Source organism: Pseudoalteromonas gelatinilytica, assembly GCF_001641615.1.
GTDB classification, from domain to species: domain Bacteria; phylum Pseudomonadota; class Gammaproteobacteria; order Enterobacterales; family Alteromonadaceae; genus Pseudoalteromonas; species Pseudoalteromonas gelatinilytica.
This window is the reverse complement of sequence record NZ_LRRU01000019.1, coordinates 57,672-173,014: the sequence shown is the minus strand read 5'-3', so window position 1 is coordinate 173,014 and position 115,343 is coordinate 57,672. Positions and strand designations below refer to the sequence as shown.

Sequence of the window (115,343 nt, the reverse complement as noted above, 5' to 3'; positions counted from 1 at the left end):
ATGAATTAGGTGCCTGTTGCTGTAATTGCGCAAACACATAATTAATTTGATCGGCTTGAGACTGAACCCGTTGCGCCTGATGCTGCACATGGTGTGTTTCGGGCTTGGCCCAAATAGTGATTTCATCCTTAAAAAAGCTGATGGTGCCAGCAAAAAAGATTAAGAACAGTAACCAGCACACCAGTAGGCCAACCCAGGTATGAAGCCAGGTCATTGAGCGGAAAAAGCTCTCTTTCATAACCATCCCTTAATCAATGAAAGGGCCAGCAATTGCCCACCAGTTGTTAGTAAAATAGTGATCCAAATCGTCTTTAAAGACTTAACCGCAAATACCCAAATAAACACACAACAGTAAAAAAATACCGATAGAGTCGTGGTTAACAGCACGCTGTCGAGTTTATTAAGTGGTAATAACACAGCGAGTAATGAAATAAGCACACTGGTAAAGGCGTAACCACCAATAATGGCCGCAACGAAACGCAAAAACACAGCAACACGATAAGATAGGCTCACAGAGCGCTTTTTAGCTGTATTTTTAGGGCGATTGGTTGTCACTGCATCTAATGATTGAGAATGCATGATAATCCCTTAAAAAATAACACGAGAAGAAAACCCCGTATTATATCGCCGACAAATATAAAAGATAGTAGTTATCATTTGCATGCACGTATTAAATAGTGAAACAAATCAAACTAAGTCGAACTGTTAGTAAAATAATGATCTGCTAGCTTTGTTCTGTGCAATATCATATGGTGTTAAGTAAATAAAAAGGGAGTTGTAATGAAAACAATAGGCTTAATCGGTGGCATGAGTTGGGAGTCTACACAAAGTTACTACCAGCTTTTAAATCAAGGTGTTAAAAACAAACTTGGGGGTCTGCACAGTGCCAAGATAGTACTCGTCAGTCTCGATTTTGCAGAAATAGCAGTGCTACAACAGCAACAAGATTGGCCACAGATGGCCGAGATACTCATTAAAGCCGCTAAGCAAGTTGAAGCTGCGGGCGCGGATTATTTATTAATTTGTACCAACACCATGCATAAACTAGCTGAGCAAGTACAAGCGGCGGTTGCAATTCCTTTATTACACATTGCAGATGCAGTTGGTGAAAACCTGATCCAACATAACTTTAAAAAAGTGGCTTTGTTGGGTACCCAGTTCACCATGGAACAAGACTTTTACAAACAACGGCTAGCTGATAAATTCGCGATAGAGGTGTTAATTCCTGATGCTCAGGGGCGTGAAACAGTGCATCGAGTGATTTATGATGAACTATGTAAAGGCATCATCAGCCCAGAATCTAAAGCCGAGTATTTAACCATTATTGATAATCTAACTCAGCAAGGTGCTGAAGCCATTATTCTTGGTTGCACCGAAATAGCCTTGTTAGTTCAACAAGCAGATACATCGATTCCACTACTTGATAGTACAGCACTTCATTGCGCTATGGCGCTTGAGAATAGTTTAAATTAGGAGCACACCATGTCGAACCACCATAGCCTAAATTATGTTGAATTTGCTGCTAAAGATTTAGCCGCAACAAAAGCATTTTTTCATCAGGTTTTTAAATGGCAATTTACCGATTATGGCCCTGAATACACGGCCTTTAGCGCTGAATCAGCAGGCCTTGATGGCGGTTTTTATCAAGCCCCATTAACTAGCTTAACCAATAATGGCGGCGCGCTACTGGTGCTTTATTCAAATAATATTAAAGAGACACAAGCGCAGGTAGAAAAACACGGTGGCACAATTATTAAGCCCTTGTTTGATTTTCCTGGAGGCTGTCGTTTTCACTTCACAGAGCCAAGTGGTAACGAGTTAGCAGTTTGGTCAAAACAAGCATAGATCATATTTTTACTAACTCATGAGTACTCAAACACTAATTGAACAAGTTAGTAAATGCGTGATCTGCGAGCCTCATTTAGCTCTTGGGGCGCGGCCCGTTATTCAATTTAATCCTCGAGCTCGTATTTTAATTGCCGGTCAAGCGCCAGGAACTAAAGTACATGAAAGTGGCAAACCTTTTAATGATTCAAGCGGGCAAAGGCTTCGCTCTTGGCTTGGTGTAACAAGCGATGAATTTTACGATGAGCACAATTTTGCTATCTTGCCGATGGGTTTTTGTTACCCTGGCAAAGGAAAATCAGGTGATTTACCGCCAAGAAAAGAGTGCGCGATTGCATGGCGTGAAAAGCTCTTAGCGCAACTAAATAATATTGAGCTCACCATTATCTTAGGAAAGTATGCGCAGGCATATCATTTACCCCACACTAAGCAGCTGCCCTTAACTGAGTTAGTAAAATCGTGGCGTGAATATTGGCCAAATTACTTGCCACTGCCTCACCCAAGCCCTCGCAATAATATCTGGCTAAAGAAAAATCCGTGGTTTGAGCAACAAGTATTGCCTGAGCTTAGTAGTAAAATACGTGCAATTTTAGCAAGGTAAAAAATGGAAAATAACTTTTTTGCTGAAAATGGCTACTACCATGTAAAGGGCCTTTACACAGAGAGTGAGCTTAGCAAGGTAAGGCCAATTCTCGATAAATTTCATCATCACTGGTTGCAAGAAAACCAACCTTTTTACCAATCCAGAGGGATTAATAGCTCAGGTTTGACTGGCGCTGCATGTTTAAGTGTTGAGGAAAAGTTTGCTCTTTTTGAGTTTGTCAGCGCTAACACTCTATTGAAACAGGTTAAAGGTATTGTTGCTGATCCTCAGTTTATGAATACTCAACTATTCTTTAACCCTTACAACTCTAAACAAGCAAATTATTGGCATCGCGATATGCAGTATCACTTAGAGCTTGATGCGCAAAAGGCCGCTCTTAGCGGCCCTGAAGTATTACATTGCCGCGTTGCTTTTGAAGATGAACCGGGAATAGAACTAATACCGGGTAGTCATAAAAACTGGGATTCTGATGAAGAGTTAACTGTTAGATTAGAACAACAGGGCGCTAGCAATAGTGACTCACTGACTCGCGGTAAAAGTGTGGCACTCAAAAAAGGTGACTTACTCATATTTTCGGCAAATATGATCCATCGGGGCTTGTACGGCATGAATCGTTTTGCCCTTGATATTCTTTACTTTGAACGTCACTCAAGCCTTAATGAGTTTGTACAAACTGGATTTTTACCAACTGCAGAACAAAAGCAGCAGCTAAAAAACGCGATGGTATTTGAGTAAGCACAAAAAAAGCGGCTTCTTAGCCGCTTTCTTTATTTTATTGTGCTGTTACTGCAACATTGCGAACAATTCTTTTAACTGCGGCATATACTGCTTAACTAAGTTAACGTTACTTTCGCTAACATCTGCTGTTGCAGTACTTGCTTTAACACCTTCTAAAGCACCTGCCATTGAGCGAGTCCCCGCATCAGATGATGATGCCGTAAGGCTTTGTAAACCACTCATTGCTTGATTTACACGTTGCTTGTTCTCTTCTGACATACCCGCTTTAAGGTTTTCTAAATACGCCATTGATACCTCTGAGCCAACAGTAACTAACTGCTCAGGTGTGAAACCATATTGCTTGGTCAGGGCTTCAAACTCTGTGTATAGCTCGTGATCTTTAATGTGGCCTAATGCATCCATTACTGACGAACTGTCAACACCATCAGAACTACCTAGCATACCACCGAGATTTACAGTATCTAATTCAGACTGATTTTGTGACCAATTGACCACAGCAGGTAAGGCTTTTATATAACGCTGTAGCTGGCTTTCAGTAATATCTTCTGCGAAACTAGAAAAGCTCATCGCCAGTAGACTAATAGAAATAAGTAGTGCTTTCATCGTGATCTCCTTTCTTTCAAAATGGTTAGCAATTGGCTCACATGATAGAGCGATTATGTTTGGCCAATTACAAATGTTACAATACCTTTTTTACCACAGTTAACTGAACCTGATGTTAATTATTTCTAATACCGTCACAATTGATGAATGGGAGCTCGACTTTAGTGCGATCCGCTCGCAAGGTGCAGGCGGCCAAAACGTCAATAAAGTAGCCACTGCAATTCATCTTCGTTTTGATATTAAGCGCTCAAAACTACCTGACTTTTACAAACAGCGTTTACTTAATTTAAATGATTCTCGAATTACCAAAGAGGGCGTTATTGTCATTAAATCGCAAAGTCATCGCACGCAAGAGATGAACAAAGAAGACGCGCTTAATCGTTTGAAAGAATTAATCGTTAATGCCACACAAGTACAAAAGGCGCGCAGAGCGACAAAACCAAGCAAAAGTTCTCAGAGAAAACGCATGGACAGCAAAACCAAAAGGGGACAAACAAAAGTATTAAGAAAAAATGTAAAATTCTAACTTTCACATCAGAAGATCGTGTCAAAAATAAGCAGAACTGTAAAGAAGTGTAACTTGTTAACAAAGTTAATTGATGGTTAATCCTGCCGCGTCTATAATAGTCATACAAACTCACCACTAATGAAGGAGCCGCGTATGGGCCAGAAATCACGCATTGTTGCCGCTGCAATGATAACGCTGTCAGCTTTGCCTATGTCGGGCTTTGCTGTAGATTCATGGCAAGCCGGAAACGCGTATCCGCAAGGTAGTGAAACCTGTTATAACGAAATTCTTTATAAAGCCAGATGGTGGGCAACTCCAGGTGAAGAACCTGGTAGTTCACAATGGGGCGCTTGGGTTGCAGATGTCGCCTCAAAAACCTGCGTACAGAGTGTTGTAAAAAAACAAGACGATTTACTTAAGTCTTTACCCACCATTTTCGAACCAAATAATAAAAAAGGGAGTTCTGATTAACTCCCTTTTTTGTGCATTTTGATTTTTAATCAAACGTATGATGCCTTGTTATTTCAAAGCGATTTAAGATGTGATGCATTATATACACCGCACATAAGCTCAATAGTATCGCCACAGACACTGACGAAAAACGATACAGCGCGCTGTATACGAGATCTTGTCCCGGCCCTAATGACTGACCAAACAAAATACCAAATGTGGTGATAATACCAAAGCCTACACCCGGAATACCGCCACCAATTATGTGATAACGACTAAAGATAAAAGTCAAAATCCACAGAATTAACGCCGGAAATATCAAAATATCGGTGTGGTTATACAAAAATAACTGTGCCACTAACGCTAAGTTACACCCAATTAGGGTGCCTATTGCACGTTGCCACGCGGCCATACCAGCTGCTTTCCAGCACAACGAAAACAATATCAGTACCGAGGCTGCTTGAGCTGAAATTGAATCCTGTAAATCAAAGACCTGAAATACAACAAATGATAAAGTCGCTACGGTTGAACAAAGTAATACTTCATGGCGTATACTTTCTTTTGCTTTCTCTGGCATTACCCGACCTTGCCGTGGTGCAACATCAGGGAATAAACCATGCATTAGCATCGAAAACAGCACAGTTACGACAACTGCAACAGCGTTACTAATGATCAGCGGATAAATACTGACACCACCGCCGGTGTAGGTCGAAAAATGTAATTGAATCGACAAACTCACCACCGTTGTGGCGCCAAATAAAAAGTTAGCACCACGGCTCATTTGATAGAACAAAAAGGCAAAAGCGATAAAGCTCATCATCGTCATTACCACAGGCAGGTGTGCAAACAACCCTTGCACAACCAGCACAAACAGCGCACTGAACACCGCGCCTGCGTAAAACTGACGAATAATATGCATGTTAAGCACAGGCACTAAACCAAGCAATAGCATAGGATAAACAGTAAAAAAGATACCATTCGGCCAGTTCATCAATTTTGCCAGTGAAAACCCTAATGCTGAGCCCGTAGCAATGCGTAGTGCTTGGCGTAAGCCATTACCATCGAGTTGCAATACTGACATAACTCACCCAGCCTTAGTAAATGAAGTGCAGAACACTAATGAAGCGAATTTGCATGCTTGCAAACCAACTGCCAATGCTAGAGTCAGGCAAAAGCTGTACGGTTGCACGCGCACCACTTGGAAATTTTGCCAGCATCTGATGTTCATCTAGCTTAATATGAATACGTTGACGCTGTGCATCTCGTACCCAACGGTTGCTGCTTTCAGTGGCACTGAGTAAACCGTTGGCATTAAGCTGGCCATCACTCACACCCGCTTCAAAACTAACAATTTTGCCTGTAAACACTTTGCCCGGTAGCGCATCAAAGCTGACTTTTGCAGTACTACCAATTTGCACGTGAACTAAAGACTTTTCACGAAAATCAGCCACTAAATCAGCTTTATTAGCAACAATCGCCATTAACGGCTGACCCTTATTAGCATAGGTACCCGGTGTTACCTGTAAGTTTGCTGTTTTACCGTCGGTATCAGCTGTCACTGTGGTGTACGACAGGTTTAGTTTTGCTTGCTCAAGCTGGTTTTGAGCATGGCGAAGCGCTAAATTGTCATCCCCTATTTTACCGCGCGCTAATTTAGCCTCGCTAAGCTGGGCTTCAATTGCAGCCACATTGGCTTTGCTTGATTGATAGTTCGCATTGATAGTTTCGTACTCTTGCTCTGAAATAGAACGCTTTTTCAATAGCGACTCACCGCGTTCAAACAGCAACGTTTGCTCATGTAGCTTAGCTTGAGCAGCCGCTAACTGTGCTTCTATTGCCTTCACACTGCTATCTAAACGTTGGTTTTGTAGTTTTGCATCATCATATGCAAGTTCAGCTTGTTGCACGGCAAGCTCAAAAGGCTCATCGTTAATCTTAAACAAGGCTTGCTGTTTTTCGACGGCTTGATTATTAGTCACTAACACGTCAGTCACACGACCACTTACCTGTGGGGTCACTTGCACAACCGGATGATACACACGGGCCTGCGGTGTAACAGGCATATACAAATCGGCAATCACAAAATATAAAAATAAAACAATAAAACCCGCTAAAGAGATTTTTACGTAACGGGCAAACTTTTGATCTGGTGTCATAACGTTACTTATCTCCTGAATAATGACGGATACACTGACGGGCATTCTGTTCCATCTGAATTAAGCCATGCGCCATGGTATCGAGTTGCTCAGTGGTTAAATCGGCATAAAGATGCTGTTTCACATCGGCAATAATCACCTGCAATGTGTCTAACAATTGTAGACCTTGCTCAGTGAAGTACAGACGTTTACTACGTTTATCTTCAGCGTCAGCTTTACGAGCAATAATCTCTTGTTGCTCAAGCTGCTTAATAGTGCGAGTTAGTGAAGGCATTTCAATGCCTAAGCTATTTGCCAACTCTTGTTGCGTACAACCTTGGTTTAAATGAAACAGGTGCATCATCGCAGTCCAGCGAGATTGAGTAAGGCCCAAAGGCTCAACCGCCAAAGTGACAGCATCGCGACATAAACGATGCACACGGCCCATACTGCCGCATAATGTTAAATCAAGAGTTTCGTGAAAAGGGGGAGTGGAAGACATGATGCGCTCCATTTACTTAGCATGCTAACTATTTTAATGTAGTTAGCATGCTAAGTAAATATTAGTGCAATTAATAAAATAGATAGCTGTGTTCGATAAAAGCGAACAACAGCAAAAGTTATCTACCTAATCACACTATTTAGCAATTAACTCTTTGATATGGCTTTCATAGAGGTCTAATTTATCAGCAACAAATCCTGTGTGTTGGAATCGTACTATGCCTTCTTTATCAATTAAAAAGCTGCTCGGCATCCCTTTAAGTTGGTATTGCTTGCCAATAACAGCATCTGGGTCGTAAATAATATTAAAGTTCACTGCAAACTCAGCTAAAAATGCATCGGCATCACCGCGCTCAACATCAATGTTTACAGCAACTACTTTAAGGCCTTGCTGTTGATACTTGCTCTGCATGGCAATAAACCAAGGAAACGAGCGTCGGCACGGGCTGCACCAAGATGCCCAAAAATCGAGTAACACAACTTTCCCTTTATATTGGCTCAGTAGTTTAGACAATTGCTGCTGACTTGCAGTTAAAGGAGCAGTAGAAGATTGCTCTGCCATAGCAGCAGAGCTCGTTAATAAAAGACATGCAATTAAGATGTGTTTGATCATTGATAATTTAACAAGTTCGCAGGTGAATATTGGTCAGTGAGTACCTTGGTATCCGCGGGCCAATCTTGATTACCCTTAGTATAAAACAAATGTTCACGCAGTAACTGCAAATCAACATCGTAAGGGGTTAACTTATTTGCGAGTTTATTGGCGCGTTCTGCTAATTGTTGCTGGCTAGGCATAGTCTCGAATCCTGCCAAAATAATGCGATTAGAGTTTTCATAGGTCACAACATTAACAAAGTCACCAAACACATCAAAGTAAGTTGCCGACTCATGCTGGTACAATTTACTCGATGAAAAAGTATTTGCTGCAACAATGCCGCCATCAGCCAGTATACTTTTTACTTCTGCAAAAAATTCCTTAGTGAGAAGGTGCTCAGGGATATAATCGCCATTAAAGGCATCAAGAATAATCCAATCGTACTTTTGTTTTTTAAGTGCGGCGCGTTTAATGAAAATACGGCCATCTTGCACTTTTGACGTCACGTTATCGGTTTCTACAAAGCTAAAATAATCACGGGCAACTTTTATTACCGCAGGGTCAATTTCGACATTTTCGATATGAGCGCTAGGGTAAAGCTCATGAATGGTATTAGAGAGTGAACCTCCTCCTAAACCTATGATCAGTACATTTTTAGGATCATCAATAAATAGTAAGCTTGCAAACGTCATTTTGGTGTAATTAAACACCAGCTTTTTAGGCTTACTTTTATACATACAGCTTTGCGTACTTTTACGGGTTTTTTCGTTAAATTTTAAACACAGTAAATCGCCAGTCTTCTCCACTAAAATATTGCGATAAAGCGAGCGCTCTTTATGTATTACTTCGGCTAAGCTGCTAAAAGGCAATGTCATGATCAAACAAAGCATTAAGATTCTAAACATACAGCACGCTCCTTCGTTTTTAATTGACTAACAGCAATTGCAAGCAAACCAAGCGCGCCTAATACCGCTGCAAAGGTTTTAATGATGTCGTTAACATCAAACGCTAACACCATATAAAAAGAGGTAATAATCGTACCAAGCGCACTACCTAGGGTGCTCACAAAATACAAACCACCGGCAACCTGACCACTTTTTTCATGATCGGTAACCAATAATCGCACTGAGTAAGGTGAGATCATGCCGAGTATTGTTGTAGGGATAAAAAACAACGCCGTTGATGCCAGCAACGAGCCGTAACGACTGTCTTCAATATGGGTGAAAATAAAGGTCATAATTGGCTCTGCAAACAATACAATTGGCACCACCATAATGCTTGCCACAAAGAAAATGAGTCCATATTTAGTTAACGAAGGATTGCGGGTTGAGAGCTTGCCGCCAAGTAAATAGCCGATAGATAAGCTCAACATAAATACAGTGATAATACTGCCCCAAATATGCACACTGCTACCAAAATACGGCGCTAAAATTCGCCCGCCTAAAAGCTCAATTCCCATAATACAAAAACCGCTACTAAAGGCTAGAAAGTAGATAAGCGCATTGATTTTATTCATTAAACACCCGCTGATTTTGTTGTTATTTTACCCATCTTAACCTGATGCAGATAAGGATGCCATGACTGTTTTTTAAGCTGTAAAGGCCGTTGACAAAATATAGTCTTTTTAAAATAAATAATTAAAAAGGCTAGGTTAAAGTACATGTGCTCTGGTATTTTACTGGGAACAAATTAAGCAAGGATAAATGCAATGGATCAGCAAGTAACACACATCAATATCGACAACCCGACAACTTTATTTGGCCTCAAAGTTCGCACCTGCAATATGAATGAAATGAGTGGCGAAGGTGCCAAAATAGCTGGCTTATGGCAGCAGTTTTACACAGACATAGCGCCAAAATTAACCCCATCTAGCCAAGTTTATGGCGTGTACACTCATTATGAATCTGATGTCACAGGGGAGTTTGATGTCTTTGCGTGTACTGATCTGCAAGTCACATCATCAGAGATAGAACAAACGACACTCGCCACAGGTAACTACCTTCGCTTTAGTGGCAAAGGTGCAATGCCACAAACCGTTATCGATGTTTGGGGTCAAGTTTGGCAGTACTTTAGTAATGAACAGTGCCCGCATATTCGAGCATATAAAACTGACTTTGAGTTTTATAAAAGCAGTGAAGAAGTTGAAGTATTCATTTCGGTTGAATAACGCCAAACCCTAATTTTAGTGTAAAGCCCCATTACAGATAAAGCCGCTTATTGCGGCTTTTTATTTGCTAAAAGGTATATTAATCCTTGTTGTTATCTTCAAGAATAAGATTCTTTAAAATGGGTCGTACAACGACCAAGATTAAAGTAATAAGTACTATCGCGGCCATTATTATGCGAACTAATCGGAGAAACCATTCAGTTTGATGAATAGGCCTATTTTCCTTTGCTTCTTGTGATTCAAGTAAGGCACATGCTTGTGGTATTGAACTAAATGTATCTTTATTTGGATAATCAAAGACGAAACCTACTTTAGCAAGTGCTAGCCTTGCTTGGTCTGAATGAAGAACATCGACGTACAAAATATGATTTTTAATATCAGCCTTGTAAGGGATCTCTTCAACGTCCAGTACATCGACTATCTTGACGGCATTGACTAAGCGCATATCTTGTACCAAAGGCCGGTATTCAGGAGCTCGAGACCATATAATTACAAATATAGCGAACCCCAAGGATAAACATAATAACCCCCACAAGGTGTAACGCTTAGGTAGTAACTCTAATATATGCGGCGGTTTATTGCTCATTATGACTTCCAATTCAATAAGTTAACTTTCATAATATAAAAGTTTTGATACGTAAAAAAGTAGTTATATACAAATAACCATCATTTAAGTTACTGTGGATTCGTAACTTTTAGTCACCAATAAGGATGTTGTTGTGTATAAATTACTACTCTTTGCCAGCCTATTTCTCGCTGTTTTTTCTACCAGCGCAGCGAAAATTATCGATGATGAACATGTCACAAAAGAAACAGACTGCTTCACAGGCATCTTTGCTGACTATGATTCGTGGCACCAATTTATTGCGCAAAAGAATAAACGCAAAGCTAAAAACGAAGAAGCATACTTAAAGCGTATTAAAGCCTTTGAAGAAACCTTTCCACAAGAAATGTTCGATAACTTTAAAGCTAATTTAACCTGCCATAATTTTAAATATCAGGTCGATAATGTTGAGGTGCTTGGTTATATCATCAAACCTAAAGTCATCAAGAATAAGCTTCCAGTATTAATTTATAACCGCGGCGGCAATGGTAATTTTGGCAATGTTAATTTTGCAGCAATGATGCGTAATTTATTTCCTTTAGCAGAGCAAGGCTTTGTGGTTATCGGCAGCCAATACCGCGGTACATTAACTAAAAATGATGACTTAGATGAGTTTGGTGGCAAAGATGTTAACGACGTACTTGCGCTTATTGATTTTATTCCGCACATAGCAAATGCAGATGAAAACCGTATTGGCATGTTAGGAGTAAGTAGAGGCGGCATGCAAACCCACCTTGCCATGCAACACACAAACAAGATAAAAGCCATTGTAACCATTGCTGGGGCGACCGATTTAGTTAAAGAGCTTACGTTTAGACCTAACATGGAAAAAAACGTGTATGTGCGTCGTATTCCCAATTATAAAGAGAACAAACAAGCAGAGCTTGAAGCACGCTCTGTTATGAACTGGGTTGATAAGCTATCGCCTAAAGTGCCCATATTACTTATTCATGGCAGTGACGATAAACGAGTATCGGTCGAGAACTCAATTCAATTTGCCAAAGCACTAGATAAGCATCATATACCCCATAAACTTGTGGTGTATGACGGTGACAATCACTTTTTAATGAACCATAAAGAACAACTAGAATCAGAACTAGTTAATTGGTTTAACACCTATTTGTAACTTTGTTTTAAAAGTAAGAAGGGCCAAATAAGGCCCTTTCATTACACACTTCGCTCAATAATCCAATAGCTCGCAGCCGCCATTGCCAGCACTGATAATGTAATTCGAATAGCATTATAAAAATAAGTTCTGGCAAGCATTGCTAGCACGGGTACAACGCAAATAACGATTAACAACTGCACAGTTTCAATACCCAGATTAAATGCAACCAATGCAACGATAATAGCCTGACTATCAAACCCCATATGGCTCATTTCTATCGCGAATGCTTGACCATGGATAAGCCCAAAAATAAATGCTATCCACATAGCTGACTGCGAAAAGATCGGCCTGATTGCATTCAACGCCGAAACTAAAATAGAGGCCGCAACCAAAATCTCAATTGGCTTTGCAGGAAATGAAATATAACCAAGCGTCGTCAGGGCTAGCGTTAATGAGTGTCCGAGTGTAAAGAAGGTGACAATTTTAGCTACCGACATAACACATTGGCGCACAGGTGCCACTGATTGCCAGCGCTTATTGGCACTAACTAGAGGGGCGGGCAAAATTAAACAAAGTAAAAATAGCAAATGATCTATACCCGCTGCAATATGGCTCATACCATTTACAAACATCAGCTTAAACTGAGACCATGCAGTGATTTTTTCAGGCTCTATAAATAAGGTTTCGCGCTGATAGCGGATCAACCCTATGGTTGCTATGTCTTGACTTGCTTTAAGTACTTCATGCATATCGTTGCGATACGAAACATAAATTTTGTGAGTAACAACTCGGTGTAAAATGGCATTGTAATGCAAAGAAAAACCACTGGTATCAAAATTATCTGGTTTGATAAATTGCATCTTCATTACCATAAACAGTACGTTATCAAATTCATGGATAGCAAAATCATCAACCTTTTGTGCTGTTAACGACTGAGAATTTTGTGTTGTGATACTTACATGTGTTTGCATGTAGTCTTGTAAAGCCGAGAAATTAACCTGCTTTAGATCATCACTTTGTGAAGGAAATAAACTTTCATCAGCTAAACGTAATTGATCGAGGGGTATATAAATTTCGAGTTCAATCTGTGGTTTATGCGTATCAATAAACACAGAACTCGTTGAAGCAGAATGGGCAAAGGCTTTGGTACAAAAGAGGCTGACCAAAAAGGTCAGCCCAAATAGGAGATTAATTACTGCTTTCATGGCTTATAAATTATTACCATAATCCCAGCTCTTATCCCTGAACATTGTATGGTAGTGAGTTTCATCACTGATAATCACCCCATTTTGACACGCCACCTCAATCCAAAGGTTAGGGCCATCAATACGCATATAAGTCCCGGCAACATCCACATCAACACCAGCCGATTCAGTGCCAGCCCAGGCAATGTAGGTATCTGCATAAGCAGAACTCGTTACATAGCTTAGCGTTAAGTTTTCAACCACTTCTTCAGGGTAGTCGTTGATCCACTGCTCGATTGCTGCTGTAACCAGTGCTTGTTGATCCTGCGTTAAACTTGAAACAAGGATCCCTTTGCGATTATCACCTGTAGGGTAATCAGTTGGTAACGTACCACTTCCGTTATCTGGGCCCATTAATACATCTGAATAGCTTTCACCGCTTAAGTAAGCCTCAGCAAGCTCAGACTCACTTAACGAGTCAAACATAGCAACGAGGGCATCACCTTCATCCGCAAGCGGGGCATAGCTTGCCGAGTCTAGTTCAAAGCTGACTTTAGGTTCAGTACCAATATGGTTTGGCACAGGGTAACCATCGCCATTTAAGTAAGTAATGTTATAAGCTAAGTGGTGACCACCTAACTGCAACATCCAGTCGCCGCTCACATCTGGGTCGCCAAAAAACGCCAGATAATATTTACCAGATGAGTAAGCAGAACCACCACCTAGCTCATTTAAATAATCATCCGCAGCAATAACACCTAAGAAATCTTGATAGCCATCATCACTCAGCGCCGCTTTCGCAACCATCATCGCCGCTTCAAGTGATTCATCGTCTAATGCCCCAAGTTCAATACCATTACGACTTACATTGCCCGTCGGTAAGTTTGACCACACAGTTCTTGCTTCAGAGTCTGAATAATCAAGTTGTAAATCAGCAAGTTCATCTTCATCTAACGTGTCGATTAATGCATTTGCAGCACACACGAGTGACTCTAGGCTGGTATCGAGCTCACAGTCACCTAGACTGATATCGCTGAAGTCACTGACACTAATTGAACCTGAGCTACTTGAAGAGCCACTGTTGTCACTACCACTGTTGTCAGTACCGCTGTTATCAGTACCACTGCTATCGCTAGTCGATGTATCTGTATCTGATGACGACGATGAGTCACTGCCACCACAAGCCGCTAAGTTTGCCAATAAGGCAACTACTGCCAGTGATTGCCACACCTTTTTACCTAATTTCATAACCAAATTCCCTACATGAATTATTGCTTAAAAAATTACCACAGAGGCAAGGTTGAAAAGTGTAGAAAATATGTAGATCACCAAATGAATTATGGAATTTTATTCACGAAACAAGCCCATCTAATGAGGCTTAAGAGGTAGCTTAATACTTTTAAATTGGTGCGGGTTATTTTGTGCAGCCTAATGCGGAAAGCTCAAAACGAATCGCTTATTATCTGTAACGGGGGTTTACAGTTTGCATAAAAAAACCGCAGCTTAACATCTAAGCTGCGGTATTTTTTAATAAAGCATATTTACTTGTTTAGTAGATGCTTTTCGAAGAAGTTAGCCATCATAGTGTGATAGTGTAGGGTAGTGCCTTCACCTTCACGGAGGCTGTGAGAACGGTTCGGGTAAGAGAAAAACTCGAACTGTTTATTGTGCTTAACTAATTCGTTAATTAAACGCTCTGAACCTTGGTAGTGTACATTATCATCTCCGGTACCGTGGATCAGTAGTAACTTACCTTGCAGGTCTTTTGCAAAGGTGATCGGAGACGTGTTGTCGTAACTTTCAGGATCGGTATTTGGGTTACCTGCATAGCGCTCTTGGTAGATAGTATCGTACAAGCGAATATCTGGCACAGGGGCTGAGGCAATACCCACTTTATATTTATCACCATGGCGGAATAACAAATTAAGCGTTGAACTACCGCCACCTGAGTGACCCCATACACCCACACGGTCGGTATCAATGACATCCCAACGTTTTGCCATTGCATCAAGGGCGTCAACTTGGTCTCGTACGGTAATAGAGCCTATTTTTTTGTAGATAGATTTACGCCAATCTCTGCCTTTTGGTGCGCGTGTGCCGCGGTTATCAACTGAGGCAACAATAAAGCCTTGCTGAGTTAGATACGACTTGTATAAGTAACTGTCGCCTTCCCAACGGTCTTGTACTGTTGATCCCCATGGCTCACCATAGACATAGAAAACGATTGGGTATTTTTTGCTTTTATCCATATTCGCAGGGAACATGATGTAGCCATCAAGCTCAACACCATCGCGCGCATTAACCGTAAAGAACTCGTGAGTCGGTAATTGCTCAGTCGCTAATTTCTCTTTTAATGCTGTGTTCTCAACTAAGGTTTTCACATTGCTGTGATCGCTTACTTTGATAATCTCTTTCATTGGTGGCGTGCCAAACTTAGAGAAGGTATGCATCGCCCAAGAGGTATCTTTAGACATGTAATAGCTGTTTGAACCATCAAATGACTCAGGCGTTACGCGCACCGGTTTAGAGCTGCCATCAAGCGAGGTACGGAATAAATAACGTTGGCCAGGATCATCCGGTGATGCAGTAAAGTACATAACGTTTTTATCTTCGTTGAGCGCTAGCATATCAATGATGTCGTACTCGCCCGGTGTTAAATCAACAACCGTTTTACCATCGCGAGATACACGGTATAGATGACGCCAACCATCACGCTCACTGTGCCAAATAAAGAACTTACCGTCTTTTGACCAGTTTGCTTTATAAAACCACTCAATAAAGGCATCGTCTTTATCTTCAAGAATTTTAGTCAGCTGTTGTTTTTGCCAGTCGAATAACCAAACCTTGTTGTGGCTTTGCGGGCGGTTAAGATCTTGGATCATCAAAGATTCACCAGTACCTGCCCAGCTAATACGTGGGATATAACGATCGCGATTATCGCCACCTAGTTCAGCCCAACGGGTTTTCTTGTCGCTAAGACTGACCACACCCACTTTAACCGCAGAGTTCATCTCGCCGGCTTTTGGATACGGAAATTCTTTAAGGGTAGGGTAGAGATCATCGGTGTTATTGATCATGGTGAAGTATTTAACGCCACTGGTATCAAGCTGCCAATAGGCAATTGATTTGTTGTCTGGACTCCAGCGGAAACCATCACGAATGGTAAATTCTTCTTCGTATACCCAGTCAAAATTACCATTAACAATGGTGTCGTTACCGTCAGTGGTTAAAGCAGTCACAGCCTTGCTGCCGACTTTTTCCATGTAGATGTTGTTATCACGCACGTAAGCTACTTTTGAGCTATCAGGTGAGAACTTAGCAAACATCAGCTTTTTCGCTTCGATGTTTTCGCCACCTAACTGATACAGCGAATCAGTTTCGAGGTTTAAAAGCCAAAAATCACCACGGCTACGTGAGCGCCACACTTGCTCGCCATTGGTAAAAACCATCAGCCATTTACCATCTTTAGACCATTGATAGCTTTCAACAGTGAGTGGCTCTTTCTCACCTTTGGGAATTAATTTTTCGTAGCTAACAAGTACCTTACGACCCGTGCCATCGGCGTTATAAAACACAATATCATTGCCTTTTACGCCGTGCTCATCGTCTTTAGCTTTGTCGTCTTGGTTGCTTTTATCGCTTTCGCGCTCTTCAAGTACCGTATAACCAGTACCATCATCGAGCCACGTAAAATAGGTGCTACGCTCAGCTTTAAAGTCTTTTTCTTTATAAATTTGTTCAAGCGAGAGCGGATTAGCCGTTGCGTTCACTGTTGCTGATGGCGTGCTCGCTTGCTCTGTACTTGAGCATGCTTGCAAACCTAAACCCGCAACCACAGCAAACGCAAGGGTTGATGTTTTTATTAAGTTCATTTTGTTGTTCCTAGGTTTTAACTTACCTAGCGTACCAAAATAAACTTATAAAATCTGAGCTTTTATCGTGTTATCAGGGGGGTTGAACTTAAACTCAATCGTCCCACAAGAACATACTGGCTTGCTTGTTGGCAATACGTAGTTCGTAGATATCACTACAAGGGCGCATCGCCGCACCATAGCAAACATGTAACGGCAATAAGTGCTCTTCACGAGGGTGACTAAAACGCGCAGCAGGGGCCATTTTCCACTCTAATAACTTAGCTTGTCGCTGCTGCTCACTCAGCTCAGTATTGCCACATACATCGACTAACCATTGCTCAAAAGCGATATTTTGCGCTTTAATTTCAGCTGTTTCAGGCGTAAAAAATGCGCGCATATTATGAAAAGTAAAGCCAGAACCAATGATCAATAAATTATCGTAATCAAGCTGTTGTAAAGCCTCACCTATCGCTAGGTGTAAGCTTGGCTCAAGGCTTGGATGTAACGACAATTGCACACAAGGTATATCTGCCTCTGGATACATAATCTTCAAAGGCACATACATACCGTGATCAAAGCCACGAGATGGGTTTAAAGTGCTATCGATATTAGCCTTTGCCAATGCTTGATGTACTTTTTCGGCAAGGGCTGGTTCGCCAGGGCTTGGGTACTCAATACTGTAAGCAGGCTCAGGAAAACCATAGTAATCATAAATTAGCTCAGGAGCAGCGCTCGAAGTGATGCTAATTGGGTTCGCTTCCCAGTGTGCACTCACCATCAAAATAGCTGACGGCTTTTGAATTTTTGCAGCAATAGACTGCAAACAAGTAACCATATCAGCATGACTTGGATCGCCAAGTAAAGGCATAGGACCGCCGCCATGTGAAACAAAGAAAACGCGTGGCTTTTGCATAAATGTGCTCCTTAAATACGCTTATCACTATAGTGCACGCACAGAGATACAATAACCAGCCACAAAAACGCACAATTAGGGTGTGAATTTACACACCACTAGTTTGTAAGTACTAACTTAAATACCAAGCAACGTTCATGGCGGGGATTTGCCCTCTTAAGCCACCTTCGAGAGGCTCTTTGCACAGTAATGTTAGCTGATAAAAAGCATCGTAGTGCTGATGTAGCTCATCGGCGACTACACTAAACGGCGGACCCGAAAATTCATTTTGCTGATACTCAAAGACCACCACTAATTGTTTAGCTCTATTGGTCAACTCTAGTAAATGCTGGGTATAGCGAATGCGCATGGGCTTTGGCAGCGCAACTAAGGCAGCACGGTCATAAACCGCGTTGATAGTGCCAAGTTCATTCGCGGTCAGTGCAAAGATATCACCTACCCAAACGGTTAGATTTGCGCCTTGGTAACGTAATAGCTCGCCGTGTTGGCTGATTTCGGGTTCTAGTTTTAACTCATCAAATAATTGCTTAATGGCAATCTCACTAAGCTCAGCCCCAACAACACGCATACCTTGCGCGAGCAAATAATGAATGTCGTGAGTTTTGCCACACAGTGGCACAAAAAAAGTATCGCCTTGCTGTAAATTTAAGTTAGTAAAATAGTGATCTAGGTAACGGTTAACGTCTCCTTCATGAAAACCTATTTCGTTATTTTCCCAACGTTGATGCCAATGCTTTGCGTCCATTACTTACTCCTAAATAAATTGAATGAATTGAGCTGATAAATTTAATCCGACACCAAAAAGTAGGTGAGTTACAGCACTTTTTAAGCGGGCTTGAAGTGGGTTTGCTGTTTTCGTAGCCATTATCCCCATCCCTAAAGCGGGCTGCATAACAAAAAATGGCATAGATACGCTAGCTAATCCAAATATACATGCAGCGATTAAGGTGGGCTGTTCAAGCCAAGCAATACCGACCAGTAATATAAATAAAAACGAAAATAAAACACCAATAAAGTAGTGGACGAACCAGCCAAACACGCACTCAAAATGCTTAACAGGGCTAGCTGCTATATTCTGGTGCATAAACTTTCCATCTAATAACCCCAAGCCCCAACGGCCAACTAAACAAAAGTTTAATGAAGGGATCTTAAACACTTTAGCCAGCAAAAAAGCATAAAGATCAATGAACAAAGTCGCCGCTATGCCTACAAAAGTTATCACATAAATATCATTAACACTCATTATTAGATGCTCTTAAATGATTTAATAAAAGGCATGATATCTAATTGCAAAAGTGCTAAAAATAGTAAGATAAACAAACTATGATTGCATAAATGAGATCATGATTGACGATATCGCTCTATTCATACAGATTGTTAAGCAAGGCGGCCTAAGTAATGCGGCTAAGAACTTGTCGCTGCCTACCGCAACAGTGTCGAGACGCTTACAACGACTTGAGCAACGCTTAGGTGAGCAGCTATTAAATCGCTCAGCAAGGCAATGCACGTTAACGCAAGCAGGGGAGGTGTATTTTCAAAGTTATGTTGAATTAATTGAGCAATTTGAACAAACTCACCGCCAGCTTAATGAGCAAAAAGCACAATTGTCAGGAAAGCTTAAAGTTTTAGCACCTCTGAATATTAGTCATGGTTTCTTAAAGCCGATGTGGCTCGCATTCACTAAACAGTACCCTGATATTCAACTTGAGCTACTGCTTAATAACCAACTTGAAGATCTCAGTAAAAGCCAAGCTGATATAGCAATAAGAGTAGGGCCGCAGGCTGATTCTATGCTCCATCAGAAAAAGTTAGGCAGTGTTGATACCTTATTTGTAAGCACTAAAGCATACCTTAATTCGGCATCTGCCATAGAAGAGCCTAGTGATTTAAAACAACATAGGTTAATTGGTACCACGTTGAGAAATAAGTGGCAGCTAACCAATACTCAAACGAATGCAACTTATACTCACATGTGCCGATTTGCTAGTACTTTTAACGATACTGGATTTGTAAAATACTTAGTTTGTGATGAGCAAGGTATCGCTTTGTTACCTCGGTTTGAGGTTATAGATGAATTAAAATCTCAGCAGCTAGTTCAAGTACTGCCACACTGGCGAGGAGAAAACCGCGACATTTATGCAATCTGGCCAAGCGCACGTTTACTGAGTAAAAAGGCTGCCTGTCTAAAGCAGTTTATAACCGACTATATTGCTGAACAATTATAAAGTCTGCCATTGATATTCCATCTGTTTGGCAGTCAGTAGGGCGTGTTCGTAACTAATAAACTCAGCGACTAACGCTAGGCTCATATCAATGCCAGCAGAAATCCCCCCTGAGCTGGTAAACTTACCGTCGGTGACCCAACGAGTATCTGCAATCACGTTAAGATCAGAAAACATAGCAGCCAGCTCAGGTTGATCTTGCCAATGAGTCGTGACATTTTTACCGTTTAAAAGCCCAGTTTTAGCAAGCAAAAACGCCCCCGTACAAACACTCGCAACACGCTTGGTGTTAGTGGCTGTGTGTTTTAACCAAGTAATAACCTCTGCTTTTTCGAGCTCTCGTGTATGGTCGCCACCAACCACAACAAGGAGATCAAGCAAAGGGCAATCAGCAAAGCTGTAATGGGGGTTTACACTATAACCACCACGGGCAAGTACAGGCCTATCATTTTCGGCAATTAAACTCACTTGCCAGTCATTATTCGCTAGGCGCTTGGCAGTACTAAACACCTCAAACGGACCTGAGAAATCGAGCACTTCGGCATCATCATAGATGTAAATTCCAATATTCATACAATTGTTCCTATTATGTGGATTTATTTCTCAAGTAAAAAAACGTACTATGCCATTTTTGCAGTTCGTTAATGACATATTATTAAATTGCGCACTGTATACAAACAAAACTTCAAGGCATTGTTAATGCGTTTTTTATTATTATTGAGCGTGCTGCTGGTTGGTTGTAAAACAACACAGCAAAGCGTTGCTGAAATTAGTGAGGTATCGCCGGGCACTATTTATTTTCAGGGCGAAACATCAAAGCAAAATGTTGAAAAGTTTGAACAATTATTAGTAAATAGCGATCAGCAAATCAACACCTTAATTATTAATAGCGAAGGTGGTGATGTGATGGCAGGTCTCCATTTCGGAGGCTTAGTTCATGAATATCAACTCAATGTTGTGGTACGCGAGCTTTGTGCATCGTCTTGCGCCAATTATGTCGTTACCGCAAGTCCACATGTCTTCGTTGAAGAGCAAGCCGTTATAGGCTGGCATGGCGGCTCATTACAGCCACTATACGTGCCAATGGAGCAGCCGCCCGAGGTCGCTAGCTATATAGCAAAATGGCAAACCGCCGAGCGACAATTTTTCGATATCATCAATGTTGAACAAGCGGTTACTATCATAGGGATGATGCCAGGTATTACCGAGAAACGTGATGCTGCTATTTATAGTTACGATACCCAAACCCTGAAACGTTTAGGGTTACATATCGAGTTTGCAGGTGCGCAAACGGGGATGTCAGCAAGTGGTGAAAAAATCGCGCAAGTATTCGAGCTTGAAGAGTCTGTACTTAACCACTTTTTGATGCTCAACGATATCGTGTCAGCTGAACTTGTTAACTAATACCAATCCGCAATAATACTTAATTAAGCGAATTGGTATAACAAAAAAGCCAACATGACGTTGGCTTTTTTGTATCGCATTTAATCTAACTCTAATTGGGCTTTTTCAACACTTTCCACGGGTAACTCTTTTTGAACAGAAACCCCCAATTCTTTGAACTCAGAGGCCTGCTTAATCAAGTTTCCTTTACCACGATACAGCTGAGAAAATGCTTTATCATAGCTTTCTTTGGCGCGGTCTAATTGCTTACCAACCCCTTCCATACTGGTTAGGAAACCATTGAGTTTGTTGTAAAAACGCTCTGCACGAGCGGCAAGCTCTTTTGAGTATTTAGTTTGCTCTTCAAAACGCCACAGTTGTTTTACGATATTCAAACTAGTCAATAAGGTCGTTGGAGTAGCAACTAAAATGTTCTTTTCGATTGCTTGCTGATAAATATCACTTTGGTACTTAAGCGCTTCAACAAAAGCCGACTCTATAGGTACAAACATGATCACCACTTCTGGTGAGTTAATACCCGGTAGTCTGTCGTAGGCTTTGCTTGCTAACTCGTTTATACGCGATTGCACCGCCATAACATGCTCTTTAAGCGCTTGCTGAGCCTCAAGCTCTGTATCGGCATTTACATAGCGTGTATACGCGTTTAAAGAGGTTTTAGCATCAATAACTAAATGACGTTGTTGAGGTAAATACACTACAACATCTGGGCGTAAGCGGCCATCTTCGGTGTTAAACGACACTTCACGCTGATAATCTACTCCAGCACGCAGCCCTGCGCTGTCTAGTACATTTTCAAGCATTAACTCTCCCCAATTACCTTGGGTTTTCTTTTGCCCTTGTAATGCGGTGCTCAGCCTATCAGCTTGTTCGGTGATGGCTTGGCTTTTAGCCTGTAAATGCAATAACTCAGTTTTTAGTGCTGCACGTTGCTTTAGATCTTCAACGTGGATCAATTCCATTTTATCGCGAAAGCCTTTTAGTTCACCCTGAACCGGTTTTAATAATTGCTCAATACTTTCTTGGTTTAAGGTTTTAAAACGCTGCGATTTTTCTTCAAGGATTTGATTAGCGAGATTTTCAAACTCTTTTTTGAGTTGCTCTTTGCTTTCTTTGATATGACTAAGCTGCTCTTTAAAATGCAGTTCTTTTTGCTCTACTGTGCTTCGTAAGGTACTTAAATCAACATCCCGCTGATTAAGTGCAGCTTTTGTATCAGCAAGCTCAGCTTCAACTTGACGCCAAAATTGGTTGTATTGTTGTGCTTGTTTTTCTTGTTCTACGAAACGGGTTTTAAAGTGTTGAGACTCATCACGTTGTTCAGCGTAATCTTGCTGTAGCTGCGAAAGGGTAAGCTGGGTTTCTTGCAATTGCAGCTGCTTTTGTTCTAAATGATTTTGCAGGATTTGCTGGCTATTTTGCAGATCAGTTAACTGATTTTTTAAGCGACTTTTTTGTAGGGCAAAAATGACACCACTAGTAACAGCACCTACAGCAGCACCAAGCACTACACTTTGCCAATTAATCTGTGTAATTAGCTCTGTAATCATAACGAAAACTCAATAACTTAAAGACACATCATCATAACGAATTAGCGGACAGCAGAGTAGGGGGTTTAGGCATAAAAAAAGCCAGCTCAAGGTGAGCTGGCTCTAACATTACTAAAATTTAGTAACCAAATGGGAAATCAACATAATGCTTATGTAAACTGCAATTTAACAACAAGCATAATAATAGACGCCCCAAAATTTGATTAGTTCAAAAAAACTTTAAAAAAATTTAATTTTTTATCAGTGCGAGCATTTGCTTTTCATCAAACTGAGTGAAACTCATTGATTTTTCGGTAAATAAAGCATCAACAAGGGCTTGCTTATGCTGCTGCATTTTAAATACTTTTTGTTCAATTGAGTTAGCCATAATCAATTTATAAACAAACACTGGGTTCGTTTGGCCAATTCGATAGGCACGATCTGTCGCTTGTTTCTCAACAGCAGGGTTCCACCAAGGATCAAAATGAATCACAGTATCAGCTTGAGTTAGGTTTAGCCCTGTACCGCCGGCTTTAAGGCTAATTAAAAACACGGATGTATCACCTTGAGTAAACTCTTCGATAACACGGTCGCGGTGTCGTGTTTGCCCTGTGAGCATACTAAAGCTGATGCCTAATTCATTTAATCGCTCTGCTATCACATCAAGTGCCATGGTGAATTGACTAAATATAATCACCTTTCGACCTTCGCTAAGCATGATAGGCAAATGCTTAGATAACCACTCAAGCTTTGCGCTGCCAGCCTGTGAACTAGGATCGATCAATTTTGGATGACAGCAGATTTGTCTTAGCTTTAACAATGCATCTAAAAAGGCTAGCTTACTTTTTTGCACACCTTGCTGCGCAAATAGGTCGACTAATTTCTGTTCTAAAGATTCAGTGATACCGGTGTAGATTTCTTTTTGTTTGCTTTCAAATTCAAACTCTTTAACTAGCTCAGTCTTCTCTGGTAGCTCTTGCGTTACCTGAGCTTTAGTTCGACGCAAGATAAATGGCATGATCAACGATTTAAGCTCATCTGCACGGGCAACATCGTTATCACGCTCAATAGGCGTTTGAAAATAACTCTTAAAATGTGTTTGCGAACCAAGCAAAGAGGGCATTGCAAAGTCAAGCAAAGATTTAAGCTCAAATAAGTTATTTTCAATAGGCGTGCCGCTTAAGCAGAGCTTAAAGTCAGCATTAAGGCGCTTAACTAACCGCGATACCTGCGCGGCATCGTTTTTGATATATTGCGCTTCATCAAGAATGATGTTTTCAAAATACAGCGGCGAATAAAAGGCAATGTCACGTTTCAACAGTGGGTACGTTGTTAAGATACAATCTGCTTGCGACAACTGTTGTAATTGGTCGCTGCGCGCAGCACCAAATACGGTGGTGATTTTTAAGTTGCTCGCAAACTTATTGATTTCGCTTTGCCAATTACCGACCAAGCTGGTTGGGCAAACAATTAACGTAGGGCCTGCTTGTGGTGATTGCTTGGCATTAGCTAAAAAGGCAATAACTTGTAAGGTTTTACCTAGCCCCATGTCATCTGCCAAAATACCACCAAGTTGATGACGTTTTAAAAAGTTAAGCCAATCAACACCGTGCTGTTGGTACTCACGTAATTGCACACCTTGGTTTAAGCCTTGAATATCGGACTTTTTAATAAGTTGTTGTGAGCTATTTAGTTCAGATAAGTACGCATCAAGTGCATCGTCGACAATATTAACCTTAATTGCTTTTTGCTCGATAAGCTTAGGCAAAAACGATAAAGGCATTAAGATTTCGTCACGGGTTTTAATATGCTCAAAACGTTCACGATAATCATTAAGTTGCATCATCGCGGCCTTTTCTACCACCGCAAAGCGTTTCCCTACTGTAAAGTAATAAAAGCGTTCACTTTGTCTGTTAAGTGACTGATAAGTATTATTATCTGTAACAAATAGTTGCTGAGTTTTGACACCAGAGATCACGATTTTACCAACTATCTGATGGCCTTTACCACGCTCAACTTGCAGTGAAAGTTGTTTTAGAACTTTGCCGACGTCTAACTCATCATTAATTTTCCAACCACGTTTTAATAAGTTTGGAATTATTTCGAACTTTAACCAGTGCTCATGAATAACTGATTGTTTATTAAAGACAAACTCTGATTGTAAAGCCCCTTTACATAATTCAAAGCCAAGGTTAGTTAACTCATTTACAACGGTGTTTTCTAATGACTGATTTAGTATATCCGCTGGCGCTTGGCTTAAATCATACAAAGAGTTTTGATAATTAAACTGCAATGATAAACGAATTGTTCCCTCATCATTATTAATACTGATGACTGGGAATACCGTTCTAGCTAGGCTTTTTTTACTTTGCTTAAATGCATGAGGGATCACACCTTCGCCAAAATTATCATTGAGTTGTTGATAAACGCGGTCAAAGTTCTCTGTGTGAATAGCTGGCATATTGGCAAGTAAAGCAATCTCATCTGCCGTTAACGGAGTACGAATACGACCTACCTTTAGTTTTTCAGGGTCAAGATAAGTAGGGGGGGTTGTTTTAAGCAATAACCAATTATCTTGGCCAGCAAGCGTCATGCTCAACGATGTTAAGTCTTTGTTTTGTTTCCAATCAAACTCTAATGCTTGCATGCTATCAGCTTTAATTGCTTGGCGAGAGCGACCTAAAAACAAACGCTGGGTAGCAATTAATTGCTGCAGTGCTGCAAAACCCCATTGGCCTTTAAGCTCTAATTTACCAAGGGCATTTTGAGAACGGATCCAGCTATATAAACGAAAATCAGTTTCTAATAAATCAGTGGGGGTTACAAAACTATTTAACTGCTGCTCGGTTAGGTTTCGTCCGAGAGTATAATTATGCTCAGCATCATAATTAGCAATTTTAGGGGTAAGGGTGACAACAGATTTCTCTACATCAAGGACGAATAATAAAACGTGTTTGGCATTATCGTTGGCAATTTGCTTAAGGGTTTTAAGCTCACTAAACCAGTCGTTAATGATGTAGTCTTCCCCATAATCGCCAGAATGTTCTATTTTGAGCTTAAGGAGCACAGCCGCGATATGACGGCACTTGGTTTTAGAACCACAAGTACAATGTGAATCGACCGAAAAGCCACTTGGTAATTTACTGATCTCAATATGCTGAGTGAAGGTATTTCCTTCGTTACCAAACATAGATGCATCGATAACACTAAAATCACTGTTATGTTCTAACCAATTGATTTGGCCGTTCTGGTGATACTCTTTCGCTTTACTTAACACATGTGGCTTAAACAGCTGTTTAATGAAGCGCTCAGACAGAGGAAACTGAGTTTCTTGCTCTTGTTTGATTTCTTCAAAGATAGCTAATAAGTCATTTTTGGATAAGTTAGCAGACATAACGCTTTTGGCAGTATAAACAAAAAATAATTCTGCCAGTATATGATCGATCGGCCCAGAGCTAAAGCACTATTGAGCAATATTAGACTGGTTGGAGCTGATAACTTGGTAAAAAACTGTATTTAGATAAAGTAAAAGCTAAAAAGTGATAGGCTGAGCATTTAACAAACAACAATCGCACAAGATATAAACAGGTTAATAACAAGGTGGGGGCTTTACAGATCGTTTTTTTACTAACCAAGCAGGGTAAAGTGCAAAAAAGCCTGTAAAGGGGCGATAAGTTAGTAAAAAATTGATCTGACAACCCAAAAAGAGCTGTATTTTGCTTTTTCAGATCATCATTTTACTAACAAAAAGGAAGAGTAGATCACGCTTTTACTAACTGTAAAAGCGCGATAGATCATTATTTTACTAACTAGTTAAAGCTATTTAAAAGTTTAGTTAGCTGCTCTAAGCGTTTGTCTGTCATCACTTTATTATCGATTTTGACAGATAAATCACCGCTTTTAATATTGCGTTGTAAGCTAACAAACTCACTGTCGATAAGCGCTTCACGACGGCTAGGGGCTGCTGGTTCAGCGGTTAATAGCTTAGTTATTGCAAGAGCACGTTTATCATCGCTAGTCATTTGCGCAATTTCGGCATCACTACTTACGTCATTAACTAGCTTGGTGAACAGTTGCTCATCACGCTCTTTAGCGCTAATAAGCTTTTTAGCCACTTCACGGCCAACATGGTTCGCCGTAGGGTAGAGACTTAAAACCGACGCTGGTAGGTTCTCGTAGGCTTTGATAGCGTCAGCAATGGCAGTGTGTGATACCCCCTCAATTGCAGCAATCTCACGATAAGAGCCTTTTTTACCTTCAGCAATAAGCTCATCACGGGTCTGTTGATAAGCCTGACCAAGCTCCCATAGACTTGGCGCAATGTATTGATCTGATGATACAGCAAGAATTTTAGCATCTTGATCAGTAAAATCTTCAGAGCTTAGAACTAAATAATCAGAGTTACTTAAGATACATGCTTTACGACGACGAGAGCCTGCTAATACAAGCATTTCATCACCTTTATCCCAACATAGGGCAGGGTGCTGGTTACGGCCGTCTTCGGCAATTGCAGGTAGAATATCAGCGACTGACTTTTCATTTAGTAATGATTGTACTCGGCGGTTTTTACCATATACCTTTGTTTTAGCTTCAATTTCTGAGCTTGGAATGACCTTACACACTAAAGTGATTTGGCGATTAGGATCGCTTGGAGCAGGCATACTGATAACATCACCAGCAGAAGCTTGCTCTAGTAAAGCATCTAAACTGCTGCTTTCGATAGACGTTGAAAAAGGGTCTAAGCTGGTATCGTTTTTACGTTTTTTAGCCATTTTTATTAATTACCTTACTTAGCTGGATTGAGAGTCGATTGAGTTGATAGCCAATTCGAACGGATCAGCATTTCAAGTTCATCAACCACATCTTTGATATTTTCTTGAGCGCGGAGTAATGACTCACGACTCGCCAGGCTATCTGACGTTTTTTGATCAAAAATAGTATTAAAAGATGATGAGCTGGCAGTAATTGCAGAACTATGATTAATTGGATAGCTCATAACTTGGCGTCCAAAGGCACTACGTACATCTTTAACGATGTCGCGCTGTGAATGGTTACCTTTAACATAGTTAGTCACTAAGAATTGCATAAAATCCCAGCCTTCGTGACCAAGGGCTGCAACTGTATGGTAAATCTCACCTAAACGTTTTAAATATTTGTTGTTTGCATCAAAATCAACAGCCTCTGGATGAACAGGAATAAGCATCGATGTTGAAGCCATTAATGCATTATAAAACATAAAGTTAAGAGATGGAGCTGTATCAATTAAAATAATATCAAATTGGTCTTTAACCGGCTCAATAACTTTTTCTAGCAGTTTATGATAATGACGTGTTTTATCGTAACTAGAGCTATCTTTTAATAAAGTTGCTGTTTCATGTTCAAAATAAAAGTCATCCATACCAGATGGTAAAATACGAATATTTGGAATATGAGTAGGTAGGAAAGAGTTGCTTACTAACTCATCCCAGGTTTCATTTTCTTCAAGCTCAATGCAATCACGCATTAAATCACCAACTGTAATTGGATCAGGCTCACTTGGAGGGAAGAAACTTGACGAAGAACCTTGTGGATCAAGATCAATAATACCAATTCTGTAACGTTTAATATTGGTCGTTGCTAGGGCCGCTGCAATATTCACCATACTAGTCGTTTTACCACAACCACCTTTAAGTGAATTGATCACAATTACTTGCAATTTATCATCAGCAGTACGGTGATCAGGCTTAATATCCATGATATCAGCCATAGCAAAAATATTTACAAGTGTGTAAGCATAGTGGCCATTTGCACCACGTTTGATATTAAGTTCGTCAAAATCACCATTATCATGGCGTCTTTTTAAAGTACGATTATTACAGCCTAATAAATCAGCAGCTGCTTTTTGGGTGTAAGTACGAAGTTCTTTTTCTTCAGACTTAAGGTGGGCACGATAATGTTGAATACGTCCTTCTAGCGATTTTTCAGCAACTTCTGCTGTCGCTTTTAGTAACCTATAAGTGGCTAGCGCATTATTATTGATAGACATACTTTCTTCCTCAAAGTTATGCTTTAAGTATAATGTCCATTCAAATTGCTGTAAACAAGTATTTAAGACGACATGCCTTTTATTAATAAGACATTTAATAAAAATTTGTAACTTTACTGATGCTAAGTATAAATAAGTAAGTTTAATATCGGTTAAGTATATAGGTATATAAGGTTAAGATGCTAAAATAGAATAATATCTATCTGATTTAATTGAATATTTTATAAAATAGCAGATCATAGTTTTACTTGGTTAAGATCAGATCTCTTATTACTCACAGATCAGCTTATTACTAAGTAAAAAACAGGCTTTTGAGTTATGCACAGTTTAATCACTAAATTACTCACAAATATGCCTGAGTAGATCATAATTTTACTAACTAAATTAGAAAGTTATGCACTGAGAACTCGGTAAACTAATGCATTTAGTTAGTATGGATCTGATCTATAGTTGGTACAGATCAGATCTATGCTAACTTGAACTTGATTTATCCACATGCAATTTCAAAAAAGGAGATTTATGTCGTGTTAATTAGCCTTAACAAGGCGATTCACAGGACATAATTTGAACTGAGTTAGTAAAATCACGACCTATCAACTATAACTTAGTAAAAATCTGATCTGAAAATTAGCTTTTACGAATGAGTTAGTATAAAACTGATCCTAAGAAATTAATTAAGATCGGATCAAGTTTTTACTAACTTAAACATTTAACTTTTGAAGTTTTATGTGTTGTTATTAACTGTCGAAGAAAAATTGGAAATAAGAACAATGAGCCGAAAGGTCAACATCTCGGTAGATAACTTACCCGATACATTACGCGGGCAGATCCACGGGGTGGAAAGTGCAATAGATAATGAAAGTCTTGCACTATTTACAGACAACAAAGATGTGCGCGTTTCAATTGAAAATGCTGCACATGGTTTGAGAGCTTACTCAAATACTTTTAATCATTATGATTTATGGGGACGTTTTGTCCGTTCTGGTCATAAGAAGCTTCCGGTTGAAGAAGCACCAAAGAAAACCATCGTAACACGAAGAATCTCTGAAAAAGTTGACGGCATTCTTTATGATGGCGAAATCAAAATTACGCCAGCGGTAGTAAGCACAAGAAAAGATGGTGAAGATGTTGAATATCTTGTTTGGCCATCTGATCGTGAAGAAAAGGTCGAGCGTGCCTTAATTCGTTTAGCCTCTAAAGGTAAAATTGTAAAAATTAATTTTAAATCAGGTATTCAATACGCGGTTGTTTTTTCAATGAATGAATTAGCGCAAGAGCTGAAAGCGGTTGGCCAGTCAATGCCGTATCCGCAAATCAAAGAATCATTAGAAGCTTTGCAAGGTTCTAAACTTTCTTTTAGATACTCAGCAACCGACACTCGCAATTCTGATATTGATGATTCATTTTACGAATCGAATATGAACTTTTTGTCGTCACTTCACTTTAGCGGTAAAAAAGGACAAGGCGGAAACGTAAAGTGTGTTGCATGTTTAAATGCCTTCGTTCATAACATGATCGATAACCTTGAATATAAAGGTTATTACTTTAATAGTGCGCAAGAATTAAAACGCGGTTTGTCACGTTGGATGATGCTTCGTTTATATCATTTATGGCGTTACGCGGCACCGGGTAAGACCTACCATTTCCGACTATTATCAATCATGGAAAAATACGGTTCTATCTATTCGACAGATGAAATTACAGAAAATAAATTAAAAGCTTTGCGTCGTGATATGACGACAACAATGAAAGATTTAATAGAGAAAGGTGCAATCTCTGAATATAACATTACCAATGTTAAAGATGACAAGACAGGTAATATTATTGATTACACTTACGAGATGCATCCGTCTGACCAATTTTGTGATGAGATCCTTACGCTTAATAAGCATAACAAACGAATCGAAATTCAAGGTGGAAAACGTATCGTTGAGAATGCGGTATTAATCGATGAAGACAAAATTGAAGAAATAGTCGAAGACTAATTTCTTTAATACTCTCTACTATATAGAAAAGGCCACTGATGTGGCCTTTTTAACATAATCAATCTGTTACTTGTTCTAAGTAAAGTCTATCTACTAAGAAATCATATTCTCTTTTACGAGGGTGGCTTTCAGGTTTTTGATAATCAGTTAATGTACCAAGTTTTACATCAGGTTCTGGATTGATCAAAATAAAAGGTAAAGCAGCACTAACATGATATCGGTTTTGAGCGGTATATCTTACATTAACTTGTGGGCTAACTCTTGTTGGCCTGCGAATTCGTAATTTTTCTTTATCACCTAAACTTGCAACACGACTTTGTTCTTGTGCAACTAGCGCTTGCCAAGAGTGTTGGTCGATCATTCTTGGATTTGAATAACTTGCCGATTTATCCAACATTGCTAAAGCCATTTTTTTTGTTAGCGTTTTAGTTGCATGTTTGTGCATCCAAGTAAAACGAACAGAGTAGGGCGATTCAGTTTCAAAATGAATCTTACGATATGCAGCAAGTGTAATGAGATTAGGAACTGCATTGTGCACCGCTTCAAACCGCGCATCATTATTATCGATAGCTATTACGCTATTTTTAAAATCAGCTTTGGCTTTATTCAACTGATTTATCCGTGCAATGAAATGTTGCTTATCGACATCTTTTAAAACTAATAAGCCTGGATGTCTTTTTAAAACTCGACTACTTAATCCTGTCTTTTTATAAAAATCACCAAAGGAATTTAGAATTAGTTTATGAGCATCATCGCCTTCAATTTTATGTACACTAATTGAAGAAGGAACTTTCTTTTCGTCGTTTATATCGATATCTGGCAGTTGATAATATGATGCCTTATGAAAACCCACTTCCTTTAATTCTTCACAAAATAAATGAGTTAATTCACTTACTAAATCAAACTGACTACGTATTTCTAACTTGGAACTCATAGGAACACATCTTACTTAAATTTAATTCAATTCTAATCTTATCACTTGATTATTTAAAGTTAATTTCTTTTTATTGCTGACCTAATACTTAACCCCAATATAGTATGATGTGTTCTTTAGTGTATTTGCTAGTACAACTTTTTAATTTGATCAATGTAGATTTAAAAAAGGATGTTTTATACATGTAAAGCAGAGGTTACACTATGGCTTGATTTAGGTAAGATGTGTTCTTCTGTAGTGCATCAACTAAAAATATCGTAAAACAGGTGTAACTAACTGGTTTAAAACAATAAAAAATTGGAGCTCTAATTGTTAATATCGAAACTGTTTATCAAATAACGAAATAATCATAAATAGCTGAATATTGTCCTTGAACTTAGTACGTGCAATAAGTTAGTTTTCGTTAACGGTCTATGTTAGGAATGAGGAAAGAACATGCAATCGTGGAACCCAGACAGCTGGAGAAAACTGCCGATACTTCAGCAGCCAGAGTACCCAGATCAAGAAGCCCTAAAATCAGTTGAAGGGCAATTAAAAAGCGCACCACCTTTAGTATTTGCTGAAGAGACGCGTAGCTTATACAAACAATTAGAAGCTGTATGTGAAGGCAGAGCCTTTTTATTACAGGGTGGTGATTGTGCAGAGTCATTCAGTGACTTTAATGCTGCAAATATCCGCGATACATTTAAAACGCTTTTACAAATGGCCGTTGTTTTAACTTATGGCGGTAAATGCCCTGTCGTTAAAATTGCGCGTATGGCTGGTCAGTATGCAAAGCCACGTTCATCAGATTATGAAACAATTGACGGTGTATCTCTGCCTTCGTACCGTGGTGATATCATCAATAACTTTGAATTTACTGAGCAAGCACGAGTACCCGATCCACAGCGTTTAATGACGGCATATCATCACAGTGCAGCAACGTTAAATTTATTACGCGCATTCGCGCAAGGTGGTTTAGCCGATTTACACCAAGTAAACCGTTGGAACATGGGTTTTGTTGCTGCGAATCCACTTAAAGAGAAATATCAACAGCTAGCAGACAGAATTCAAGATGCGCTTGAATTTATGGAAGTGTGTGGTATCGACTCAACTGTTGCACCAAGCTTAAAAGAAACTGACTTATTTACATCACACGAAGCATTATTATTAGGTTACGAAGAAGCACTAACACGTCGTGACCATTTATCGGGTGACTGGTACGATTGTTCTGCACACTTTGTTTGGATTGGTGAGCGTACACGTCAGCTTGATCATGCCCACATCGAATTTTTCAAAGGGATTAAAAACCCAATCGGTGTGAAAGTTGGCCCGGGTATGGACCCAGATGAGCTAATCAAACTTATCGATGCCGTTAACCCAGATAACATTCCAGGTCGCTTAACGTTAATTACACGAATGGGTGCTGATGTTCTGCCTGAAAAACTACCGGCACTAGTACGTAAAGTACAACAAGAAGGCCGTAAAGTTATTTGGAGCTCAGATCCAATGCATGGCAATACTGAGAAAGCGAGCTCAGGTTATAAAACACGAAGCTTTAATAATATTCTTCGTGAAATTAGTCAGTTCTTTGCAGTTCACAAAGCTGAAGGTTCATACCCAGGTGGTGTTCACCTAGAAATGACTGGCCAGCACGTGACTGAATGTACGGGTGGTGCTTATGGTTTATCAGATGAAGATTTAGCACAACGCTACCGCACACAGTGCGACCCGCGTTTAAATGCAGATCAAGTTTTAGAACTTGGTTTCTTAGTTGCTGATTTATTAAAAGACGCACGTAAGTAACATCTTAAGTTATCCAAAAAAGGCTGCACGTTGCAGCCTTTTTTAATGTCCGATACTAGAAGTAGTTAGTACTTACGTCGTTCAAGACCTGTATCAGATATAATTTTCGCTGAAATTTCTTCTACTGAATGATGCGTAGAATTCAGGTATTGTATTTTTTGTTTTTTATAAAGCATTTCTACTTCGCGCACTTCAATACGACACTGTTTTAAAGACGCATATTTAGAATTAGCCATACGACGCTGGCGGATATCAGCAAGGCGAATAGGGTCAATCGTTAACCCAAATAGTTTATGCTTGTAAGCTTTTAAACATTCAGGCAGGGTGCCTCTTTCTAAATCATCTTCAGTAAGCGGATAATTAGCCGCTTTAATGCCATATTGTAATGCCAAGTATAAACTTGTTGGTGTTTTACCACTTCTACTAACACCCACTAAGATAATGTCAGCTTCAGAGTAGTTCTTAATATTAGCGCCGTCATCATTAGTTAACGCATAGTTCACCGCATCAATTCGAAAATCATAACTTTTTTCATGCATTGAGTGTGTTCTATGAACCTTAGGTACAGGTGCAACTTTTAACTCTTCGCCAATTTTATCACTGTATTGTGACAAAAAGTCATAACACACCGCACACGACGATTTTATGATTCCACTTAGTTCATGATTTACAAATGTAAAGAACACAAGTGGCTGTTCACCATCACGTTGTGCTGTTGAATTAATCAAGTTCTTAACTTCATTTGCTTTTTTTTCTGTTTCAACAAAAGGAATTGTTTTGTGATTAAATTCCACAGGAAACATTGATAAGGTCGCGTGACCAAAGACTTCTGAGGTGATTGCTGTTCCATCAGAGATATAAAATGCAGTTCTCATAATTAACCTTTTTATTACCTTTATCTGCAAAATAGGGGCTTCACGGTTTACGTGAGGTCTGTTGCCAGTGTAGAATGACTACGACCTTTTTAGAAGGTTTTCTTTCTTAACTCTCACAGTTAGTACTACAATTTGTTTATGGAGAAAGATCCGTGCAAGAATACGTTCTCTGGTATCAAGAGCTTGGTATGCAAGATGTTCCACGTGTTGGCGGTAAAAACGCTTCACTGGGTGAAATGATCTCAAACCTAGCTAACGCTGGTGTTCAAGTGCCAGGTGGTTTCGCTACAACCGCTGATGCATTCAACGAGTTCCTAGAGCAATCTGGGTTAAACTCAAAAATCCACGATATTTTAGACACATTGGATGTGGATGATGTAAATACACTCGCTAAAGTCGGTGCCGAAATCCGCCAATGGATTATCGACACACCATTCCAACCAAACCTAGACCAAGCCATTCGCGACGCATATAGCCAATTACATGGCGACGCATCACAAGATGTTTCATTTGCGGTTCGCTCATCTGCTACAGCAGAAGACATGCCAGACGCTTCATTCGCAGGACAACAAGAAACGTTTTTAAACGTACGTGGTATTGATGCAGTAATGACTGCTATTAAACACGTGTTTGCCTCACTATTTAATGACCGCGCTATTTCTTACCGTGTTCACCAAGGTTATGACCACCGCGGTGTTGCATTATCAGCTGGTATCCAACGCATGGTTCGTTCAGATAAAGCAGCTTCAGGTGTTATGTTCAGTATTGATACTGAATCTGGCTTTGAAGATGTTGTATTTGTCACTTCAAGCTATGGTCTTGGTGAAATGGTTGTACAGGGTGCTGTAAACCCAGATGAATTTTATGTTCACAAGCCGACACTTGCTAACGGTAAACCTTCAGTAGTTCGCCGTAACATTGGTTCAAAAGCAATCCAAATGATTTACTCTGCGGATGAATCACACGGTAAGCAAGTTGAAATTGTTGATGTAGATTCTTCACTTTCAAACAAATTCTCAATCACAGATGCAGAAGTTCAAGAACTTGCTAAGCAAGCTGTGATTATCGAAAAACATTACGGTCGTCCAATGGATATTGAATGGGCGAAAGACGGTAACGACGGTAAACTTTATATCGTTCAAGCGCGTCCAGAAACAGTTCGTTCAAATGAAGACGCAAACGTAATGGAACGTTTCCAACTAAACGGCACAAGTGCTGTAGTTGTTGAAGGTCGTGCAATCGGTCACAAAATTGGTTCAGGTACTGTTCGTGTACTTAATTCAATCGATGAGATGGATAAAGTACAACAAGGTGACATCCTAGTTACTGACATGACTGACCCTGATTGGGAACCAATCATGAAACGTGCAGCCGCGATTGTAACAAACCGTGGTGGCCGTACTTGTCACGCAGCAATCATTGCACGTGAACTAGGTATTCCTGCTGTTGTTGGTTGTGGTAACGCAACTGATTTAATTAAAGCAGGTCAAGATGTAACTGTTTCGTGTGCCGAAGGTGACACAGGTTACATCTACGAAGGCATTTTAGATTACGAAGTACTTACTTCACGTGTTGATGAAATGCCAGAATTACCGATGAAAATCATGATGAACGTGGGTAACCCTGATCGTGCATTTGACTTTGCACGCTTACCTCATGCAGGTGTTGGCCTTGCGCGTGTTGAATTCGTAATCAACCGTATGATTGGTGTTCACCCTAAAGCACTTCTTAACTTTGATGCTCAATCTGACGAGCTAAAAGCTGAAATCTCAGAAATGATGGCAGGTTATGAATCACCTGTAGAATTCTATATTTCTAAGCTTGTTGAAGGTATTGCAACACTAGGTTGTGCGTTTGCACCTGAGCGTGTCATTGTTCGTATGTCTGACTTTAAGTCAAACGAATATGCAAACCTTGTTGGCGGCCAGCAATATGAGCCAGAAGAAGAAAACCCAATGATTGGTTTCCGTGGTGCAGCACGTTATATCTCTGAAGATTTCCGTGACTGTTTCGCGCTAGAGTGTGAAGCAATTAAACGCGTTCGCAACGAAATGGGTATGACTAATATTGAAATCATGATCCCATTTGTTCGTACACTTGAAGAAGGTAAACGTGTTATTGAATTACTAGAAGAGCACGGCCTTAAACGTGGCGAAAATGGTCTTAAAGTAATCATGATGTGTGAATTACCATCAAACGCTTTACTAGCAGATGAGTTCTTAGAGTATTTCGATGGTTTCTCTATCGGTTCAAATGACTTAACTCAGTTAACATTAGGTCTTGACCGTGATTCAGGTTTAATTGCCCATCTATTTGATGAGCGTAACCCTGCAATCAAGAAACTATTATCAATGGCTATTCAAACAGCTAAAGCAAAAGGCAAATACGTAGGTATTTGTGGTCAAGGCCCTTCAGATCACGAAGACTTTGCAGCTTGGTTAGTTGAGCAGGGCATTGATTCTGTTTCTCTAAACCCAGATACAGTATTAGAGACTTGGTTATATCTTGCTAAAAAATTAGCCGACTAACTACTTTATTTAACTAAAATAAAGATTCTAATATAAAAAATGCCAGCACTTAGCTGGCATTTTTGTTACTTCGAAGGGCGTGTTGTCCTTTTATGATTGATTTTGCAGCAGTGTGTTTGGTATTTAGGCAAGGCAGAGCCTGTGTAGTGTGGTTGTTCCACATAAATAGGTGATAACGCAGCATCAATGCCAAACACGCGCTGCCCTTCGGGTTCTTTCTAGGGGCGATTAACTCTTTGTTACCTACATGGATGTAGGTAAGGGGCGTGAGCAGGACGCGGAAGCTTTGCTCGATTTTTACTTAGCCCACTAGGTTACAAATCTCGCGCCGCGATTAAATCGCCCCTAGAGTGAACAAAGTCTAATCTACAAAGGACAACACGCCTTTTAAATCAGCGAGCAAGTTTTTTATCAATATATGCACATGACTTAGTGAGTGCTTTTTGACACAAGGTTAAATAATCACGCGCTTTAGGATAATAAAAAGATAAACAGAAGAGACCTGCAATAAAAAAGATCAACGACGGTCCGGGAATAATGACAAAAACTAATCCCAATAACATGGACAAGGCACCTAAACTGATTAATGCAATTTTTTTCATCTGATTATCTCCATTTGCTGCTTTATTACACAGTATAAAAGTATTGCACCCTAAATCGATAAAAAGAGTGTTACAAACTGTAAAATCTTCAATTTATCTTAGCTATTAGCATGATATAATTTGCAAAATGCCTTAATTTATCACCGTCATGATAGCAACAATAAGCCAACAACAAGCTGCCACAGAACTCGTATCTAATTACTTAGAAACAATTAAAAAACAAGGTTTTAGTGGTGATACCGATGCAAGCTTTTCTACACGTTTAAGTTTATCGACCGATAACAGCGTTTACCAACAAGTACCTCAAGGTGTCATCTTTCCAAAGTCTGCAAAAGACATACAACTTGCTATGCAAATTGCTTCACGTGATCCGTTTTTATCACTGACCTTTGGTCCACGCGGTGGCGGTACGGGTACTAATGGCCAATCGCTAACACCCGGTATAGTTGTTGATTTATCACGTTATATGCGTGAAATCTTAGAAATCAATGTCGAAGAAAACTGGGTACGCGTGCAGACAGGTGTAATCAAAGATCAATTAAATGACTTTTTACGCCCTTATGGTTTTTTCTTTGCCCCCGATTTATCAACAAGTAACCGAGCAACAATCGGTGGCATGATAAATACAGATGCCTCTGGTCAAGGCTCTTTGGTTTATGGCAAAACCAGTGATCACGTTTTAGGCCTTACTACTTATCTTGTTGATGGCACTGAAATGTCAACAACCCCTATGCCTATTGAAAAAGCAAAAGTAATTGCTGAACAAAACACGACTGTAGGTAAATTATATAAAACAGTTATCGATATTGGCCTTGAAAACCGTGATGCTATTTTAGAAAAATTCCCACGTTTAAACCGTTTTCTTACCGGTTACGATTTAGAACATATTTTTTCTGATGATTTACAAACCTTTGATATGAGCCGATTAATTACTGGCTCCGAAGGTTCTTTAGGTATTGTTACAGAAGCGAAACTTAACATTACGCCAATTGCAGAATTTAAGACTTTAATTAACATTAAATACGATAGCTTTGATTCTGCACTTCGTCATTCACCCTTTCTAGTCGCAGCAAATGCAACTTCGGTAGAAACAGTCGACAGTAAAGTGCTTAACCTTGCTCGTGAAGATATCATTTGGCATTCAGTATCGGACTTAATAACCGATGTTCAAAACAAAGATATGCAAGGGCTCAACATGGTTGAGTTTAATGCGGTTTCACCAGAAGACATAAAAGACAAAGTAGACACTCTTTGTAAGTTACTTGATGAATGTGTTACAAAGCAAACTAATGGCGTGATCGGTTATCAGTTAACGAATGACAAGGCTGATATTTTAAAAATTTATGCAATGCGTAAAAAGTCAGTGGGTCTTTTAGGGAATGTAAAAGGCAATCAAAAACCATTAGCTTTTGCTGAAGATACAGCTGTACCTCCAGAAAACTTAGCAGATTTCATTGTTGAGTTTCGCGAACTTCTCGATAACCACAATCTTCAATATGGTATGTTTGGTCATGTTGATGCTGGCGTATTACACGTAAGACCTGCTTTAGATATGTGTGACCCTGAGCAAGAAAAATTACTTCGTCATATTTCAGATGAAGTCGTTAAATTGACTGCCAAATATGGCGGCTTAATGTGGGGTGAGCACGGCAAAGGATATCGAAGTGAATATGGCCCTGAATTTTTTGGCGAGCATTTATTTACACAACTTCGAAAAATTAAAGCGGCATTTGATCCAAATAACAGAGTAAACCCAGGTAAAATCTGTACGCCAATTGAAAGTAAAGACTCACTCGTTTCTGTTGACGATCAAAAGCGAGCCTGGTTCGACAAAGAAATTTCTATCGATGTTAAAACAGAATTTAATAACGCGATGACCTGTAATGGTAATGGTCTGTGTTTTAACTACGATGAAAAATCACCAATGTGTCCGTCTTATAAAGTAACAGGTGACCGCCGATATTCACCAAAAGGTCGCGCGAGTTTAATGCGCGAATGGTTACGACTTCAAGAGTCTGAAAATATTGATTTACTCAATGTTGAAAAAGAATTGATCAATGGTGAAGTAATCACTTGGTGGGAGCGCTATCAACATAGTCGCGATAAGAAAAAAGGCGTTTATGATTTCTCTCATGAAGTGAAAGAATCAATGGACGAATGTTTAGCTTGTAAAGCATGTACAACTGCATGCCCAATTAAAGTTGACGTACCAACATTCCGTTCACGCTTTTTAAATTTCTACCATAGTTATTATGCACGCCCAGCAAAAGATTACTTAGTAGCAGGCATCGAACAAACTGCACCGGTGATGGCAAAATTTGCTAAAGTGGTAAATCCAATAGTAAATACAAAACTTGTTTCAGGTTTAATTAAAAATACTATTGGTTATGTTGATACACCAAGTTTAAGCGTACCGCAACTTTCAAAACGTATTTCAAAAGATCAACAATTCAATTTTGAATTACTAAATTCACTTTCCAAAGAACAACAAGCTGAATATGTATTGATAGTTCAAGATCCATTTACGAGTTTTTACGAAGCCGAATTAGTCGAAAGCTTTATTAAAGTCATTAAAGCGTTAGGCAAAAAAGCAATGCTATTACCATTTAAACCTAATGGTAAAGCACAGCATGTAAAAGGGTTTTTAAATGAATTTAAAACAACAGCAAAAAATGCAGCTGAGTTTTTAAATTCACTCAGTGAAATCAATGCACCTTTAGTTGGGCTCGATGCATCTTTGGTTATGTGTTACCGAGATGAATATGTGTCAATTTTAAAAGAGAACCGTGGAAATTTTAAAGTTGAACTTGCGCATGAATGGCTTCAAACGCAAAACTTCAAACAGGTTACACTTGCCACAAAATCGAATTCACCATTTAAATTGTTAAGTCATTGTACTGAAACAACAGCTATGCCAAATGCATCTAAAGTTTGGCAAACCATCTTTGCTGATTTAAATTTACAACTAGATACGACTAGTACAGGTTGTTGTGGTATGGCAGGAACCTATGGCCATGAAAAACAAAACCAAGAAAATTCACGCGCACTTTATGAAATGAGTTGGCAACCAATTATTTCTAATAATGAGCCTGAAACTATTTTAGCAACTGGGTTTTCTTGTCGTAGCCAAGTGAAACGCTATGAAAAATTTAAACCAAAGCATCCACTGCAATTAATTGCAGAGCTACTGTAAGTTTTAAAAAATAAAAAAGGCGCTTAACGCGCCTTTTTTATTGGTAACTTTTTGCGATGGGCTTGGTACTCATGCCATGAATAAACACACTAAATAAAATGGTTGTTAATGTTACGGTGGCAATTTGCTCTTTGTTTGTAATTGCTGTATCCATCACCATTAATGTGAAAACAATAGATGCCAAACCTCGTGGACCAAACCAAGCAAATGTAAATTTGTCTTTGAAATTTAAATTAGTAAACATGAGTGAAAGTAGTACCGGCAAAATTCTAAAAATCGTCACACTTAATAGCGCATAAAAAACAATTGGCCAGGTAATATCATTCACAATTAAGTGACCACATACAAAACCGAATAAACACCAAATCAGTAGCGCAACGAATTCAGCGATATGTTCAGAATCTTTAACTAATGTAGAACGAATTTTTTTAGGTGCTAAGTAATCAAATAATAGTCCAGCTACAAAAACAGCAATAAAACCACTGCCATGAAAATTTTGTGTTAAAGAGAAAATGCCCATGACTAAACCAATCAATAAAAATGGACTGCTATTATTTGCAAAGTAATGGCGTGCTAATGCAATTTTTAAAAGTGGAATAAAGACGGCCATCGACACGCCTGCAATAACAAGTGCTACTCCTAACTCTCTTGCAAAAACAAGTAGAGTATCAACGGTAGTTACAGCACTTTCTGGATTTTGAGCTAATAAAAGTAAAACTAAAAAGATGGGTACGCAAAGGCCATCGTTCAAACCACTTTCTGTATTTATCCCTTCGCGAACTTTTTCTGGAACCGATGTGCATTCTAAAATTCCCTTACTAAGCGCGGCATCAGTTGGCGTTAAGATCACCGCAATCAAAGCAGATTGAAAAAGTGACAATTCAGAAAAGAAAAATAAAGCACCGGCCACACCTAACAATAATGTCATTGGTAAAGCGACAAAAAGTAATAGGCTAGGGTACTGATAACTATGTTTTAATACAGGAAGTTTTGATTTTGCTGCATCGGTGAATAAAAAAATACTGAGTGTGAGTTCAACCAAAGGTAAAATGTCGCTGAGTCCGGCTTCGCCTAATTTGAACTCACTTGGTAAAAAGTAAGACATTGCAATTCCGACCAACACAAAAAACATTGGCCCGGTAATTTCAGTTCTCTCTAATTGCCGAATCGTCAGTGAGTAAAACAATAAAGCTAAACCGACTAATGCAAGTATTGTATATTCCATTAGATTTTCCTTTTTATTCCAGACTTTGCGCGTTCTTTTATATTAGTTTGAATATAAATTTGATCTGTCGTAGCAATTTTTGCATGACCTAAATCTTCAGATAAATGCTTAAGAGGTCTTGTTTGCGCATCGTGTGTTGCACCGGTATGTCTTAGCCAGTGAGCAGTGGCTGCTTCAAGTTGTTCCGCATCATCTTTAAAGCCGTCATCTAATAATGATTGTTTTGCTAAATCAAAACTTTGCTGTACTAAACGGCGAATTTGTCGAACAGTCATTCCCCCTTTACCACGAATTTTGTGAACAAGCGGTTCAGCTTCATCAACGCGGGGCAGGGCAGGTAGACCACGGTAAAGTCTGTACCGTTTTAGATACGTGATAAAATCTTCGCTTAAAGTAACATCACGTAATTTATTACCTTTCCCCATTATTCTTAAAAACCAAAAGCCATCATTATCTTGCCAAAAATGTGACATAACGGGTGACCACTGAGGTCGTTCTGATAACTCAGATATTCGTAAGTACAACCCTTTTAAGCAAGCAAGAGTGAATAAATTTCTTTCTAAATCAGGCTGTTGTTCACATAAATCCCGAGTAACACCAAAAACATATTCCCATTGAATATCACTGAGTGTATCGGGGATTTTGATTTGCGATTGCACCACTAAGTAAGGGCTATTCTTTTTAACAACGGGTACAAAGTTAGCAAATGTTTTTTCTTCTAATATTGCGAACTTATAAAAAACATTGAGTGCTGTAAACATAGCAGCGAGTGTTTGTTGGCTAGCAATATTTTCTTTATTAATGAAAGGGCGCCAATTTGTATTGAGTCGTCTTATCCCTTGTTCATCTTTATAACGCCATTGCACTGAATTTGATAACCAGGCTGAATCTGGTTCAACCATAAAATCAACATAAGCTTCAATATCGTCACGTTTTAGATCAAATACCGATTTTTCAGCAACCAACCACGACCATAAACAAAAACGCTCAAGCTCATTTCGAAAACGATTAAATGTGGCTTCTGATTTTCGGCCATACACATACAAAAACTGATAAAGAAAAACTAAGTCATTTTTTGATTCAGCAACAGTCAATCCAACGTGATGTATAAAGTTATCAAGTTCTGGATATTCTGTTGCAAGAGTATCATCTTCAAGATGGGCAATTTGGTAACGCAGTTGTTTTAGTGTATCGACGAGAGCAACGAGCATAATGATGTAATTTCTTGTAAAATAACTAGTTATAAGATTACCATAAAGTCCGATACTGTCTAGTATTGGACTTAAGATATCTTTAGTATTTGCAACATTTACTAGATTGCCATACTAATATTCAAGGAATATGTATGAAAAAGTATATCGCTATTAGTTTAGTTTTGATCACGACAATTTTAACCGGTTGCGTTACTACAGGTAGTGCATCACCCGATGAAAAACGTGCTTTAGTGCAAAGCATGAAAAATAATACATTAAGTAAGCTTTATGCACAAAAACCAGATGTTAAACAACAAATAGCAAACTCTGCCGGTTACGCGGTTTTTGATAATGCCAACGTCAATGTTGTTTTAGCCAGTTTTGGTGGTGGTTATGGTGTAGTAAAAAATAACTTAACCGGTAAATCAACTTATATGAATATGGGTGAAGCAGGTTTGGGCCTAGGTTTAGGTGTTAAAGACTTTAATGTTGTGATGGTTTTTCATAATCAAGCAGCAGTAAATCGCTTTATTGAACACGGATGGGCATTCGGTGGAAACGCTGATGCAGCGGCAAAATATGAAGATAAAGGTGGTGCTTTAGTTGCTGAAGCAATTGCCGACCAAGTAACCGTTTATTCTTTAACCGAAAATGGCCTTGCACTACAAGCCGTACTCAAAGGCACCAAGTTTTGGGTCGATTCTGAGCTAAATTAAGCAATTTAAAACCCTTCTAAAAGTGGGCTAGTTAGCAACCTAACTCCCACTTTTAATTATTTAACATAACGTAATTTATGGGAAGCAAATACATTGTAATCTTCATGTATCGGCAATTAATTTAACTAGTTTTCTAAACCCAACATTTCTAATGATTAAATACTTAAAACTGTTGTTAAGTTCAAACTTTTGATTTATCAACACTATCAGAAATTTCGTATTTAATTCATAAGCCACTAATTTTACTTAATATTATTTCTTCACCTTATTATAGTAAGACTTTCGGATTGGGCCATAAGGCTTAGGCCTTAATACCGCTCACGATTCACATTAGTCTAAACAATAATAACAAGGATTCATCATGAGGAAGTTTTTTCTAATCATCATTATCGGCTATTTCGCATGGGATTATTATGCAGTTAATTATGGGGGCATCTCACCAACGGAAACGCTGCAAACAAAAATCATTGATCCCGTAAAATTAAATTACAGTCACAACCGTGAAATCACACTATCAGATTATGAAAAGCCAGAGTATGAATGTGATGACCGTCAATATTGCAGCCAAATGAACTCTTTAGAAGAAGCGCTATTTTTTACTAAAAATTGCCCAAATGCAAAATTAGATCAAAGCCCTGGTGAAGCGCCCTGTCAAAGTGATTTTATTTTGCGTGATTAATGTATTTTTAAAAATCAAGTTGGCTAAATTTTACAATTTTAGCCAACTTTTAACTCAGGCACCTAACTTTTCTTAGTTAAATAATATTAACTTTTGCAACATAAAACCGGAATTTTCCTAGTTCTTTTTTACTGATTAATCGCTAAATTGTTTATAAACATTCTTTGCTAATTTAGCACTGATTCATTTTTTGTTCTCAGCCTGTTTATTTAGTCCGCTAATTTAACTATCTGAATGCAAAGCTGTACTTGGGTGATTTTGACGTGAAACATAGAATTAATACCAATACCGAAGTTAAATTTTCTGAATCTGACATCCTTCTTTCAACGACAGATTTACAAAGCCATATTACCTATGCCAATGATGAGTTTTGTAAAATAGCTGGATACACATTAGACGAAATGGTGGGTAAACCTCATAACCTTGTTCGTCACTCTGATATGCCGAAACTGGCTTTTGCAGATTTATGGCAGCATCTCAAAAATGGTCAATCTTGGATGGGGCCTGTTAAAAATCGTTGTAAGAATGGAGACTACTATTGGGTGAATGCTTTTGTAACACCAATCAAAGATAGCAATGGTCGTACGGTTGAGTTTCAATCTGTAAGAACTAAGCAAAGTGATGAGGTTATACAAAGAGCAACCGATGAATACGCAAAAATAAACAATAACCAAAAATCTCATGCCACTGCAACAAAGTTTGATGCCACTCTTTACATAAGTGCCCTATTGCTCATTAGCTTTTTAGGTTGTTTGGCTGCCGTTTTGAGTTCTGAATTCAATATTTTTAACTGTGTACTAGTACTACTTTTGGCATCAGCCAATGGAGTCATGTATTTTTGGCGTCAAAAATATTTAGCGCTGATTACTAAAGCAAAACAAGTCTACGACAACCCTTTAATGGCTTATCTGTATTCTGGTACCAATGATCAATCTGGCTTTTTACATCTTGCCTTAGAGATGCAACAAGCAAAATTAAAAGCGGTTGTTGGTCGTGTTAATGATGTGACCATGGGCGTTAATCATAACGCCCAACAGTGTGCAGAATCAGGCCATAACGTGACGGAACTTTTAAATAAACAAACTGATGAAGTCTCGCAAATTGTTGTTGCCACAGAGCAAATGACGGCCTCAATTAATGAGCTTTCATCGAGCACAATGCAATCAAATCAGGCTGCTGAAGAGTCAAATCAAGCAACCGAACAAGGCTCACTGGCGGTCAAGCAAACGATAAATTCAATCAGTGAACTTGATGAAAAACTCAAAGCTGCAAGTAGCCAAGTAGCAAACTTAATTGAAGGTAACCAGCACATTGTGGCAATTTTATCTGAAATAAATGCCATTGCTGATCAAACAAATTTACTTGCTTTAAATGCGGCCATCGAAGCTGCCCGAGCAGGTGACCATGGCCGTGGCTTTGCTGTTGTTGCAGGTGAAGTTCGAGCATTGGCATCGCGTACACAGCAATCAACTGAAGAAATAAATAATGTGCTAAATCAACTGACACATGCCTCAAAACAAGCTCAAATTGCCATGAACGATGGACTTAACTTGTCGGCTAAAAGTGTTGAACTAGCACATCAAAGCGGCGATAGTTTAGACCATATTAAAGCCCAGTCTATCAAACTAAGCGAGCTCAATAGCATCATAGCGCATGCAATGAATGAACAACTCACAGCAAGCCAGGTTATTGCTACCAACTTAACCTCAGCGCAAGACTTTGCTCATGAGTGTACTGAACTTGGCCATACCTCACAGCAACTTTGCGAAGCGTTACTAAGTAAAGTAACTGAGCAAACATCTTTGATTAATCAGTTTAAGTAGTGAAAGCAATATTATTTGATAAGGTTTATTTTCGGTGTGTGCTTATTAGTACACACCGCATCAAATGCCTCTGCTAACCGTTCGGTTTCTTTGAATACTTGTTGCCAATATTTAATTCGTGTATCAGCATCAAGGTCAGTAAAGTCTTTACGATCGGGGATTTTGCCAAAAGGTAATGAAGCAACAAAGTCAGCTGATGGAGTGATCATCACCACATTATCATAATTACTTGGGGTAATACCCCGTTTTAAACTCTTATCAAACCAACCTGCTTTTGGGCTGTTATTAAAATGCGGATATAAAATAAGCCCGTCATTATGAATACTTAGGTCAAAGTGATAATCGATAATACCGCCATCACGATACATACCTGGTGGTGTTCCTGTGATATTTTTAATGCCTTGCATGACTAATGGAATAGAACCTGAAGCAAGTAATGCATCAGCTAAATTATCTTCGCTAAGGTCAATAGTATGGGTATTGAAAGTATTGTTATCTGAAAACGATAACTGACTATCCGCAGGCTGAAATACATAACGCTCGTATTGCTTGCTTAACAAACGCCTATTCATTCGATTGACTAAGTAGCTTTTAGATAACCCCATTAACTGCATCACTTTGTTTTCTGATGCTGTAAAGCCATTCGATTTTGCAACGATAAAGTGGGCTTTAAAAATAGGGTTGTTAATAATTTCTTGAATACCATTTTCAGCAAAAACAGTGCTTAATAACTCTCGTGCTTTTGTTGTTATTTCTTCTGGTTTTGCTTTATTCGATGAATAACGTGTTTCAGAGTATGACTTTGCTAATCGAGATATTGCGGCAACAGGGTCGTTTTGTGCAAAACAGGCAGCTCTAAATGCCCCTGCACTTGATCCTAATAAGTTTAAAGGTGTGGTACGGTCTTTAAAAAATTCACCAAATAGATATTTATCTAAACCAAATAATGTAAACCATTTGGGTCCACCGCTTGCCCCTAAAAATGTATTGAACAAACCGGCAGACAGGCCTTGCTCTTGAATTACTTTTGCAGCACTTGGCCCTGCATAAATATCTATCATGGTTACTTTTCTCGTTATTGTTTTAGCTTATTTTCGCCAAATCCCTTGTTCTGTTTGACCTTGAACCTGCACTTTTTCAGAGTCAAACCTCGGCTCTTGTCCTGCTTCACGTTGACTATGATAGTCTTTTGTCACAGATAAGATCGTTGGCGTTAAGCGTATGATAGCGATAACGTTCACCACTGTCATTAAACCTAAAGCAATGTCTGCAAGATCCCACACTTGTTTAATGGTGGCCGATGCCCCCCAAATCATCATGGATAAATATAAACAGGTATAAATACCTCGGCCGAGTTTATTATCTAGTTTAAATAAATGTAGGTTACTTTCTGCGTAGGCATAGTTTGCAACCACAGAAGTAAATGCAAATAAACAAATTGCAGCTGCCACAAAATAAATGCCCCCAGCGGCCATATGTGCTGTCATCGCAGATTGAGTTAAGCGTATTCCTTCCATTTCGCCGCTAATATCAATATCAGCTAATAAAATAATCACTGCCGTACAGCTACACAACACAATAGTATCGAAAAACACCCCTAGCATTTGAATGTAGCCTTGAGTGACTGGGTGATTTGGTACTGGCGATGCACAGCCTGATGCATGGGGTACACTACCCGCTCCGGCTTCATTCGAATAAAGCCCTCGCTGAATACCATTTTTAATTGCTGCGCCCATAGCCCCTGCGCCTGCCTCTTGTAAGCCAAAGGCTGAAAGTAAAATATCTTCAATCATCGCAGGTACTTTACCGATATTCAGTAAAGTAATTATGATAGCGGCAAGTACAAATAAAATGCCCATGACTGGCACAATGCGTTCAGCAAAGCGGGCAATAGCTTTAAAGCCGCCTAAAATAATAGAGCCAGCCAGTATCGTGATCACAATACCAGAATACAAAGTTGGAATTTCAAATGCGTAATTAAGGGCATCGGTAATGGTATTCGTTTGCATGGCACTGAACGTAAAGCCATAACCAAGGAATAAACAAAAGGCAAAACACACCGCAAGCGCTCTGCTGCCTAACCCTTGCTGAATATAATAAGCAGGCCCGCCCCTAAACTCGCCATTGGCATCCCTGACTTTATAAACTTGCCCAAGTACGCTCTCGGCAAAGCCTGTGGCCATGCCCAAAATGGCAATCACCCACATCCAAAATATTGCGCCACTGCCCCCTAACGAAATTGCAACGGCAACCCCTGCAAGGTTACCTGTGCCCACGCGAGCTGAAAGACCAGTACATAAAGCTTGAAACGAACTAATTGAGTTTTTATCGGTGCTGCTACTCGACTTTAATAGGCTAAACATATGGCGAAACTTAACCAATTGAATCGCCTTTAACCTTACCGAAAACCAGATCCCAGCAAACAGAAGAATATAGATAAGAATTTGGCCTTCTCCCCAAAGAAGACCATTGATTGTCGATACAGCACTGTTAAACATGGCAAGCCTTTATTGTTCTTATAGATAAAAAATCACAAAAAGTGAATAGCTAACCACTTTAACTCTATTTACAAATATCTCAAGTAGGCAATGGCATTAATTACCTGAGCCTGCTCCCAACTAATTTAGCAGTTGTTGCTGTAAAAAGGCACGACCTGCCGCTAAGCCTAATTTGTGATCATAGCGAAGATCTGAATCTGTACTACCCAGCAGCTTACTGCGTAATTTATCACCTGCAAAAATTTGTGTGATACGGGCATCACTTGGCGGGTTTGCAATGAAATCTAATTCATCTTGATAAGCTTGTTCGTGTTGAACCAAGTAATCAATGGTTTTAGGGCAATAACCAGATACACAAACGAGTGACTTTAACTTATTTACCCATTCAGATTGTACTTGGAAGTTTTCATCAACAGTACGAATAACCACAATATCGCGGGCACCACGGTTATAGGCTTCTTTCACGGGTAAAGGTGCAGCTAGGCCACCATCTAAATACATATCATGGACTAAATCAGTATTAGAGCTTTGAATAATGGCATCGTTTGCGGCCTTGGTTGTTAACCAAGGAGTTAAGTTAACGCCATCTTTATATAAAAACGGTAATGCGCTTGATGCTTTTAACAGAGCCAACCATTGCGTATCTTCACCATTTGGGCTCAAGTAATAGGGCTTACGATCAGCCGCGTTAGTGGTTGTGATCAACAGTTCGCGATTACCTAGGCTTTGTGTTGCTGTTTTAAAATCTAAAGCGCGATTTACTTCTTTGGTTTTATCAAAATACCAATCAAGATCGACAATGCTTTTACCAAACAGCCCGCGGCCAAGTTGAAAAAAACGTTTATGCCGCGAAAGCCCTCTGATCAGACGTTTTGCATAGCCTTTTTGACGCGCTAAATAACTTGTTAAGTTTTGTGAGCCTGCCGACGTGCCAATGAATAAATCGAATGGATCGTAATTATTTTCTAACCACGCATCGAGTACACCTGCGGTAAAAATCCCTCGTTGCCCACCACCCTCAGCGATTAATGCTGTTTTTGTTTGTGGTTCTACTGCGGCAATTGTTTGAGATTTCACGGTGCACCTTCCTAGGGTAATGGTTAATAAATGTATTGTATAAAGTTAAATTCAATCCTTAAAACGGATTATATAAATTGATTTAATCTATAAAACCGTTTAATAAATGAGTGTCAGGGCTTAAGCAATGCGCATAAAAACTCATTACACGCATTCACTATTTGCTAAACCGTATTAGTGCATGATGCTTGCTAATATTTCCAGCGCATGTTGTCTGTCACTCAATTCATACAGGTCATTTGTAAAAATAAACTCATCAACCTGTAGCGTTTGTTTAATCATACTCAGCTTATGCTTAACGCTCGCTTGACCGCCCACAACTGAAAGCCCTAAAAAGCTTTCTACTTGCATTTTTTCTTGCGCTGTCCACAACCCTTCCATTGTTGCAACAGGCTCTTTAAGCCAAAGTGGCTTGCCGCGCATAAGTGCTAAGATACGTTGTTTCGCTGTGGTTGCTAAAAACTGTGCTTGTTCGTCGGTATCAGCGGCAACAACAGGTAAACCAAGCATGACGTATGGCTTATCTAATACCTCAGATGGCTGAAATTCTCTGCGATACAATGCAATGGCATCTTCAACAAAACGTGGCGCAAAATGGCCAGCAAATGCATATGGCAAACCTTTTTTAGCAGCAAGCCCAGCACTATAAAGGCTTGAGCCAAGTAGCCAGATTGGTACATTAGTGTCTTCACCTGGGATTGCGCGTACCGAAGAGTCACCCTTATATGGGCCAAGTAAAGCTTGCAGCTCAGTTACCTCATCATTGAAGTGCTCAGCGCGTTGTTCGTCACGGCGCAAAGCACGGCTTGTGATTGGGTCACTACCTGGGGCTCGTCCTAGCCCTAAATCAATGCGACCGGGGTATAAACTCTCTAGGGTGCCAAATTGCTCAGCAACCACCAGCGGTGGATGGTTAGGTAACATCACCCCACCTGCACCTACGCGGATATTCTGGGTTTTGCCTGCGATGTGGCCTATCAGTACAGAAGTTGCGGCACACACGATACCACGCATATTGTGATGCTCTGCCATCCAAAACCGATTAAAACCCAGTTTGTCGGCTGTTTGTGCATAGGTAACGCTATTTGCTAATGTTTGCGAAACGGTTTCGTGCTCTTTCATTGGGCTCAATTCAAGCAATGAAAAAGGTGTATTGGTAAGGTCTGACATTCGCTCTCCAAAATTTAACTCTTTATAATTAGTTAATGAGAGCGAATGGCTTTTTTTCAAATGCTAATTAGGCACGGCTTTGTTGCTGTTTTTCCACCTTAAGGCCATCGGCATCAATACCACGCTTCCAATAGGCCGATGCAACAATGTGTTCATGGTCAATCGCAAAACTGCTTGTTACTAAACGGCGAATTGCTTTTACCAAGTTTGCTTCTAGTGCCATAAACACCATAGGTTGCGTGTTATAGCCTGCACATAAGCGTGTTACTTGGTCGAGTAGATCGGTTTCTGGCTCATCTGTAACTAGCCATTCAACACTATGTTGGCTGTGTGCTTTAATTTGCTCAAGTTCAATGATGTCGGCTTTATCAGCAACATGAATAATGACATCGACAGTGGCATCTTGTGGCAGGGCTTGTAAGTAGCCATTGATTGCATTGACAGAGGTTAAATCTGCCAGCATTAAATAATGTGTTTGCGTAAAATCAGTGAGTTTTTTAGGGCCTGGGCCTGCTATACCTACCTCGTCGCCTACACACGCATTTTGTGCCCAGTTGGTTGCCACGCCTTGATGTTGGTTAACCACAAAGTCAAGAGTAATTGCACCGTTAACGGGGTTGATATCACGAATAGTGTAAGAGCGCATTAATGCAGGATGCTCAGCGTGTAAATCAAGTTCAACCTTAGATTCACCGGCATGCGGGAGTAATACCTTTACGTACGCACCTTTTGCATCTTGTGGAAAATCGGCAAACTCCTCTGAGCCAACAACAATTCTTTGTAGATGCGGGGAAATACGTGTAGTACTTAATACGTTTGCACGACGAACTTTTCTAGCCATCTTTCTCTCCTAGCTGGTTAAATTGCACAACGCCCCAATAGTTGATATAGTCAACTATACGCTTTTGATTGACTTTGTCAACTAACTCCACCAACTGAACTTAGGTGAACCATGCCACAAACCTCACTTTCTTCTGCTTTATTTACACTGGCACAAAGTTACCGTGTCACTGTACGCGAAGCCATTAACGCCAACGAGCTTGGTCTTAATGCGCTGCATGTACGCTGTTTACATATCATTGCCGAAACACAGCACTGTACCGCTAATGATATTGTTACCAAAACCGGTCGTGATAAAGCACAAATAGCACGCTTAGTAAAAGAGCTTATAAAGCTTGAACTGGTTTCTAAATGTGCCGACGAAAATGACAAACGCTGTTTAATTTTATCCTTTACTGATCAAGGTAACGCCCTGTTCTCGCGTTTAGAAGTTGCAGAGCAAGAGGTTGATGCCAAACTTTGCCACGGTTTAACGGATCAGCAAGTACGTGATTTTATCGCTATTGCCACAACCATGATCGAAAATATTAATCACAACACGCCGTGATCTTATTGGCAAGATAACCACAAACCACTATACTGTACAAACGTACAGTATAGTGGTTTTGTTATGCGTGTTATTCCTATTTATATCGAAGCTGGCGTATGTGGTTTTGAATCACCGGCAGCACAATACAAAGAGCTAGGCTTATCATTAGATCAACTATTGATTAAACACCCTGATGCAACATTTATTGGTATTGCTTCTGGCGAATCAATGCAAGGTGTGGGGATTTTTGATGGTGACTTATTACTGGTTGATCGCGCCGAAGATGTTAAAAATGGCGATGTCATTGTCGCGAATCTAAATGGTTTATTTGTTTGTAAGCTATTAGATAAACACAATGCCCAGCTATTATCAGCCTCGCCTAAATACCCTGCAGTGCAACTACGCCAATCGGATGAATTTCAATTAGAAGGCGTGGTCACTCGCTCAATTCGCTTACATCGCAGTAGTAAAGAGCTGTTAGCATGTACGCCTTAGTCGATGCAGTGGCCTTTTATGCCAGCGCCGAAAAAGTATTTGATCCGGCTATTCGTAGTAAACCGGTTGTGGTTCTCACCAACAACGATGGCTGTATTTGTGCTGTGTGCCCTATTGCACGAAAGCTGGCTATTCCAAAATTTCAGCCTTATTTTCAAGTAAAGAAAATACTCGAAGATAACCAAGTGGTGATCCGCTCATCTAACTATGAGCTGTATGCGGATTTAAGCGAGCGAATGATGAATGTAATTGGCCGCTTTTGCGATAATCAGCACATATACTCTATTGATGAATCATTTTTAAACTTTACTGGTTTCAACAAGCTTATTCACGACTGGCATGGTTATGGCCATGATATTCGCCGTACCGTATGGCGCGAAACAAAGCTGCCTGTTGGGGTTGGATTTGGCCCAACAGCAACCCTAGCCAAAGCCGCCAATCATGCAGCGAAAAAACTCCCCGGCTTTGATGGCGTTGCAGTGATTGACTCAGAACCTTCACGGGTAGCCATTTTAAAAGCCATGGACATACAAGATGTTTGGGGCGTTGGTCGACGCTTAGCTAAAAAACTCAAAGCAATGAATATTAATACAGCCTTTGATTTAGCCGAGCAAGACCCACGAAAAATGAAACGCCTATTTAGCATTGTATTAGAGCGCACAGTGAACGAGTTACGCGGTAAAAGCTGTTTAGCCTGGGATGAAGTACGCCAAGACAAAAAAGAGATTTTTTCGACCCGTAGTTTTGGAGAGCGTATCACTGACGCCACCGCGCTGAAAACGGCACTGATCAATCATTGTGTCATTGTAGCAAGAAAACTACGTGCGCAAGGCTCACACACTCAACGCTTATTAATGTTTGTGGCCAGCTCTCCTCACCAAGATGGCTATTATAAAAAGTCCTATATTTATGAGTTTAGTGTCGCCACCGCCGATAGTTGCGTGTTTGCCAATGCTATCAGCGAGGTATTTGATCATCTCTATAAACCAGGGGTCCGATTTTATAAATGTGGTGTAGGTGCCCTAGAGTTATCAAGCCAAATGTTTCAGCAACCAGATCTATTTCAAGCGCCTATCGATAACCCTAAACTGATGACGTGTCTTGATAGCATCAATGCTCGTTATGGCGTGGGTACCCTTGCCATAGCCAGCGAAACTCCTACAACCCGTTGGCACATGAAACGCGAATATTTATCGCCTCATTACACAACCCGTTGGCATAACCTACCGAAAATACATTGTTAAAAGTCTGCCAAACTAGCATTTAATAAACTACATAAATCCTTAGGTGCCAACGCAATCTCCAAGCCACGTTTACCTGCTGAAACATACATAACATCAAAGCTATCTGCAGAATGATGTACATAGGTAGTAAGGCGCTTTTTCTGACCTAGCGGGCTCACTCCCCCTAAAATATAACCTGTGGTATTTTCGACTTTTTGTTGTGGGGCCATCTGTACTTTTTTAACCTTTGCCGCTTTTGCTAGCATTTTAAGGTTAACTTGCTGGCTAACTGGCACAATAGCAACTAAGAGCTGGTGGTCAGCATCTTCAAGTACTAAGGTTTTAAATACTTGTTCAGCAGGAAGATTCAATTTCTCAACAGCCTCAAGACCGAACTGTTGATGCAAGGGATCGTGCTGATAGCTGAGCACATCGAAACGAATACCTTTCTTTTTTAATAAATTAATAGCTGGCGTCATTAAACTTCTCATAACTGATTCATTAGCAGTAACTTTATAAAACATAGCGTGAACAAGGAGCACAAGGCAATACAAATGCACAAGCAAAGCACACTTAATTAAACTAATTGAACTAAACTTAAATTATGAATACTGGGCAGAGTAATAAACATGTCTAGACGAACCGGGCTCTATCTACTCAAACAAATATGTATCATAACAATGATGTTGTATGCGGTTAATTTTGTGTGTAACGAATACCTCGCATGGAATGCCTATATGGATTGTCAAAGCAAATGCCATACGCTTGGCTTAGAAAAAGGCCGAATACAAAACACAACTTTTTCAGAGGATGTGACTTTATGTCGTTGCCTTGCTGATACCGACTACTACGTTGTACTGAACTAAATCTGAAAATACCGACTAGGAATTAGGGAAATTTCACGTATTATTAAATTGATTATAAGTTAAACAAAGGAAAGTACATGTTTTTAGACTACTTTGCGCTGGTCATGCTAGTGTTTGTAACGGTAGTAATATTTTATGGTGTTATTGCCATTCACGATATTCCCTACGAAATTGCCAAAAAACGTAATCACCCTCATCAAGATGCCATTCATTATGCCGGCTGGGTCAGCCTATTTACCCTACACGTGCTGTGGCCATTTTTATGGGTTTGGGCGACATTATGGCGTGATGACCGAGGCTGGGGTTTTAACCAGATTCAAAAGGAACAAGAAGACTTAGCTGAAAAAGTGGCAAGCCTAACAGCCACCGTTGCAGCACTACAAGCACAAGTAAATGCTCAATCGAATAATAAAGAGAAATAAACTATGGATTTGTTATTAATACTCACTTATACCGCATTGTGCATTGGTATTTTCAAAGTTTTTAAAATCCCACTTAATAAATGGACAGTACCTACCGCGGTACTCGGTGGTGTAGTGCTGATAGGCGCTTTAATTCTATTAATGAACTACAATCACCCACATTCAAATATGGCAAGCAGTGTCTATGTTACGACGCCAATAGTGCCAAATGTGCGTGGCACAGTTGAAGAAGTCGCAGTAAAGCCAAATCAGCCAGTTAAAAAAGGTGACTTACTGTTTCGCCTAGACGACACCTTATACCGAGCAAAGCTAAATCAAGCAATTGCGGCTTTGCAAGATGCCAAACAATCAGTACTCGGGTTAGAAGCAGCCTATAAATCAGCGCAAGCCAGCGCGCTGATGGCTAAAGCAGAACATGACCGCAGTAAGAAAGAATACGAACGCTATGAAAAAGGCGCAAAAAGCGGAGCCTACTCAAAAGGCCAAGTTGATAATAAATTAGGGGTCTACTTAGCTGCAAAGGCAAGTTATGAGGCGGCACAAGCCGAAGAGTTACGCCAAAAACTTGCATTTGAGTCAGAAATTAACGGCGAACAAACTAAAATTGCCGCTGCTCGCGCGAATTTAGAGCAAGCTCAGTTTAACTTAGACAGCACCAGTGTGTATGCCCCTACCGATGGCTATGTTACACAACTAACATTGCGCCCAGGCATGATTGCTGTACCCATGCCACTTCGTCCGGTGATGACCTTTGTACACAAAGAAGACACCGTCTACGTAGCTGCATTTCGACAAAATTCGTTATTAAGACTCGAACCAGGCTACAAAGCAGACTTTATCTTTAAAGCTATTCCAGGTAAAACTTTTGCAGGTGAAGTAATCGATGTGTTACCCGCTATTGGTGAAGGGCAAGTACAAGCGCAAGGCACACTAATGGGCAGTGAGTTTTTCGCACGACAAGGCCGCGCTATTGTTACCTTAAAAATCACTGATGACATGAGTGAATATCATCTACCACAAGGAACAAGCACAGAAGTTGCAGTTTATTCAGAACACTTCGAACACGTATCAGTGATGCGTAAAGTGTTAATCAGAATGAAAAGTTGGCAAAACTACTTATTCTTAGATCACTAAGATAACTAATTCGAAATAAAAAAAGGCGCTTATTAGCGCCTTTTTACTGTCTAACTAAGTTACTAAATAGGAGTTACTTAGTTAGGTCATCGAAGAATTTCTTCACACCGTCAAAGAAACCTTTTTCCTTTGGACGGTTTTTTGAGCCATCTTTACCCATGCTTTGCTCAAGCTCTTCAAGCAATTCACGTTGACGGTCATTTAAATTCACTGGCGTTTCAATAACCACTTTACAGATCAAGTCACCTTGAGCGCCACTGCGTACAGACTTAACGCCTTTGCCACGCATACGGAACATTTTGCCCGTTTGGCTTTCTGCTGGGATCTTCAGTTTTGCACGGCCATCGAGGGTCGGCACTTCAATTTCGCCACCCAGTGCAGCTGTTGTAAAGCTAATTGGTACTTCACAATACAAGTTATTGCCATCACGTTGGAAAATCGGGTGTTCACGAACAGAAACCTGAACGTATAAGTCACCAGCTGGTGCACCATGCATACCCGCCTCACCTTCACCAGATAAGCGAATACGGTCACCTGTATCAACACCTGCAGGGATCTTAACCGATAAGGTTTTGGTTTTTTCTACGCGACCTTGACCGTGACAGCTATCACATGGATCAGAAATGATTTGACCCGTGCCCTGACACGTAGGACATGTTTGTTGTACAGCGAAGAAACCTTGGCGCATTTGTACTTGACCCGCACCATGACAGGTTGTACACGTTTTTGGTTTAGAGCCTGCTTTTGCACCACTACCGTCACATGGTTTACAGCTAACCCACGTTGGTACTTTGATTTCAACTTCTTTACCACGAACAGCTTCTTCAAGGCTTAAGTCCATGTTATAACGAAGGTCTGAACCACGTTGTTGGCGCGATTGACGACGACCACCGCCACCAAAGATATCTCCAAACACATCACCGAAAATATCGCCAAAGTCACCATGACCGCCGCCGAAGCCGCCGCCGTGACCACCACCGCCTTGTTCAAAGGCTGCATGACCGTATTGATCATACATTTGACGTTTTTGTGAATCAGTTAATACTTCGTAGGCTTCTTTTACTTCCTTGAATTTAGCTTCAAGCTCTTTATCGCCTGCGGTACGGTCTGGATGATATTTCATCGCTAAGCGCTTATACGCTTTTTTTATGTCTCGTTCGCTGGCATCTTTGCTCACGCCGAGAACTTCATAATAATCGCTTTTTGACATATCTATCACACTACTCTTTTTACTGCAGTTACACTGCGTAAGGTAAGTCGAACGACTTTACCGTTTATATACATGCAAAAGGCGCGTCAAGCGAAATCGCTGGCGCGCCTCAATCATTTCATCCTAACTTAATTGGCTAAACAAAGCAGCCATTATTGCGTTAGGCAGAAGCGAAACAAGCAATTACTTGTCGTCTTTCACTTCTTCGAACTCTGCATCAACAACATCGTCGTCTTGTTTTGCAGAAGATTGCTGTGCACCTGCATCCGCACCACCTTGTTGTTGTGCTTTAGCTTGCGCAATTTCCATTAGCTTTTGTGATTTTTCAGCAAGAGCTTGAGTTTTCGCTTCAATCTCTTCTTTGTTATCACCTTTAATCGCCGCTTCTAGCTCAGTAAGCGCAGCTTCGATTGCTTCTTTATCTTCTGCCGGTAATGCATCACCCGCTTCTTCGATTTGCTTACGTGTACCATGAACCATTGCATCAGCTTGGTTACGAGTCGCTACTAGCTCTTCGAATTTTTTATCTTCTTCAGCGTGCGCTTCAGCATCACGTACCATTTTTTCTACTTCTTCATCGCTTAGACCTGAAGAAGCTTGGATTGTGATCTTCTGCTCTTTACCTGTATCTTTGTCTTTAGCAGATACATGTAAGATACCGTCCGCATCTACGTCGAATGTTACTTCGATTTGAGGTGTACCACGTTGTGCTGGGCGAATACCTTCTAGGTTAAATTGACCTAGAGATTTATTGTCGCTTGCACGCTTACGCTCACCTTGTAGTACGTGAATCGTTACCGCTGATTGATTGTCTTCAGCTGTTGAGAAAACTTGTGATTTCTTAGTAGGAATCGTTGTGTTTTTCTCAATTAATGCTGTCATTACTTGACCCATAGTCTCGATACCTAGTGATAACGGAGATACGTCAAGTAGTAGTACGTCTTTAACGTCACCAGCTAGTACACCACCTTGAATCGCAGCACCTACAGCAACAGCTTCATCAGGGTTAACATCTTTACGTGGCTCTTTACCAAAGAACTCAGCAACTGTTTTTTGTACTAAAGGCATACGTGTTTGACCACCAACAAGGATGATGTCATTTACGTCGCTTACTGATAAATCAGCATCAGCTAGTGCACGCTTAAGCGGCTCGATTGACTTAGTGACTAAGTCTTCAACAAGTGACTCAAGTTTTGCACGAGTAACTTTAACGTTCATGTGCTTAGGACCAGTTGCGTCAGCAGTCACGTACGGTAAGTTAACTTCTGTTTGCTGTGCAGAAGAAAGTTCAATCTTCGCTTTTTCAGCAGCTTCTTTAACACGTTGCATTGCAAGCGGGTCATTTTTAAGGTCAATACCTTGGTCTTTCTTGAACTCTTCAACTAAGTAATTGATAACGCGGTTATCAAAGTCTTCACCACCTAGGTGAGTGTCACCGTTAGTAGCAAGAACTTCAAACGTGTGCTCGCCTTCAACTTCGTCAATTTCGATGATTGAGATATCGAAAGTACCACCACCTAAGTCGTATACTGCAACAACGTTTTCACCTTTATTTTTGTCCATGCCGTATGCAAGTGCAGCGGCTGTTGGCTCATTGATGATACGTTTAACTTCAAGACCAGCGATACGACCAGCATCTTTAGTTGCTTGACGTTGTGAGTCATTGAAGTATGCAGGTACTGTGATTACTGCTTCTGTTACAGGCTCACCTAGGAAGTCTTCTGCTGTTTTTTTCATTTTTTTCAGCACTTCTGCTGAAATTTGTGGTGCCGCACGTTTTTCGCCACGTGCTTCAACCCATGCATCACCGTTATCAGCTTTTACAATTTTGAAAGGCATGATACCGATATCGCGTTGTACTTCTTCGTCTTCAAAACGACGACCAATTAGACGCTTGATTGCAAATAATGTATTAGTTGGGTTAGTTACCGCTTGGCGTTTTGCTGGTTGACCAACTAGTGTTTCACCGTCTTGCGTATATGCAATGATCGATGGTGTTGTGCGATCGCCTTCCGCGTTCTCGATAACGCGTGCTTTATCACCGTCTAGTACTGCTACACACGAGTTAGTAGTACCTAAATCGATTCCAATAATTTTACCCATGAATCTTCTCCAACTTCAGAATTCGTTAAAACGTTCGATGACTAGTAGATAGGGGTGCAGGAAACTGAATTCAACTGTAAAAATGAAAAAAATTTACTTTTTTTTGAAATATTTTCCAAATGGGCATTTTTTCTTCAATAAAGGCTGTTTTCTCAGCCTGCTTGCAGGATAAACGAACTGGTCTGATGACTTTAGCTATGCTATAACAAACAACATAATTATAAATGTTAAGGAAAATTATGCATTTTGATCAATTACTCGCCATGGCAGCTGAACTTGGCAAAGATAAAACTAAAGTAATGCAGTTTCCAGAAAACTGGTGTCAGGGTCGTACTGCCTTTGGTGGTTTATCAGCCGCTTTACTGTATCAAGCTATTCGTCAGCATATCGATAACTCTCGCCGTTTATTATCTTTAAGCACTAACTTTGTTGGGCCATTAATCGCTGACTGTGATTTTACAATCGACGTTGAAGTCTTACGTGAAGGAAAAAACAGTGCACAGGTACTCGCTAAAGTAATTCAAAATGGCGATGTCTGTGTTATCACCCAAGCGTGCTTTGGGGCTGAGCGCCAATCAAGTGTACGTGTAGATGTTACTAAAACCATGCAGCTAAAACCGGTTGATGAGCGTTTCACACTACCTTATAAAGAAGGTGTAATGCCGGCATTTTTTCAACATGTGGCGTTATGCTTACAAGACGGCAATATGCCATTCTCTGGCGCTGACACATCACATTTAGGTGGTTGGATGAAATTCAAACATGCACCAGAGCAAATGAGTGAAGCGCATATCATTGCCCTAACAGATGCATGGCCACCCACCCTGTTACAAATGTATAAACAACCAGCTCCAGCAAGCAGTATGTCGTGGTATATAGAATTTGTAGAAGAGCCAGCGATCAACCATGATGCTTGGATTGGCTACGAAGCTATTACACACCATAGTAAGGATGGCTATGGGCTAGAAGATGGCTGCATTTGGAGTGAAGATGGTAAGCTGATTGCGCTTAGCCGCCAAACTGTTGCGTTATTCGCGTAACTCAGGCTCTGAAAGCTGAGCGTACTCAGTACCATCAAGGCGAATAATTGCTTGGTATTCGCCTGATTCTATGATCTCACCAAGACCCAAATTAAACGTGTTTTTTAACGTTTTACTGTAAAAAAACGCAGGTCTTGGTGCTTCTTTAAAAATTGCATGCACAATAAAAGGTTTAACCTCAGCGCTTTGTTTATATTTTTCTAAATAATATAAAAACACTCGGCGCTCCAAGATGATGACATCGACCCAGCCCTTCATAAGGTGATCAACTTGCGCTTCTTGATTTACCACTTCTTCGTAAGAACGCAAAATATTGGTAACCGATTTAAAAGGTGCCTCGATAAAATTAGTGGCATTTTGAAAGGCAAGCACGCTTTTACCAGCTAAATCATAAATACTATTAATTTTCAGCTCTTTATTGGCAAGGCTAACCGCCACATTTTGGTAGCTCAGTAATTCGTCGCTTTTATAAACATGCGGCGTGAGTACGGGTGGAAAATTTAATGCAATATCAACCTTGCCCTGCATAAGCTGCTGCTCAGCACGCTTATTAGACATGTAATGGATATCGATATTAGAAATGCCTTGCGATTTAAAAGCAGCTTTCAATATTTCAAGTTGAATACCACTGTTAGTGTCTTGAATAACATAAGGAGGCAAAGAGGCGCTTGCAGCAACAACAATCGGTTTTTGCGTATTTGGCTCAGATAAACACTCACCTTTAACACTAACAAACAACATTAAAAGGATAAATAATTGCTTCACTGCTCACCTTAAAGAATTAAATGTATTAAAAAGCGTAATCGCTTTGTACAAATATTAGCTTATATTAAACAAAGGTGCATTTGTATTTACACACTATTTGATGCAAACTTAACTAAGTTCTTGTTTAAGAGACCCTAAGTTTGCAAACAGCCTGTCCTAGCTGCGATCTAGTTATTGAGATCCCACATCTAAGTGCAAAACAAGTGGCAATATGCCCACATTGCAATACAAAGCTTTCGGCATCGCAAGCTAACCAAGATAGTATGGTGGTCGCACTGAGTTTAAGTGCTATTGTTATGCTACTCAGTAGTATGTTTTATCCATTCCTGTCTTTTACCAGTAGTGGCATTACTCAAACAATCACCTTACCCGATGCCGCACGAATTCTCTTTAATTACGACAATGACTTTTTAGGTTTGTTCATAGACACCAGTATTATTGGTCTGCCCCTACTTTTATTAATACTCATAATTCCTTTGCATTTAGGCTTACTAAAAGCGCTGCCGTATCAATGGGGAAAAAGGCTGTTAAAAACCACCTTTGCATTAGAACCTTGGATCATGTCAGAGATTTTTTTAATTGGCGTGATGGTCAGTATGGTTAAAATCATGTCGATGGCTGATATTGAATTTGGTGTAAGCTTTTGGGCCTATAGCGCTTTTGTTATTTGTTATGTAGCAGCCACAGCAAAATTAAATAAGCACACCTTATGGCAACAATTAAAAGAACCAGAATATATTGAGCAAACAAAGCCTAACACACGGGCCATTGACCAAGGTTTACGAGCATGTCATGTTTGTGGGCAACTGTGTGCAACCGAAATCTGTTCACGCTGTGACTCTAAAACTTACAGTCGTAACCCTTTTAGTGTGCAAAAAGCAGCAGCATGGTTATTAACCTCAGTGGCCTGTTATATCCCTGCCAATGTCTATCCTATTATGTATACCACGAGCCTTGGCGATGAAACGCCATCGACGATTATTGGTGGCGTGATGATTTTATGGAATAGTGGTTCGTACCCTATCGCAATGATCATCTTTTTAGCGAGTGTGGTTGTTCCCCTCGCCAAAGCACTCATATTAAGTTTTTTATGCTTTATGGTGATGCGACCAGCAAACAGACAAACTAAAAGCTATACACGCATCTACCAATTGACTGAATTTATTGGCAAATGGTCAATGATCGATGTATTTGTTGTGGCGATTCTAGTAGCCTTAGTACAACTAGGAAACCTAATGTCAGTGACACCTGGCATTGGCACAATATTTTTTACGACCATGGTTATATGCCAAATGTTGGCAGCCCATGCGTTTGATCCCCGTTTATTGTGGGATAACCCAGATAACTTAAGTACTGCGAAACAAGAGACCTTGGCATGAGCGAAACCGCTAAAATAAAAACAGCGCCAAATATATCGGCAATCTGGATCATACCCGTTATTGCCTTATTAATTGGCGCATGGATGTTGTACCAGTATCAAGCAAATAAAGGCACTACCATCTTTATCAAAATGCCTCATGCAGAAGGTATTGTGGCTGGTAAATCAGAAATAAAGGTACGTAGTGTAAAGATTGGCCAAATCGACCATGTTCGTTTATCAGACAAACAAAATAGTGTCATCGCACGGGCGCAAATCGATAAACATTATGATGACTTACTCACTGATGATGCGAAAATTTGGGTTGTAAAACCACGGATTGATGACACCGGAATTAGCGGCATGAGTACCCTACTCTCTGGTGTGTATTTAGAATTTGCACCGGGTGAAAGTAAAAAGCTAGCCGAAAAATTTGAGCTACAAGATGAACCGGCTTTAATTGGTAAAGATGTAAAAGGTGGCCGTTTTACCCTGTTAAGCTATAACGCAGAAGTACTTGATGTGAGTACCGGTATTTACTTTAAAGATTACAAAATAGGTCAAATAGAAACCGCCACGTTTGATTGGAAGAATCAAGCGATGAAATATGGCATTTTTATCAATGAACCTTATCAAAACTTGATCACCTTAAACTCTATTTTCTGGGTGAACTCAGGGATCGAAATTGACCTCTCTGCAGATGGTATTAATGTTAACACAGGCTCATTAAGTAAATTGCTTAAAGGTGGTATTTCAGTCGGCATTCCAGAACAACAAACGCCCGGTGAAGTGGCCAGTAACGGCCATAGTTTTTCTTTAAGTAACAGCTACAAAGCCGCTTTAGAAGAACGCTTTTATGATTTTGACTACTACTTAATCGACTTTGAGCAATCAATTCGCGGCTTACGCACTGGCGCACCTGTCGAATACCGAGGTATGCGTATCGGTAGTGTGGTTGAAGCACCTGCAAGTGTCATTATAGATGGCAAACCTGCACATTTTAGAACCGATAACACCGCAGTACCAGCCCTGATAAAAATTGAATATGGGCGCCTGTATCATGACAGTACAGCAGCACGCGAGTTTTGGCATTCAAGTTTAGATGGTTGGATCAAAAATGGCCTGCGAGCGTCTTTAAAGCCAGGTAATTTACTCACGGGTGCCGTGTACGTTGACTTAGATATATACGATAACGCCGAACCAGCCGAATTAAAAACAATTGCCGATTACACTGTATTCCCCAGCGTATCAAGCGGTATTACGGTCATAGCAGACCAAGTCTCTGATGTATTAAATAAAGTGAATAATCTTAAAATTGAAGATAGCTTAGCGCAAATGCAGACCACCTTTGCCGAGTACCAAGCGCTTGCTCATGACATGAGAGAGCTACTAAATAAACAAGATACGCAAGACTTACCGGGTGATATAAATCGCAACTTTGCAGAAATGACTAAGAGCATGCAACAGTTCGATAAAACCATGAAACAATTTGAAAAAACCATGGCAAGTTACGAGCAAGGTTCAACATTCCACCAGCAGTTGCAAACGACTTTATCTGAATTTAAACGTTTAAGTGAAGAGCTACAGCCATTCACTCGAGGTTTAAACCAGCAACCTAATATGTTGATCTTTGATAAAGAGCTACCAGCAGACCCAACGCCGAGGAAACAATAATGAACTATAAACTCTGTGCTTCAGTGGCATCAGTGCTGTTACTTTCGGCCTGCAGTCAAACGTCATTCTCAACCATTGAGTATTATCAATTTTCGCAGCCAATTGTTGCAATGCAGCGCTTAGCTGAGAATACGCAAGCTCAGCTCAGAATTAACACCGTACAGTTACGTGGTGCGCTTAATAATCGTGGCATTGCGATGGTTCTCGAAAACAACAGAGTCAATGCTGCTAACTACCATTTATGGAGCGAATCACCTGATTTAATGTTAACCGCCAGTGCCCATCAACAACTTTACACTGAACTTGAAAATTGGATGGTAATAAAAGGCTTGCCAGTGATCACCGATTTAGATCAGCAAAGTTTCTATGAATTAGAATATGAGCTACATCACTTTAATGGCGATGAACAAGGTAATGCCAACATTGCAGGGCTTTGGCGTTTGTACTATACAAACCCTGAATCTGGCCGAAAGTTAAAGGCGGTCAATTATTTTAATGAGCTTACACCACTTCAAGACAGTGATTACGAAGGGCTTGTCGCAACACTTGAGTCAACGTGGCTAAAGGTAAACAAACAGGTTGCAAACGAAGTATCAAAGCTTGCTCTTTAATAAGAGTTTTAGAGGCTGATTGTCATCGTTAATGATGACATCGCCTATAAACTCAAAACCAAGTTTCTGTAACACCTTCTGTGAGCCAATATTTGTTTGCGAGGTTATTGCAGCAAGCACACCAAGCTCTAATACGTGTTTTTTTGCCATCAATAACCGAGCAGCAGCTGTAATAATACCCTTGCCTTCATATTTAGCTAACAAGGCAAATCCTAAATCGGGGATAGCTAACGCATCGCGCTGAAAGAGCCCTACCATTCCAACCGGTGTACCATTAGCTAAACAAACAATGTAGCTACCAAAACCAAATTGCAGGTGGCTATTTATAAACGTTTGTTGAATATAATGCTCAGCTTGTGCAGGCGTATTAATGTTTTTATTACCAATATGCTCTAAGAATGTTGCTTGATTTAAAAGCTCAACAATAAACGTCGCATCATCTGGCTGCCCTGCACGCAAATATATATCTAACATAGGTTAAAACACCTTACTAACGACATCATTGGCAAAATTAAGGCAGTCGAGAACACGCTCTTTTTGTACTTTAGATAACTCATCAATATCAAAGTAGCTATACTCTGTGTGCTCATCGCTCAACATTATCTCAGCACCCTCAGCCATATGAGCACGGAAAATAAACGCATGAGAGTTAAACGCTGTGTGATAATAAACACCACTTAAATAAGCGATGTCTACGTCACAATTAAGCTCTTCTTGGCATTCACGTAGCAACGCTTGATGAATGGTTTCTCCTTTATCTAAAGCCCCGCCAGGTAACCCCCAACTTTTTTGACCATAATTAGATTTTAGTAATAACACTTGTCCTTGGTTGTTAGTGATAACCGCGTGACTACTGAGTCTGTATGTATCTGAAAATGCCATAAACCTTAGCTTAATTAAGTTAAAAAAGTAATACAGTTGAAGAGTGTAAAATAATTATCATCGCAATAAAAATTCTTATTGACTAAATTAATATTCAGGATTATTTTTCTTGCGATGTTTTGGGCAAAACAAAAGCAGTATACCCTCTATACTGTCTGGCGCCAGCCAACGCAGGCACTTTCCCTAATGGGTCCATAAAAGTGTGTTCGCGTAAAGCAGTTACTTGAGTCTATAGACTTCTGATTTCTGTAAGCAATCTCGCATTGCTTAACTGTGTGAAAAATATAATGCAAGAACCTTCTGCGTTAAGTTTACTGCCGCCAGTATTGGTGGTGGTTTTGGCCGTATTTTTACGCCGCCCTATTTTATCTTTACTAATTGGTGCTTTGTTTGGTTTAGCCATGCTAGGACCAACCGCTGTGTTAGCCAATTTTGCTGATATTTCATTAAAGGTAATGCAAGACGAAACCATTGCCTGGCTAATTTTAGTCTGTGGTGGATTTGGTGCATTAATCGCTTTATTAGTGAGAACCGGGGGTGCAAGTGCCTTCGCCGAATTAGCGTTAAAGTTTGCCAAAGGCCAGCGCTCATCGTTGGTGATGACATTTGTGCTAGGTGTGATTATTTTTATTGATGATTACTTAAATGCATTAACCGTCGGTGAAACCATGAAACGTATCACCGATAAGTTTAAAATTAGCCGTGAAATGCTCGCTTATGTTGTTGACTCAACAGCCGCGCCTATCTGTGTGCTGGTACCACTCTCTACATGGGCCGTATTTTTTGGTGGCTTGTTAGTTGATAATAATGTTGCACCAGAAGGTCAAGGTATTGCCGTCTACATTCAAGCAATCCCTTACATGTTATATGCTTGGTTTGCGGTCATTGTTGTATTACTGGTTAGCTTAAATGTCATCCCTGCTTTTGGTCCGATGAAAAAAGCACAACTACGTGCCATGAATAATCAAATCGAGATCTCAAATAGCCAATACACAGATGTTCAAACAGCGGATGAATACGCAGTAAAAGCAGCGGAAGAAAACTTTGAAACAGCCGCTTCAAACGGCAAACTCTATAACTTTTTAGTGCCGATAGTTTTACTTGTTGCATTTACTGTTTACTTTGACATTGACGTATACAAAGGATTGCTTGCAACCTTTGCCGTTGTTTTACCTTTTTATATGTTACAAAAGTTGATGACATTGTCAGAACTCGTTGAGCGTATGCTTGATGGTTTTAAAAGTATGATCCCCGCTATTGGGACTGTGGTTGCAGCATTTATATTTAAAGATGTGTGTGACCAATTAATGCTTCCGCAATATGTTATTAATACATTAAGCCCTTATATGACGGCCCAGTACCTACCTGCCGTGGTGTTTTTAGCAATGGCAGTACTTGCTTTTGCAACAGGTTCAAGCTGGGGGATTTTCGCAGTAACGATTCCTATTGTAATGCCTCTGGCTTACGCAATTGATGCCAATATTCCTTTAGTGATTGGCGCTTTGCTGTCGGCGTCGTCATTTGGTAGTCAGGCGTGCTTCTATTCTGACTCCACGGTACTTGCCGCGCAAGGCTCAGGGTGTGATTTAGTCAGCCATGCTATCACGCAACTGCCTTATACCTTACTTGCAGCAAGCGCTGCATTTATAGGATTTTTGCTTATCGCATAAATAAAAAAGCCCAAGCAATTGCTTGGGCTTTTGTTTATCCGCTATTAAATTAGTTTTGGAATTTAATGCCTTTGTAAAAACTCTCTAAGTTTTCAACTTTTGTTTGGTTTTTAAGATCTGCAAATGGCTTATCCGCAAACTTACTACCACGCATTTGAATATTTAATCGTGGAGCCTCACTGTTAAGCATGGTTTTCTTGTAATAATCTTTAAGATCAGCCAAGGTTACTTTTTCAACTTCTGCGATAAGTTTTTCCTTAGAATCAAACTTAAAGTTCTCACGATACCAATCTGTGATAAGTGGTGACATTTCATCACTTAAGTTTTTAGGCTGCTCTTTTAAAGACACAAGCGTTGCATTTTTAAGTTGTGCAAATGTTTCTTCTGTCATGTTATCAAGCTCAACAGCGTATTGCTTTTTGAACTCATCAAAACGCGCTTGCATCTCTTTAGGGCCTTTAACCGGTGTTTGAATATATAGACCCAATGCAGAGTAGTCTTCGATAGGACGTGCTAACGCACCAACCGCATAAGCCAGCTGCTCTTCAGTACGTAACTTATCAAACGCTACGGTTCTAAAGTGACTTTGTAAGATTTGCGCCTGTGCTTTTTGCTTATAGCCAGGTGTTGGGTGTACAACCATATCAATGATTGCTACATCTGCTACATCAATATCTTTTTGTAATACGATGCGTTCACCTGGTTGAGGTAACCATGCTTTGCTTCTAGCAAACTCAGTCGTTTTATGGCCTTTAGGTAAAATAGCGGTTAGTTTACTCGCAATAGAGTCAACATCATTTTGGTTATAGTTACCAAACGTGAATACGCGTAGATCATTGGCAGCAAGTGTTGATTGCTTGATAGCCGCAAAATCAGCAAGAGTTAGCGCATCTGCCGCAGCAATTAAGCTTTCGGTATCAAATTTACCACTACGAGTCAGTTTTGAGTATTCACCGAATGCTTGGTAGAACGGGAACTGCTTTTGTTGATTGAGTAAATCACGCTTAAAACGATCGATTGCTTGGGCAAATCCTTCTTCAGACACATCTAACGTTAGATTTTCAAGCGCTTGAGCTAAAAGTACGTCTTGTTTATCAGTAAAACCACTTAGTGATAACACAAGGCCGTTACTTGGTTGTAGCCCTAAGCTCATACCTGCAACGGCTGCTTCTGTGCTTAGTTTGCTTTGTTGTAAGTTATAAAGATCAGCCCACACTGCATAAAGAACTTGTGATTTAACATTCACAAGGGCATCAGGTGTATTAATGTAAACTTCAACAAGACCCTTAGGTTGCTCAGCAAATTGCTGACTTGCTTGGCGCCAAACTTTTACACCTTGCTTATCAAATACCAGTTCAGGATGCGCTTGTTGTTTAAACTCCGCCGTTTTAATTGCAAAGCTTTCTGGTAATAAGCGGTTTACTGTTGGTAATGCTAAAGCGTATTCGCTCGGTTTGCTCCAGCTTGCAACTTCTGCTTCGCTGATATCTTCAATGCGGTATTTACCATCGTAAAAATGCAGCTGTGAATCTGTTTCTTCTTGCTTTGAAATATACCAAATACGTAGCGTATCTTCGTTTAATTGTGAAAGCACGTTTTGCACCGCATCTGCATCAAACTTTGCATAATAATAAGGTGCGTTAATTGCATTGTTCACAGGGAATTTTTGCATGCTATCAGTTAAGTTACTGACATAACCAAACTCATCGCCTTTTTCTAGGAATTGAAATTCATTGTTTAGAGAGGTACGAATTTCATTAAAGTATTTGCTATCAACACCCTGCTCTTTGATAAGCGCAATGTATTGCATAACCATAGCGACAATTTCTTCGCGGTTTTGCATCCCAGCATCAGTCAATTCAATATTAACTGTTAAGCTGCCATAGTTACCGTATTGAGTTGGAGCATCAGAAGCTGATAATCGTGACACCCAGCCTTTATCACGTAAAATTTGTGCCGGGCTACCTTGCATTTCATTGCTTAAAAGGTACGACACAAAACGGTTTGGTTTTACCGCAAACTGTGAACTGTTATCAGCAATAGTGAATTCTAACTGTAGCTGTTTAACATCTTCATTCGGTGAGTAGTAAACACGTTTGCCACCTGCCACAGTAAAGTCTAACTTATCAGTCACCGTTGGCTTTTCGATGTGTTTGTTTTCAATGTCAGCAAAATACTGTTTAGCTTTTGCTTCCATTTCAGCCAGTGGACGATTAGAAATCATCGCCACTTTCATAATGTTCGATGAATAATATTTGTTATAAAAAGCAACGGTTTCTTTGTGTAGATTGCTGCCTTCTTTATCCCCTAAAGTTTCTAGGTTACCAATTAAAAAGCGGTTTGCTGGGTGTGAGCCCATCATTTGGCGTGCTAGTTTAAATTGACCAAAGAAGTCCATTTCACGGCGCATTGACCATTCGGCATTTACCGCATTTTTTTCTTTGTCTGTGTACTCAGGGTAAAGCTTTGGTGATTTAAAGAAATCCGCAAAGCGGTCAAGTGCTTCATCGTAAGCATCATTGTTGACTTTGAACATGTAGTTTGTGATATCTAACCAGGTGTAAGCGTTATGCGCCCCACCATTTTTAGTCATAAAATCACTGTAACCTTTGGTGTCAGGGTAACGGTCTGTACCAAGGAACAGCATATGCTCTAGATAATGTGCCATACCTTGTTGCGACATAGGGTCGTGCAATAAACCAACACCGACACTCAATGCAGCAGCTGATTTTTCAGCGCTTGGGTCTGAAATTAAAATCACATCAATTTCGTTATCAAGTTTTAATGTTTTGTACTCACGGGTATCGTTTGGACTTATCACCAACGAGTCAGGAATAAGGTTAGTATTAGCAGATGGAGGCGTTGTGGTAGAAGTAGAAGAACAACCTGCTAACACTGCAAAAGCGATTGCACTGAGTCCCATTATTTTTTTCATTATTTAGTATCCATTAGAAATTGAATAAATTTTTATTTATCATGTGTTTTAGAGCGCCGCAATTCAATGCTTTTGAGCTAAGTTACAGCAAAACTTTGTAACACATTGTGAAAATGCAGTACTTACGGTTAAGATTAATAGCAATAACTATAACAAAGGATGAGCTATGGAAAAGTGGCTAATTGTAGCAATGTTCACTCAGGTCTTACTGACATTCATTGTGATGTACATTATGGGTAAACGTCGCTTTCGTGCGGCAAAACAAAAAACCATTGAGATGAAAGACTTCTTAACAATGGATTTAGAAAAAGCAGGCACTGATGTGCGTGTTGCAGATCGCAACTTTATCAATCAATTCGAAATGCCAGTGCTGTTTTTTATTGCCTGTTTAACAGCTCTACAGGTCAATGCGGTGGGTACTGTTTTTGTTGCCCTTGCGTGGGTTTATGTAGCATTAAGAATTATTCATAGCGTAATTCACTTAACTTCAAATACCTTGAAGGCGCGCTATTATAGTTTCGTTGTCAGTAGCTTCATTATGCTAATAATGTGGGTGCTGGTTTTAGTAAGAATCTTTTAGTACTTAGTGATACAAAGAAAAAAGGCGCTTTTTAGCGCCTTATTAACTTTGTTGGTTGGAATTATTTACGACGACTAAAGCCTGCAAGGGCTAATAAAGATAGCATCCACGCAAGACTACCACCTGAACTACCACCGCCATTATCGGATGAATTATCTTCGTCAATAAGTGTATTTTCTTTTGGTGATAAAGAGGCAGATGAATTCGGATCATCATCAATCACAACAACACTGTTAATCATCACTAAGTTTTCAGCATTAAAACCGCTAGTGGTGGTTGGGCATTGATCTTCATTTAAGCCAACCGTTGGAATTTCACCACAGTGAACTAATGATGTAATTGTCTCGATTGTTTCAAAGCTATCAGCTGTGATTTCACCAAACACGGTGAAACCACCGTTTTGTAAATCAAGATTAGCGCTATTATCTTTTAAGTTAAAAAACCATTGGCTTGTTGCACTGTTGGCATTGCCACCAACTTTCGCCATTGCAATCGTGCCTTTAACGTTTGATAAAACAGGCTCATTGGTGATTGCATCAGTTGTTTCAATCGAATTAAAGTCCGTATCAAACTTAAAACCACCCCCTTGCAATACAAAATCGTCAACAGAACGATGAATAACACTGCCGTCATAACTACCGTCAGTTACATAGTTAAGAAAGTTTTCTACCGTGATAGGTGTGTGTTGATCATAAAGGTTAACGGTAATGGTGCCTTGATTTGTTTGCATTTCTACAATCGTCGCATTAGCTGTAAAGCAGCTTGTAAAAAGCGCAGTTGCAAGTAGATGTTTTTTCATTGTTTATCTTTCCTGATACTTTTTATTATAAAACTGCACGAAGCTTAAACAAAAAAGGTTGATGCATAAATAGCAAACAAAATAGTTACACAAAACACGCCATAGCAATTACAACTCAGTTACATTAATTTACATCGCGTATTCAATTTGGTTATAAAAAATATAAATACTAAATCAAAATCGTCTTATCAAATTGACTCAGTTTGTTAGTATTTGCACGACGACAATGAACACACAGGAATTAACCATGGCGAATGAAGAGAACGCAATATGCGATTTTGGCCTACACCAAGGTGAGCCTTACAGCCAGTTACCAGCTAGTTTTTTAAATTGGATGGTGGGCAATAATCACCAAAAGTCTCATTACGCAGAACAAGAACTGCAACGCCGGCAACTCGCTGCAACAGGACAAATAAATACAGAAAATAGCAACAAAAGTTTATAAAAGACATTTAATTTAAACTTAAGTCGTTTAAACTAAGCGCTTAATTAACCTACTGCTCTAATCAGGCAAACAATTATGCGCTTTTTTTTATTAACTTCGCTACTGGTTACCCTAACCGCATGTAGCTCATCTTCGAATAATACTGATTCAGTACAATATTTAACTCTACTTCATACCAATGATAACCACGGTCGCTTTTGGCACAACGAGCAAGGCGAGTATGGTATGGCAGCCCGTAAAACTTTAATCGATCAATTAAAAGCCGATGCTAAAGCAAAAGGCCATGCTGTGTTATTGCTGTCAGGCGGCGATATCAATACCGGTATTCCAGAGTCAGACTTACAACACGCAGAGCCCGATTTTAAAGGTATGTCTTTAATTGGCTATGACGCAATGGCAATTGGTAACCATGAGTTTGACAATCCTCTGGCAGTACTTGATCAACAACAAAAATGGTCTAACTTTCCATTTTTATCTGCCAACATCATTGATAAAACAACCGGTGAAGCACGCTACCAAGGTTATAAAATCTTTGAAAAAAATGGCCTTAAGATTGCTGTAATCGGCTTAACAACTACAGATACAGCAAAAATAGGTAATCCTCAATATATCGGTGGTCTAGAATTTAAAGACCCAACAGAGGTTACTGCAAAGTTAGCCCCAGAAATTGAAAAACAGTACAACCCTGATATCACCATTGCTGTCACGCACATGGGTCACTATGTTGATGCGAACTTTGGGATTAATGCGCCGGGTGATGTAACTATGGCGCGTAACTTACCTAAAGGCATGCTTGATATTATTGTTGGCGGACATTCACAAGAACCTGTTTGTATGAAAGAGGCAAATATCGCTGACGAAAGCTTCATGCCAGGTAAAGCATGTAAACCAGATCAACAAAATGGCACTTGGATTATGCAAGCCCATGAATGGGGTAAATATGTGGGTAAGGCTGAATTCAAATTAGAAAAGGGCAAATTAACACTTCTTAATTACGCACTTATTCCAGTTAACCTATATATCAATGATGAAAATGGCAATAAGAAGTTGGCAGCTGATTACATCGAACCTAACAAAAGCTTACAAGACGTACTTGCTGTTTATCAGCAAAAAGGCGCAGCACAAATTGCCGGTAAAATTGGCGCCGTTGATGCAAAACTTGAAGGTGACCGTAACAAGGTGCGCTACGAGCAAGTTAACTTAGCACGCGTAATAATTGCTGCTCAAATGCAATCTGTGGGTGCTGATTTTGGTTTGATCAGCGGTGGCGGAATTCGCGATAGCATTCAAGCAGGTGATGTCAGTTATAAAGATATTTTAAAAGTTCATCCTTTTAAAAATCGTATCACCTATATTGATATGACAGGCCAAGAGTTATTTGATTACTTGTCTGTGGTTACGTCTTTCCCACCTGATTCAGGTGCCTACTTACAATATTATAAGTTGAGCTTTAAACGCGACGATGACACCTTATCTGATGTTAAGATTGCTGGAAAGCCACTTGATATGGCTAAAATATATCGTATGAGTATTAACAGTTATAATGCCTCTGGTGGTGACGGCTACCCTACTCTTACCGATAAAAAAGGCTTTGTAAGTACAGATGATACAGATGCACAGGCATTAAAACGTTTCTTTGAGCAAAATAGCCCTGTTAAAGCGGCTGATTATACGCCTAAACAACAATAAGATGTACTCAATAATCTTTAACAAGCAAAAGGGAAGTCAATGACTTCCCTTTTTACTTTTAAACTAGATTATTTGCCTATGACTTCAATATCGGCAACCTCAATCGATTTCAATCCGTAATGATGTAAACGCGAACGGGAGCCTTCACCATGGGCCTTAGGCGGATAATAGGTTTCTTTTATCTCTAGCTGATCTTGCCAAACTTCATCAAGTGCAGCACGAATTTCACTTAATGTTTTTTCTAAACTATTAGTAAAGTTTGGGCGCTTACGTATTGTATGACCAAGCTCGACTAACCGGTAAAAATACTTGTTCGCTAAAGTCAGCAATTCTTCTGGTACATCTTTATTTTGATTAAGCACTACATCTGGGTGCTCAATACAAAACTCAACCAATGCAAGATAAAAGCACAGCGGTTTATTAGCAAGTGCAACGGTTTTATCAACAGCACAACTGGCAGCCAAGGTTTTATTTTGAAGATCGACTATCAATTTAGGTTTTTCTACAGCTTGTATTTCAACCTCAGGCTCATGTTTTGCAATTTGAATTTTAGTACGCTCACTTATAAATAATAAATACGTTAGTGCAGCAGACACCAAACTCACTAGAATTAATACAGCAATATCATTTTTTGAAAATAAAGACGATGCGATAACAAAGCTTACCGTTAACGACTTTTGTGGTGCATGCAATTGTTTAGTAATTAAATCTGCACGGGCTGGATAATCAGAGATCCCTTCAATTGAATATACCATCACGCCTGAGTCTTTTAACTGAGCATTAAGACGCGCGATATAGTTGAGTACCATGTCTTTACTACCTGAATGCTTTAAAAAATCATCAGGTAAATTTAAGTGATTTAAATCAAGGGCAATACGGTTTTCAACTTTTGCTAGAGTCAGTGCATCATTAGTTGTTGTCTTATAAGCTTTTGCAGTAATAAAGGTGGCAAATAAAGCCAAACAACAGCATAGAAAAACCGCCCCATAAGCAAGCTTTATTCTAATTGGCAGCATTGCTATCCCCTACTTTCATTGTTTGCTGGTTTAAGTCACATTCCCAAAAAGACTCAACATGATTAAAGTAATGGGAATTCTGATTATGGGCTAACTGAGTTAGGCGTGTTTGAACAGCACATAAAAGGTCGGTGTTCTCATCTTGCATTTTTAAATACCAACGACTGCCACTTATATTGTCACGGATAGGCGTAATGTAATTGATTGAAAAGCGTTGCTGATCACTGTCTTGCCAATAAGAAGAGATCAAATCGACTTTACCGCTTGCAAGTAACTCTCTTAATTCTGTATGCGAACTGGCATAAGTGATATTTAGGTTTTCTAGGTTGATGTCTAATTTTTTAAATAATTGCTTAGGTAAAATGTGCCCGGAGCGACTCGTTGGATAATCAAGTAAGCCAATACGCTTGTCTAAAAAATAACTTTTTTCAATTCGGGGCTTTTCTTTACTCGAAATTAAATAAGCAGTGTAATCTGGGAAGCCAACAACCGCTTGATAGTTATAGGTTGACTCGGCCATAAAGGCATTAATCAAGTTTTCTTTAGCAAGGATCAAATCTGCTATCCCTTTACCTAAAAACTCAATTGTGTCTGAGGTTTTATAACCCCAATAAGAGGTGACCTTGCCATATTGTTTACTAATGATGTCATCTGCGCATAGGGTTTTAGCAACATCCTCAGCCAACACTTTACCTGATGAATACACCACCAGTTCATTAAGGTTAACCTCTGATTTAGTATCACATTGGAATGATGTTTCAATAAATGCATCGATATCAGAAACAGGCGGTTTACCCTGCAAAATTCCGATATAAAAAAACAAAATTAGTGACAGAAACAAAAATGTAACAATCGACGATTTTTTTATTAGTATTGTTCTTAAATTCAATTTTAATAGCCAACAACGCTCCGTTGTCTCTATTTGAACAATTATTCTTACTCATTACAACAGGTAATTTTACCTGAATATTGTAAACCATTGAAAAACAACATATATGAACAAGAAATTATGAATCTTATTGAGTCCTTTCTATTTGTTTTTAAATTCAGGAAAATACACACCAAGAAATCGTGCTTCATGGCACATTCATTTTGGACACTGAGTCAATGTTACAAAAAACAATAAAAATGTTGCTGTTATCGACACCAGTTATTTCTGTGTTGTTAAGTAACCCTGCAAATGCATGGGGTCAGAATGGTCACCGTATTATTGGTGAAATTGCATCTAAGCATATTACTGACACCACTAAGCAAGCGTTAGTTCCTTTACTTGATGGTGATTCTTTACCACAAGTTGCAACGTGGGCTGATGAAATGCGTTCTGCGCCTGAAACGTTTTGGCAAAAGAAATCTTCACGCTGGCATTACATAAATTTCAAAGAAGGCGATGCTAAGCCTCATTACGACTCACATGCCCACCATAATAAAGAAACCGTGTCAGACATCCTTGAAGGCATGGAATATTCAATATCAGTTTTACAAAACCCAAAAGCCTCTCTCGGTGAAAAGCAATTTGCATTACGCTTTTTAGTTCACCTTGTTGGTGATAGCCACCAACCTTTTCATGCCGGTCGCGGTGAAGATCGTGGTGGCAACAATATTTCTGTCACATTTTTCGGTCAAGATACTAATTTACATAGCTTATGGGACACAAAACTCATTGAAAATGAAAATTTGTCCTATACTGAGTTTGCGCAATTTATAAATACAACAAATCAAGCGTTAATAACGGACTATCTTGCCAGTTCACCTAGCGATTGGTTGATCGAATCTAATAACATTGCAAACTCTCTGTATAAAGAAAATGAAACAAACGTAAGTTATAGTTATATCTATAAAAACTTACCAGTTGTTAAAACTCGCCTACAACAAGGTGGGATAAGATTAGCGGGTTTATTAAATACATTATTTGATAAATCAGCAAAACCGTTAGTAAAGGCACTTAAGATGCCAACTGACAGCAAACTATAAATGAAACATAACCTCTAACACGGGAAATAACATAATGAAAATCCAACTCCGCAAAACAGCTCTATCACTTGCTATTGCAGCATGTGTTGGTGTGAGTGGTGCAGCGTTAGCAAATGAAACAACATCTGCTATCAAGGGTCAAATCAAAGGTCCAAACGGCAACCCTGCTGCTGGCACTAAGATTACTATCGTTCACTTACCTTCAGGTTCAACTAAAGAAACTGAAACGAACGATGCGGGTTACTTCACAGCAAAAGGCCTACGTGTAGGTGGTCCTTACCGCGTTGTTGTAGATTCTGACGTTTTCGCAGATCAAACATTCAACAACATTAACCTACAAGTTGGTGCTGACTACCCTGTTAATGTTACGTTAGAGCCGCAATCAGACATCGAGCAAATCGTTGTTACTGGTCGTCCTATCAGCCGTATGTCTGGTGGTACAGGTCCTGCTGCGACTTTCACACTTGAAGATTTAGAAAACCAACCAGCTATCAACCGTGATTTAAAAGATATCATCCGTATCGACCCACGTGTAACAATCGATGATAGCCGCGGTTCAATCAACTGTGGTGGTGGTAACCCACGTTTCAACAGCTTAACGCTAGACGGCGTTCGTATGAACGATAACTTCGGTCTAAGCTCAAACGGTTACCCAACTATCGGCGCTCCTTTCTCTTTTGATTCAATTGAGCAGGTTGCAGTTGAGCTAGCACCTTTTGATGTTCAATATGGTGGTTTCACATCATGTAACATCAATGCTGTTACTAAATCAGGTGGTAACGAAGTACACGGTGGTATGTTCTTCGATTACACAAATGATTCAATGAAAGGCGATAAAATCGAAGGCGAAGACTACGATAACGGTGATTACACTGAAAAACGTTACGGCTTCAATGTTGGTTTACCACTAATCAAAGATAATCTTTTCTTATTCACGTCTTATGAAAAAGTAGAAGGTGTTAAGCAGTACGAGTACGGCGGTTTAAATACGGGTAGTGTTTCAGCTGCAGACGTTGCTCGTGTACAACAAATCGCACAAGACGTTTACGGTTATGATGCAGGTGGCATGCCATCGAGCGCACCAGTTGAAGATGAAAAAATCTTTGTTAAACTTGACTGGAACATTAACGACGATCACCGTGCAAACTTGATCTATAACTACAATGACGCTTTCACACTATCTCAATCAGATGCATACAGTGATACAGTAGCTTTAGACAACCACTTCTACAAGCAAGGTGCTGAGTTTACATCAATCATCGGTTCACTTTACTCAGATTGGTCAGACAGCTTCTCTACTGAAGTTCGTATTGGTAAATCAGAGCTAGATGCAACAGTACAGTCTTTAGATGCAGCGAGCAGCTTCGGTGAAATGCAAATTAGTACAGCTGACGGCGGTACAATTTTCATTGGTCCAGATGACTCTCGTCAGTCAAACGACCTAGACTACAAAACAACGACTGTAAAAGTTGCAGGTACTTACTACCTTGATCAACACACGATTACTGGTGGTTATGAGTATGAAAAGCTAGACGTGTTTAACCAATTCGTTCAGCACACTCAAGGTGAGTGGCGTTTTGATTCTGTAGATGATTTTGAAGCTGGTCAAGCAGCACGTATTTATTATAACAATGCTGCTGGTACAAACGATCCAACAGATGCTGCTGCAAGCTTCTCATACGCTCAACATACTTTCTATGTTCAAGATGAGTACAACTTCACAGATTTAGATGCGACATTAACGTTTGGTCTTCGTTACGACAAATACACAAGTGATGACAAACCTAACTACAATGAAAACTTTACTAACCGTTACGGTTTCAGCAACCAAGGTACATTCGACGGCATCGATTTAATTCAACCACGTGTTGGCTTTGAATGGTACGCAACGGATGCATTAGAAGTACGCGCAGGTGTTGGCTTATTCTCTGGTGGTAACCCGAATGTATGGTTATCTAACTCATACTCAAACGACGGTATCACAAACATTGGTACTTTCCGTGCAGGTGTAGATTTATTCAATACCCCAACAGTAAACGGTGGCACTCCAGGTTATGAAGTACCACAAGATATGTATGATGAAGTTGCTAATACAACAATTGGCGCGGGTGATTCTTCAGTAAATGCTGTTGACCCAGATTTCGAAATGCCTTCAGAGTGGAAATACTCAGTAGGTGCAACATACACAACTGAAGATGAGTACGTATTCTCACTAGATTACTTATTCACTAAACGTAAAGATGCTGCAATCTTACAAGACATCGCGTTACAAGATTCTGGTGAAACAACGTTTGATGGTCGTCCAATTCTTGAGTCTATTGAAGGTCGTAGCGGCGACTTACTACTTACAAATGTAAGTGGTGACAGTGGTGAGTCTCACATCATTTCTGCTGCAATGAGTAAGCGTTTTGATAACGGTATTAGCGTTCAATTAGCTTACGCTTACACTGACTCAACAGATGTTAACCCTATGACTAGCTCTGTAGCTAGCTCAAACTACGGTAACATGGCGACATACGATCCGACTAATCCAGGTGCACACACATCTGATTACGAAATCCCACATCGCTTTACTATGACATTAGGTTACACAACTGAGTTGTTCGATGGTTACAACACACGTTTCAACCTATTCAGCGAAACGTACAAAGGCCTTCCTTACAGCTATACATATAACGGTAGCGACAGTGTTTGGGGTGATAGCAACTCAAACCGTAGCCGTCAGCTAATGTATATCCCTGAAGTGAATGACCCGAACGTTGTTTACGACATGACTCCAGAAGAAGTAACTGAGTTTAACGAGTGGATATCTGCTCAAGGCCTTGAACGTGGTGAAATCGTTGGTCGTAACAGCCAAAATGCTGATTGGTTCACAAAAGTTAACTTCAAGATGACTCAAGAGTTACCTGGTTTCATGCCTGGTCACAAAGGTGAAGTATTCTTCGTTATCGATAACTTAACAAACATGTTAAATGATGACTGGGGCGTACTTAAGAAAGGTAACTTCGTTGGTAACCGTATGATTAAAACATCAATCGATGACCAAGGTCGTTACGTATACTCTGACTTCAGCCCTAACAATGGTAAAACTGCAACTCAAAGCGGTGCATCAGTTTGGGAAATGCGTGTAGGTGTACGTTACACATTCTAATAACGAGTTAACCTTGTTATAAAGCAAAAGCCCGCCCCTACTGGCGGGCTTTTTACGTTTTGATGAAAGTTTGCAAGAGTAAAGCTACTAGGGGAAAGTGAGCAAGGGTAAAGCTACTAGGGGAAAGTGAGCAAGGGTAAAGTTAGCAAGTTACTAGTAGCAGCGATTTTACATCGTGTTCAGTACCTAAAACCAAGTAGCTGACATGTCCTTTAGTAGGACTGGCTTTAGCCGGGAATGGCTGTAGATACGAGATACGAGATACGAGATACGAGATACGAGCGTAAAGCTTCTAGGGGAAAGTTAGCAAGAGTAAAGCTCAAGAGTAAAGTTAGCGAGTTGCTAGTAGCAGCGATTTTACATCGCGTCTGAGGGCTGACAGCTGAAAGCTGAAAGCTTTCTAAAAAATGCAGGCCATTAAGACCTGCACAAATATTTTTATTTAAGCTGCGTAAACCGCAAGTGGGTGTGTTGTATTGATAGAAACATGTACTGCATCACCTGGGCGTACCATCACTTCATGGCTTACTCGGCTTGTCACCACGGTATCACACGCTAATTTAACCGCGCATAAGCGACTGCCACCTTCGTAACGTACCCATGTCACTTTACCATTACTGGAATTAGCATTTTGAATAAGGTGAATATCATCAGGGCGAAGTAATACATCAACCTTCGCGGTATCATGATCAACCTTAATAGCTGGGGCATTGCCTAAATCAGTGGTGGCGATATCACCTTCACAGTTGCCAGCAATGAAACTTGCTTCACCTAAGAAGCGTGCCACAAAGCGATTGCTTGGTAAGCTAAAGCAGCGTTCAGGGGTATCTATTTGCTGAATTATGCCTTCTTTCAGTACGCCAACACGGTCACCGACAGATAAGGCTTCTTCTTGGTCATGGGTTACCCAAATAGCTGGAACGCCTGCATCTTTTAATGCATTACGAATATCCCAACGTAGGGTGTCTTTTAAAGCCGCATCTAGGTTTGATAAAGGCTCGTCAAGCAATACGAAGTCAGGTTCGTGAGCTAGTGTACGGGCAAGCGCTACACGCTGCTTTTGACCACCCGATAAGGTGGCGGGCTTTTTATTACGAAAAGCTTCGAGACCCAATAACTTAATCCAATGATCTGCTTTCGAGGTATCGGTTAATCTAAAGCAAATATTTTGCTGCACTGTTAAATGCGGAAATAACGCAAAGTCTTGAAATACCATTCCTACTTTACGTTTTTCTGGTGGCACTTTTAACTTGGGTGTTGCACGCCATGAGCCTAAATTAATTTCGCCTTCGCTGATAGGAATAAGCCCAGCTAACGCTTGTAAGATTGTACTTTTACCACAGCCAGTTGGACCAACTAGCATGAGGATCTCACTTTCCCCAAGTGATAAGTTGAGTTCACTTACCACACGATTGCTACCATAATCGATAGACAGCTTACTAACTGATAGCATTAAACTGATCCTTAATGTTCTAATTGACTGCGCTTTTCACCTGAGAGCATTATAGCTAAGCCACATGCTGATATCACTACTAACAATAAGCCAGGTATAGCAGCGCGTCCAAAGTAACCGGCTTCATAAACACGCCATAAATAGGTTGATAGGGTTTCAAACCCTGTTGGACCAAGTAACAACGTCGCTTCAAGCTCTCGCATTGATTCTAAAAATACCAAAGCTGCACCGGCAATAATACCGCGCAGTGTTAAAGGTAAGGTAATACGCATAAATGCTTCGCGGGGGCTGGCACCTAATACACGTGCTGATTTAATTAAACTCGAATCTAAGTGTTCAGTGCTGGTACGCACAGAGCCAACTGCCAGCGGTAAAAAGCGCAGCACATAGGCAATCACTAATAATGCCAGAGTTTGGTATAAAAGCGGTAATTGCAGGCCCCCATAAACAAGTGCAGTACCCATCACGATACCAGGAATACCAAACCCGAAATAAGTCACCCGCTCCATAATGCGCCCTACTTTACCGCTTAAGGCAGCATGCGCTACAGGTACTGCAACAACAACAGCGACAATAGCCGCAATGCCAGACGCATAAGCCGAATTCCACGCAATACTGAAATCAAAATCAGCAATACCATCACGTGCAAGCCACAAGGTAAAAATAGCTAGCGGCAAACAAATAGCCAGTAATAAAACAGGGAGAAAAGTCACTAGCATGGCTAATTTCTGGCTGTTCGATGGGAATAACATCAGCGGTCTTCCGTGGCGCTCTGAAGCCGTTTTAATTTGCGATTCAATGAACAGTAAAAAACCGACTATCACCATTAATTGTAACGATAACATCGCGGCACGACTTAACCCAAAGGCGTTGTATTCAACATAGATCACCCGAGTAAAGGTGTCTAAGCGCATCATCGCCGGTGTACCAAAATCTGATAAGGTATAAAGCGCAACCAGCAATGAACCCGCCGCAATACCGTTGATAACACGGGGCAAGATTACTTTAAACACGCTCATTGGCATCGACATACCTAAAGTACGAGCTGCATTTACCATGCTGGCATCTAGACTGAGTAAAGATGAACGCGTCGTAAGCATAACAAACGGAAACGTGTATAGCGTCATTACAATGGCAGCACCCGTTAAGCCATACATAGGCGGCGTTTCAAAGCCCAACAGCTGATTTATCTCACCACCGGGGCCAAATGCTGCATACAAGGTAAACGCACCAATATAGCTTGGAATTGCCAGAGGAGCTGCAAACAATACAAGCCAAAGTTTTTTAAAAGGAAGTTGAACATAGGCACTAATAAACGCCAGAGGCACGCCAATTAAAATAGAGCCGATTACTGTTAACACCATAAGTGACAAGGTGTTACCAAGAATTTTTAAATTGTGACTATCAAAAACAGCCGTCGCATCACTCGCTAAAGTGATCAATATATAAACTGGCACTAACGCCAAAAGCGCTGCAAGCAGCGCCATCGGATAAGAAGCAGGTATGCGCATTATAAAACACCGCTACTGCGCATAAGGTCGAGTGTTGGCCTTAAATCTGCCAATTGAGTTAAATCTATTTTCGGCGGTGACACATCCGTTAACGCTGGTAACCCAGCTGGCTGGTCAATGCCTTGGATCAATGGAATTTCGTACGCTTCACGTGCTAAGTAACTTTGTACTTCAGCACTTAGTAAGTAACGCATAAAGTTCATTGCATTCGGGTTATCTGTTAGCGATAAAACACCTGATGCATTAACTAAGCAACCTGCATCTTGATTGGTGAAAGCAAGATCAAGGTTAGCATCTGGTTTGCCTGACTTAAGGCGTAATGTGTAATAATGGTTTGCAAAACCAATATCCACTTCGCCACGTTCAACGGCCATCACTACACCAAGCTCACCAGCATAGGTTTTCGAACGTTTTTGAACTTTCTTCAGCCATTTAGCGGTTTTATCATCCCCTTCAAGAATGCGCATTGCTGTGACAAATGATTGGAATGATGCATAAGCCGGTGCCCAACCAATTGATAAATCGCTATCTGCAATTGCCATAATACTATCTGGGATCTGATCTTTACTTAAACGCTTAGTATTATAAGGCAATGTACGAATACGACCTGTTACAGGTGCCCAGCCCGGATAGCGGAACTGTGGTTGTAATTGCGCTTCTAAGTCAGATGGTAAGGCTTTAGCTAAACCTGCGTCGGTGACTAGACCAATCGCACCAGAGTCAACTGCCCAAAATAAATCAGCACGTTTAACACCTGCTTTAGCTTCTGCCACTATCATGTTGGCAAGTGCAGCAGTCGGGCCACGTCGGATTGATAAATTAAGTTTTGGATTTTTCTTTTGGATAGATTGCAGTACGTTTTCGTACAAACCACCTTCACCACGGCCTAAGTATAATGTTAGGTCACCCTCAAGGGCGGGTAAGTCATTCACTGAAATTGGGCTTGCAGCTGTAGCTGCAAAGGCACGTGAAAGAGGTAGTGGCATTGCGCCCACTACCCCAAACGCAGCCAGGCCTTGAATAAAGGTCCTACGCTTCACTAAAATACATCCTTACGTGCTTTTTCGGCTTCTTCTAGTAACACCTTAGCGCGATCTAATTTTTCTTGCATATCAACAACCACTGCACGTACTTGGTCAACAGTACTTTTATCAGAAATAGCTTTAGGCAGGGTTACGTTAAAATCTTTTTCTAGAACTTCTACTAACTTCGCATCTTTTTCGATAAGCGTACCTTCAACACCTTCGAATAAGTGAAGGTAAGTATCATGTACGATTTGCGTTGCTTCATCGCTTAAACGTTCTGCGTATTTTGCAACAACGCGGTCTAATTTGTGTTTGATTTCATCGATAGTAGCACTTTGCGTCATTGTTTCAGAAGCAGTTGCTTTTACAGCTTTTAATAAGCCTTTTTGCTGGAAGTCGGCAGCAAGTTTAACAGCTCCAAGACCCTGCCACAAGGCAGCATTTAAGGCCTTTTGATGCTCACGTACTTCACTTGCTGGTTTTTTATCATCAATGGCCATTTTAACACCATAAATACCTTGCCAGATAGATGCATAAACCGGTACGTAGTTTGTTTCAATTGCGCTGTGAAACTTTACTGACTCCCAGTATTCAATTAAGTCATCGCTTTTAACAGCCTTTGCGCCTTTAGTTTCGTAATCGGTAACCATGGTGTCGACTTTACCGATCATCCATTCAACGTCTTCAGAATAATCTTTTAAATTTTCTTTTAGATGATTAACGTGCTCACCAATTGGGCCATTTGCCAATACAGGTTGGGCAATAAAAGTAGATGCTAATACTAGGCTTAGACCTAGTGTTTTCACGGTGTTTAACGCTAATTTCATAAGAGGGGACATCCAAGTTTCTAATTGTAAATGATAGCCATTATCATATATGTATCGATTGTCTAAATCAATTGCTATAAAGCCTTGATTACAGATTTAAACATTTTTATTTAATTGCTCAGAAAGTGTACTCAGCGTGTCCATAAATTGTTGAAGTGCTTGGCTATCTAAGCCACTCACTAAACGTGCTTGCCACTCGTTTGCAAGCGGTACAATCTGTTCATGCAACGCTATTCCTTCAGCAGATAGTGATAACAAACTTGCGCGTTTATCTGTCGGGTTCGCTTTAGCAACTATCAATTCCCTTGATAATAATGACTTTACAGCCCTCGACACGGTGGATTTATCCATTTGAGCCATATCGCACAGCTCTTTAGCACTGCGCTCACCGTATTGCGCTAGATTCGCAATCACACGCCATTGTGGCACGGTCAAATTAAATTGCTGTTGATATAGTTCACTAAATTGCTCACTCATCTGCATTGCAATGTTGGTTAACGAATAAGGTAAGAACTGTTGTAAATCGAGTATTTGTTTTCGTTCTGTTGTCATGGCTTCACTACTGTCAAAAAATATTTACACAAGTAAATTCTGTGCAGTTTGAATTTAGTCTCACATGAGAGTATCTTACCTAAAACCTTTCAGGAGTCTAGTGATGAATAACGAATTACAATATATGACAGGCTTTGGTAATGAATTTGAGACCGAAGCCTTACCCGGTGCATTACCCATCGGTCAATTCAGCCCTCAAAAAGTAAAATACGACTTATATGCTGAGCAGTTCAGCACAACCGCATTTACAGCGCCGCGTGCTGATAACCGCCGTACTTGGTTTTACCGTATTCGCCCGTCAGTAGTACAAGGTGATTACACGCCAATCGATAATGGCCTTATTCGTACAGCTCCTATCACCGAAGTGCCAACGCCACCGACGATGCTACGTTGGGATCCAATTGACATTCCTGCACAGCCAACTGATTTTATTGATGGTTTAATCACCATGGCTGCGAATGGCAGTGCCAATGCACAAACAGGTATTGGTATTCATATTTATGTTGCTAATAAATCAATGCAACACCGTTACTTTTATAATGCTGACGGTGAAATGCTGTTTGTTCCGCAACAAGGTGAGCTATTACTAAGAACAGAATGCGGCAAACTCACCGTTCGAGCAGGTGAAATTGCGGTTATCCCTCGCGGTATTAAATTTGCTGTCGATTTACTTACTGATACAGCCCGTGGCTACATCTGTGAAAACTATGGCCATGCCTATATTTTACCAGAGCGCGGCCCTGTCGGTGCCAACGGTTATGCCAATGACCGTGACTTCCACTACCCTGTAGCCGCTTTTGAAGATGTTGAAGGTGATTTTGAGCTAGTTGCTAAATTTAACGGCAATATGTTCCGTTGTGATATTGGTCACTCACCTTTAGATGTCGTTGCTTGGACAGGTAATAGCGCACCTTATAAGTATGACCTCGCTCGATTCAATGTCATGAATACAGTAAGTTACGATCACCCAGATCCATCAATCTTTACTGTATTAACATCACCATCGGGTACAGAAGGTGTTGCTAATATCGATTTTGCTATCTTCCCTCCACGTTGGATGGTGGCTGAGAACACATTCCGCCCACCTTATTACCACCGTAATATCATGAGTGAGTTTATGGGCTTAATCGAAGGTGTATACGATGCCAAAGAACATGGCTTTGTACCAGGTGGTTCGAGCTTACATAACTGTATGTCGCCACATGGTCCAGAAGCTGATGTATTCGAAAAAGCATCAAATGCTCAGCTTGAACCACAACGCTACGAAAACACCTTGGCATTTATGTTTGAATCACGTTACGTTATTTCACCGACAAAATATGCCCTTGAAGGTAAAGAGCGTCAGCCTAACTACACAGACTGTTGGCGCACTATTAAAAAACATTTCACAGGTAAACAGGACGTATAATGAAACTTTATAGCTATTTTCGTTCATCAGCTGCATACCGAGTACGCATTGCGCTTAATTTAAAGAATATTGATCACGAATTAGTGACGGTTAATTTATTAAAATCTGAACAGCAAAGTGACGAGTACCTAGCAAAGAACCCGCAAGGATTATTACCAGCACTTGAAACTGAGCAAGGTGTACTTGCTCAATCGTTGGCTATTTTAGAGTGGCTCGAAGAAACCCACCCAGAAACACCGTTACTAACGGGTGATGCGTGGCAAAAAGCTCAGATCCGTAATTTATGTTATGCCGTAGCGTGCGATATTCACCCTATCGATAATTTACGCGTATTAAAGTACTTAGCTAATGATCTTGGTGTTGATGAAGAAGCAAAAACGACCTGGTATAAGCACTGGGTAGAAGTTGGTTTTGAAAGTATCGAAAAGCTACTTGATGAAGCGAACACTTTTTGTGTGGGTAACAAACCAACGCTTGCAGATGTGTGCCTCGTGCCGCAAGTATTTAATGCCTTACGCTTTAAAGTTGATATGAGTAAATACCCTAAAATTGCTGCAGTTTATGATCAATGTAATAAGCTTGATGCCTTTATTGATGCTGCACCACAAAATCAACCAGATGCGATTTAAGTGTTACTATGATTAATGTAAAAGGCCCGAATAATTCGGGCCTTTTTTATTTGTTATCTTAGCGCTGAGTTAATCACACTCACATGATTAATTAAATCGAGTCCCAAGTCGGTTAAGTAGCCCCCATCAGGACTATCCGTGATGCCTTTATCATAAAGACGTTTTGCTGCATCTCTGATAGAGCTTTCGGCATCTGAGTGAATTTTAATTCCCTGCATTTGAGAATCGCGGGGAAATTTTGCAAGGAGGGTTAATTCGTCAATCATATTTTTATCAAATTGCATGTGTTCACCTTTTTATTATTTATTCCTTGTCATAAGCTTAGTGTAGTTATGCAAATCTGCCCAACGGGAGACGTAATTTGTTAAAGAAAATTTTAATTCTAACTACATTGGTTATTTTACTGTTTTTAAATAAATCAATGGCGAAAGAAAAACCCCTCGTTGTGATTGATGGTCAAGAAACGCTGAACAATCACAGAGTATGCTGGTACGAAAATAAGCGCTATACCGAAGGTGCGTATATCGTCGTTGGCGAGATGACGTTAATTTGCAGCGCCAAACAGCCTAACTTTTCAAACAGTGATTTGGCATGGCTAAGACTCAATGCAAATGGTGAAATTATTTATCCCAAACAGGCTAAAACGATTCATGTCAATTAGCTTAACGTTCACAGATAGGTTACTATTGCGCGGTTGCAAATAACCTAAGATTTATCATGGACAATCAACCTAATAATCCGTTGCATGGCATTAAGCTAGCTGACATCGTAACTAAACTTGAAGAAAAGCTTGGTTGGGATGGTATGGCAGCGCATGTCGATGTACGCTGCTTTCAAAATGATCCGAGTGTAAAATCGAGCCTAAAATTTTTACGAAAAACACCATGGGCGCGCGAAAAAGTTGAACAGTTATATATTGATACTTTTATCAATAACAACGCGGCTGATGACGGCTCGTTCCAATGGAAAAGCATTAAGAAATAAAGCAAAAGCGCTATTCTTCAGCGACAATCACCGAAAGCGATTTCGGTGATATCTCTACTTCAATTTTTTCCGCTGTTTTCACCTCACCATCTATTACATAACTTAAGCCAGCATCTGCACTCACTGTTACTCGTTTTGCGTTTGTGTGGTGGCTATTAATGGCAAAACTAGTTTGCGTAATACTCGAAAACACTAACTCAGCAATACTGAGTGTACTCGCTTTAGAGTCCGCACTGGGTGTTAACCAATTTACATCAAGTAAGCCATCTTGATGATCTGGCTGCCCTGCAGATTGAGCAAGTAAGGTAGTAAATGGCGCAGCGTTGGCAATGATTAAACTTGTGGTATTAATTGTTTGCGGTTCGTTATCATCAAGCGTAACCAGATAATCTTGCGCCTCATGCTCACCTAATGCTTGCCAAAACCCTTGTAAATACGCAAGTTGCCCTGACTCATTTTTTGCATCACGGTGAGCTTTTTCAATCATCTTTTGTTCAAAACCAATGCCTGCAAGTAATAACATACGCTCACCATTGCACACAGCGGTATCTATTCGGCTTGCCTGCCCTTCAATTATCAGTTCACACGCTTGTTCAACAGGAATAAGTTTCGATTTAATCCCCATTAGCACATGCGCCAGTGCATTGGCGGTACCAAGGGGGATAATCCCCAGCTTACAGTCTGTATTAACAAGTTCACTTGCAACCTCTGTTACTGTGCCATCGCCACCACAAGCAATGACTACATCAGGGTTCAATTCAAGTGCCTCTTTGGCTAACTCAGTACCGTTTACCTGTTCCGACGTTGTATAAACAGTTAAATCATAATACTCAGATAAGCGGGATGTAATTTGCTTACGTTTTGCTTCCCACAGTTTTGTGCCAGAAACCGGATTAGCAATAAGCACCGCTTTATTCTTTATTAATAAGTCACCACGGCGATGACGTTTCACAAGATGACGTAGCTGACGTTTATTTAAATTTGCAGTTTCACGTGTCTCTTTAATTTGCGCCAGTACTTGGTGCACATCGGCATCTTTGTTTTGGCTAAGTAAGTAAGCAGCCATCACAAAGACAGAGCGCCCTCGACCAAGGGCACAATGCACAACCACCCTTCTATCTTCTTTAACTTGGTGATCAATCCAATTAATTGCTTGGTGTAATTGCGCGCTTGTTGGCACACTATGATCAAGTACAGGGATATTTAAATAGCGAATATTCTCTTGGGTAGAAGACCACTCAAGACCATCAAATTCACACGTCACATCTAAAATAGCCGTGATACCCATCTCTTTCATGGTGTCTATATCTGAAGGAAATAAACGACAAGCTAAAAATAAATGCTCATTAATTTGTTGCAGTGGTGGCACTTTGTCATTTTTTCTTGACCACGCATTATAAAGTTGCGCGCCAAGTAAAAAGGGAATGAATGCCCATCGTATGTAAATGGGGATGACACCATTTTCTCGTTTTCTAAAAATACGTGCGATATTAAAAAAGTATGCGCCACTGACTAACAGTAACGACAATGCAGTCCAATAAAAGAACAGCGCAAAATACACTGTTTCAACCCGAATAGCCGCAATTATAAATACAATCGCTAGTGCTAAGTAACTAAATGCTGCCCACATAATCACTCCTTGTTATTCTAATTACAAAGTACGTTGCAAATTTCACTCCAGTAAAACCGCCTTATTTAAACTTGGTGGCTATTTAAAATCAGTAGCTTAGCGTTCACTTAAAAACCTATACTTTAAGTTTAGGACATTTTTTCACAACTTTATGAATAACTTACAATTATTTACACAAGGCACGATTGATAAATTTGCCAAGCTGTTTTTCCCTGCTAGTCTAAATTAAAAGCAAAAACTAATAATCACAGAGTTTGAGTGTCGCTTTTGTCAAAAACTTAAATCAATTCGAGCCTAATTCGTTATGAAATACGATGACCAAACGCTACTTAATTTACTTGCAGCAGAATACGTTCTAGGCATATTACATGGCCATGCCCGTGATAGATTTAGCCGCTTAATGCGCACCTCTCCTCGAGCCCGATACGCAACCTCATTATGGCAAAGGCATATAAAGAATTTAGAAAACGCGATTGAATCTAACCCACCCGATCAACAAGTGTGGGATAAAATCACAAAACGAATTGACCCCATATTTTTACCAACACAGAAGAAAGCAAAAGACCCTAACTATGGAATTTTTAAGGCTTGGGGTGCAATTGCCACAGCAGTCTGTATTGTATTGGTGTTAATTACTTGGCAACCGCAAGAGTCATTTAGCGATAAAGTCACTCATTCAGTGACATTTTATGATTCATCAAATAAGCCACTTTGGAGTTTAGATATAAGCGATCACAGCATTTTACTAAAAGCGGCTAGTGACATGAGTTTTCAAACTGATAATGACTACCAGTTATGGATCCGTTTAAAAGGCTACCCTAGCGCCATCCCTATTGCTTTATTACCTAAAACAGACAGTAAAGAAATTGCCCGAAATGCATTATTTAAACCGCAAAATATTGCGTTACTGGCGATAAGTCGAGAACCGATTGGCGGTTCACAATCAGGCTCCCCAAGTGAAATTCTTTATACAGCTGAACTTAACGTCAACTAACCATACAAAGCCAAAACACTCATTATTAAAACACGAGCAAAGCCACTATTTCTAAGACAGATGACCTAGCCGTTAAACCTGTGTACTTGCTATAGTAACAGCCCCTTTTTACTTATCTTAAAAGAAATGCGGTCATTCGAGCATAAGACTTGCCCGCCAGTATTATCTTAGGAATAAACATGAAAAAGTCGTTGTTGTTTACGCTATTTCTATTGATTTTTAGTTTTACCAGTTATGCCCACCAGCAAAGTACCGCTTACCTTACTTTAGAACAACAAACGAGTCATACACTTTCACTCACAGGCTCTTGGCAATCCTCTGTGACTGACCTCGATAAAGCGATCAAGTTCGATAAAAATCAAGATAATGTAATTACATGGCATGAAATTACATCACAGCAACAAGCAGTATTAGACTATCTAAATAGCCATTTTAATGTGTTACAACAAAATCAAAGCTGCAAGGTCACGGTTGATGGTGCACTTAGTATAGATAACCACTTTAATCAGTCGTATATCCATGTGCCACTACAAGTTGATTGTCCATCTGATAGTTCTATAACAGTTAATTACACAGCCCTATTTGATATAGATGAGCATCATCAAGCAATTGCCGCCATTGCTAAATCAAGCCGCGTATTTGAACAAAATACGGCAAAACAAGTTATCAACTTTAAAGAGCAAAGCTTCACCACAACGTTTATTGAATATGTACATCAAGGCATATTACATATTTGGATGGGCACAGATCATATTTTGTTCTTAATCGCGCTATTGCTGGGCTGTGTGTTAGTACGTAAGCAAGGCGAGTGGCAACGTGTCGAGTCTAAAAAACAAATCCTTGTTGATACAGCTTGGATCATCACCGCTTTTACGCTTGCTCACTCAATGACCCTCACAGCAACTGCTATGAATATCATATCGCCAAACACCCGATGGGTAGAATTAGGTATTGCGCTTTCAGTATTATTTGCTGCAATAAATAATATTTGGCCAATGATTGTGCGTTTAGGTTGGATCACCTTCTGCTTTGGTCTATTGCACGGTATGGGATTTGCGAGTGTGTTAGGTGAGCTTGGCTTATCAAATGAATACCAGCTAATGAGTATTTTAGCGTTTAATTTAGGGGTTGAGATTGGTCAACTGGTTATTTTAGCTATTTGTTTACCGCTACTAATGCTACTTAGAAATAACCCCTGGTACAAAAAAGCCATTATGCCAGCAGGCTCAGTGCTAATTGCAATTATGGCAATCCAATGGTCTATAGAGCGCTTTTAACAAGCGCTTTTAACAAGCACTTTATTCAAACGGTAACAACAAGGTTTTCATTGCCGGACGCAACGCTTTATGTAACTCATTGATATTAAGATCTGGGTTTAACATCTTACGCAACAAGAGCCCCCCCATGACAGAAAACATCACTTCAATACGAGCATTTACTTCTTCAAGTGCCGTTCCTTGTAACGGCCCTCTTTCACCTACTAATAATTCGCGCATTGAATCACGAGCGTGGCTATCTGAGCCACGTAGTAAGTTAGCTACTTTTTCATTACGCGCAGCTTCGGCCAACATTTCTAAATCAAGTGCACCTTGATTTAAATCGGTATGGCGCTCAACACCTCTGTCAAGACCATCAAGCAACACAGTAACGCGGTCGCCTGGTTTATCAGCAAACTCTTTAAAAATTGAGAACATTTCTTCCATATCACGTTCTACAATCGATTCTATAATTGCTTCTTTACTGGCAAAGTAATTATAAATATGGCCGGCGCTCATGCCTGCAGTTTTAGAAATTTCGGCCATTCCCGCGCCATGATAGCCTTTACGTCGAAAACAATCCGCTGCGGCACAAAGCACTTGATTACGTCTTGCCTCGGCAAGCGCAGGGTCATTGTGTCTTTTCGTTTTTTGCGTCATGGTTTCTCCAAGCTTTACTGACTATGGTTAACTTAAATTTAAACAAGGTTTACAGGATCTTAATCTTAGAGGAGAGTCAAAACAACTAAGATCCTGCAAAACCTTAAATAAATTATGCTTTTGCTGATTTATTGCACAGATTTTTGTGCATTCCAGCCGCCACCCAGTGCTTTATACAAATTAATTTGGCTCGCCAGATATGCTTGTTTACCCAAAATTAACTGTTGTCCAGCACTGTACCAATTTCGTTGTGCATCCAATACTTGTAAGTAACTGTCTGCCCCTTTTTGAAAACGCGCATCCGATAAAGTAAAAGATAGCTCATTACTTTGATATAAGTCATTGAGCGCATCTAGCTGATGCATATAACCTTCACGATCAGCAAGTGCATCAGAAACCTCTTTAAACGCTTGCTGTATGGTTTGCTCGTAGCTGGTTAGTGCCATTTCTTGTTGAGCTTTTGCAACATCGAGATTAGCTTGATTACGACCCATATTAAAAATAGGCAAATTTACCGAAGGTACAAAACTCCAAGTACCTGAGCCTGAATCAAACAGATTACTCAAGTCAGCTGAAGCTGTCCCCGCATTCGCGGTTAAACTGATGCTTGGATAGAATGCCGCTTTTGCCACACCAATGTTTGCATTGGCTGCCAGTAAATCATGCTCAGCTGCTTTAATATCAGGTCGCTGAGTCAATAGCTCAGACGGTAACCCCACTGGTACATCCGGTAAACTCAGTACATCATCAATATTTTGTGATGGTAATAAATCCGCAGTGACAGTTTTACCCACTAAAAAATCGAGGGCATTTTTATCACGCTTTAATAAACGCTGATAGTTTGCAATATCAACCTTCGCGGTTGCTACCGTACTTTCAAGTTGCGATAGCGTTAACTGAGAAGCTGCACCAAGGGCAAATGTTTTACGGGTTAGCTCTAAAGACTCCTGCTGTGACTTTAAAGTCTCGTTTGCAAGTGCCAAAAGCTCTTTGTCCGTCGCATAGTTAAGCCATGCATTCACTAATTCTGAAATCAAACTAATGCGTACACTTGTTAAACTGTATTCGGCCGAATAAAGATTTTGCAAAGCTTGCTCTGATTGGTTGCGGACTTTGCCCCAAAGATCAATTTCATAAGCGGTTAGGCCAACAGTCGCTGAATAATTTTCAGAAATAGTTGCTTGTCCGGTACCAGATAAATCTGCCGGAAGACGCTGACGCGTACCCGATGCATTCAAATCAATGCTTGGGTAAAGCGCTGAATCTTCAATCTGGTACATTGCTCTTACCTGCTGCACATTCAGTGCAGCAGTTTTTATGTCTTTGTTGTTTTCAAGTGTGAGCGCAATCAGCTGTTGCAGCTGCGCATTACTGAAAAATGACTGCCAATTGAGCGCATTGATATCGCCTGCTGTACCTTGGATATCATAGTTTTGAGCAACGGGTAATTCACGCTGCTCCATATCTGGCGCCATATTACAGGCAGATAACATAAGTGCAGCAACAGACACTGAGATTAGTTTAGCTTTCATTATGCCTGCTCCTCATTCGTTGATTTTGTTTTACCTGGGAATACACGACGCACCAGTACAAAGAACAATGGTACAAACAACACCACAATGGTCGATGAAGCAAGTGTACCGCCGATAACAGCAATACCTAGTGCGTTTTGCGCACCCGAACCCGCACTTGATGCAATTGCTAGGGGTAGTACACCACAGACAAATGCCATTGATGTCATAAAGATTGGACGTAAACGAAGGCGAATAGCAGCCACAGCAGCATCGACTAATTTCATACCTTCATCCATTTTATGAATCGCAAACTCTACAATTAAGATGGCATTTTTTGATGCCAAACCTATGGTGGTTAAAAGACCTACTTGTAGATAAATATCGTTAGATAAATTAAATACAAACGAGGCAATCGATGCACCAAATACCCCAAGCGGTACAATTAGCATAACCGCAGCAGGAACTGACCAGCTCTCGTATAATGCCGCTAGACATAAGAATACAACCAACAATGAAAGTGCATAAAGCAATGGTGCTTGACCACCACTTAAGCGCTCTTCATATGAAATACCTGTCCATTCAAACGACACGCCAGCTGGTAATTTCTTAACCATTTTCTCAACTTCAGCCATCGCTTGACCAGTACTGTAACCCGGCGCAGCCGCACCTTGTATTTCCATCGCTGAGAAGCCGTTGTAACGCTCAAGACGCGGTGAGCCATAAGTCCAATACGAATGAGCAAACGCCGTAAATGGCACCATGTCACCACTTGCGTTACGTACATACCATTCATCTAAGTCTTCTGGCACCATGCGTGATTCAGGTGTGCCTTGTAAGTACACTTTTTTCACACGGCCACGGTCGATAAAGTCATTTACATAGCTACTACCCCACGCTGTCGATAACGTATTATTGATATCAGCTTGAGTAAGACCTAATGCTTCGGCTTTTGCTAAATCAATATCAAGTTCAAGCTCTGGCTTATCTTCTTGACCATTCGGGCGCACACCCGATAGCACAGGATTCTGCGCAGCCATACCTAAAAACATGTTACGTGCTTCAAGTAGTTTTTCGTGACCTAGGCCAACCCTATCCTGTAAGAACAAGGTAAAACCGTTTGCAGTGCCAAGCTCAACAACCGCTGGGGGTGGGAAAGCAAATACGAACGCTTCTTTAATCGTTGAAAAGTAACCCATGGCTTTACCCGCAACTGCACCGACTGATAGATCAGGGCGTTGACGTTCATCCCAGTGTTTTAACCCAACAAAGCCGATAGCCGCATTTTGACCAGAACCTGCAAAGCTAAAACCTGTTACCGTAAAGATAGATTTAACCGCTTCTGATTGATCTTCTAAGAAGTGGTGCTCCATCTTTTCAACGACTTTTAACGTTTGCTCTGTTGTCGCACCCGCAGGTAAGCTCACTTGGTTAAACAAAATACCTTGGTCTTCATCTGGTAAAAATGCCGATGGTAATTGTGAGAAAATAAACACCATACCACCCACGATTAAACCGTAAATAAGTAAGTAGCGTTTACTGTGTTTGATCATGCGAGACACAAAACCTTGCGCACCCGAGTTTGTTTTGTCAAAACCACGATTAAAACCAAGGAAGAAACGACCAATAAATGACTTGTTATTGTGAACATGACTTGGTTTTAAAATAGTCGCACAAAGCGCTGGTGTTAAAATCAACGCAACTAGCACAGATAGACTCATAGCTGTTACTAAAGTGATTGAGAACTGACGGTAAATTACACCTGTAGAGCCTGGGAAGAACGCCATAGGCACAAATACAGCCGACAGCACCATCGCAATACCGACAAGTGCGCCTTTGATTTCATCCATCGATTTACGTGTTGCTTGTAATGGCGATAAGTTTTCTTCAGTCATTACACGTTCAACGTTTTCAACAACAACGATGGCATCATCTACCAGTAGACCAATGGCAAGTACCATCGCAAACATAGTGAGTGTATTAATTGAGAAACCAAACACTTGTAAAATGGCAAACGTACCTAGCAATACAACAGGTACTGCAATGGTCGGAATAAGTGTTGCTCTGAAGTTCTGTAAGAATAAGTACATTACTAAGAACACCAGTACAACAGCTTCAATCAGAGTGCTTACTACTTTCTCAATTGAAAGTGATACGAATGGCGTCGTATCGTAAGGAACAACCGTAGTTAAACCTTCAGGGAAGAAAGGCTCAAGTTCAGCAAGCGCGGCTTTTACGCCGTCTGCAGTATCAAGTGCGTTGGCACCACTGGCAAGCTTAACACCTAAACCCGATGCAGGTTTGCCGTTAAAGCGCGCAACAACACCGTAGTTTTCACCACCTAATTCAACATTTGCAACGTCACTTAGGCGAACAACTGAACCATCAGCATTGGTTTTTACAAAAATATTTCTAAATTGCTCAGGTGTTTGTAAACGGCTTTGCGCTGTCACCGTTGCATTTAATTGTTGGCCACTTACTGCTGGCAAGGCACCTAGTTGACCTGCCGACACTTGCGCATTTTGAGCACTGATTGCAGCGCTAATATCTGCAGGAGTTAACGAGTATTTAAGTAACTTAGCTGGGTCTAACCAAATACGCATTGCATATTGAGAACCAAACAGTTGTACTTCACCGACACCATTTACACGCGAAATAATATCAAGCACGTTTGATGAAACATAATCACCGATATCGATGTTATTCATACTGCCGTCTTCTGATACAAAGCCTACAACCATCAGGAAGTTACGGGCAGATTTTGCAACCGAGACACCTTGACGCTGTACTTCTTCTGGCAATAACGGTGTTGCAAGCGACAGTTTGTTTTGTACTTGAACCTGTGCGATATCAGGGTCTGTATCTGCACTAAAGGTTAAGGTTAACGTCGCTGAGCCATTTGACTCAGAGGTTGATGACATGTAGAGCAAGCCATCTAGCCCTTTCATTTTTTGTTCAATAACCTGTGTAACCGTATCTTCAAGAGTACGGGCCGACGCACCAGGGTATGTGGCTTGAATACTAATTGCAGGTGGTGCAATTGATGGATACTGCGCAACCGGCAAACTTCTAATTGCTAAGATACCTGCCAGCATCACAACGATAGCAAGTACCCATGCAAATATGGGCCGATCAATAAAAAATCGTGACATTAAGTTTCTCCGTTACTGGCTATTAGCTGCTGATTCTGCAGGCATTGCATTGACTGGTGCACCTGGGCGGATTTTCTGTAAACCTTCAACAATTAGCTTATCGCCACTGTTAAGGCCATCTGTCACTAACCAGTTTGAGCCCACAGTACGATCTGTTTTAAGCACGCGAGCTTCTACTGTGTTGTCTTTGCTTACAACCATGGCAGTAGGCTCACCTTTAGTGTTTCTGCTTACGCCACGTTGCGGTGCTAAAATCGCATCACTTTTCACACCTTCAACAATCACTGCACGAACATACATACCAGGCAGTAGTAATTTTTCAGGGTTAGGAAATTCAGCACGTAACGTTACTGAGCCTGTGCTTGGATCAACGGTTACTTCAGAAAATTGCAATGTGCCTTTATGTTGATAAGTGCTGCCATCTTCCATCTTTAATTCAACTTTTGAATGTAAAGCAGCATCTTTATCAAGCTCACCCGCAGCAATGGCTTTTTTTAAACGTGTTAGTTCACTGCTCGACTGGGTTAAATCAACATAAATAGGGTCTAATTGAGTAATGGTTGCTAATGCTGTAGCTTGATTAGCGCTAACAAGTGCACCGGCAGTGACATCTGATTTACCAATTTGACCACTAATTGGTGCTAACACTTTGCTGTAGTTTAAATTGATTTCAGCAGTTTTAAGCTGCGCTTGAGCTGTTAGTAAGTCTGCTTTTGCACCTTTGTATGCTGCATCTGCTTCGTCGTAATCTTGTTGGCTTACTGCTTTGATACTCAATAGTTCTTTATAGCGTTCAGCTTTTGCTTTTGCATTAGCAATACTTGCTTGTGCTTTTGTGATAGCCGCTTTGCTAGTCGCTACTTCAGCTTCAAAAGTAGATGGATCGATTTGATATAAGGCTTGGCCCTTTTCTACTTCAGCACCTTCAACGAACATACGTGATTGAATAATACCGTTAACCTGTGGGCGAATTTGCGCGATACGTGAAGCAGCCACACGGCCTGGCAATTCTTTAGTTAGCGTAAGAGGTTTGCTTTGCATCTCAATAACGCCAACAGGTACAGCTTGTGCTGCCTGCGTTTGCCCTTGAGCCGATTCAGATTGGCCGCAGCCTGATAATAAAACAGCACCAGCCAAAGCTGACAGTGCAAAAAATGGAATGCGAGAGCGCTGCATGTGTAGTTCCTTAGTTTAGAGTGAACGATCATTCTAAACTAAAAAAGGCACAGATCAACCATCTTTAAAGAACTTTACATTAAATAAATAGCTTGCTTTAGCGCGTGCTTTTTGTGCAATAAATAAATTACTAATTGAATTATTGCGAAGATAACTGAGAAAGTTGTTTTAAAACTATTAGATATGCGAATTGAAGGAATAACAATTCGCAGATTATTCGCCTAAACACATGCCCATAGCGCGGGCACTTGTTATTAAAGAATGCTCTAAAGGAATGACGCGATATTCTGAAGTAGCTTCTTTTAAACTGATTGGTTTAATTTCACCGTCTTTACTGACAGGGATAAAACCAAACTGACCTTTCTTTACTAGCTCAAATGCCTTAACCCCAAACTCTGCTGCAAGCACCCTATCGAACGCATTCGGTGTACCACCCCGTTGTATATGCCCTAACACAGTGACTCTTACATCAAGATCAAGCGCAACACGTATCTGCGAAGCAAGTTGCTCAGCTATACCACCTAGTACAGGGTTTTCGTAACCACGTTCATTAGATTGTTTACTTACAACACCACCAGCAATAGGTTTAGCTCCTTCTGAAATGACGATATTGGCAAATCCATGGCCTTTATCAAAACGTGACGTTAATTTGGTTTTAATCGCTTCAATATCGTAAGGAATTTCTGGAATAAGTGCGACCTCAGCACCGGCAGCAATAGCAGAGTGCAAACAAATCCAGCCTGCATCGCGCCCCATTACTTCTGTCACAATCACCCGATTATGACTTTGCGCTGTTGGTATTAGCCGATCAATGGCTTCGGTAGCTGTGTCGACAGCAGTCTGAAAACCAATTGTGTAATCAGTACCATATAAATCATTATCAATAGTTTTTGGTACCCCAACGATATTTAAGCCATGCTCAAATAAATGCTGAGATACCCTATGTGAACCATCACCACCTATATTTATTACCGCATCAAAACCAAGTTGCTTTATCGTACTGATCAGCTCATCAGATCGGTCAATAAACACTTGTTCGCCAGCTATTTCAGCAGGAAATGCGGTTGGGTTTCCTTTATTAACAGTTTCCAGAATTGTTCCACCACGAACATGAATACCAGCCACCACTTCACTGGTTAAGTGTATAATATCGTTAGGCTTTTCAAGCACACCACAGTACGCTCTTCGGCTACCATACACCTGCCAATTGCCATCATGTTCGGCTGCTTTAACCACCGCTCTGATCACCCCATTAAGCCCAGGGCAATCACCCCCACTTGTTAATAGCAGTAATTTTTTCATTGTGTTACCAACTTCGTTCACTGATTAATTAGAGATTAGCTTATATGTTGAACTTTCGCGTATGACTTACATCAACTAAAGTTCGGTTTCTTATGAGTAGAAAAAAGCGCCACAAATAGCACTAGTAATACATACTTAGGCAAACTAGTCAGTAAAGTGGTGTTATCAATATTTGCAGAAAAGGTGTTAAAAGCAAAATATAAATGCAGTGCAAAAAATGGTGTCAGCAATATAAAATATGAATACGCTTTGTCTTTGAGATAAAGCGACTTACTTATTAATAAAAACACCAAAAGTAACGCTAATAAAGGAAGACCTAAAGTAACGATATCAACCATTGATAAAGCAAAGTTAGGTGACAATTCATAAAGCGGGGAAAGTACTACTGTAGGTATCGCAATAGCTGCGCCATAACCTATGACTGGTATAGATAAATAGGCAAATAAACAGCCAAAAATAAATAAAAGTAGTACGTTATATTTCATAACTCCATTCCATGGTTTGTTCATTATTAGTCTAACGCTAACTAATAATGAACAAATAATCCACTACTTTTTCAGTACCTTAACTGCTAAAATGTCTTAACTTTAAAAGCTAGGTTTTCTACCGCACAGCCTGTACTACTCGTATTTACACGGTAATAATGAGTATTGTCAGTGGCATTTAAATCCAATAAAAACTCATCGTGCTGGGCTACTGCCTGTTGTTCTTGGGTTAAACACATAGCTTGTACAAGCGAACGTAATTTAGCATCTGAAAAAATAGTGCCAAAACGCTGCATCGGCAGTGGCGGAATTTTAATATTAGGGAGTGCATTATCAACAGTTCGTTTAGCGAGATTAAAGCCATCCTTTGTTACATCAATAACTGCACCTGCAGGCCAATAACTAATTGCTCCGCTGTTTTTAGCGTCTGATTGAACATGCACGACACCGCTTTTACCAATCACCGTCATTAATGAGGTTTTACCTGCTCGAATTGATACAAGGGCTGTGGTTTCATCAATGCCAAAACCATTCTTTTGCTTTGTATCTGCCAGTAATCTAGCCAAACGCATTGTTCTGTTACGCTCGCTAAAGTGTGTATCAAGAACACCGTACGGAAAACTGCCTAGTCCACCTTGTTTTTCATAAGTGAGTGAATCTGCTGAAAGCTTATCACCACATTCATTATCACAGCGTTCACTTGGCGGTGATACCGCAAACGCACCTTCTCTCATTGCAGCTAAACTTGTGCCGTTTGTGATCATTGGTACTGAACCATAGGCATTTTTACCACCACTTTGCACCGCAGTGCCTGCGCTAGTGCCTACAAGTAATGGCCTTTGTAAAATTGCATGAGTCCAAGGGTATTGCTTACCCTCTTCATCAAAAAGAACTTTTCTGGTTAAACTTTGATCGCCCCCGTTAAACATAATCCCCGTGGCATTTTCAATTAGCTCAACTAAATGATCTACCCCTTTATCACAAAGCGCTTTTTCGGCCTTAGTTCGATCAGGGTAAATTGTCTCACGATTAAAAACGCCCATGGAGTCACTACGTAAAGAATCCAAACTCTCACATTGCTTACTGGTTATCGCTTTTGCTAAGGCAGGAGTAAGAGGTAACCAGCTTGATTCAACACCATTAAAGTTTAATAACCCTTCATAAAAGTCAGCTGATTCATATGGGTCTCTGCTTGAAGCTGTAACAGCCAAAATTGCTGGTGATTTGGTGGTTGTTTTTAAAGAAGCAGCAACGAAGTCTAAAATATCATTAGCTGCACTTTCGTTATTATCGCTTGTACTAACCTGCTCTTTTTGACGGGTCGAATCTGTATTTAATACAGCAACTTCAAGTGAATCTATGACAAAGTTGTATTCTGAATCAGTGAGTTCGTTTAGTAGCTTGTTATCTAAATCACGCCATGCCCATAAAATATCACTTTTAGTGATCACACCTGAGTTTTGACGTGCAATTTGTGCTAAAACCTTGAGCGTTTGCTGACGATTTTTTTTATTCTTGGTTGGCCAGTTTGTCTTAATTTCACTTAAGGCATCATTATTTAATCGATATTGATTATTCTGTTTACCACTGATCTGTTTATTCGAAAGGCAATTTTTAGGGCTCATACTTGAGCAAGTGGTCAAGGCACCGCCGACTAAGACCAACGTTTGCTGTTGATCATTTGCATAAACTTTGCTGCCAAATGACGCGAAAAACAAACCAAATACCAAAGAAAAAGCTGAAGTTTGATATTTAGTCTTTTGCTCCTTAAGGATGTTCATATTGTTACACTCTTGTAAAAAAATATTAGAAAATTGCTTGCGCAGCTTTTTGTTGCTTGCTATAAAAAAAAGGAACATTTAAAAACGCGAGTAAGCTAGCACTGTATCGCTAGCTTTGTCAAAAGACCTTACGGATTGGAATTATGTTGAAAAACGCATTATCGCTTTGCACATATTTCTACTCTCCACACTACCTTTCGGAGTGGTTTGACGAGTAGCCACACCTCACTTCCTGTGAGGGGCTAGTTGTGTCTATAACCTACTGCCCTGTCTAAAAAATTATAACAATTATTCAAAACGTCACGGTTTTGCCGTGTGTTTTTTAAGGCAAAGGTAAATCAATATGTTTCGTCAGTTATCAATTGCTGTAGCAATCAGTGCTGTGCTGTGCCCAGTACACGCTGTGTATGCTCAAAACGACCAACAATCAGAAAAAATTGAACGAGTAGAAGTAACAGGATCACGAATTAAAGGGGTTGATTTAGAAGGAACCATCCCGCTTACCGTGCTTGACCAAGATGCAATCAAGCGCTCAGGAGCGAACACCATTCATGAGTTATTAAAAGATTTATCCGTTTTCAAAGGCGGTTCAGGTACCTTTTCAACATCTGAAAGTGGTGGTACATCAACCTCAACACCAGCGGGTCAATCAGCGGCTAGCCTCAGAGGTATGGGGCCTTCTGCCACATTAACACTCATTAATGGCCGACGTGTAGCAGCTAGCTCATTCGCAGCAGGCACTGAAAACTTTGTCGATGTGAACTCAATTCCACTTGCTGCAATTGAGCGAATTGATATTTTAGCCACTGGTGCATCGGCAATTTATGGGTCTGATGCTGTCGCCGGTGTTATTAACTATATTCTCAAAGATGACTTTCAAGGAGCTGAAGTAAACACTTCTTACACCAATAGTTTTGACAGTCATGACGAAGGTAAGAAGCAACTTAACTTGGTTTACGGCACGAATATAGGTGAAAGTAACTTAACGGTATTTGCTGATATTTACGACCGCAATGCCTTTAAAGCAACCGACAGAAGCTATACCGCAACACCTAATTTAGTGAATGGTTACTCATACTTACCCAAACTTGAGAACTCGCCGAACATTTATTACTACAGTAGTCGAGATGGCAATGAGCTACCTGCGCCAAACTGTAAAACAGAACTTGTCACGACTGAGTATGGTGAGCAAATTTGTGCTTACTATGCTAACCAAGATGATTACCTAGAAACCCCATTTGAAAGCCTTTCAACTGGCTTTATGTTTAACAGCAGCTTAGGTGATTTAGATTGGCATACCGATTTCTTCTATAGCCAAACTAAATCAAAAGCCTATTCATCACCTGCACCAATCAATCAAATAAACGATGATGATGGTCCGTATATCATAGAAGATGCGCTATTCATTTATGATAACGCTGATGGCAGTAACGACCTTATGGACCAGCTTTATATTGATCCATTTACCACTCAAGCAGGTCGAGATGTTTATGGCTTTGCATTTGATGCACGTTTTAATTCACCGCGTACTGTTGAAGTTGAAACTAAAAACTTTCGCTTAGTCAGTAGCCTAGCTGGTTACATTGGTGATTGGAGTTGGGAGTCAGGTGTAACATTTTCTCGTTCTAAGTCAGAGCAAGAAGCGATTGATGGTATTTACAACCGCTACCAATTTCATGCTGCAATCACTGGTGAATTATGCTCTGACGGTTCAACGGCTACATACGATGGAACACAGCTCAATTGTGCGCAAGGTCAGTTAATGCCATTCTACAACCCTTTTTTACAGGGTGATGCTAATAATGATACGGTGCTTGAGCTTGCAAAAGCAAACCCTAGTAGAAGTGGTGAAAGTACAGTTTACGGATGGGATTTAAACTTTAATGGCGACTTATTTACATTTAATGAGTTACCCATTTATGCTGCATTTGGTATTGAGGCTCGCCGAGAAGAGTTAAAAGATATTCCGTCTTTAGACTCTCAAGCGCGTGCTGAAAATGGTTATTTAGTTGATGTTTTTGGTTTTGGCTCGAGCTTATCAGAAGCAGACCGTACGCAATACGCTGCATTTGTAGAGTTGAATATGCCAGTTACTGAGCAGCTAGAACTGCAAGTTGCTGGTCGTTACGATCATTACGATGACTTTGGTGGAACGTTTAACCCTAAAGTGGGTTTAAGCTACCGCCCTTCAGATTCTCTAATTATTAGGAGCTCTTGGTCAACGTCGTTTAGAGCACCTTCATTAACTCAAGCTGGCGTAAAATTACGTACCACACAATCAAGCTTTGATTGCGGCGCAAATCAGGCAGTTGCAGACTTATACTGTATGGGTGATGGTACAGAAGTCAGTGTTAACAGCCTAGAACTTGGGAACCAAGCACTCAAAGCCGAGGAATCTGAAGCGCTCAGCATTGGCTTTGTGTGGAGCCCATCTGTAAATACCAACCTCACTGTCGATTATTGGCATTTTGATCATGAGCAAGTCATCGATACCAATATGACTGCCGTACTAGATAGAGCAATTACGGATGCTTCTCTTCGTCACTGTGGCTTAGTACCACAAGGCCAACAAGGTATTTCGTACGAAGAGCAGCTGTGTGAAGTAACCGATAATGCTGGCCTTAATATCGAAAGTGATGGCGCAAATCTTTCAGAGATCCTAACAAACTATATTAGTGAGTTTAACCCGCGCGAAGATGAGCTATTCCTGCCACTATTTAGAGACCATGTTATTCCACTGGAAAATACCGGCACACAAACCTTAGCGGGTATCGACTTTAAATTCGATCATCGTTTTCTTTTTGCAACAGGCAACTTAACACTCGCTTTCGATGGTACACACTATTTAGAGTTTGAGCGAAACAAACCCGGTTCAGATACAATCGAAAAGCTAATCGGCACTTATCGCTACCCTGAAAATGTAGGCAGATTCTCTATCGATTGGGATGCCGAGAGTTATTATTTAAACCTAGGCGCCAATTATACCAGTAGCTATGAGGATGATATTGAAGGGCTGCGTGGCCGTGAAATAGATGAGTTAGAAGAACTTGGCGAGCTTAATGATGAATTAAAACGCGATGTTGATGACTGGCTAGTATGGGATTTATCTGCCGGATATTTTATAAATGATGCATTATCAATCCGTGCTCGTATCGATAATATCTTCGATAAAGAACCCCCTAAACTGTATGGTTCAAGTCGAGGTTTTGATTCTATAAACCATAATGCTTATGGCAGTCGCTATACGTTAAGTTTGAGCTATCGCTTTTAGCAAGGTATGGGCGGCTTAATAGTCGCCCACACTTTTGAGCTTACGTTATCTTAAACTGACGACTCTCAGTATTAATCTTTCTTAGCAAGGGCTACAATACCTTGCTTATCTTATAAACGTCGAATGACATTTAAGTGACTTTATGAAAAACAAACAGTTTGCGATGCCAGATGCGAGCATCATTTTGTTGTGCGTCGCAGTTATCGCCTATTTTGCCAGCCTATTTATCACCCCTGGTGTCTTTAATGCAGAAAAAGACAGTCATAGTGTTGAGTTATCTCAATATCAAACAGTTTCTGACCATACCCCGCCAGCGCTTTTTGCAGAAGGTGGGGACATAGGCCTCGCTAACGTTTTATTTGAAGGTTTAGTATCAGGTGATAAGTATGGCGCTGCAATTGGCGTGATGGCGTTTATTTTAACTACTGGCGGTGCATTTGGTATTATCTTAAAAACAGGTGCTATTAATAATGGCATCATGGCATTGATTAATAAAACACAGCATATTGAATGGGTATTTATCCCGCTGCTGTTCATACTGTTCTCATTAGGTGGCGCGGTTTTCGGCATGGGAGAAGAAGCGATTGCCTTTTGTATCGTGTTATTTCCGATTATGAAACAGCTTGGCTATGATGCAAAAGTTACCGTGTTAACAACCTATGTTGCCACACAAATCGGTTTTGCAACGTCGTGGATGAACCCCTTTAGCATCGCTATTGCCCAATCCATTGCAGAGATACCTGTCTTTTCTGGCGCTGGCTTCAGAATGTTTGCTTGGCTTGTTTTTACCTCATTTGGCCTTCTATTTACTATTAAATATGCCAATTCAATCAGAGCCACAAAACAACAAACTAACCAACACCAAGACAGCTCTATTAGTTTAGATACTGCAGATAAACTAATCTTACTAACTTTTATTGCTGGCATTATTTGGGTTATTTGGGGCGTGATGGCTCGGCAGTATTATATTCCTGAATTAGCAGCGCAATTCTTTTGCCTTGGTATTGCTTGCGCTGTAATCGCTAGCCTATTCAAAAAACAAACTGCCAATGAAAGCGCAAACGCATTTAAAGAAGGTGCCCAAGAGCTCTTACCTGCAGCGCTTTTGGTTGCTTTGGCAAAAGGCGTTATTTTAATACTTGGCGGTAGCGATTTAACGTCGCCTTCGACCCTTAATACCTTGCTATACTATAGCGCAAGCAGTATTTCGGTTGTGCCCGATTATATCGCTGCATGGGGCATGCTATTATTTCAAAGTATTTTTAATTTCTTTGTTTCGTCAGGTTCTGGTCAAGCAGCCATAACAATGCCGCTAATGTCGCCGCTCGGTGATTTGTTAAATATCTCACGTCAAATTGTGGTGTTGGCATTTCAGTTGGGTGATGGTTTAACGAATATTTTTATTCCTACCTCAGCAAGCCTCATTGGCTGTTTGGGTATTGTTAAACTTGATTGGAGTGAGTGGGCTGGTTTTATTTGGCGTTTTACTTTAGCTTTATTTGGCCTTGCTAGCTGCTTTATTTTTCTCGCACACTTTATTAACTATCAGTAAAAGAATTTATTATGTTAACACTTATAAAAGGCGCAGACGTTTTCGCCCCCTCTCCTTTAGGCATTCAAGATGTTCTTATTGCTGGCACAAAAATAGTTGATATACAGCCTGAAATCACTATCGATACTTACCAAAGGATTACTACGGTCGATGGCACTCATTGTATTTTGGCCCCGGGGTTTGTGGATTCACTCGTTCATATAACTGGCGGAGGCGGCGAAGCTGGCTTTGCAAGTAGAACACCCGAAATGAACCTTACTGATGCAACAAAATATGGCACAACAACGGTTATTGCAGCCCTTGGCACTGACTCAAGTAGCCGAACTCATAGTAATCTTATTGCTAAAGCAAAGGCATTGAAAGAGCATGGACTTAATGTTTATTGCCATACAGGTTCCTATCATTTACCTGCTAAAACACTCACAGATTCAATCACCAGCGACTTAATGTATATAGATGAGTTTATTGGTGTGGGAGAAGTGGCCATATCTGATCATCGCAGTAGTCAACCCACAGTACAACAGCTGGCAGAGCTGGCTGCAGAGGCAAAAGTGGCTGGCATGTTAAGTGGTAAAAAAGGCACTGTCAGCATCCATGTTGGCCCTGTTGAAACGCATTTATCGTTACTACACGAAGTTGATAAGCTTACCGATATTTCGCTGGCACAATTTTATCCAACACACATGAATCGTAATATTGATTTGCTAAATGCAGGCATACAATTTTGCAAAGCCGGTGGCACTATCGATTTTACAACAAGTACAACTGAGTATGATCTTGCCCATGGTGAATACTCTGCCGCACATGCACTAGCCTATTGCCTTGAGAATAAAGTCGACCCAACAAAACTAACCATGAGCTCTGATGGCCATGCAAGCCTTCCTATTTTTGACAAAAGCTTTAATCTGCTTGGTCTTGAAGTCGGAAAAGAGTCTACATTGCATGGCTCATTTGTAGAAGCGGTGCAAAAGTATAACGTTTCGATTGAACACGCTTTAATGGCGATTACATCAAACCCTGCACAGGTACTGGGTATTAATAAAGGTGTTATTAAGCAAAATGCAGACGCCGATCTTGTGTTACTTGATAAAACAACGCTTGCGCCAACAGAATGCTGGTCAAAGGGTATTCATATGGTGAGTAAAGGCAAAGCAATTGTTAAAGGGGCATTTGAATAAGGCCGCAATATGCGGCCTTAAACACTAACCTAAACAGATTCAGAAATACGAGTAACGAGTAGTTGCTCGACTTTCACTCCTTCAACATCGACCACTTCAAACTTATAGCCACCGTAATTAATAAACTCAGCACGTTTTGGCAGGCGTTTCATGGTGTAAATTAAAAACCCGGCGACTGTTTCATAATGAGATTGATCTGGGAACTCTTCAATTTCGAGTACCTTGGCAAGCTCAACAACTGGGGTTAAACCGTCAACTAACCACGATGAATTGTCACGTTTAATGATTAATTCTTCACCCTGATGGGTAATTAAATCACCCATAAATCCTTTCATTAAATCTTTAACAGTAACAATACCCACCATAAGCGCATATTCATTAACCACTACGGCAAACGGCTCTGCCGCTTTTTTAAAGGTGTTTAACGCTTCAGAAAGGCTTAATGTTTCTGGCAAATAAAAAATGTCGCGGCTGATCAATTCGTTATCTATTTCAGCGGTTTGCCCTTTTAGCACCTTGCGAAGGATATCTTTTGATTCAACCGAGCCAATTAATTTATCTAAGCTACCATCACACACTAAAAAGTGGTTATGAGGGTGCTCAATAATCTTAGTCGCCACTTCTTGTGCATCGGCTTTTACGTCAAAAAACACAATTTGATCGCGTGGCGTCATCACACTTGATAAGAAACGCGCTTCTAAGTCGAACACATTCCCAATTAATTCATATTCTTGTTGCTGTAAGCTGCCGTATTCTGCCCCTGCATCCATCATCGCGACAATATCTTCTGTCGTAACAATGTCTTCTCGCTCTGCGGGTACTTTAAATGCTCTAAGTACCAAATTGGTAATGCCATTAAAAAAGACCACAAAAGGAGTTAACGCAAAGGTCACCCAACGCATAATAGACACCACGTTAACTGCAACAGCTTCTGGCATTATCATCGCTAACCGTTTTGGTAATAAGTCAGCAAATAAGATAAATAACGAAGTAATACTAAAAAACGAAATTAGAAAACTGATTTGACTCAGTAATGGGCCTTGATAAATCATCCCTAGGATCTGTTCAATATAAGGCGATAAAGCCTGCTCACCAACAATACCACCCAAAATGGCAATTGCGTTGAGGGCAATTTGAATCATGGCAAAAAAAGCCCCAGGCTGTTCTTGCAATGTCAGCACCGCTTGGGCTTTTTTATTGCCCTCGTCCACCATCACTCGTAATTTGATCTTACGTGATGCCGCTATGGCTATTTCACTCATAGCAAACAACGCACTAATCAAAATTAAAATCATAATAATGAGTAAGTCACTCATTGTAGCTCCTAAAAATTAACCGCATTCAGAGTGTTGAATGCAAACAACTTTTTGCTCGTTTAGGCTGGCTAGAGTTTGGCGAGAATGGACAAAAAGCAGCTGATTATAGCCGCTTTATAACATTCAACAAGTGCTATTTTTAATCGTTATCAGCAAAGCCTTTGATTAACTTTTCAAGGATAGCGGGATTGATGTTTTTATTACACGCAAAGTATAACTGTGGTGTCCCAACGGGCAGTTTTAATATAGGTTTTAAATCTTCAAGCGTTTTATCGCCATCACGTTCATGTTTAAACTGTTCATCACTGAGGATGACTAAATCAATGCTTGAGCGTCTGCTTTTAAGTACATCGTAAATGTTGTCAAAGCTATCAAGTAAGATCAGCTGATTACGCTCATCAAAGCCATTGTCTTTTAAATAGATGTGTGAATAGTTATTTTTTAAAACTGCAATTCGGTATTTTTTAGCTTCATCTAAGTTAGCTATTTTTACTTGATCAGATTTAAATGAATAGAATGACGCCGAAAAACCACCAATTTGCGCTACCCAAGAGAATTTATCCTCGCGCGCAGGAAGCCTTGCCATAGAAAAGATACAAGTACTGCTGTCTCTTAATGCTGCGTTGTACGAAATTGACCAAGTGTTTACTGAAATCTCATATTCCACGCCACTTTTAGCTAAACCTGATTTTACTTTATCAACCACAGTGCCGGTTAATACACCGTTTTCATCTAGGTATTGAAAATTAGGGAAGTTTTCGGTCACTACAGTAATTGCTGCAAAACATGGATGCAGAAAAAGCAGCAATGACAGGGCTAAAATTGTGCGCATAGTGAGCGATACCAAATAAATTATAATTATTTTTTATAATAATATAGCTCGAAGTTGTGGATATTGAAATATTATTTAGTGAAAAGGAATGAGCGAAAACGGGCTGTTTCCGCTCTACAGTCAATTACTTATTCATTGCATTAATTAAAAACGCTGAGATTTTAGCACCTTCTCTTAGCGTTGTTTCAGAACTTGTTTGACCAATTAATGAACTGTCCGTAAATGGCGCAATTTCCATCATATCAGCACCTGTAATTGGGAACTCGTCAGCCAATGCAACTAAAATGTCTAAGGCATGCTCTGGTGTTAAACCTCCTGCTTCTGGTGTGCCAGTCGCTGAAGCAAAGCTTTCATCAAGTGCATCAATGTCAAAGCTCACATAAAGCTCATCAACGTTATCAGCTTTAAGCTGTGCAATGACTTCTTCGGCAACCGCTTTAGCACCACGCTCGATAATTTCGTGTGCCCAATGTTGCTTAACACCAAAGGTATCTTCCCAATGTTGCTTTGGTTTGCCACTTGAGCGGATACCAAATTGAATCAAGTTACGTGGTGCTGGTAAGTATTCAAGAATATGTGTACACCACGAACCAAAGCATAAATCGATACCTAAACGCTCTACTAATAAATCGGTATGAGCATCAAAATGAATGATGGCTGTGCGTTTACCCGCATCACGCTTTGCTTTTAAGTAGGCTTTAGTCAGCGGGTAGCTTATTGAATGGTCACCACCAATGCCGAAAATGCCCTTTTCTGGGTAATTTGCATAAAAGCCATCACATACATCTTCAGTGATAGACAAAGGCGATACATGGTATTCGCTGTTTTCATCAGCATAGAGTGCTTTTTGACAGTTTGTGATGGTCGCATCGTTAAGGTATTTATCATGCAGTAAATGTGGGATCACACGTACATCGCCTAAATCAAAGGCACGCGCTTGTGGCTGCTGATCAATTAAAGTAGAGCGTAAAAATAGTGGGCCCCAGTTAGCACCACGTAAAATACCACCACCACAGTCAGAGCTAATACCTAAAATCACCGCTTTGTGCTCAGAGTCAGCCAGTGTTTTGAGAGACTCTTTCCACAGCACATCAACATTATCTGTTTGACCATATAATTTAGTACGTAATGCATCTTTACGCTCTTTTGCTGTATTTACAGTAAATACGCCATCTCCTGGAGGACAAAGACACTGACTTAGTTTTTCGTGGAATGCTTTTTGTGTGTTACTCATCTCTACTCCGCTGATCATTGTCTGCATATTCATGCGTAAGCAAAAAACTTACGCAATCAGGATTGTATTGTGTTTAGTTCGTTGTGTCTCAATAAACACCTAACAAACAAAACATATAACATACTGATATTAAAGAGTTATAATTTTAATGCAGAAGAATTTAAACTGCTCTAGTTAAATAAGAGCGCTGTATTTTGGCAGGTATAACATGCGCGAAAAGAAAGTCAAATTTTACGGCAACCCACTCGGTTGCCGCATTAGATTTATATTCAGACAGAGTGAATACTCATTATTCGTAGCCTCTTGGCTTCTTAGTTTTGATCACCGCAATATAGGCATGCCAACTGGCATAACTAAGTAACGGCATGATTACGATAAATCCGGCAGTGCCTGTAATAAAGCCGACAAACACCAAACACAAAATCAAGCCAGCCCAAACTATCATGGCACCCGCATTTGTTTTAACGGCATTAATAGACGATATTACCGCAGTCATAATATCAACACGGCGCTCCATCATAATTTGCGGTGTGAAAGCAGAGATAGCAAATACAGCCACCAGTAAGATACCCCCTACAATACTACCGAGTGTTAAAAACGCCGATAGCTGCTCAAAACTGGGATTAACAACATTTGGATATAACGCATGAATAAGCGCTGCTAAGCGCATCCAGACGATCATAATCACCATTAATAACACGGCAAAGCCCCACTCACCTGCAGGATTCCTAAACATTGATTTCAAACTGTGCATTAATGTTGGTTTATGGCCTTTCTCAAGTTCCCAGGCAACATCGTATAGGCCGGCAGCAAAGGCAGGGCCAATGAGCGCAAAACCAACCACCGCAGGCAAAATAACTAAGTGTGTATCAAACTGATAAACAAAATACATTATCGTTGCAGGTATCAGCGTAAAAATTAATCCGTAGACTAAACTAAGTATGGGCGCATTCGCGATATCTTTAAATGCAAGTGCTAACCAATGAAAAGGCGCACTCATTGAAATGTGTGAGCTTTCTAAACAACGTGCAAACTCATGATGTTTACTCATAGAAGATGAAGCAGGCATAATATATCCTCTTTTATCGTGACATCTTTAGGTTTAGGTTATCTGTGCAATTCTTGCAACATTCGTAATCTAATAGGACATCTGTCCTGTACTTTGAACACATATGATTAAAGTATTACGCTTTAGACAAAAATAAGGTTTAATAATGGAAAAGGTATTTCACTTAGGGCTTACTCGTCAGGACTTAAACGGCGCAACCCTTGCGATTGTCCCAGGCGATCCTGACCGCTCAGCACGCATTTCAACTCTTCTCGATAACCCAGAATGCTTAGCGAAGACCCGTGAATTTCATGTATACCGTGGTGAACTTAATGGCCACACCGTTGTTGTTTGTTCAACTGGTATTGGTGGTCCATCAACCTCTATCGCTGTTGAAGAGCTTGCACAGCTAGGTATTGATACCTTTTTGCGTATTGGCACGACCGGTGCGATTCAGCCACACATTAACGAAGGCGACATTTTAATTAGCCAAGCCTCTGTACGTTTAGATGGTGCAAGCCAGCACTTCGCTCCTCTGAGCTTCCCTGCAGTGTCTGATTTCTTTGCCACTCAAGCGATGGTCAATGCGTGTGATAAATTAGGCATTAACTTCCATATTGGTATTACTGCATCAAGTGACACCTTCTACCCAGGTCAAGAGCGTTACGATACCTATTCAGGTTATGTACCACGAGCTTTCCAAGGTAGCTGCGAAGAATGGCAAAAGTTAGGTGTGATGAACTATGAAATGGAATCAGCGACTCTGTTTACTATGTGCGCGGCACTCGGTTTGCGTGCAGCGTGTGTTGCAGGTGTATTAGTAAATCGTACTAAACAAGAAATCCCTAATGTTGACCACGGCGAGATTGAGAAAAAATCAGTCGCCGTCGTCATCGAAGCTGCAAAACTATTACTTAATTAAACGTTACTTAGTTTCGCAATATAGTGCTCAAATGCTGGTGGGTTTGCAAAGCTTGCCAGCACACTTTTAGCCACCTCATACTGATTTTCTGCGCCTTGCGTTTCGAGTAAGGTAATCGCTTTTACACACTTATCATCAAAAGTTAAGCCCGCAAGGTAAAACTGACTCAATGCACTTTGTAGTGGAGATAGGCTTGGACTATACGCTGCATTTTCGGCATAGCTGCCGTAAAAGTCACCTTCATCAAAAGTCGTTAATTTCACCGCACTAAAATTACCTGTGTATGGCACGTATGCATTGAGTGCCAATGCAACAAGTTTAGGGTCATCAATCGTAAGATCAGTAAATTGTTTATCACTTTGCTTATGTGAGAATAAACACGCTTCATTACCTAAATCTTTTGGGCCAAATGAATAAGGGAGTAACTCGTGCAAATTAAAATCACGCTCTGGTAATAAAATTTCCAATGAATCTGCGGTGCTCAATTCATTCATAAATTGGCGGCAGTAACCACAGGGTGCATCACTGATTGCGATCCTTTGCACTGCTTGCGCACCATTAAGCCACGCATTATTAATCGCTGATTGCTCAGCATGAACGACTAAACTTAATGCTTGATGAGAAAACTCAACATTCGCACCAAAATAGAAATTTGTTTCGCCTTGCTTGTTTAACCCTACTGCAATCGCGCCCACATAAAACTTTGAAATTGGTGCGACAGAAAATAAACTTGCGACGGGTACGCAGGCTTTTAGTAACTCAAGTTGACTCACTTGAAACTGCTGACAAAGAGAAGAAATATCTGTTTGAGATAAGATGCCACGTTGCTTTTTAAGCTGGGCAAATAGCGTGTTTTTTTGTTGTTCATTGAAGCTAAACGTCTCTGATTTTAGAGCGTTTTCGCTTGCATCAATCCTAGTTGCTGTCATAACAAATTATAATTATTAATTGGCTAAACAGTTTAAAAGGTTACGTGGT

Annotated in this window: 103 protein-coding genes (1 of these 103 only partly in view); 43 read left to right on the top strand and 60 right to left on the bottom strand. The window is 40.2% G+C overall.

What is annotated here, in order from left to right; genetic code table 11:
* Positions 1-238: the 5' end (the start) of a PepSY-associated TM helix domain-containing protein gene (locus NH153_RS11230; RefSeq protein WP_063703829.1), read on the bottom strand. The gene continues 1,364 nt to the left of window position 1, outside the view; the window shows 238 of its 1,602 coding nt (coding positions 1-238); its start codon is at positions 236-238; the stop codon falls past the left edge of the window.
* Entirely contained in the window at positions 235-579 is a 345-nt protein-coding gene (locus NH153_RS11225; RefSeq protein ID WP_234003534.1) for a hypothetical protein, read from the bottom strand. The genes NH153_RS11230 and NH153_RS11225 overlap by 4 nt, the downstream gene beginning before the upstream one ends.
* A 201-nt stretch (positions 580-780) precedes the next feature.
* On the opposite strand from NH153_RS11225, the gene NH153_RS11220 reads away from it, so the two are divergent.
* From NH153_RS11220 to NH153_RS11205, 4 genes are read left to right on the top strand one after another with little or no spacing between them, the layout of a single operon-like run.
* A complete protein-coding gene (locus tag NH153_RS11220) occupies positions 781-1,473 on the top strand; it encodes an aspartate/glutamate racemase family protein (RefSeq protein WP_063703827.1) in 693 nt (230 codons plus the stop codon).
* A gap of 9 nt (positions 1,474-1,482) precedes the next feature.
* Positions 1,483-1,845 (top strand): VOC family protein, encoded by a 363-nt coding sequence (locus NH153_RS11215; protein WP_062565443.1) that lies wholly within the window; start codon positions 1,483-1,485, stop codon positions 1,843-1,845.
* A gap of 19 nt (positions 1,846-1,864) precedes the next feature.
* On the top strand, positions 1,865-2,446 hold the full coding sequence (locus NH153_RS11210) for a uracil-DNA glycosylase family protein (protein WP_063703825.1): 582 nt from the start codon (positions 1,865-1,867) through the stop codon (positions 2,444-2,446).
* Positions 2,447-2,449: 3 nt separating this feature from the next.
* Positions 2,450-3,184, top strand: a complete 735-nt coding sequence (locus NH153_RS11205) for a phytanoyl-CoA dioxygenase family protein (RefSeq protein ID WP_063703822.1) — start codon at positions 2,450-2,452, stop codon at positions 3,182-3,184.
* Positions 3,185-3,232: 48 nt separating this feature from the next.
* On the opposite strand, the gene NH153_RS11200 is transcribed toward NH153_RS11205, so the two are convergent.
* Entirely contained in the window at positions 3,233-3,790 is a 558-nt protein-coding gene (locus tag NH153_RS11200) for a hypothetical protein (protein WP_063703820.1), read from the bottom strand.
* Between the two features lie 112 nt (positions 3,791-3,902).
* Between NH153_RS11200 and arfB the strand changes: the two genes are divergently transcribed.
* Complete coding sequence (arfB, locus tag NH153_RS11195) at positions 3,903-4,316, top strand: alternative ribosome rescue aminoacyl-tRNA hydrolase ArfB (protein ID WP_063703818.1); 414 nt, start codon at positions 3,903-3,905, stop codon at positions 4,314-4,316.
* Between the two features lie 135 nt (positions 4,317-4,451).
* Positions 4,452-4,769 (top strand): hypothetical protein, encoded by a 318-nt coding sequence (locus NH153_RS11190; protein WP_063703816.1) that lies wholly within the window; start codon positions 4,452-4,454, stop codon positions 4,767-4,769.
* A gap of 25 nt (positions 4,770-4,794) precedes the next feature.
* Here the strand turns inward: NH153_RS11190 and NH153_RS11185 are convergent, their stop codons facing one another.
* The 6 genes from NH153_RS11185 to NH153_RS11160 all read right to left on the bottom strand — a co-directional run bounded on the left by NH153_RS11185 (position 4,795) and on the right by NH153_RS11160 (position 9,495).
* Complete coding sequence (locus NH153_RS11185; RefSeq protein WP_063703814.1) at positions 4,795-5,829, bottom strand: DUF2955 domain-containing protein; 1,035 nt, start codon at positions 5,827-5,829, stop codon at positions 4,795-4,797.
* 13 nt (positions 5,830-5,842) lie between these two features.
* Positions 5,843-6,904, bottom strand: coding sequence for an HlyD family secretion protein (locus tag NH153_RS11180; protein WP_063703812.1), 1,062 nt, complete (start codon positions 6,902-6,904; stop codon positions 5,843-5,845).
* A gap of 4 nt (positions 6,905-6,908) precedes the next feature.
* Positions 6,909-7,385, bottom strand: coding sequence for a MarR family winged helix-turn-helix transcriptional regulator (locus NH153_RS11175; protein ID WP_054553355.1), 477 nt, complete (start codon positions 7,383-7,385; stop codon positions 6,909-6,911).
* A gap of 135 nt (positions 7,386-7,520) precedes the next feature.
* Positions 7,521-7,997 (bottom strand): TlpA disulfide reductase family protein, encoded by a 477-nt coding sequence (locus NH153_RS11170; RefSeq protein WP_063703810.1) that lies wholly within the window; start codon positions 7,995-7,997, stop codon positions 7,521-7,523.
* On the bottom strand, positions 7,994-8,884 hold the full coding sequence (locus NH153_RS11165) for a spermidine synthase (RefSeq protein ID WP_063703807.1): 891 nt from the start codon (positions 8,882-8,884) through the stop codon (positions 7,994-7,996). The genes NH153_RS11170 and NH153_RS11165 overlap by 4 nt, the downstream gene beginning before the upstream one ends.
* Positions 8,869-9,495: a fused MFS/spermidine synthase gene (locus tag NH153_RS11160; RefSeq protein ID WP_063703804.1), complete on the bottom strand. Its 627-nt coding sequence runs from the start codon at positions 9,493-9,495 to the stop codon at positions 8,869-8,871. Before NH153_RS11160 ends, NH153_RS11165 begins: the two co-directional genes overlap by 16 nt.
* A 192-nt stretch (positions 9,496-9,687) precedes the next feature.
* Here NH153_RS11160 and NH153_RS11155 point away from each other — a divergent pair, with 192 nt between their 5' ends.
* Positions 9,688-10,146 carry a GyrI-like domain-containing protein gene (locus tag NH153_RS11155; RefSeq protein WP_063703802.1) on the top strand — a complete coding sequence of 153 codons (459 nt, stop codon included), beginning with the start codon at positions 9,688-9,690 and terminating at the stop codon, positions 10,144-10,146.
* Between the two features lie 79 nt (positions 10,147-10,225).
* Here NH153_RS11155 and NH153_RS11150 read toward each other — a convergent pair whose 3' ends face one another.
* Positions 10,226-10,732 carry a hypothetical protein gene (locus tag NH153_RS11150; RefSeq protein ID WP_063703800.1) on the bottom strand — a complete coding sequence of 169 codons (507 nt, stop codon included), beginning with the start codon at positions 10,730-10,732 and terminating at the stop codon, positions 10,226-10,228.
* A 133-nt stretch (positions 10,733-10,865) separates the two neighbouring features.
* On the opposite strand from NH153_RS11150, the gene NH153_RS11145 reads away from it, so the two are divergent.
* A complete protein-coding gene (locus NH153_RS11145; RefSeq protein ID WP_063703797.1) occupies positions 10,866-11,876 on the top strand; it encodes an alpha/beta hydrolase family protein in 1,011 nt (336 codons plus the stop codon).
* Between the two features lie 41 nt (positions 11,877-11,917).
* On the opposite strand, the gene NH153_RS11140 is transcribed toward NH153_RS11145, so the two are convergent.
* The 6 genes from NH153_RS11140 to NH153_RS11115 all read right to left on the bottom strand — a co-directional run bounded on the left by NH153_RS11140 (position 11,918) and on the right by NH153_RS11115 (position 19,052).
* Entirely contained in the window at positions 11,918-12,970 is a 1,053-nt protein-coding gene (locus NH153_RS11140) for a HupE/UreJ family protein (RefSeq protein WP_158685542.1), read from the bottom strand.
* Between the two features lie 96 nt (positions 12,971-13,066).
* A complete protein-coding gene (locus tag NH153_RS11135) occupies positions 13,067-14,290 on the bottom strand; it encodes a DUF3500 domain-containing protein (RefSeq protein ID WP_063703793.1) in 1,224 nt (407 codons plus the stop codon).
* A 293-nt stretch (positions 14,291-14,583) separates the two neighbouring features.
* A complete protein-coding gene (locus NH153_RS11130) occupies positions 14,584-16,914 on the bottom strand; it encodes a S9 family peptidase (protein ID WP_063703790.1) in 2,331 nt (776 codons plus the stop codon).
* 94 nt (positions 16,915-17,008) lie between these two features.
* On the bottom strand, positions 17,009-17,809 hold the full coding sequence (locus NH153_RS11125; protein WP_063703787.1) for a DODA-type extradiol aromatic ring-opening family dioxygenase: 801 nt from the start codon (positions 17,807-17,809) through the stop codon (positions 17,009-17,011).
* 112 nt (positions 17,810-17,921) lie between these two features.
* A complete protein-coding gene (gene tmpT / locus NH153_RS11120; RefSeq protein WP_063703784.1) occupies positions 17,922-18,554 on the bottom strand; it encodes a thiopurine S-methyltransferase in 633 nt (210 codons plus the stop codon).
* 9 nt (positions 18,555-18,563) lie between these two features.
* Positions 18,564-19,052, bottom strand: a complete 489-nt coding sequence (locus NH153_RS11115) for a DUF2938 domain-containing protein (RefSeq protein WP_063703782.1) — start codon at positions 19,050-19,052, stop codon at positions 18,564-18,566.
* A gap of 100 nt (positions 19,053-19,152) precedes the next feature.
* On the opposite strand from NH153_RS11115, the gene NH153_RS11110 reads away from it, so the two are divergent.
* Positions 19,153-20,034 carry a LysR family transcriptional regulator gene (locus tag NH153_RS11110; protein WP_063703779.1) on the top strand — a complete coding sequence of 294 codons (882 nt, stop codon included), beginning with the start codon at positions 19,153-19,155 and terminating at the stop codon, positions 20,032-20,034.
* On the opposite strand, the gene NH153_RS11105 is transcribed toward NH153_RS11110, so the two are convergent.
* Positions 20,029-20,604, bottom strand: a complete 576-nt coding sequence (locus NH153_RS11105) for a DJ-1/PfpI family protein (RefSeq protein WP_063703777.1) — start codon at positions 20,602-20,604, stop codon at positions 20,029-20,031. The two genes, NH153_RS11110 and NH153_RS11105, sit on opposite strands and share 6 nt — an antisense overlap.
* Positions 20,605-20,730: 126 nt before the next feature.
* On the opposite strand from NH153_RS11105, the gene NH153_RS11100 reads away from it, so the two are divergent.
* Complete coding sequence (locus NH153_RS11100; RefSeq protein ID WP_063703775.1) at positions 20,731-21,435, top strand: Clp protease/crotonase-like domain-containing protein; 705 nt, start codon at positions 20,731-20,733, stop codon at positions 21,433-21,435.
* Positions 21,436-21,515: 80 nt separating this feature from the next.
* On the opposite strand, the gene NH153_RS11095 is transcribed toward NH153_RS11100, so the two are convergent.
* The 4 genes from NH153_RS11095 to NH153_RS11080 form a co-directional block, all read right to left on the bottom strand.
* Positions 21,516-22,982, bottom strand: a complete 1,467-nt coding sequence (locus NH153_RS11095) for a DNA recombination protein RmuC (RefSeq protein WP_063703773.1) — start codon at positions 22,980-22,982, stop codon at positions 21,516-21,518.
* Positions 22,983-23,211: 229 nt separating this feature from the next.
* Complete coding sequence (locus NH153_RS11090) at positions 23,212-26,355, bottom strand: DEAD/DEAH box helicase (RefSeq protein ID WP_063703771.1); 3,144 nt, start codon at positions 26,353-26,355, stop codon at positions 23,212-23,214.
* A gap of 415 nt (positions 26,356-26,770) precedes the next feature.
* Positions 26,771-27,733: a hypothetical protein gene (locus NH153_RS11085; RefSeq protein ID WP_063703768.1), complete on the bottom strand. Its 963-nt coding sequence runs from the start codon at positions 27,731-27,733 to the stop codon at positions 26,771-26,773.
* Between the two features lie 14 nt (positions 27,734-27,747).
* Complete coding sequence (locus tag NH153_RS11080; protein ID WP_063703766.1) at positions 27,748-28,986, bottom strand: AAA family ATPase; 1,239 nt, start codon at positions 28,984-28,986, stop codon at positions 27,748-27,750.
* 770 nt (positions 28,987-29,756) lie between these two features.
* On the opposite strand from NH153_RS11080, the gene NH153_RS11075 reads away from it, so the two are divergent.
* On the top strand, positions 29,757-30,971 hold the full coding sequence (locus NH153_RS11075; protein WP_063703764.1) for a hypothetical protein: 1,215 nt from the start codon (positions 29,757-29,759) through the stop codon (positions 30,969-30,971).
* Between the two features lie 58 nt (positions 30,972-31,029).
* Here NH153_RS11075 and NH153_RS11070 read toward each other — a convergent pair whose 3' ends face one another.
* Entirely contained in the window at positions 31,030-31,905 is an 876-nt protein-coding gene (locus NH153_RS11070) for a DNA replication terminus site-binding protein (protein WP_063703762.1), read from the bottom strand.
* Positions 31,906-32,340: 435 nt separating this feature from the next.
* Between NH153_RS11070 and NH153_RS11065 the strand changes: the two genes are divergently transcribed.
* Positions 32,341-33,690, top strand: coding sequence for a class II 3-deoxy-7-phosphoheptulonate synthase (locus NH153_RS11065; RefSeq protein WP_054563102.1), 1,350 nt, complete (start codon positions 32,341-32,343; stop codon positions 33,688-33,690).
* Positions 33,691-33,755: 65 nt separating this feature from the next.
* Here NH153_RS11065 and ppsR read toward each other — a convergent pair whose 3' ends face one another.
* Entirely contained in the window at positions 33,756-34,565 is an 810-nt protein-coding gene (gene ppsR / locus NH153_RS11060) for a posphoenolpyruvate synthetase regulatory kinase/phosphorylase PpsR (protein WP_063703760.1), read from the bottom strand.
* A 152-nt stretch (positions 34,566-34,717) separates the two neighbouring features.
* Here ppsR and ppsA point away from each other — a divergent pair, with 152 nt between their 5' ends.
* Positions 34,718-37,093, top strand: a complete 2,376-nt coding sequence (ppsA, locus tag NH153_RS11055; protein WP_063703758.1) for a phosphoenolpyruvate synthase — start codon at positions 34,718-34,720, stop codon at positions 37,091-37,093.
* A gap of 392 nt (positions 37,094-37,485) precedes the next feature.
* Here the strand turns inward: ppsA and NH153_RS11050 are convergent, their stop codons facing one another.
* The gene (locus NH153_RS11050; RefSeq protein ID WP_063703756.1) at positions 37,486-37,695 is read right to left on the bottom strand and encodes a PGPGW domain-containing protein; all 210 of its coding nucleotides are present in this window, start codon (positions 37,693-37,695) and stop codon (positions 37,486-37,488) included.
* Between the two features lie 148 nt (positions 37,696-37,843).
* Between NH153_RS11050 and ydiJ the strand changes: the two genes are divergently transcribed.
* Positions 37,844-40,888, top strand: coding sequence for a D-2-hydroxyglutarate dehydrogenase YdiJ (ydiJ, locus tag NH153_RS11045; protein ID WP_063703753.1), 3,045 nt, complete (start codon positions 37,844-37,846; stop codon positions 40,886-40,888).
* 37 nt (positions 40,889-40,925) lie between these two features.
* Here the strand turns inward: ydiJ and NH153_RS11040 are convergent, their stop codons facing one another.
* Both NH153_RS11040 and NH153_RS11035 read right to left on the bottom strand, forming a co-directional pair.
* Complete coding sequence (locus NH153_RS11040) at positions 40,926-42,113, bottom strand: cation:proton antiporter (protein ID WP_063703751.1); 1,188 nt, start codon at positions 42,111-42,113, stop codon at positions 40,926-40,928.
* Positions 42,113-43,324, bottom strand: a complete 1,212-nt coding sequence (locus NH153_RS11035; RefSeq protein ID WP_063703748.1) for a tyrosine-type recombinase/integrase — start codon at positions 43,322-43,324, stop codon at positions 42,113-42,115. Before NH153_RS11035 ends, NH153_RS11040 begins: the two co-directional genes overlap by 1 nt.
* A gap of 134 nt (positions 43,325-43,458) precedes the next feature.
* Here NH153_RS11035 and NH153_RS11030 point away from each other — a divergent pair, with 134 nt between their 5' ends.
* The 3 genes from NH153_RS11030 to NH153_RS11020 all read left to right on the top strand — a co-directional run bounded on the left by NH153_RS11030 (position 43,459) and on the right by NH153_RS11020 (position 46,524).
* Entirely contained in the window at positions 43,459-44,022 is a 564-nt protein-coding gene (locus tag NH153_RS11030; protein WP_063703746.1) for a lipid-binding SYLF domain-containing protein, read from the top strand.
* Positions 44,023-44,383: 361 nt separating this feature from the next.
* Positions 44,384-44,701, top strand: a complete 318-nt coding sequence (locus NH153_RS22055) for a hypothetical protein (RefSeq protein ID WP_063703743.1) — start codon at positions 44,384-44,386, stop codon at positions 44,699-44,701.
* A gap of 263 nt (positions 44,702-44,964) precedes the next feature.
* Positions 44,965-46,524 (top strand): methyl-accepting chemotaxis protein, encoded by a 1,560-nt coding sequence (locus NH153_RS11020; protein WP_138625012.1) that lies wholly within the window; start codon positions 44,965-44,967, stop codon positions 46,522-46,524.
* 11 nt (positions 46,525-46,535) lie between these two features.
* Here NH153_RS11020 and NH153_RS11015 read toward each other — a convergent pair whose 3' ends face one another.
* The 5 genes from NH153_RS11015 to NH153_RS10995 all read right to left on the bottom strand — a co-directional run bounded on the left by NH153_RS11015 (position 46,536) and on the right by NH153_RS10995 (position 52,110).
* Positions 46,536-47,585: a patatin-like phospholipase family protein gene (locus tag NH153_RS11015; protein WP_063703741.1), complete on the bottom strand. Its 1,050-nt coding sequence runs from the start codon at positions 47,583-47,585 to the stop codon at positions 46,536-46,538.
* 27 nt (positions 47,586-47,612) lie between these two features.
* A complete protein-coding gene (locus NH153_RS11010; RefSeq protein WP_063703739.1) occupies positions 47,613-49,022 on the bottom strand; it encodes an alanine/glycine:cation symporter family protein in 1,410 nt (469 codons plus the stop codon).
* A 120-nt stretch (positions 49,023-49,142) separates the two neighbouring features.
* Positions 49,143-50,099 (bottom strand): patatin-like phospholipase family protein, encoded by a 957-nt coding sequence (locus tag NH153_RS11005; RefSeq protein WP_063703736.1) that lies wholly within the window; start codon positions 50,097-50,099, stop codon positions 49,143-49,145.
* Positions 50,100-50,273: 174 nt separating this feature from the next.
* Positions 50,274-51,269, bottom strand: a complete 996-nt coding sequence (locus NH153_RS11000; protein WP_063703733.1) for an LLM class flavin-dependent oxidoreductase — start codon at positions 51,267-51,269, stop codon at positions 50,274-50,276.
* Between the two features lie 67 nt (positions 51,270-51,336).
* A complete protein-coding gene (locus tag NH153_RS10995; RefSeq protein WP_063703731.1) occupies positions 51,337-52,110 on the bottom strand; it encodes a siderophore-interacting protein in 774 nt (257 codons plus the stop codon).
* A 111-nt stretch (positions 52,111-52,221) separates the two neighbouring features.
* On the opposite strand from NH153_RS10995, the gene NH153_RS10990 reads away from it, so the two are divergent.
* The 3 genes from NH153_RS10990 (at position 52,222) to NH153_RS10980 (ending at position 54,377) form a co-directional block, all read left to right on the top strand.
* Positions 52,222-52,656, top strand: coding sequence for a MarR family winged helix-turn-helix transcriptional regulator (locus NH153_RS10990; protein ID WP_054552220.1), 435 nt, complete (start codon positions 52,222-52,224; stop codon positions 52,654-52,656).
* 63 nt (positions 52,657-52,719) lie between these two features.
* Positions 52,720-53,133 carry a LexA family protein gene (locus NH153_RS10985; protein WP_054552219.1) on the top strand — a complete coding sequence of 138 codons (414 nt, stop codon included), beginning with the start codon at positions 52,720-52,722 and terminating at the stop codon, positions 53,131-53,133.
* Positions 53,121-54,377 (top strand): Y-family DNA polymerase, encoded by a 1,257-nt coding sequence (locus tag NH153_RS10980; RefSeq protein ID WP_063703730.1) that lies wholly within the window; start codon positions 53,121-53,123, stop codon positions 54,375-54,377. Before NH153_RS10985 ends, NH153_RS10980 begins: the two co-directional genes overlap by 13 nt.
* On the opposite strand, the gene ybaK is transcribed toward NH153_RS10980, so the two are convergent.
* Entirely contained in the window at positions 54,374-54,835 is a 462-nt protein-coding gene (gene ybaK / locus NH153_RS10975; protein ID WP_063703728.1) for a Cys-tRNA(Pro) deacylase, read from the bottom strand. The genes NH153_RS10980 and ybaK overlap by 4 nt on opposite strands.
* A gap of 150 nt (positions 54,836-54,985) precedes the next feature.
* Here ybaK and NH153_RS21725 point away from each other — a divergent pair, with 150 nt between their 5' ends.
* From NH153_RS21725 to NH153_RS10965, 3 genes are all read left to right on the top strand, one after another.
* On the top strand, positions 54,986-55,222 hold the full coding sequence (locus NH153_RS21725; RefSeq protein ID WP_138625015.1) for a hypothetical protein: 237 nt from the start codon (positions 54,986-54,988) through the stop codon (positions 55,220-55,222).
* Between the two features lie 77 nt (positions 55,223-55,299).
* Complete coding sequence (locus NH153_RS10970) at positions 55,300-55,644, top strand: DUF3302 domain-containing protein (RefSeq protein WP_063703726.1); 345 nt, start codon at positions 55,300-55,302, stop codon at positions 55,642-55,644.
* A 3-nt stretch (positions 55,645-55,647) separates the two neighbouring features.
* Positions 55,648-56,778, top strand: a complete 1,131-nt coding sequence (locus NH153_RS10965; protein ID WP_063703724.1) for an HlyD family secretion protein — start codon at positions 55,648-55,650, stop codon at positions 56,776-56,778.
* Between the two features lie 73 nt (positions 56,779-56,851).
* On the opposite strand, the gene dnaJ is transcribed toward NH153_RS10965, so the two are convergent.
* A complete protein-coding gene (gene dnaJ / locus NH153_RS10960; RefSeq protein ID WP_063703722.1) occupies positions 56,852-57,988 on the bottom strand; it encodes a molecular chaperone DnaJ in 1,137 nt (378 codons plus the stop codon).
* 183 nt (positions 57,989-58,171) lie between these two features.
* The gene (dnaK, locus tag NH153_RS10955) at positions 58,172-60,091 is read right to left on the bottom strand and encodes a molecular chaperone DnaK (RefSeq protein ID WP_063703719.1); all 1,920 of its coding nucleotides are present in this window, start codon (positions 60,089-60,091) and stop codon (positions 58,172-58,174) included.
* 239 nt (positions 60,092-60,330) lie between these two features.
* On the opposite strand from dnaK, the gene NH153_RS10950 reads away from it, so the two are divergent.
* Positions 60,331-61,131 carry a thioesterase family protein gene (locus NH153_RS10950; RefSeq protein WP_063703716.1) on the top strand — a complete coding sequence of 267 codons (801 nt, stop codon included), beginning with the start codon at positions 60,331-60,333 and terminating at the stop codon, positions 61,129-61,131.
* Here NH153_RS10950 and NH153_RS10945 read toward each other — a convergent pair.
* Positions 61,120-61,896, bottom strand: coding sequence for a substrate-binding periplasmic protein (locus NH153_RS10945; protein WP_063703714.1), 777 nt, complete (start codon positions 61,894-61,896; stop codon positions 61,120-61,122). The genes NH153_RS10950 and NH153_RS10945 overlap by 12 nt on opposite strands.
* A 140-nt stretch (positions 61,897-62,036) precedes the next feature.
* On the opposite strand from NH153_RS10945, the gene NH153_RS10940 reads away from it, so the two are divergent.
* The 3 genes from NH153_RS10940 to NH153_RS10930 are packed head-to-tail and all read left to right on the top strand — an operon-like array spanning position 62,037 to position 65,538.
* Positions 62,037-63,275, top strand: coding sequence for a PqiA/YebS family transporter subunit (locus NH153_RS10940; RefSeq protein WP_063703712.1), 1,239 nt, complete (start codon positions 62,037-62,039; stop codon positions 63,273-63,275).
* Positions 63,272-64,927, top strand: a complete 1,656-nt coding sequence (pqiB, locus tag NH153_RS10935) for an intermembrane transport protein PqiB (RefSeq protein ID WP_063703710.1) — start codon at positions 63,272-63,274, stop codon at positions 64,925-64,927. Before NH153_RS10940 ends, pqiB begins: the two co-directional genes overlap by 4 nt.
* On the top strand, positions 64,927-65,538 hold the full coding sequence (locus NH153_RS10930) for a PqiC family protein (RefSeq protein WP_063703708.1): 612 nt from the start codon (positions 64,927-64,929) through the stop codon (positions 65,536-65,538). Before pqiB ends, NH153_RS10930 begins: the two co-directional genes overlap by 1 nt.
* Here the strand turns inward: NH153_RS10930 and NH153_RS10925 are convergent.
* Both NH153_RS10925 and NH153_RS10920 read right to left on the bottom strand, forming a co-directional pair.
* Entirely contained in the window at positions 65,521-66,012 is a 492-nt protein-coding gene (locus tag NH153_RS10925; protein ID WP_063703705.1) for a GNAT family N-acetyltransferase, read from the bottom strand. The genes NH153_RS10930 and NH153_RS10925 overlap by 18 nt on opposite strands.
* Positions 66,013-66,015: 3 nt before the next feature.
* Positions 66,016-66,420, bottom strand: coding sequence for an NUDIX hydrolase (locus tag NH153_RS10920; RefSeq protein WP_063703703.1), 405 nt, complete (start codon positions 66,418-66,420; stop codon positions 66,016-66,018).
* A gap of 287 nt (positions 66,421-66,707) precedes the next feature.
* Here NH153_RS10920 and NH153_RS10915 point away from each other — a divergent pair, with 287 nt between their 5' ends.
* A complete protein-coding gene (locus NH153_RS10915) occupies positions 66,708-68,090 on the top strand; it encodes a Na+/H+ antiporter NhaC family protein (protein WP_063703701.1) in 1,383 nt (460 codons plus the stop codon).
* Between the two features lie 49 nt (positions 68,091-68,139).
* Here the strand turns inward: NH153_RS10915 and NH153_RS10910 are convergent, their stop codons facing one another.
* Positions 68,140-71,025, bottom strand: coding sequence for an insulinase family protein (locus NH153_RS10910; RefSeq protein WP_063703699.1), 2,886 nt, complete (start codon positions 71,023-71,025; stop codon positions 68,140-68,142).
* Between the two features lie 166 nt (positions 71,026-71,191).
* Between NH153_RS10910 and NH153_RS10905 the strand changes: the two genes are divergently transcribed.
* Positions 71,192-71,605, top strand: coding sequence for an MAPEG family protein (locus NH153_RS10905; protein WP_063703697.1), 414 nt, complete (start codon positions 71,192-71,194; stop codon positions 71,603-71,605).
* Between the two features lie 61 nt (positions 71,606-71,666).
* On the opposite strand, the gene NH153_RS10900 is transcribed toward NH153_RS10905, so the two are convergent.
* Entirely contained in the window at positions 71,667-72,404 is a 738-nt protein-coding gene (locus tag NH153_RS10900) for a peptidylprolyl isomerase (protein WP_063703694.1), read from the bottom strand.
* A gap of 247 nt (positions 72,405-72,651) precedes the next feature.
* Here NH153_RS10900 and NH153_RS10895 point away from each other — a divergent pair, with 247 nt between their 5' ends.
* Together NH153_RS10895 and ushA are read left to right on the top strand one after the other, a co-directional pair.
* A complete protein-coding gene (locus tag NH153_RS10895) occupies positions 72,652-72,849 on the top strand; it encodes a hypothetical protein (protein ID WP_063703692.1) in 198 nt (65 codons plus the stop codon).
* A 75-nt stretch (positions 72,850-72,924) separates the two neighbouring features.
* Positions 72,925-74,538: a bifunctional UDP-sugar hydrolase/5'-nucleotidase UshA gene (ushA, locus tag NH153_RS10890; RefSeq protein WP_063703690.1), complete on the top strand. Its 1,614-nt coding sequence runs from the start codon at positions 72,925-72,927 to the stop codon at positions 74,536-74,538.
* Positions 74,539-74,606: 68 nt separating this feature from the next.
* Here ushA and NH153_RS10885 read toward each other — a convergent pair whose 3' ends face one another.
* Positions 74,607-75,554 carry a hypothetical protein gene (locus NH153_RS10885; protein WP_063703687.1) on the bottom strand — a complete coding sequence of 316 codons (948 nt, stop codon included), beginning with the start codon at positions 75,552-75,554 and terminating at the stop codon, positions 74,607-74,609.
* Positions 75,541-76,443: a type 2 periplasmic-binding domain-containing protein gene (locus NH153_RS10880; protein WP_063703685.1), complete on the bottom strand. Its 903-nt coding sequence runs from the start codon at positions 76,441-76,443 to the stop codon at positions 75,541-75,543. The genes NH153_RS10885 and NH153_RS10880 overlap by 14 nt, the downstream gene beginning before the upstream one ends.
* A 218-nt stretch (positions 76,444-76,661) precedes the next feature.
* Between NH153_RS10880 and NH153_RS10875 the strand changes: the two genes are divergently transcribed.
* Both NH153_RS10875 and NH153_RS10870 read left to right on the top strand, forming a co-directional pair.
* On the top strand, positions 76,662-77,525 hold the full coding sequence (locus NH153_RS10875) for a S1/P1 nuclease (protein ID WP_063703683.1): 864 nt from the start codon (positions 76,662-76,664) through the stop codon (positions 77,523-77,525).
* Positions 77,526-77,559: 34 nt separating this feature from the next.
* A complete protein-coding gene (locus tag NH153_RS10870) occupies positions 77,560-80,676 on the top strand; it encodes a TonB-dependent receptor (protein WP_063703681.1) in 3,117 nt (1,038 codons plus the stop codon).
* Positions 80,677-81,118: 442 nt separating this feature from the next.
* Here the strand turns inward: NH153_RS10870 and NH153_RS10865 are convergent, their stop codons facing one another.
* The 5 genes from NH153_RS10865 to NH153_RS10845 form a co-directional block, all read right to left on the bottom strand.
* Positions 81,119-82,129 (bottom strand): ABC transporter ATP-binding protein, encoded by a 1,011-nt coding sequence (locus NH153_RS10865; protein ID WP_063703679.1) that lies wholly within the window; start codon positions 82,127-82,129, stop codon positions 81,119-81,121.
* 11 nt (positions 82,130-82,140) lie between these two features.
* Positions 82,141-83,640, bottom strand: coding sequence for an ABC transporter permease (locus NH153_RS10860; RefSeq protein ID WP_063703677.1), 1,500 nt, complete (start codon positions 83,638-83,640; stop codon positions 82,141-82,143).
* Positions 83,640-84,680, bottom strand: a complete 1,041-nt coding sequence (locus tag NH153_RS10855; protein ID WP_063703675.1) for an extracellular solute-binding protein — start codon at positions 84,678-84,680, stop codon at positions 83,640-83,642. Before NH153_RS10855 ends, NH153_RS10860 begins: the two co-directional genes overlap by 1 nt.
* Positions 84,680-85,492 (bottom strand): hypothetical protein, encoded by an 813-nt coding sequence (locus NH153_RS10850; protein ID WP_063703673.1) that lies wholly within the window; start codon positions 85,490-85,492, stop codon positions 84,680-84,682. The genes NH153_RS10855 and NH153_RS10850 overlap by 1 nt, the downstream gene beginning before the upstream one ends.
* Before the next feature lie 96 nt (positions 85,493-85,588).
* Positions 85,589-86,044 (bottom strand): MarR family winged helix-turn-helix transcriptional regulator, encoded by a 456-nt coding sequence (locus NH153_RS10845; RefSeq protein WP_063703671.1) that lies wholly within the window; start codon positions 86,042-86,044, stop codon positions 85,589-85,591.
* Positions 86,045-86,147: 103 nt separating this feature from the next.
* On the opposite strand from NH153_RS10845, the gene hmgA reads away from it, so the two are divergent.
* Positions 86,148-87,452 carry a homogentisate 1,2-dioxygenase gene (gene hmgA, locus NH153_RS10840; protein ID WP_063703669.1) on the top strand — a complete coding sequence of 435 codons (1,305 nt, stop codon included), beginning with the start codon at positions 86,148-86,150 and terminating at the stop codon, positions 87,450-87,452.
* A complete protein-coding gene (maiA, locus tag NH153_RS10835; protein WP_063703667.1) occupies positions 87,452-88,081 on the top strand; it encodes a maleylacetoacetate isomerase in 630 nt (209 codons plus the stop codon). Before hmgA ends, maiA begins: the two co-directional genes overlap by 1 nt.
* A gap of 53 nt (positions 88,082-88,134) precedes the next feature.
* On the opposite strand, the gene NH153_RS10830 is transcribed toward maiA, so the two are convergent.
* Positions 88,135-88,365, bottom strand: coding sequence for a TIGR02647 family protein (locus NH153_RS10830; protein ID WP_063703665.1), 231 nt, complete (start codon positions 88,363-88,365; stop codon positions 88,135-88,137).
* A 77-nt stretch (positions 88,366-88,442) separates the two neighbouring features.
* Between NH153_RS10830 and NH153_RS10825 the strand changes: the two genes are divergently transcribed.
* Together NH153_RS10825 and NH153_RS10820 are read left to right on the top strand one after the other, a co-directional pair.
* Positions 88,443-88,742, top strand: coding sequence for a DUF1496 domain-containing protein (locus NH153_RS10825; RefSeq protein WP_105173382.1), 300 nt, complete (start codon positions 88,443-88,445; stop codon positions 88,740-88,742).
* Positions 88,743-88,798: 56 nt separating this feature from the next.
* Positions 88,799-89,065, top strand: a complete 267-nt coding sequence (locus NH153_RS10820; RefSeq protein WP_063703663.1) for a VF530 family protein — start codon at positions 88,799-88,801, stop codon at positions 89,063-89,065.
* A 10-nt stretch (positions 89,066-89,075) separates the two neighbouring features.
* Here the strand turns inward: NH153_RS10820 and NH153_RS10815 are convergent, their stop codons facing one another.
* A complete protein-coding gene (locus NH153_RS10815; RefSeq protein WP_063703661.1) occupies positions 89,076-90,695 on the bottom strand; it encodes a diacylglycerol kinase family protein in 1,620 nt (539 codons plus the stop codon).
* 304 nt (positions 90,696-90,999) lie between these two features.
* Between NH153_RS10815 and NH153_RS10810 the strand changes: the two genes are divergently transcribed.
* Complete coding sequence (locus tag NH153_RS10810) at positions 91,000-91,689, top strand: anti-sigma factor (RefSeq protein ID WP_063703658.1); 690 nt, start codon at positions 91,000-91,002, stop codon at positions 91,687-91,689.
* Positions 91,690-91,868: 179 nt separating this feature from the next.
* A complete protein-coding gene (locus NH153_RS10805; protein WP_063703655.1) occupies positions 91,869-92,966 on the top strand; it encodes a HupE/UreJ family protein in 1,098 nt (365 codons plus the stop codon).
* Between the two features lie 21 nt (positions 92,967-92,987).
* Here the strand turns inward: NH153_RS10805 and NH153_RS10800 are convergent, their stop codons facing one another.
* The 7 genes from NH153_RS10800 to NH153_RS10770 form a co-directional block, all read right to left on the bottom strand.
* Positions 92,988-93,605, bottom strand: a complete 618-nt coding sequence (locus NH153_RS10800) for a TetR/AcrR family transcriptional regulator (RefSeq protein WP_063703653.1) — start codon at positions 93,603-93,605, stop codon at positions 92,988-92,990.
* A 128-nt stretch (positions 93,606-93,733) separates the two neighbouring features.
* Positions 93,734-95,137, bottom strand: a complete 1,404-nt coding sequence (locus NH153_RS10795) for an efflux transporter outer membrane subunit (protein WP_063703651.1) — start codon at positions 95,135-95,137, stop codon at positions 93,734-93,736.
* Complete coding sequence (locus NH153_RS10790) at positions 95,137-98,268, bottom strand: efflux RND transporter permease subunit (RefSeq protein WP_063703649.1); 3,132 nt, start codon at positions 98,266-98,268, stop codon at positions 95,137-95,139. Before NH153_RS10790 ends, NH153_RS10795 begins: the two co-directional genes overlap by 1 nt.
* A gap of 12 nt (positions 98,269-98,280) precedes the next feature.
* On the bottom strand, positions 98,281-99,444 hold the full coding sequence (locus NH153_RS10785; RefSeq protein ID WP_063703647.1) for an efflux RND transporter periplasmic adaptor subunit: 1,164 nt from the start codon (positions 99,442-99,444) through the stop codon (positions 98,281-98,283).
* A gap of 213 nt (positions 99,445-99,657) precedes the next feature.
* A complete protein-coding gene (locus NH153_RS10780) occupies positions 99,658-100,746 on the bottom strand; it encodes a 6-phosphofructokinase (RefSeq protein ID WP_063703644.1) in 1,089 nt (362 codons plus the stop codon).
* A 71-nt stretch (positions 100,747-100,817) separates the two neighbouring features.
* Positions 100,818-101,231, bottom strand: a complete 414-nt coding sequence (locus NH153_RS10775) for a hypothetical protein (protein WP_063703642.1) — start codon at positions 101,229-101,231, stop codon at positions 100,818-100,820.
* An 86-nt stretch (positions 101,232-101,317) separates the two neighbouring features.
* Positions 101,318-103,012: a cyanophycinase gene (locus NH153_RS10770; RefSeq protein WP_063704471.1), complete on the bottom strand. Its 1,695-nt coding sequence runs from the start codon at positions 103,010-103,012 to the stop codon at positions 101,318-101,320.
* Between the two features lie 343 nt (positions 103,013-103,355).
* Between NH153_RS10770 and NH153_RS10765 the strand changes: the two genes are divergently transcribed.
* The 3 genes from NH153_RS10765 (at position 103,356) to iadA (ending at position 109,013) form a co-directional block, all read left to right on the top strand.
* Positions 103,356-106,283 (top strand): TonB-dependent receptor domain-containing protein, encoded by a 2,928-nt coding sequence (locus NH153_RS10765; RefSeq protein ID WP_063703639.1) that lies wholly within the window; start codon positions 103,356-103,358, stop codon positions 106,281-106,283.
* A 142-nt stretch (positions 106,284-106,425) separates the two neighbouring features.
* Positions 106,426-107,835 carry a putative basic amino acid antiporter YfcC gene (gene yfcC / locus NH153_RS10760; RefSeq protein WP_063703637.1) on the top strand — a complete coding sequence of 470 codons (1,410 nt, stop codon included), beginning with the start codon at positions 106,426-106,428 and terminating at the stop codon, positions 107,833-107,835.
* 11 nt (positions 107,836-107,846) lie between these two features.
* Positions 107,847-109,013, top strand: a complete 1,167-nt coding sequence (iadA, locus tag NH153_RS10755) for a beta-aspartyl-peptidase (protein WP_063703635.1) — start codon at positions 107,847-107,849, stop codon at positions 109,011-109,013.
* A gap of 29 nt (positions 109,014-109,042) precedes the next feature.
* Here iadA and paeA read toward each other — a convergent pair whose 3' ends face one another.
* The 4 genes from paeA to NH153_RS10735 form a co-directional block, all read right to left on the bottom strand.
* Positions 109,043-110,329 (bottom strand): polyamine export protein PaeA, encoded by a 1,287-nt coding sequence (gene paeA, locus NH153_RS10750; protein ID WP_063703632.1) that lies wholly within the window; start codon positions 110,327-110,329, stop codon positions 109,043-109,045.
* A 139-nt stretch (positions 110,330-110,468) separates the two neighbouring features.
* Positions 110,469-111,161 (bottom strand): substrate-binding periplasmic protein, encoded by a 693-nt coding sequence (locus NH153_RS10745; protein WP_063703630.1) that lies wholly within the window; start codon positions 111,159-111,161, stop codon positions 110,469-110,471.
* A gap of 124 nt (positions 111,162-111,285) precedes the next feature.
* On the bottom strand, positions 111,286-112,395 hold the full coding sequence (locus tag NH153_RS10740; RefSeq protein ID WP_063703628.1) for an arginase family protein: 1,110 nt from the start codon (positions 112,393-112,395) through the stop codon (positions 111,286-111,288).
* A gap of 289 nt (positions 112,396-112,684) precedes the next feature.
* The gene (locus NH153_RS10735) at positions 112,685-113,464 is read right to left on the bottom strand and encodes a DUF2189 domain-containing protein (protein WP_063703626.1); all 780 of its coding nucleotides are present in this window, start codon (positions 113,462-113,464) and stop codon (positions 112,685-112,687) included.
* A 145-nt stretch (positions 113,465-113,609) separates the two neighbouring features.
* Here NH153_RS10735 and udp point away from each other — a divergent pair, with 145 nt between their 5' ends.
* The gene (gene udp / locus NH153_RS10730) at positions 113,610-114,365 is read left to right on the top strand and encodes a uridine phosphorylase (RefSeq protein WP_063703624.1); all 756 of its coding nucleotides are present in this window, start codon (positions 113,610-113,612) and stop codon (positions 114,363-114,365) included.
* Here udp and cdd read toward each other — a convergent pair.
* Entirely contained in the window at positions 114,362-115,294 is a 933-nt protein-coding gene (gene cdd, locus NH153_RS10725) for a cytidine deaminase (protein ID WP_063703622.1), read from the bottom strand. The two genes, udp and cdd, sit on opposite strands and share 4 nt — an antisense overlap.
* Between the last annotated feature and the right edge of the window lie 49 nt (positions 115,295-115,343).

Bases quoted from the DNA above. Each gene is read 5' to 3' on its own strand.
- NH153_RS11225 (WP_234003534.1), bottom strand. From the start codon at position 579: ATGCATTCTCAATCATTAGATGCAGTGACAACCAATCGCCCTAAAAAT.
- NH153_RS11220 (WP_063703827.1), top strand. From the start codon at position 781: ATGAAAACAATAGGCTTAATCGGTGGCATGAGTTGGGAGTCTACACAA.
- NH153_RS11215 (WP_062565443.1), top strand. From the start codon at position 1,483: ATGTCGAACCACCATAGCCTAAATTATGTTGAATTTGCTGCTAAAGAT.
- NH153_RS11210 (WP_063703825.1), top strand. From the start codon at position 1,865: ATGAGTACTCAAACACTAATTGAACAAGTTAGTAAATGCGTGATCTGC.
- NH153_RS11205 (WP_063703822.1), top strand. From the start codon at position 2,450: ATGGAAAATAACTTTTTTGCTGAAAATGGCTACTACCATGTAAAGGGC.
- NH153_RS11200 (WP_063703820.1), bottom strand. From the start codon at position 3,790: ATGAAAGCACTACTTATTTCTATTAGTCTACTGGCGATGAGCTTTTCT.
- arfB (WP_063703818.1), top strand. From the start codon at position 3,903: ATGTTAATTATTTCTAATACCGTCACAATTGATGAATGGGAGCTCGAC.
- NH153_RS11190 (WP_063703816.1), top strand. From the start codon at position 4,452: ATGGGCCAGAAATCACGCATTGTTGCCGCTGCAATGATAACGCTGTCA.
- NH153_RS11185 (WP_063703814.1), bottom strand. From the start codon at position 5,829: ATGTCAGTATTGCAACTCGATGGTAATGGCTTACGCCAAGCACTACGC.
- NH153_RS11180 (WP_063703812.1), bottom strand. From the start codon at position 6,904: ATGACACCAGATCAAAAGTTTGCCCGTTACGTAAAAATCTCTTTAGCG.
- NH153_RS11175 (WP_054553355.1), bottom strand. From the start codon at position 7,385: ATGTCTTCCACTCCCCCTTTTCACGAAACTCTTGATTTAACATTATGC.
- NH153_RS11170 (WP_063703810.1), bottom strand. From the start codon at position 7,997: ATGATCAAACACATCTTAATTGCATGTCTTTTATTAACGAGCTCTGCT.
- NH153_RS11165 (WP_063703807.1), bottom strand. From the start codon at position 8,884: ATGTTTAGAATCTTAATGCTTTGTTTGATCATGACATTGCCTTTTAGC.
- NH153_RS11160 (WP_063703804.1), bottom strand. From the start codon at position 9,495: ATGAATAAAATCAATGCGCTTATCTACTTTCTAGCCTTTAGTAGCGGT.
- NH153_RS11155 (WP_063703802.1), top strand. From the start codon at position 9,688: ATGGATCAGCAAGTAACACACATCAATATCGACAACCCGACAACTTTA.
- NH153_RS11150 (WP_063703800.1), bottom strand. From the start codon at position 10,732: ATGAGCAATAAACCGCCGCATATATTAGAGTTACTACCTAAGCGTTAC.
- NH153_RS11135 (WP_063703793.1), bottom strand. From the start codon at position 14,290: ATGAAATTAGGTAAAAAGGTGTGGCAATCACTGGCAGTAGTTGCCTTA.
- NH153_RS11130 (WP_063703790.1), bottom strand. From the start codon at position 16,914: ATGAACTTAATAAAAACATCAACCCTTGCGTTTGCTGTGGTTGCGGGT.
- NH153_RS11125 (WP_063703787.1), bottom strand. From the start codon at position 17,809: ATGCAAAAGCCACGCGTTTTCTTTGTTTCACATGGCGGCGGTCCTATG.
- tmpT (WP_063703784.1), bottom strand. From the start codon at position 18,554: ATGGACGCAAAGCATTGGCATCAACGTTGGGAAAATAACGAAATAGGT.
- NH153_RS11115 (WP_063703782.1), bottom strand. From the start codon at position 19,052: ATGAGTGTTAATGATATTTATGTGATAACTTTTGTAGGCATAGCGGCG.
- NH153_RS11110 (WP_063703779.1), top strand. From the start codon at position 19,153: ATGATTGACGATATCGCTCTATTCATACAGATTGTTAAGCAAGGCGGC.
- NH153_RS11105 (WP_063703777.1), bottom strand. From the start codon at position 20,604: ATGAATATTGGAATTTACATCTATGATGATGCCGAAGTGCTCGATTTC.
- NH153_RS11100 (WP_063703775.1), top strand. From the start codon at position 20,731: ATGCGTTTTTTATTATTATTGAGCGTGCTGCTGGTTGGTTGTAAAACA.
- NH153_RS11095 (WP_063703773.1), bottom strand. From the start codon at position 22,982: ATGATTACAGAGCTAATTACACAGATTAATTGGCAAAGTGTAGTGCTT.
- NH153_RS11090 (WP_063703771.1), bottom strand. From the start codon at position 26,355: ATGTCTGCTAACTTATCCAAAAATGACTTATTAGCTATCTTTGAAGAA.
- NH153_RS11085 (WP_063703768.1), bottom strand. From the start codon at position 27,733: ATGGCTAAAAAACGTAAAAACGATACCAGCTTAGACCCTTTTTCAACG.
- NH153_RS11080 (WP_063703766.1), bottom strand. From the start codon at position 28,986: ATGTCTATCAATAATAATGCGCTAGCCACTTATAGGTTACTAAAAGCG.
- NH153_RS11075 (WP_063703764.1), top strand. From the start codon at position 29,757: ATGAGCCGAAAGGTCAACATCTCGGTAGATAACTTACCCGATACATTA.
- NH153_RS11070 (WP_063703762.1), bottom strand. From the start codon at position 31,905: ATGAGTTCCAAGTTAGAAATACGTAGTCAGTTTGATTTAGTAAGTGAA.
- NH153_RS11065 (WP_054563102.1), top strand. From the start codon at position 32,341: ATGCAATCGTGGAACCCAGACAGCTGGAGAAAACTGCCGATACTTCAG.
- ppsR (WP_063703760.1), bottom strand. From the start codon at position 34,565: ATGAGAACTGCATTTTATATCTCTGATGGAACAGCAATCACCTCAGAA.
- NH153_RS11050 (WP_063703756.1), bottom strand. From the start codon at position 37,695: ATGAAAAAAATTGCATTAATCAGTTTAGGTGCCTTGTCCATGTTATTG.
- ydiJ (WP_063703753.1), top strand. From the start codon at position 37,844: ATGATAGCAACAATAAGCCAACAACAAGCTGCCACAGAACTCGTATCT.
- NH153_RS11040 (WP_063703751.1), bottom strand. From the start codon at position 42,113: ATGGAATATACAATACTTGCATTAGTCGGTTTAGCTTTATTGTTTTAC.
- NH153_RS11035 (WP_063703748.1), bottom strand. From the start codon at position 43,324: ATGCTCGTTGCTCTCGTCGATACACTAAAACAACTGCGTTACCAAATT.
- NH153_RS11030 (WP_063703746.1), top strand. From the start codon at position 43,459: ATGAAAAAGTATATCGCTATTAGTTTAGTTTTGATCACGACAATTTTA.
- NH153_RS22055 (WP_063703743.1), top strand. From the start codon at position 44,384: ATGAGGAAGTTTTTTCTAATCATCATTATCGGCTATTTCGCATGGGAT.
- NH153_RS11015 (WP_063703741.1), bottom strand. From the start codon at position 47,585: ATGATAGATATTTATGCAGGGCCAAGTGCTGCAAAAGTAATTCAAGAG.
- NH153_RS11010 (WP_063703739.1), bottom strand. From the start codon at position 49,022: ATGTTTAACAGTGCTGTATCGACAATCAATGGTCTTCTTTGGGGAGAA.
- NH153_RS11000 (WP_063703733.1), bottom strand. From the start codon at position 51,269: ATGTCAGACCTTACCAATACACCTTTTTCATTGCTTGAATTGAGCCCA.
- NH153_RS10995 (WP_063703731.1), bottom strand. From the start codon at position 52,110: ATGGCTAGAAAAGTTCGTCGTGCAAACGTATTAAGTACTACACGTATT.
- NH153_RS10990 (WP_054552220.1), top strand. From the start codon at position 52,222: ATGCCACAAACCTCACTTTCTTCTGCTTTATTTACACTGGCACAAAGT.
- NH153_RS10985 (WP_054552219.1), top strand. From the start codon at position 52,720: ATGCGTGTTATTCCTATTTATATCGAAGCTGGCGTATGTGGTTTTGAA.
- NH153_RS10980 (WP_063703730.1), top strand. From the start codon at position 53,121: ATGTACGCCTTAGTCGATGCAGTGGCCTTTTATGCCAGCGCCGAAAAA.
- ybaK (WP_063703728.1), bottom strand. From the start codon at position 54,835: ATGACGCCAGCTATTAATTTATTAAAAAAGAAAGGTATTCGTTTCGAT.
- NH153_RS21725 (WP_138625015.1), top strand. From the start codon at position 54,986: ATGTCTAGACGAACCGGGCTCTATCTACTCAAACAAATATGTATCATA.
- NH153_RS10970 (WP_063703726.1), top strand. From the start codon at position 55,300: ATGTTTTTAGACTACTTTGCGCTGGTCATGCTAGTGTTTGTAACGGTA.
- NH153_RS10965 (WP_063703724.1), top strand. From the start codon at position 55,648: ATGGATTTGTTATTAATACTCACTTATACCGCATTGTGCATTGGTATT.
- dnaJ (WP_063703722.1), bottom strand. From the start codon at position 57,988: ATGTCAAAAAGCGATTATTATGAAGTTCTCGGCGTGAGCAAAGATGCC.
- dnaK (WP_063703719.1), bottom strand. From the start codon at position 60,091: ATGGGTAAAATTATTGGAATCGATTTAGGTACTACTAACTCGTGTGTA.
- NH153_RS10950 (WP_063703716.1), top strand. From the start codon at position 60,331: ATGCATTTTGATCAATTACTCGCCATGGCAGCTGAACTTGGCAAAGAT.
- pqiB (WP_063703710.1), top strand. From the start codon at position 63,272: ATGAGCGAAACCGCTAAAATAAAAACAGCGCCAAATATATCGGCAATC.
- NH153_RS10930 (WP_063703708.1), top strand. From the start codon at position 64,927: ATGAACTATAAACTCTGTGCTTCAGTGGCATCAGTGCTGTTACTTTCG.
- NH153_RS10925 (WP_063703705.1), bottom strand. From the start codon at position 66,012: ATGTTAGATATATATTTGCGTGCAGGGCAGCCAGATGATGCGACGTTT.
- NH153_RS10920 (WP_063703703.1), bottom strand. From the start codon at position 66,420: ATGGCATTTTCAGATACATACAGACTCAGTAGTCACGCGGTTATCACT.
- NH153_RS10915 (WP_063703701.1), top strand. From the start codon at position 66,708: ATGCAAGAACCTTCTGCGTTAAGTTTACTGCCGCCAGTATTGGTGGTG.
- NH153_RS10910 (WP_063703699.1), bottom strand. From the start codon at position 71,025: ATGAAAAAAATAATGGGACTCAGTGCAATCGCTTTTGCAGTGTTAGCA.
- NH153_RS10905 (WP_063703697.1), top strand. From the start codon at position 71,192: ATGGAAAAGTGGCTAATTGTAGCAATGTTCACTCAGGTCTTACTGACA.
- NH153_RS10900 (WP_063703694.1), bottom strand. From the start codon at position 72,404: ATGAAAAAACATCTACTTGCAACTGCGCTTTTTACAAGCTGCTTTACA.
- NH153_RS10895 (WP_063703692.1), top strand. From the start codon at position 72,652: ATGGCGAATGAAGAGAACGCAATATGCGATTTTGGCCTACACCAAGGT.
- ushA (WP_063703690.1), top strand. From the start codon at position 72,925: ATGCGCTTTTTTTTATTAACTTCGCTACTGGTTACCCTAACCGCATGT.
- NH153_RS10885 (WP_063703687.1), bottom strand. From the start codon at position 75,554: ATGCTGCCAATTAGAATAAAGCTTGCTTATGGGGCGGTTTTTCTATGC.
- NH153_RS10875 (WP_063703683.1), top strand. From the start codon at position 76,662: ATGTTACAAAAAACAATAAAAATGTTGCTGTTATCGACACCAGTTATT.
- NH153_RS10870 (WP_063703681.1), top strand. From the start codon at position 77,560: ATGAAAATCCAACTCCGCAAAACAGCTCTATCACTTGCTATTGCAGCA.
- NH153_RS10865 (WP_063703679.1), bottom strand. From the start codon at position 82,129: ATGCTATCAGTTAGTAAGCTGTCTATCGATTATGGTAGCAATCGTGTG.
- NH153_RS10860 (WP_063703677.1), bottom strand. From the start codon at position 83,640: ATGCGCATACCTGCTTCTTATCCGATGGCGCTGCTTGCAGCGCTTTTG.
- NH153_RS10850 (WP_063703673.1), bottom strand. From the start codon at position 85,492: ATGAAATTAGCGTTAAACACCGTGAAAACACTAGGTCTAAGCCTAGTA.
- NH153_RS10845 (WP_063703671.1), bottom strand. From the start codon at position 86,044: ATGACAACAGAACGAAAACAAATACTCGATTTACAACAGTTCTTACCT.
- hmgA (WP_063703669.1), top strand. From the start codon at position 86,148: ATGAATAACGAATTACAATATATGACAGGCTTTGGTAATGAATTTGAG.
- maiA (WP_063703667.1), top strand. From the start codon at position 87,452: ATGAAACTTTATAGCTATTTTCGTTCATCAGCTGCATACCGAGTACGC.
- NH153_RS10830 (WP_063703665.1), bottom strand. From the start codon at position 88,365: ATGCAATTTGATAAAAATATGATTGACGAATTAACCCTCCTTGCAAAA.
- NH153_RS10820 (WP_063703663.1), top strand. From the start codon at position 88,799: ATGGACAATCAACCTAATAATCCGTTGCATGGCATTAAGCTAGCTGAC.
- NH153_RS10815 (WP_063703661.1), bottom strand. From the start codon at position 90,695: ATGTGGGCAGCATTTAGTTACTTAGCACTAGCGATTGTATTTATAATT.
- NH153_RS10810 (WP_063703658.1), top strand. From the start codon at position 91,000: ATGAAATACGATGACCAAACGCTACTTAATTTACTTGCAGCAGAATAC.
- NH153_RS10805 (WP_063703655.1), top strand. From the start codon at position 91,869: ATGAAAAAGTCGTTGTTGTTTACGCTATTTCTATTGATTTTTAGTTTT.
- NH153_RS10800 (WP_063703653.1), bottom strand. From the start codon at position 93,605: ATGACGCAAAAAACGAAAAGACACAATGACCCTGCGCTTGCCGAGGCA.
- NH153_RS10795 (WP_063703651.1), bottom strand. From the start codon at position 95,137: ATGAAAGCTAAACTAATCTCAGTGTCTGTTGCTGCACTTATGTTATCT.
- NH153_RS10790 (WP_063703649.1), bottom strand. From the start codon at position 98,268: ATGTCACGATTTTTTATTGATCGGCCCATATTTGCATGGGTACTTGCT.
- NH153_RS10785 (WP_063703647.1), bottom strand. From the start codon at position 99,444: ATGCAGCGCTCTCGCATTCCATTTTTTGCACTGTCAGCTTTGGCTGGT.
- NH153_RS10780 (WP_063703644.1), bottom strand. From the start codon at position 100,746: ATGAAAAAATTACTGCTATTAACAAGTGGGGGTGATTGCCCTGGGCTT.
- NH153_RS10775 (WP_063703642.1), bottom strand. From the start codon at position 101,231: ATGAAATATAACGTACTACTTTTATTTATTTTTGGCTGTTTATTTGCC.
- NH153_RS10770 (WP_063704471.1), bottom strand. From the start codon at position 103,012: ATGAACATCCTTAAGGAGCAAAAGACTAAATATCAAACTTCAGCTTTT.
- NH153_RS10765 (WP_063703639.1), top strand. From the start codon at position 103,356: ATGTTTCGTCAGTTATCAATTGCTGTAGCAATCAGTGCTGTGCTGTGC.
- yfcC (WP_063703637.1), top strand. From the start codon at position 106,426: ATGAAAAACAAACAGTTTGCGATGCCAGATGCGAGCATCATTTTGTTG.
- iadA (WP_063703635.1), top strand. From the start codon at position 107,847: ATGTTAACACTTATAAAAGGCGCAGACGTTTTCGCCCCCTCTCCTTTA.
- paeA (WP_063703632.1), bottom strand. From the start codon at position 110,329: ATGAGTGACTTACTCATTATTATGATTTTAATTTTGATTAGTGCGTTG.
- NH153_RS10745 (WP_063703630.1), bottom strand. From the start codon at position 111,161: ATGCGCACAATTTTAGCCCTGTCATTGCTGCTTTTTCTGCATCCATGT.
- NH153_RS10740 (WP_063703628.1), bottom strand. From the start codon at position 112,395: ATGAGTAACACACAAAAAGCATTCCACGAAAAACTAAGTCAGTGTCTT.
- NH153_RS10735 (WP_063703626.1), bottom strand. From the start codon at position 113,464: ATGCCTGCTTCATCTTCTATGAGTAAACATCATGAGTTTGCACGTTGT.
- udp (WP_063703624.1), top strand. From the start codon at position 113,610: ATGGAAAAGGTATTTCACTTAGGGCTTACTCGTCAGGACTTAAACGGC.
- cdd (WP_063703622.1), bottom strand. From the start codon at position 115,294: ATGACAGCAACTAGGATTGATGCAAGCGAAAACGCTCTAAAATCAGAG.